At 33.4% G+C, this 115,343-nt stretch carries 118 protein-coding genes, 1 pseudogene and 1 riboswitch (1 of these 120 only partly in view); of the genes and pseudogenes, 32 read left to right on the plus strand and 87 right to left on the minus strand.

Annotated elements, in window-relative coordinates; all coding sequences use genetic code 11:
* Nucleotides 1–609 precede the first annotated feature (609 nt).
* The 8 genes from EPK97_RS10695 to lgt form a co-directional block, all read right to left on the minus strand.
* Complete coding sequence (locus tag EPK97_RS10695) at nucleotides 610–3,018, minus strand: ABC transporter permease (protein ID WP_162036607.1); 2,409 nt, start codon at nucleotides 3,016–3,018, stop codon at nucleotides 610–612.
* Between the two features lie 4 nt (nucleotides 3,019–3,022).
* Nucleotides 3,023–3,817 carry an ABC transporter ATP-binding protein gene (locus EPK97_RS10700; protein ID WP_162036608.1) on the minus strand — a complete coding sequence of 265 codons (795 nt, stop codon included), beginning with the start codon at nucleotides 3,815–3,817 and terminating at the stop codon, nucleotides 3,023–3,025.
* Between the two features lie 14 nt (nucleotides 3,818–3,831).
* On the minus strand, nucleotides 3,832–4,515 hold the full coding sequence (locus tag EPK97_RS10705; protein ID WP_162036609.1) for a hypothetical protein: 684 nt from the start codon (nucleotides 4,513–4,515) through the stop codon (nucleotides 3,832–3,834).
* Nucleotides 4,508–5,386 carry an ABC transporter ATP-binding protein gene (locus EPK97_RS10710; RefSeq protein WP_162036610.1) on the minus strand — a complete coding sequence of 293 codons (879 nt, stop codon included), beginning with the start codon at nucleotides 5,384–5,386 and terminating at the stop codon, nucleotides 4,508–4,510. Before EPK97_RS10710 ends, EPK97_RS10705 begins: the two co-directional genes overlap by 8 nt.
* Nucleotides 5,387–5,392: 6 nt before the next feature.
* Nucleotides 5,393–5,770: a GntR family transcriptional regulator gene (locus EPK97_RS10715; RefSeq protein ID WP_338075690.1), complete on the minus strand. Its 378-nt coding sequence runs from the start codon at nucleotides 5,768–5,770 to the stop codon at nucleotides 5,393–5,395.
* 194 nt (nucleotides 5,771–5,964) lie between these two features.
* Nucleotides 5,965–7,140 (minus strand): F510_1955 family glycosylhydrolase, encoded by a 1,176-nt coding sequence (locus EPK97_RS10720; RefSeq protein ID WP_162036611.1) that lies wholly within the window; start codon nucleotides 7,138–7,140, stop codon nucleotides 5,965–5,967.
* Complete coding sequence (locus EPK97_RS10725) at nucleotides 7,130–7,393, minus strand: DUF2933 domain-containing protein (protein WP_162036612.1); 264 nt, start codon at nucleotides 7,391–7,393, stop codon at nucleotides 7,130–7,132. Before EPK97_RS10725 ends, EPK97_RS10720 begins: the two co-directional genes overlap by 11 nt.
* Nucleotides 7,394–7,449: 56 nt before the next feature.
* Complete coding sequence (gene lgt / locus EPK97_RS10730; protein WP_162036613.1) at nucleotides 7,450–8,238, minus strand: prolipoprotein diacylglyceryl transferase; 789 nt, start codon at nucleotides 8,236–8,238, stop codon at nucleotides 7,450–7,452.
* Nucleotides 8,239–8,449: 211 nt separating this feature from the next.
* Here lgt and EPK97_RS10735 point away from each other — a divergent pair, with 211 nt between their 5' ends.
* Nucleotides 8,450–8,788, plus strand: a complete 339-nt coding sequence (locus tag EPK97_RS10735; RefSeq protein WP_476695766.1) for a four-helix bundle copper-binding protein — start codon at nucleotides 8,450–8,452, stop codon at nucleotides 8,786–8,788.
* Nucleotides 8,789–8,838: 50 nt separating this feature from the next.
* Here the strand turns inward: EPK97_RS10735 and EPK97_RS10740 are convergent, their stop codons facing one another.
* A complete protein-coding gene (locus EPK97_RS10740; RefSeq protein ID WP_420826787.1) occupies nucleotides 8,839–8,985 on the minus strand; it encodes a multicopper oxidase domain-containing protein in 147 nt (48 codons plus the stop codon).
* 219 nt (nucleotides 8,986–9,204) lie between these two features.
* On the opposite strand from EPK97_RS10740, the gene EPK97_RS22580 reads away from it, so the two are divergent.
* The gene (locus EPK97_RS22580) at nucleotides 9,205–9,384 is read left to right on the plus strand and encodes a rhodanese-like domain-containing protein (RefSeq protein WP_420826790.1); all 180 of its coding nucleotides are present in this window, start codon (nucleotides 9,205–9,207) and stop codon (nucleotides 9,382–9,384) included.
* A 73-nt stretch (nucleotides 9,385–9,457) separates the two neighbouring features.
* Here EPK97_RS22580 and EPK97_RS10750 read toward each other — a convergent pair whose 3' ends face one another.
* Entirely contained in the window at nucleotides 9,458–10,054 is a 597-nt protein-coding gene (locus EPK97_RS10750; protein WP_162036616.1) for a cupredoxin domain-containing protein, read from the minus strand.
* A 250-nt stretch (nucleotides 10,055–10,304) separates the two neighbouring features.
* On the opposite strand from EPK97_RS10750, the gene EPK97_RS10755 reads away from it, so the two are divergent.
* Nucleotides 10,305–10,814 carry a QcrA and Rieske domain-containing protein gene (locus EPK97_RS10755; RefSeq protein ID WP_240903776.1) on the plus strand — a complete coding sequence of 170 codons (510 nt, stop codon included), beginning with the start codon at nucleotides 10,305–10,307 and terminating at the stop codon, nucleotides 10,812–10,814.
* A 133-nt stretch (nucleotides 10,815–10,947) separates the two neighbouring features.
* Here EPK97_RS10755 and EPK97_RS10760 read toward each other — a convergent pair whose 3' ends face one another.
* Nucleotides 10,948–11,484: a hypothetical protein gene (locus tag EPK97_RS10760; protein ID WP_162036617.1), complete on the minus strand. Its 537-nt coding sequence runs from the start codon at nucleotides 11,482–11,484 to the stop codon at nucleotides 10,948–10,950.
* A 191-nt stretch (nucleotides 11,485–11,675) separates the two neighbouring features.
* Here EPK97_RS10760 and EPK97_RS10765 point away from each other — a divergent pair, with 191 nt between their 5' ends.
* Together EPK97_RS10765 and EPK97_RS10770 are read left to right on the plus strand one after the other, a co-directional pair.
* Complete coding sequence (locus tag EPK97_RS10765) at nucleotides 11,676–13,148, plus strand: multicopper oxidase family protein (protein ID WP_162036618.1); 1,473 nt, start codon at nucleotides 11,676–11,678, stop codon at nucleotides 13,146–13,148.
* Nucleotides 13,149–13,359: 211 nt separating this feature from the next.
* Entirely contained in the window at nucleotides 13,360–13,581 is a 222-nt protein-coding gene (locus EPK97_RS10770) for a DUF1450 domain-containing protein (RefSeq protein ID WP_162036619.1), read from the plus strand.
* Between the two features lie 95 nt (nucleotides 13,582–13,676).
* Here the strand turns inward: EPK97_RS10770 and EPK97_RS10775 are convergent, their stop codons facing one another.
* The 10 genes from EPK97_RS10775 to coxB form a co-directional block, all read right to left on the minus strand.
* The gene (locus tag EPK97_RS10775; RefSeq protein WP_162036620.1) at nucleotides 13,677–13,898 is read right to left on the minus strand and encodes an SHOCT domain-containing protein; all 222 of its coding nucleotides are present in this window, start codon (nucleotides 13,896–13,898) and stop codon (nucleotides 13,677–13,679) included.
* Between the two features lie 65 nt (nucleotides 13,899–13,963).
* Complete coding sequence (locus EPK97_RS10780) at nucleotides 13,964–14,629, minus strand: response regulator (RefSeq protein WP_162036742.1); 666 nt, start codon at nucleotides 14,627–14,629, stop codon at nucleotides 13,964–13,966.
* A gap of 2 nt (nucleotides 14,630–14,631) precedes the next feature.
* A complete protein-coding gene (locus tag EPK97_RS10785; RefSeq protein WP_240903777.1) occupies nucleotides 14,632–15,870 on the minus strand; it encodes a sensor histidine kinase in 1,239 nt (412 codons plus the stop codon).
* Nucleotides 15,871–16,202: 332 nt separating this feature from the next.
* Nucleotides 16,203–17,516 carry an ABC transporter permease gene (locus tag EPK97_RS10790; protein ID WP_162036621.1) on the minus strand — a complete coding sequence of 438 codons (1,314 nt, stop codon included), beginning with the start codon at nucleotides 17,514–17,516 and terminating at the stop codon, nucleotides 16,203–16,205.
* Nucleotides 17,509–18,414: an ABC transporter ATP-binding protein gene (locus tag EPK97_RS10795; RefSeq protein WP_162036622.1), complete on the minus strand. Its 906-nt coding sequence runs from the start codon at nucleotides 18,412–18,414 to the stop codon at nucleotides 17,509–17,511. The genes EPK97_RS10790 and EPK97_RS10795 overlap by 8 nt, the downstream gene beginning before the upstream one ends.
* 136 nt (nucleotides 18,415–18,550) lie before the next feature.
* On the minus strand, nucleotides 18,551–19,468 hold the full coding sequence (gene ctaG / locus EPK97_RS10800; RefSeq protein ID WP_162036623.1) for a cytochrome c oxidase assembly factor CtaG: 918 nt from the start codon (nucleotides 19,466–19,468) through the stop codon (nucleotides 18,551–18,553).
* 191 nt (nucleotides 19,469–19,659) lie between these two features.
* Complete coding sequence (locus EPK97_RS10805) at nucleotides 19,660–19,980, minus strand: cytochrome C oxidase subunit IV family protein (protein WP_162036624.1); 321 nt, start codon at nucleotides 19,978–19,980, stop codon at nucleotides 19,660–19,662.
* 4 nt (nucleotides 19,981–19,984) lie between these two features.
* Nucleotides 19,985–20,605 carry a cytochrome (ubi)quinol oxidase subunit III gene (locus EPK97_RS10810; protein ID WP_162036625.1) on the minus strand — a complete coding sequence of 207 codons (621 nt, stop codon included), beginning with the start codon at nucleotides 20,603–20,605 and terminating at the stop codon, nucleotides 19,985–19,987.
* A gap of 2 nt (nucleotides 20,606–20,607) precedes the next feature.
* Nucleotides 20,608–22,455, minus strand: coding sequence for a cytochrome c oxidase subunit I (gene ctaD, locus EPK97_RS10815; protein ID WP_162036744.1), 1,848 nt, complete (start codon nucleotides 22,453–22,455; stop codon nucleotides 20,608–20,610).
* A gap of 79 nt (nucleotides 22,456–22,534) precedes the next feature.
* Nucleotides 22,535–23,554 (minus strand): cytochrome c oxidase subunit II, encoded by a 1,020-nt coding sequence (gene coxB, locus EPK97_RS10820; RefSeq protein WP_162036626.1) that lies wholly within the window; start codon nucleotides 23,552–23,554, stop codon nucleotides 22,535–22,537.
* A gap of 335 nt (nucleotides 23,555–23,889) precedes the next feature.
* On the opposite strand from coxB, the gene EPK97_RS10825 reads away from it, so the two are divergent.
* From EPK97_RS10825 to EPK97_RS10835, 3 genes are all read left to right on the plus strand, one after another.
* Nucleotides 23,890–24,561 carry a hypothetical protein gene (locus EPK97_RS10825; RefSeq protein WP_162036627.1) on the plus strand — a complete coding sequence of 224 codons (672 nt, stop codon included), beginning with the start codon at nucleotides 23,890–23,892 and terminating at the stop codon, nucleotides 24,559–24,561.
* Nucleotides 24,562–24,740: 179 nt separating this feature from the next.
* Nucleotides 24,741–24,947: a PLDc N-terminal domain-containing protein gene (locus EPK97_RS10830; RefSeq protein ID WP_162036628.1), complete on the plus strand. Its 207-nt coding sequence runs from the start codon at nucleotides 24,741–24,743 to the stop codon at nucleotides 24,945–24,947.
* A gap of 40 nt (nucleotides 24,948–24,987) precedes the next feature.
* The gene (locus tag EPK97_RS10835; RefSeq protein ID WP_162036629.1) at nucleotides 24,988–25,791 is read left to right on the plus strand and encodes a Cof-type HAD-IIB family hydrolase; all 804 of its coding nucleotides are present in this window, start codon (nucleotides 24,988–24,990) and stop codon (nucleotides 25,789–25,791) included.
* Between the two features lie 51 nt (nucleotides 25,792–25,842).
* Here EPK97_RS10835 and yjcZ read toward each other — a convergent pair whose 3' ends face one another.
* From yjcZ to EPK97_RS10955, 24 genes are all read right to left on the minus strand, one after another.
* Nucleotides 25,843–25,953 carry a sporulation protein YjcZ gene (yjcZ, locus tag EPK97_RS10840; RefSeq protein WP_162036630.1) on the minus strand — a complete coding sequence of 37 codons (111 nt, stop codon included), beginning with the start codon at nucleotides 25,951–25,953 and terminating at the stop codon, nucleotides 25,843–25,845.
* Nucleotides 25,954–26,166: 213 nt separating this feature from the next.
* Complete coding sequence (glsA, locus tag EPK97_RS10845) at nucleotides 26,167–27,084, minus strand: glutaminase A (protein ID WP_338075692.1); 918 nt, start codon at nucleotides 27,082–27,084, stop codon at nucleotides 26,167–26,169.
* 14 nt (nucleotides 27,085–27,098) lie between these two features.
* A complete protein-coding gene (locus EPK97_RS10850) occupies nucleotides 27,099–27,329 on the minus strand; it encodes a hypothetical protein (protein WP_162036631.1) in 231 nt (76 codons plus the stop codon).
* A 127-nt stretch (nucleotides 27,330–27,456) separates the two neighbouring features.
* The gene (locus EPK97_RS10855; protein ID WP_162036632.1) at nucleotides 27,457–28,164 is read right to left on the minus strand and encodes a hypothetical protein; all 708 of its coding nucleotides are present in this window, start codon (nucleotides 28,162–28,164) and stop codon (nucleotides 27,457–27,459) included.
* A 15-nt stretch (nucleotides 28,165–28,179) separates the two neighbouring features.
* Nucleotides 28,180–29,253, minus strand: coding sequence for a hypothetical protein (locus EPK97_RS10860; RefSeq protein WP_162036633.1), 1,074 nt, complete (start codon nucleotides 29,251–29,253; stop codon nucleotides 28,180–28,182).
* Complete coding sequence (locus tag EPK97_RS10865) at nucleotides 29,246–29,689, minus strand: anti-sigma factor (RefSeq protein WP_162036634.1); 444 nt, start codon at nucleotides 29,687–29,689, stop codon at nucleotides 29,246–29,248. The genes EPK97_RS10860 and EPK97_RS10865 overlap by 8 nt, the downstream gene beginning before the upstream one ends.
* Nucleotides 29,686–30,201 (minus strand): sigma-70 family RNA polymerase sigma factor, encoded by a 516-nt coding sequence (locus EPK97_RS10870; RefSeq protein ID WP_338075693.1) that lies wholly within the window; start codon nucleotides 30,199–30,201, stop codon nucleotides 29,686–29,688. Before EPK97_RS10870 ends, EPK97_RS10865 begins: the two co-directional genes overlap by 4 nt.
* Before the next feature lie 233 nt (nucleotides 30,202–30,434).
* The gene (locus EPK97_RS10875; protein ID WP_162036635.1) at nucleotides 30,435–31,892 is read right to left on the minus strand and encodes an MFS transporter; all 1,458 of its coding nucleotides are present in this window, start codon (nucleotides 31,890–31,892) and stop codon (nucleotides 30,435–30,437) included.
* A gap of 13 nt (nucleotides 31,893–31,905) precedes the next feature.
* Nucleotides 31,906–32,856, minus strand: coding sequence for an FTR1 family iron permease (locus tag EPK97_RS10880; RefSeq protein WP_162036636.1), 951 nt, complete (start codon nucleotides 32,854–32,856; stop codon nucleotides 31,906–31,908).
* Between the two features lie 22 nt (nucleotides 32,857–32,878).
* Entirely contained in the window at nucleotides 32,879–33,634 is a 756-nt protein-coding gene (locus tag EPK97_RS10885; RefSeq protein ID WP_162036637.1) for a hypothetical protein, read from the minus strand.
* Between the two features lie 74 nt (nucleotides 33,635–33,708).
* Nucleotides 33,709–34,485: a glycosyltransferase family 2 protein gene (locus EPK97_RS10890; RefSeq protein ID WP_162036638.1), complete on the minus strand. Its 777-nt coding sequence runs from the start codon at nucleotides 34,483–34,485 to the stop codon at nucleotides 33,709–33,711.
* A complete protein-coding gene (locus EPK97_RS10895; RefSeq protein ID WP_162036639.1) occupies nucleotides 34,482–35,966 on the minus strand; it encodes an alkaline phosphatase family protein in 1,485 nt (494 codons plus the stop codon). The genes EPK97_RS10890 and EPK97_RS10895 overlap by 4 nt, the downstream gene beginning before the upstream one ends.
* Before the next feature lie 78 nt (nucleotides 35,967–36,044).
* Nucleotides 36,045–37,262 carry a hypothetical protein gene (locus tag EPK97_RS10900; RefSeq protein ID WP_162036640.1) on the minus strand — a complete coding sequence of 406 codons (1,218 nt, stop codon included), beginning with the start codon at nucleotides 37,260–37,262 and terminating at the stop codon, nucleotides 36,045–36,047.
* Between the two features lie 307 nt (nucleotides 37,263–37,569).
* Nucleotides 37,570–37,908, minus strand: coding sequence for a winged helix-turn-helix transcriptional regulator (locus EPK97_RS10905; protein WP_162036641.1), 339 nt, complete (start codon nucleotides 37,906–37,908; stop codon nucleotides 37,570–37,572).
* A gap of 140 nt (nucleotides 37,909–38,048) precedes the next feature.
* Complete coding sequence (locus tag EPK97_RS10910) at nucleotides 38,049–39,641, minus strand: glycoside hydrolase family 43 protein (protein ID WP_205690250.1); 1,593 nt, start codon at nucleotides 39,639–39,641, stop codon at nucleotides 38,049–38,051.
* A 163-nt stretch (nucleotides 39,642–39,804) separates the two neighbouring features.
* The gene (gene abc-f, locus EPK97_RS10915; RefSeq protein WP_162036642.1) at nucleotides 39,805–41,451 is read right to left on the minus strand and encodes a ribosomal protection-like ABC-F family protein; all 1,647 of its coding nucleotides are present in this window, start codon (nucleotides 41,449–41,451) and stop codon (nucleotides 39,805–39,807) included.
* A gap of 665 nt (nucleotides 41,452–42,116) precedes the next feature.
* A complete protein-coding gene (locus tag EPK97_RS10920) occupies nucleotides 42,117–44,177 on the minus strand; it encodes a right-handed parallel beta-helix repeat-containing protein (protein WP_162036643.1) in 2,061 nt (686 codons plus the stop codon).
* Between the two features lie 241 nt (nucleotides 44,178–44,418).
* Nucleotides 44,419–46,494 (minus strand): right-handed parallel beta-helix repeat-containing protein, encoded by a 2,076-nt coding sequence (locus EPK97_RS10925; RefSeq protein WP_162036644.1) that lies wholly within the window; start codon nucleotides 46,492–46,494, stop codon nucleotides 44,419–44,421.
* Between the two features lie 635 nt (nucleotides 46,495–47,129).
* Complete coding sequence (locus EPK97_RS10930) at nucleotides 47,130–47,498, minus strand: VOC family protein (protein WP_162036645.1); 369 nt, start codon at nucleotides 47,496–47,498, stop codon at nucleotides 47,130–47,132.
* A complete protein-coding gene (locus EPK97_RS10935) occupies nucleotides 47,495–48,535 on the minus strand; it encodes an S-adenosylmethionine:tRNA ribosyltransferase-isomerase (protein ID WP_162036646.1) in 1,041 nt (346 codons plus the stop codon). The genes EPK97_RS10930 and EPK97_RS10935 overlap by 4 nt, the downstream gene beginning before the upstream one ends.
* The gene (locus EPK97_RS10940) at nucleotides 48,532–49,260 is read right to left on the minus strand and encodes an SDR family NAD(P)-dependent oxidoreductase (RefSeq protein ID WP_162036647.1); all 729 of its coding nucleotides are present in this window, start codon (nucleotides 49,258–49,260) and stop codon (nucleotides 48,532–48,534) included. Before EPK97_RS10940 ends, EPK97_RS10935 begins: the two co-directional genes overlap by 4 nt.
* Before the next feature lie 223 nt (nucleotides 49,261–49,483).
* Nucleotides 49,484–49,846 carry a VOC family protein gene (locus EPK97_RS10945; protein WP_162036648.1) on the minus strand — a complete coding sequence of 121 codons (363 nt, stop codon included), beginning with the start codon at nucleotides 49,844–49,846 and terminating at the stop codon, nucleotides 49,484–49,486.
* 97 nt (nucleotides 49,847–49,943) lie between these two features.
* Complete coding sequence (locus EPK97_RS10950; protein ID WP_162036649.1) at nucleotides 49,944–51,077, minus strand: glycerate kinase; 1,134 nt, start codon at nucleotides 51,075–51,077, stop codon at nucleotides 49,944–49,946.
* 103 nt (nucleotides 51,078–51,180) lie between these two features.
* Nucleotides 51,181–52,416, minus strand: coding sequence for an aminopeptidase (locus EPK97_RS10955; RefSeq protein ID WP_162036650.1), 1,236 nt, complete (start codon nucleotides 52,414–52,416; stop codon nucleotides 51,181–51,183).
* A gap of 218 nt (nucleotides 52,417–52,634) precedes the next feature.
* Between EPK97_RS10955 and EPK97_RS10960 the strand changes: the two genes are divergently transcribed.
* The 8 genes from EPK97_RS10960 (at nucleotide 52,635) to EPK97_RS10995 (ending at nucleotide 58,155) form a co-directional block, all read left to right on the plus strand.
* The gene (locus tag EPK97_RS10960; RefSeq protein ID WP_162036651.1) at nucleotides 52,635–53,285 is read left to right on the plus strand and encodes an ABC transporter ATP-binding protein; all 651 of its coding nucleotides are present in this window, start codon (nucleotides 52,635–52,637) and stop codon (nucleotides 53,283–53,285) included.
* Nucleotides 53,278–54,063, plus strand: a complete 786-nt coding sequence (locus EPK97_RS10965; protein ID WP_162036652.1) for an ABC transporter permease — start codon at nucleotides 53,278–53,280, stop codon at nucleotides 54,061–54,063. The genes EPK97_RS10960 and EPK97_RS10965 overlap by 8 nt, the downstream gene beginning before the upstream one ends.
* 23 nt (nucleotides 54,064–54,086) lie before the next feature.
* Nucleotides 54,087–54,776: a M50 family metallopeptidase gene (locus EPK97_RS10970; RefSeq protein ID WP_162036653.1), complete on the plus strand. Its 690-nt coding sequence runs from the start codon at nucleotides 54,087–54,089 to the stop codon at nucleotides 54,774–54,776.
* A 91-nt stretch (nucleotides 54,777–54,867) separates the two neighbouring features.
* Nucleotides 54,868–55,200, plus strand: coding sequence for a L,D-transpeptidase (locus EPK97_RS10975; protein WP_420826788.1), 333 nt, complete (start codon nucleotides 54,868–54,870; stop codon nucleotides 55,198–55,200).
* Nucleotides 55,201–55,343: 143 nt separating this feature from the next.
* Nucleotides 55,344–55,724, plus strand: a complete 381-nt coding sequence (locus tag EPK97_RS10980; RefSeq protein WP_162036655.1) for a GntR family transcriptional regulator — start codon at nucleotides 55,344–55,346, stop codon at nucleotides 55,722–55,724.
* Nucleotides 55,724–56,590: an ABC transporter ATP-binding protein gene (locus tag EPK97_RS10985; RefSeq protein WP_162036656.1), complete on the plus strand. Its 867-nt coding sequence runs from the start codon at nucleotides 55,724–55,726 to the stop codon at nucleotides 56,588–56,590. The genes EPK97_RS10980 and EPK97_RS10985 overlap by 1 nt, the downstream gene beginning before the upstream one ends.
* Complete coding sequence (locus EPK97_RS10990; RefSeq protein WP_162036657.1) at nucleotides 56,583–57,221, plus strand: ABC-2 transporter permease; 639 nt, start codon at nucleotides 56,583–56,585, stop codon at nucleotides 57,219–57,221. The genes EPK97_RS10985 and EPK97_RS10990 overlap by 8 nt, the downstream gene beginning before the upstream one ends.
* Before the next feature lie 112 nt (nucleotides 57,222–57,333).
* The gene (locus EPK97_RS10995) at nucleotides 57,334–58,155 is read left to right on the plus strand and encodes a DUF368 domain-containing protein (RefSeq protein ID WP_162036658.1); all 822 of its coding nucleotides are present in this window, start codon (nucleotides 57,334–57,336) and stop codon (nucleotides 58,153–58,155) included.
* A 76-nt stretch (nucleotides 58,156–58,231) separates the two neighbouring features.
* Here the strand turns inward: EPK97_RS10995 and EPK97_RS11000 are convergent, their stop codons facing one another.
* From EPK97_RS11000 to cuyA, 5 genes are all read right to left on the minus strand, one after another.
* A complete protein-coding gene (locus EPK97_RS11000) occupies nucleotides 58,232–58,678 on the minus strand; it encodes a hypothetical protein (protein ID WP_162036659.1) in 447 nt (148 codons plus the stop codon).
* A 243-nt stretch (nucleotides 58,679–58,921) separates the two neighbouring features.
* Nucleotides 58,922–59,296 carry a RidA family protein gene (locus tag EPK97_RS11005; protein WP_162036660.1) on the minus strand — a complete coding sequence of 125 codons (375 nt, stop codon included), beginning with the start codon at nucleotides 59,294–59,296 and terminating at the stop codon, nucleotides 58,922–58,924.
* Between the two features lie 66 nt (nucleotides 59,297–59,362).
* Nucleotides 59,363–60,076 carry a sulfite exporter TauE/SafE family protein gene (locus EPK97_RS11010; RefSeq protein WP_162036661.1) on the minus strand — a complete coding sequence of 238 codons (714 nt, stop codon included), beginning with the start codon at nucleotides 60,074–60,076 and terminating at the stop codon, nucleotides 59,363–59,365.
* A gap of 23 nt (nucleotides 60,077–60,099) precedes the next feature.
* The gene (locus EPK97_RS11015) at nucleotides 60,100–61,530 is read right to left on the minus strand and encodes a Na+/H+ antiporter NhaC family protein (RefSeq protein ID WP_162036662.1); all 1,431 of its coding nucleotides are present in this window, start codon (nucleotides 61,528–61,530) and stop codon (nucleotides 60,100–60,102) included.
* 49 nt (nucleotides 61,531–61,579) lie between these two features.
* Nucleotides 61,580–62,605 carry a D-cysteate sulfo-lyase gene (gene cuyA, locus EPK97_RS11020; RefSeq protein ID WP_162036663.1) on the minus strand — a complete coding sequence of 342 codons (1,026 nt, stop codon included), beginning with the start codon at nucleotides 62,603–62,605 and terminating at the stop codon, nucleotides 61,580–61,582.
* A 197-nt stretch (nucleotides 62,606–62,802) separates the two neighbouring features.
* Between cuyA and EPK97_RS21395 the strand changes: the two genes are divergently transcribed.
* Nucleotides 62,803–62,970, plus strand: coding sequence for a hypothetical protein (locus EPK97_RS21395; RefSeq protein WP_170295512.1), 168 nt, complete (start codon nucleotides 62,803–62,805; stop codon nucleotides 62,968–62,970).
* 17 nt (nucleotides 62,971–62,987) lie between these two features.
* Here the strand turns inward: EPK97_RS21395 and EPK97_RS11025 are convergent, their stop codons facing one another.
* The 8 genes from EPK97_RS11025 to EPK97_RS11060 form a co-directional block, all read right to left on the minus strand.
* Nucleotides 62,988–63,917 (minus strand): DMT family transporter, encoded by a 930-nt coding sequence (locus EPK97_RS11025; protein WP_162036664.1) that lies wholly within the window; start codon nucleotides 63,915–63,917, stop codon nucleotides 62,988–62,990.
* A 210-nt stretch (nucleotides 63,918–64,127) separates the two neighbouring features.
* Nucleotides 64,128–64,967: a MetQ/NlpA family ABC transporter substrate-binding protein gene (locus tag EPK97_RS11030; protein WP_162036665.1), complete on the minus strand. Its 840-nt coding sequence runs from the start codon at nucleotides 64,965–64,967 to the stop codon at nucleotides 64,128–64,130.
* Between the two features lie 16 nt (nucleotides 64,968–64,983).
* A complete protein-coding gene (locus EPK97_RS11035) occupies nucleotides 64,984–65,649 on the minus strand; it encodes a methionine ABC transporter permease (RefSeq protein ID WP_162036666.1) in 666 nt (221 codons plus the stop codon).
* The gene (locus EPK97_RS11040; protein WP_162036667.1) at nucleotides 65,630–66,667 is read right to left on the minus strand and encodes a methionine ABC transporter ATP-binding protein; all 1,038 of its coding nucleotides are present in this window, start codon (nucleotides 66,665–66,667) and stop codon (nucleotides 65,630–65,632) included. Before EPK97_RS11040 ends, EPK97_RS11035 begins: the two co-directional genes overlap by 20 nt.
* A gap of 81 nt (nucleotides 66,668–66,748) precedes the next feature.
* Nucleotides 66,749–66,856: riboswitch (SAM riboswitch) on the minus strand.
* Between the two features lie 115 nt (nucleotides 66,857–66,971).
* Nucleotides 66,972–70,064, minus strand: coding sequence for an AAA family ATPase (locus EPK97_RS11045; protein WP_162036668.1), 3,093 nt, complete (start codon nucleotides 70,062–70,064; stop codon nucleotides 66,972–66,974).
* Entirely contained in the window at nucleotides 70,061–71,218 is a 1,158-nt protein-coding gene (locus EPK97_RS11050; RefSeq protein WP_162036669.1) for an exonuclease SbcCD subunit D C-terminal domain-containing protein, read from the minus strand. The genes EPK97_RS11045 and EPK97_RS11050 overlap by 4 nt, the downstream gene beginning before the upstream one ends.
* Nucleotides 71,219–71,440: 222 nt before the next feature.
* A complete protein-coding gene (locus EPK97_RS11055) occupies nucleotides 71,441–71,878 on the minus strand; it encodes a hypothetical protein (protein WP_162036670.1) in 438 nt (145 codons plus the stop codon).
* A gap of 578 nt (nucleotides 71,879–72,456) precedes the next feature.
* Nucleotides 72,457–72,759 carry a DUF5316 family protein gene (locus EPK97_RS11060; protein WP_162036671.1) on the minus strand — a complete coding sequence of 101 codons (303 nt, stop codon included), beginning with the start codon at nucleotides 72,757–72,759 and terminating at the stop codon, nucleotides 72,457–72,459.
* 298 nt (nucleotides 72,760–73,057) lie between these two features.
* Between EPK97_RS11060 and EPK97_RS11065 the strand changes: the two genes are divergently transcribed.
* Nucleotides 73,058–74,272, plus strand: a complete 1,215-nt coding sequence (locus EPK97_RS11065; RefSeq protein WP_162036672.1) for a threonine synthase — start codon at nucleotides 73,058–73,060, stop codon at nucleotides 74,270–74,272.
* A 43-nt stretch (nucleotides 74,273–74,315) separates the two neighbouring features.
* Here EPK97_RS11065 and EPK97_RS11070 read toward each other — a convergent pair whose 3' ends face one another.
* Nucleotides 74,316–74,798 (minus strand): nuclear transport factor 2 family protein, encoded by a 483-nt coding sequence (locus EPK97_RS11070; protein WP_162036673.1) that lies wholly within the window; start codon nucleotides 74,796–74,798, stop codon nucleotides 74,316–74,318.
* 319 nt (nucleotides 74,799–75,117) lie between these two features.
* Here EPK97_RS11070 and EPK97_RS11075 point away from each other — a divergent pair, with 319 nt between their 5' ends.
* Entirely contained in the window at nucleotides 75,118–76,131 is a 1,014-nt protein-coding gene (locus EPK97_RS11075) for a catalase family protein (RefSeq protein WP_162036674.1), read from the plus strand.
* Between the two features lie 159 nt (nucleotides 76,132–76,290).
* Here EPK97_RS11075 and EPK97_RS11080 read toward each other — a convergent pair whose 3' ends face one another.
* The 3 genes from EPK97_RS11080 to EPK97_RS11090 form a co-directional block, all read right to left on the minus strand.
* Nucleotides 76,291–76,767: a GNAT family N-acetyltransferase gene (locus EPK97_RS11080; RefSeq protein ID WP_162036748.1), complete on the minus strand. Its 477-nt coding sequence runs from the start codon at nucleotides 76,765–76,767 to the stop codon at nucleotides 76,291–76,293.
* Nucleotides 76,751–78,148 (minus strand): dipeptidase, encoded by a 1,398-nt coding sequence (locus tag EPK97_RS11085; protein ID WP_162036675.1) that lies wholly within the window; start codon nucleotides 78,146–78,148, stop codon nucleotides 76,751–76,753. The genes EPK97_RS11080 and EPK97_RS11085 overlap by 17 nt, the downstream gene beginning before the upstream one ends.
* 117 nt (nucleotides 78,149–78,265) lie before the next feature.
* Nucleotides 78,266–78,607 (minus strand): VOC family protein, encoded by a 342-nt coding sequence (locus EPK97_RS11090; protein ID WP_162036676.1) that lies wholly within the window; start codon nucleotides 78,605–78,607, stop codon nucleotides 78,266–78,268.
* A gap of 98 nt (nucleotides 78,608–78,705) precedes the next feature.
* On the opposite strand from EPK97_RS11090, the gene EPK97_RS11095 reads away from it, so the two are divergent.
* The 4 genes and pseudogenes from EPK97_RS11095 to EPK97_RS11110 all read left to right on the plus strand — a co-directional run bounded on the left by EPK97_RS11095 (nucleotide 78,706) and on the right by EPK97_RS11110 (nucleotide 80,808).
* A complete protein-coding gene (locus tag EPK97_RS11095; RefSeq protein WP_162036677.1) occupies nucleotides 78,706–79,215 on the plus strand; it encodes a TetR/AcrR family transcriptional regulator in 510 nt (169 codons plus the stop codon).
* A gap of 117 nt (nucleotides 79,216–79,332) precedes the next feature.
* Complete coding sequence (locus tag EPK97_RS11100; RefSeq protein WP_162036678.1) at nucleotides 79,333–79,899, plus strand: GNAT family N-acetyltransferase; 567 nt, start codon at nucleotides 79,333–79,335, stop codon at nucleotides 79,897–79,899.
* Between the two features lie 166 nt (nucleotides 79,900–80,065).
* A pseudogene (locus EPK97_RS11105) lies at nucleotides 80,066–80,241 on the plus strand (uridine kinase); the annotation flags it as partial.
* A gap of 351 nt (nucleotides 80,242–80,592) precedes the next feature.
* Nucleotides 80,593–80,808, plus strand: a complete 216-nt coding sequence (locus EPK97_RS11110; RefSeq protein WP_162036679.1) for a hypothetical protein — start codon at nucleotides 80,593–80,595, stop codon at nucleotides 80,806–80,808.
* 200 nt (nucleotides 80,809–81,008) lie between these two features.
* Here the strand turns inward: EPK97_RS11110 and EPK97_RS11115 are convergent, their stop codons facing one another.
* The 9 genes from EPK97_RS11115 to EPK97_RS11155 all read right to left on the minus strand — a co-directional run bounded on the left by EPK97_RS11115 (nucleotide 81,009) and on the right by EPK97_RS11155 (nucleotide 88,902).
* Nucleotides 81,009–82,046, minus strand: coding sequence for an SDR family oxidoreductase (locus EPK97_RS11115; protein ID WP_162036680.1), 1,038 nt, complete (start codon nucleotides 82,044–82,046; stop codon nucleotides 81,009–81,011).
* Between the two features lie 23 nt (nucleotides 82,047–82,069).
* Nucleotides 82,070–82,648 carry an ATP-dependent Clp protease proteolytic subunit gene (locus EPK97_RS11120; RefSeq protein ID WP_162036681.1) on the minus strand — a complete coding sequence of 193 codons (579 nt, stop codon included), beginning with the start codon at nucleotides 82,646–82,648 and terminating at the stop codon, nucleotides 82,070–82,072.
* Between the two features lie 11 nt (nucleotides 82,649–82,659).
* On the minus strand, nucleotides 82,660–82,851 hold the full coding sequence (locus EPK97_RS11125; RefSeq protein WP_162036682.1) for a hypothetical protein: 192 nt from the start codon (nucleotides 82,849–82,851) through the stop codon (nucleotides 82,660–82,662).
* Nucleotides 82,848–83,453, minus strand: a complete 606-nt coding sequence (locus tag EPK97_RS11130) for a winged helix-turn-helix domain-containing protein (RefSeq protein WP_162036683.1) — start codon at nucleotides 83,451–83,453, stop codon at nucleotides 82,848–82,850. Before EPK97_RS11130 ends, EPK97_RS11125 begins: the two co-directional genes overlap by 4 nt.
* Before the next feature lie 311 nt (nucleotides 83,454–83,764).
* On the minus strand, nucleotides 83,765–84,475 hold the full coding sequence (locus tag EPK97_RS11135; RefSeq protein WP_162036684.1) for an ABC transporter permease: 711 nt from the start codon (nucleotides 84,473–84,475) through the stop codon (nucleotides 83,765–83,767).
* Nucleotides 84,472–85,320: an ABC transporter ATP-binding protein gene (locus tag EPK97_RS11140; RefSeq protein ID WP_162036685.1), complete on the minus strand. Its 849-nt coding sequence runs from the start codon at nucleotides 85,318–85,320 to the stop codon at nucleotides 84,472–84,474. Before EPK97_RS11140 ends, EPK97_RS11135 begins: the two co-directional genes overlap by 4 nt.
* Before the next feature lie 232 nt (nucleotides 85,321–85,552).
* On the minus strand, nucleotides 85,553–86,764 hold the full coding sequence (locus tag EPK97_RS11145; RefSeq protein WP_162036686.1) for an ornithine--oxo-acid transaminase: 1,212 nt from the start codon (nucleotides 86,762–86,764) through the stop codon (nucleotides 85,553–85,555).
* 63 nt (nucleotides 86,765–86,827) lie between these two features.
* The gene (gene rocF, locus EPK97_RS11150; protein ID WP_162036687.1) at nucleotides 86,828–87,739 is read right to left on the minus strand and encodes an arginase; all 912 of its coding nucleotides are present in this window, start codon (nucleotides 87,737–87,739) and stop codon (nucleotides 86,828–86,830) included.
* 95 nt (nucleotides 87,740–87,834) lie between these two features.
* Nucleotides 87,835–88,902 (minus strand): LytTR family transcriptional regulator DNA-binding domain-containing protein, encoded by a 1,068-nt coding sequence (locus EPK97_RS11155; protein WP_162036688.1) that lies wholly within the window; start codon nucleotides 88,900–88,902, stop codon nucleotides 87,835–87,837.
* A 240-nt stretch (nucleotides 88,903–89,142) separates the two neighbouring features.
* On the opposite strand from EPK97_RS11155, the gene EPK97_RS11160 reads away from it, so the two are divergent.
* On the plus strand, nucleotides 89,143–89,910 hold the full coding sequence (locus EPK97_RS11160) for a sulfite exporter TauE/SafE family protein (RefSeq protein WP_162036689.1): 768 nt from the start codon (nucleotides 89,143–89,145) through the stop codon (nucleotides 89,908–89,910).
* Nucleotides 89,911–89,963: 53 nt separating this feature from the next.
* Here EPK97_RS11160 and EPK97_RS11165 read toward each other — a convergent pair whose 3' ends face one another.
* The 4 genes from EPK97_RS11165 to EPK97_RS11180 all read right to left on the minus strand — a co-directional run bounded on the left by EPK97_RS11165 (nucleotide 89,964) and on the right by EPK97_RS11180 (nucleotide 92,912).
* Nucleotides 89,964–90,959, minus strand: coding sequence for an aldo/keto reductase (locus tag EPK97_RS11165; RefSeq protein WP_162036690.1), 996 nt, complete (start codon nucleotides 90,957–90,959; stop codon nucleotides 89,964–89,966).
* Nucleotides 90,960–91,099: 140 nt separating this feature from the next.
* Nucleotides 91,100–91,582: a glutathione peroxidase gene (locus EPK97_RS11170; RefSeq protein WP_162036691.1), complete on the minus strand. Its 483-nt coding sequence runs from the start codon at nucleotides 91,580–91,582 to the stop codon at nucleotides 91,100–91,102.
* Between the two features lie 92 nt (nucleotides 91,583–91,674).
* Nucleotides 91,675–92,067, minus strand: a complete 393-nt coding sequence (locus tag EPK97_RS11175; protein WP_162036692.1) for a (2Fe-2S) ferredoxin domain-containing protein — start codon at nucleotides 92,065–92,067, stop codon at nucleotides 91,675–91,677.
* 29 nt (nucleotides 92,068–92,096) lie between these two features.
* A complete protein-coding gene (locus EPK97_RS11180) occupies nucleotides 92,097–92,912 on the minus strand; it encodes a lipid II flippase Amj family protein (RefSeq protein ID WP_162036693.1) in 816 nt (271 codons plus the stop codon).
* Nucleotides 92,913–93,136: 224 nt separating this feature from the next.
* Between EPK97_RS11180 and EPK97_RS11185 the strand changes: the two genes are divergently transcribed.
* Nucleotides 93,137–93,466, plus strand: a complete 330-nt coding sequence (locus EPK97_RS11185; protein WP_162036694.1) for an SCP2 sterol-binding domain-containing protein — start codon at nucleotides 93,137–93,139, stop codon at nucleotides 93,464–93,466.
* A gap of 165 nt (nucleotides 93,467–93,631) precedes the next feature.
* Here the strand turns inward: EPK97_RS11185 and EPK97_RS22410 are convergent, their stop codons facing one another.
* Nucleotides 93,632–94,660 (minus strand): CAP domain-containing protein, encoded by a 1,029-nt coding sequence (locus EPK97_RS22410; protein WP_162036695.1) that lies wholly within the window; start codon nucleotides 94,658–94,660, stop codon nucleotides 93,632–93,634.
* Between the two features lie 226 nt (nucleotides 94,661–94,886).
* Here EPK97_RS22410 and EPK97_RS11195 point away from each other — a divergent pair, with 226 nt between their 5' ends.
* Both EPK97_RS11195 and EPK97_RS11200 read left to right on the plus strand, forming a co-directional pair.
* A complete protein-coding gene (locus EPK97_RS11195) occupies nucleotides 94,887–95,450 on the plus strand; it encodes a GNAT family N-acetyltransferase (RefSeq protein ID WP_162036696.1) in 564 nt (187 codons plus the stop codon).
* An 86-nt stretch (nucleotides 95,451–95,536) separates the two neighbouring features.
* Complete coding sequence (locus EPK97_RS11200) at nucleotides 95,537–96,025, plus strand: hypothetical protein (RefSeq protein ID WP_162036697.1); 489 nt, start codon at nucleotides 95,537–95,539, stop codon at nucleotides 96,023–96,025.
* A gap of 58 nt (nucleotides 96,026–96,083) precedes the next feature.
* Here EPK97_RS11200 and EPK97_RS11205 read toward each other — a convergent pair whose 3' ends face one another.
* The 5 genes from EPK97_RS11205 to EPK97_RS11225 all read right to left on the minus strand — a co-directional run bounded on the left by EPK97_RS11205 (nucleotide 96,084) and on the right by EPK97_RS11225 (nucleotide 100,984).
* The gene (locus EPK97_RS11205) at nucleotides 96,084–97,016 is read right to left on the minus strand and encodes an MBL fold metallo-hydrolase (RefSeq protein WP_162036698.1); all 933 of its coding nucleotides are present in this window, start codon (nucleotides 97,014–97,016) and stop codon (nucleotides 96,084–96,086) included.
* A 163-nt stretch (nucleotides 97,017–97,179) separates the two neighbouring features.
* Nucleotides 97,180–98,064 (minus strand): class I SAM-dependent methyltransferase, encoded by an 885-nt coding sequence (locus EPK97_RS11210; RefSeq protein WP_162036699.1) that lies wholly within the window; start codon nucleotides 98,062–98,064, stop codon nucleotides 97,180–97,182.
* 156 nt (nucleotides 98,065–98,220) lie between these two features.
* Nucleotides 98,221–98,574, minus strand: a complete 354-nt coding sequence (locus tag EPK97_RS11215) for a YobA family protein (RefSeq protein ID WP_162036700.1) — start codon at nucleotides 98,572–98,574, stop codon at nucleotides 98,221–98,223.
* Nucleotides 98,575–98,839: 265 nt separating this feature from the next.
* Nucleotides 98,840–99,838, minus strand: coding sequence for an NADP-dependent oxidoreductase (locus EPK97_RS11220; RefSeq protein WP_162036701.1), 999 nt, complete (start codon nucleotides 99,836–99,838; stop codon nucleotides 98,840–98,842).
* Between the two features lie 291 nt (nucleotides 99,839–100,129).
* Complete coding sequence (locus EPK97_RS11225; RefSeq protein ID WP_162036702.1) at nucleotides 100,130–100,984, minus strand: DUF1259 domain-containing protein; 855 nt, start codon at nucleotides 100,982–100,984, stop codon at nucleotides 100,130–100,132.
* A gap of 415 nt (nucleotides 100,985–101,399) precedes the next feature.
* On the opposite strand from EPK97_RS11225, the gene EPK97_RS11230 reads away from it, so the two are divergent.
* The 3 genes from EPK97_RS11230 (at nucleotide 101,400) to EPK97_RS11240 (ending at nucleotide 103,262) form a co-directional block, all read left to right on the plus strand.
* On the plus strand, nucleotides 101,400–101,552 hold the full coding sequence (locus EPK97_RS11230) for a hypothetical protein (protein ID WP_162036703.1): 153 nt from the start codon (nucleotides 101,400–101,402) through the stop codon (nucleotides 101,550–101,552).
* Nucleotides 101,553–101,823: 271 nt separating this feature from the next.
* Nucleotides 101,824–102,336, plus strand: a complete 513-nt coding sequence (locus EPK97_RS11235; protein ID WP_162036704.1) for a sigma-70 family RNA polymerase sigma factor — start codon at nucleotides 101,824–101,826, stop codon at nucleotides 102,334–102,336.
* 5 nt (nucleotides 102,337–102,341) lie between these two features.
* Nucleotides 102,342–103,262: a hypothetical protein gene (locus tag EPK97_RS11240; protein ID WP_162036705.1), complete on the plus strand. Its 921-nt coding sequence runs from the start codon at nucleotides 102,342–102,344 to the stop codon at nucleotides 103,260–103,262.
* 383 nt (nucleotides 103,263–103,645) lie between these two features.
* Here the strand turns inward: EPK97_RS11240 and EPK97_RS11245 are convergent, their stop codons facing one another.
* Entirely contained in the window at nucleotides 103,646–104,545 is a 900-nt protein-coding gene (locus EPK97_RS11245) for a DUF2268 domain-containing putative Zn-dependent protease (protein ID WP_162036706.1), read from the minus strand.
* A gap of 39 nt (nucleotides 104,546–104,584) precedes the next feature.
* Nucleotides 104,585–105,343 carry a MerR family transcriptional regulator gene (locus tag EPK97_RS11250; RefSeq protein WP_170295513.1) on the minus strand — a complete coding sequence of 253 codons (759 nt, stop codon included), beginning with the start codon at nucleotides 105,341–105,343 and terminating at the stop codon, nucleotides 104,585–104,587.
* Nucleotides 105,344–106,149: 806 nt separating this feature from the next.
* Between EPK97_RS11250 and EPK97_RS11255 the strand changes: the two genes are divergently transcribed.
* The gene (locus EPK97_RS11255; RefSeq protein ID WP_162036707.1) at nucleotides 106,150–106,665 is read left to right on the plus strand and encodes a DUF5946 family protein; all 516 of its coding nucleotides are present in this window, start codon (nucleotides 106,150–106,152) and stop codon (nucleotides 106,663–106,665) included.
* Between the two features lie 17 nt (nucleotides 106,666–106,682).
* Entirely contained in the window at nucleotides 106,683–107,273 is a 591-nt protein-coding gene (locus EPK97_RS11260; protein WP_162036708.1) for an MBL fold metallo-hydrolase, read from the plus strand.
* A 791-nt stretch (nucleotides 107,274–108,064) separates the two neighbouring features.
* On the opposite strand, the gene EPK97_RS11265 is transcribed toward EPK97_RS11260, so the two are convergent.
* From EPK97_RS11265 to EPK97_RS11280, 4 genes are all read right to left on the minus strand, one after another.
* The gene (locus EPK97_RS11265; RefSeq protein ID WP_162036750.1) at nucleotides 108,065–108,985 is read right to left on the minus strand and encodes a phosphotransferase; all 921 of its coding nucleotides are present in this window, start codon (nucleotides 108,983–108,985) and stop codon (nucleotides 108,065–108,067) included.
* A gap of 1,389 nt (nucleotides 108,986–110,374) precedes the next feature.
* Nucleotides 110,375–112,204: a glutamine--fructose-6-phosphate transaminase (isomerizing) gene (gene glmS / locus EPK97_RS11270; RefSeq protein WP_162036709.1), complete on the minus strand. Its 1,830-nt coding sequence runs from the start codon at nucleotides 112,202–112,204 to the stop codon at nucleotides 110,375–110,377.
* 524 nt (nucleotides 112,205–112,728) lie between these two features.
* Nucleotides 112,729–114,066: a phosphoglucosamine mutase gene (gene glmM, locus EPK97_RS11275; RefSeq protein ID WP_162036710.1), complete on the minus strand. Its 1,338-nt coding sequence runs from the start codon at nucleotides 114,064–114,066 to the stop codon at nucleotides 112,729–112,731.
* Between the two features lie 32 nt (nucleotides 114,067–114,098).
* Nucleotides 114,099–115,343, minus strand: the 3' portion of a protein-coding gene (locus EPK97_RS11280) for a CdaR family protein (RefSeq protein ID WP_162036711.1). It continues 246 nt past the right edge of the window; the window shows 1,245 of its 1,491 coding nt (coding positions 247–1,491); its start codon lies off the right edge, out of view; its stop codon occupies nucleotides 114,099–114,101.

The following is a 115,343-nucleotide window of genomic DNA, read 5'->3' on the forward strand; positions in this document are numbered from 1 at the left end:
AAAAATCAACAATAATTTTATTATTTAACAATTATTTAACATTTTTTTTAATAAATAATATTTAATAAACTACCATATTTTGAAGTTCAAATCATGATATTCAGTTAATGATAGTTAATAATATCCTATATTGTAAAAATAATCAATTGTTATTTTTTGCTAACCACGTGAATTCATCTAAGCCAATAATGTAATTAATCATATCCTGATAGTTAATAATATCCCACATTATTAGAATAATCAATTATTTTTTCCATTTATTATGATAATAACTTACTCTTAAGAACATAACCAAAACATAAATATTACATTTTTCTTAAGATTAATCCGACTTTAATTGTATTTCTATACTTAATTGTATAAATTTGTACCCTCCATTTTGTAATGATACTAAATAATTTTTGATTAATAAAATGAACATCTTTTATATTAAGTATTGATTTTATTAATAGATTCCATCTTCCACCGCTAACAGTAATAATATAAATATCACTATCATTGGATCAATTACGTGTGAATCAAGTTAAAAATTCGCATAAAAAAAATCGTAAGTCTCCTCATTCATGTGAGGAAAACTTACGATAGTTTAATGTGTGATTGATATTTATACTATTCTACAATAAGAATTTTAGGTGACGTTTTTCTTATTAGCTTTGAAGCAAACCATGCTCCTAATCCAACTGAAATGACTGCAAAAGGAACAACAGTGACAATTCGATACCACTCAATAATTAAAGGCATTTCCACTATACCATAATCGGTTAAAATGATATTTAACAGAATGGGTAAAATGTAAAGGCCAATTGGAATACCAATGATTACACCTGTTCCTGCAAGAAACAATGAACCAGTTGTAATAGAGAATCTAATTTGCCTTGAAGTCATTCCAATAGATTTATATATTCCGTATACTTTACTTTCTTTTTTAATATTCATACTGCTAATATTATAGGTAATGATGAAAGCAACAATGAGGAATAACAAACCCATAATGGACATGGGCAAAATTAATATGGAAACAGCTTGGGAAAATGTTTCATTAATCAAGGTTTCCTGCGTTGCAATAAAAATATCATCTCCATACTTCTCAATCAGTTCATTAACCATTAGATCTGGCGAAACCCCTTGAAGTACGTTGAATAAAAACAATGGATTCTCTATTTCTCCTTTAAGGTTAAGCTTGTTCACTGCATCTGAAGTCATTCTTGCTGAGTTAGACATGTTTGCAATAGCTTGGTAAACCCCAGATATGGTATAAGTACCTTTGATATTTTGTATATAAACGTCAATTGTATCTCCCACACTTTTATTTAACTTTTTTGATACATTGACACCAATAGAAATTTCATGATTACCTTTCGGATTTTCACCAAGGATGTTCACAAATCCAATGTCATCAAATTTTCCATCAGTTGTCATAATATAGATTCCTGTATTCATTTCACTAGTATTATTTTTGTTTTCAGTTTCTGAAATAACTCCATACAGATTACCAATATTATTCACATCTTTAATTCTGTTATCATTTAAAAGATCCTGTTTTAAAGCACTTACTGATACAACTGATGTATCAAGGATTTCAACGTTTATATCGGAATTGTCATAACCCCAAAGTGGAATCGTTTTATGAATGGATGCAATGCTAAATATAAAAACACATCCGAAAACCAGGACAGATGTGGTAAGTGCAGTGATGATAATCATCAGTAATGATCCACGAATATTTTGTAATATCCTTCTTGTTCCAGTGACGAACGTAACTGGTAATATATCAAATCCAATCATTCGATTTCTTGAAGCATTTAGTCTTTTAGATCTTTTCATGTTTTCTTTTTCAGTCATTCCATATCTCATAGCCTGCGCAGGTTGAATCGATTTTGCTTTTAGAGCAAATAACAATGATACCAAAGTGACTATTGAAATGACCAAGATACCAATAAAAAAAGCATCTTTCGAAAAATTGATGTTTAATAACGAATCTCTTGTTTCTAAGTAGGAAAGAGACATCCTAATAATAATTTTTGAAAAATAAAAACTAAACAGGATACCAGGAATGACGGAAAGAACAGACAGAAGAGCATACTGAATGACATATACACGAACCAAGTGATCAGATGAAATACCAATAGATTTGATAATACCAATTGTTTTTACATTTGACAATATCGCATCAGATATCGTGTATCCTATCGTATATAGAGCTGCTAAAATCATAACAACTGCAAGAAAAATCATAATAAAACTAATTAATTGATTTATAATTAAGTAAAAAGAAGAAATACTCTCAAAATCCTGTGACGTTTCTAGAAAAGGACTACCTAGGGCATGTTCAAATTGATTCCAATACAAATTTTGATTATTTACGTTGTCGTACCGTAAACTCATCATAAATTTATCTGTACCTTGCATATTAGCAATATATTGATTATAATCCGTTGAATTCATCCATATTCTTGAAGTAATTGTGAAAGGCTGACTAAAAAAAATATCTACCACAATAGCTGATACCTTTAAATATAATATGCCTGTCTCTGTTTTAAATCCCATCGGGTCCCCTATCGATATATTCTTTGAATAAGCTAACGATGTTGGAATCCAAACTGTCCCTTCCCCAGGAGTGTTAGATTTCATACCATGTGCAAAATTAAGCTTGTCAACTGAAGATGGAACAAGAGGAGTATTCATCATGTACAAACCAATATTAGAAACTTCCTTGTCTTGATGTGTAAACCATGATAAACTACGGTATTCGATCAACTCAGATGAGTTCACTCCTTCTTGCTCTTGCCACCAACGATAGATAGGATACGGGTTGTATAAACCATCTTCAAAGTATAAAATTTGATGAGATCCGTTTACTTCGTTGTGCATGTTAGAAAAAACTTCGTCTGTATTATTCATAACCAAAACAGCTGTTGAAAGGAGTAATGTAGATAACATAATAATGATTGCAATCATTCCATTTTGAACTTTCTTTCTTCTCAAGCTGGATAAACACAACAACCATACAGGATACATTCTATTACTCCTTTCTTGAAACAAACGAATAAATTCTCATTTCTCTCTCTTTCAAATTTTCAGGTTTATATTTACTCAACTCTAAAATCCCTTCCACCATTCCATCTTTAATAAGAATAAGTCGGTCCGCCCTACAGGCTGCTTTTAAATCATGCGTCACCATAACTATCGATTGTCCTAATTTATTTACATTTGTTAAAATGTTCAGTATATTATTACCTTGTTCAAAATTTAGAGCACCCGTCGGTTCATCTGCAAAAATAACCTCCGGTGTGCTAATTAATGACCGAGCAATCGCTGCTCTTTGTTGTTGACCGCCAGAAACCTGAGATGGAAATCTTTTTTTTAACCTTTCGATATCCATTAATTTCATCAGTGATGATGCCTTTTTTCTTACCTCTGTTTTATTGTTGCCCGCAACATATCCTGGAAAAGTAATATTCTCATACAAAGTAAGGTCAGGGACTAAATTAATAGATTGATATACATATCCGATTTTATGCGCTCTGAAACTAGCCATATCAACCTCAGAGTATGAATCTATTCTCCTATCTTTAAAATAGATTTCACCATGAGTCAGATTATCCAATCCGCTTAACATATATAAAAGCGTTGATTTACCAGAGCCAGAGCTTCCCATAATGACTGTAAAATCACCTTTATATATTTCTAAATCTATATTTCTGACTGCATGGAATTTCTCACTTCCGCTTCCATAAACTTTTGAAATATGGACAGCTTTCAATAATACTTCTCTATTATCATTACATTTCTTTTCAATTACATTTGCAGTTAACATAAGTTTCACCATCTTTATAATTCTCTTCTTTTTATAAACCACCAGCTGCAATAAAATAAAATGATTGTAACAATGGAGGAAAGCACAATTTGCATTACAATAGAAGGATTAAATAGCAAATATGATAATCCTATTCCTACTCCTTCTCTTAATGTACCTATAGCCATACTTACTGGTATAATGATAGATAATGCTATATACAATCCGATCCCTAAAACATGTTTATAACAAGAAACCAATAAGTTGATGAAAGAAATCACAAGTAGATATGAAAAAAACTGATATAAAAACATGCCTACTACACCACTTCTATCCCAGTTAAAAAGAGCCATAATATTAAAGTATTCCCTTACACTAGGGTTTAAATAATTGTTTTCAAACAAAAACCAAAGAATATTAAACAAAGAAAAAATAATACTATAAAATACATATGTCCATATGATGCCCTTCATGTAATCTCTTCTTGATGCTCCAAGACTTAGTAAACGTCTAAAAAAATATAATGGAAGTATGAGGGGAACAACTAAAAGAAATATGGTTATTACGTTGGCAAAAGAGATTCCAATCGTATCATTGATCCCGCTCATATTAAAAACAGTATCTAAAACCCCCTGTAATGCTACTGCAAGAATAAACACAAAAAGTGAGAATTTTAATATATTTGAATTAGCTCTAACAATACTTAAAGATCTATTCATTAACTTCCCCTCCTACAGAATAATACGAGAAAAATTTTTGCAAGGGCATATGATCAACGGAAAGTTCCATTGTAGCTGCCTTTTCCTTTTCTTCATTGCTCAGAGTATCGTAGATAGCAGCGATTGTAATGCTACCATGAGTTTCTCTATGAATAATATTCTTGTCCTGTAAAAAAGATTCTACCTCGGTATTTTTTCCAGAAATAAAATATGATTTGTTCTTGATATTTTCCATGTCATCTGATAATTTAATTGAACCAGATTCCATAATAAATATTTTTTCTACAATCTTAGAAACTTCATCAATTAAATGTGTCGACATGAAAATTGTTCGAGGGTGTTCTGCATAATCTTCGACAAGAATATTATAGAACTTCTCTCTCATTAGAGGATCCAAGCCTAATACAGGTTCATCAAAAGCAGTAATTGGAGCTCTGCTCGCAAGTCCAATGGTTATCCCAACTAGTGATTCCATACCCCGCGAAAGTTTTTTAAACTTTTTATTGGGATCTAGCTCAAAAAGATTTAATAACTTCTTGGCAAAATCCCAGTCCCAATTATCATAATAAGGCGCAGCATATTCTAACAAATCAATGACCTTTGCCCCACCAAAGAACAAGTTTTTTTCTTTGACGTAACAAAGAGATTCAGGAGTTTCACCTTTTTTTAATTGATTTCCATAAACAAGAATATCCCCTTCATCTTGAAAAATGCTGCCACTAATTAAATTTAAAAAGGTTGTTTTTCCTGCTCCATTCCTTCCTAGGAGTCCGTATATTTTATTTTCCTCCAGTTTTATGTTAATGTTTCTTAATGCCTCTGTACTTCCGTAACTTTTGAGTAGGTTATTGGTTTCTAAAACGACCTGCATTCTCAATCAACTCCTATTTCCATTTTTAATCAATTTGATCACATCATCCGTTGTTAAATTAATTTTGTTAGCTTCATTTAACATCCTCTGTACATATTGACTATAAAAAGAATCTCTTCTTTTTTTCAAAATTTTCTCTACCGCACCCTCAGCAACAAACATACCCAATCCTCTCCTTTTGAACAAAATACCTTCTTCTACAAGCAGATTAATTCCTTTTACTGCTGTTGCAGGATTAATTTGAAAAGTTTTTGCAAAAGCTGTGGTTGACATGACTTGATCATCTATTTCATATGTTTGATTTAAAATATCATCTTCGATCATCTCAGCTATTTGTAAAAAAATCGGCTGCCCATCATCAAAGCTAGCCTTCAATATAATCACCTCGAATCTACTAGTACAAACTACACTCGATTGGTTAGTTACTTATGTAGTTAACCATATATGCTTTTGAAATATTTGTCAAGAATATTTTTCTTAAAAAGAAAAAAACTTCCAAATATTTAATGGAAGTTTTTTTAAATTTTCAAATATGTGGATGTTAATGATAATAGATTTATCTCCAAGTATGGGAATAGTTAATCAATATTTAACTCGGGTTTTCCCTTTTCAGCAATGATACTCCAGTTTTGACCACCATCTTCACTTTTATATACATCAACATTAAAAGTAGCTATCGTTATTTCTTGATTATTTTTTGGGTTTTGTGTCATGTACTGAATTGCGTCTTCTGGCATTTCAGGAATATCAACTTCAATGATCTCACCTGAATTTATATCCATCTGTTGAATTTTAGCTTGATCATCATACGTGCCAACCCATAACTTCCCATCAAAATCAAAGTATGCAGAAGTTGTTTGATCTCCGTCAAAAAGTTTTTCAAATGAATCACCATAGTTTTTAGATAAATACAATCCATCCCCACTAGTGACCACAACGATTGAATCATCATCAGGATGAACTGCCAGCCCGTTTGCTTCTAACTGTGCTGGGTAACCTTCTAAACGGCTTTTTTTCCATGTATTTGTTTCGTCTTGTGTAAAATACAACCCTGGATCTGCCATCATTTCATTTGGTTCCGGATTCATAACATAAAAAGTATTGGTATTATAAGATACTCCTGTTAGATGAAAATCCACTTTACCATATAAAGTTAGTTGATCTACACTTTCTCCTTCATCTCTACTTTTAACTATACCTAGAGGATTTTTTAATGCAGACCCCAAAGCAGGATGCCCGCTGGCATAAAATCCATCATTGGTCATAGCAAATCCCATATAATCATGATTTGCCCCATCACCCTCTCGCCAATTTCCCTCTTCATATACTTTCAATCCTGTATGTGATGCAAGGAGTAAGTGATTTCCTCCCGAGTTATATCCCATCCCATGAACGTGCCCGAATTCAACAATATCATCACTGCTGCCACTTGGGTTATAATATACGAACCCACTAATAACAACACCAACTAGGGATACAATCCATCCTATACGTATCCATTGAACTTTGTTTTTGTATGCTCTTCTATGTTTGCGTTCTTGCGAATTTTTTGAATTTTCCATCGTGTTTATTTTATATTTCAAAATATAAAATAAGATAAAGAATAGTAAAAATAGTATCCCGAATCCGAAGAATAAGTATAATGGAACCATCGAATTTGTCAAAGATTCATCCTCAGTACCATGTGCTGCTGCCAATGTTGGTAATATTGTCATTCCTAATAAAAATAAAGTGAAAATCTTGTTACGTTTCATTCATAATTCTCCCTTGCTTTTCATTCACTTCTTGCATCTTTTTTAAGTTGTCTATCTCTTGAGCAAGTTTCTTATTTTGTTCTTTTATTTCATCCAATTCTGAATTTCTTTCATTATTTTGGTGATGTTCATTTCCATGACAACAAGCTGCTTTGTTTTCATGTGTATGCCCTCGACTACCATGCATCCCCTTCATCATAAAAATCATCATGATAGGACAAATCAGTAAAATAAACAGTGATAACCAATCCATTCATTTCCCTCCTTTAGGATATAATTTTTCTTACGAGAACCAATAGAACTTAAGTGTTAAAAGTTATTTTCCATATTACTTTTCTTTTTCTCTAGTGAATACAAGAATCCCATAACTATGAAACTTAGTAATATAACACTTATACTTGTCCATTGACCTGCTGTCCAATCTAACGCATACCTTGGTGAGTCACCACGGAGGAATTCAAGTGAAAACCTACCAATGGAATATAAAATATTATAGTAAAGAAAGATAAAACCTGTTGGCCAGTTACGATTTTTAAGTATTAATAACATTGCAAAAACGATAAGGTTCCATTGACCTTCCCAGACCTCTGCTGGCCAAAGTGGTTGAGACCCATACCTATCATAAGCCATGGTCCCTTCTGGATAAACAATTCCAAATCCTGAATCGGTCGGAGCCCCATAAGCATCCCCATTCAAAAAACAAGCTATACGTCCAACTGCCTGACCGAGAATGATAGCAGGAGCTACAATATCTGCAAATTCCCAAAATGACAGTTTATGGAGACGTGAGTAAAGTGCAGCCGCTAGAAATCCGCCGATCAAAGCTCCTTGGATAGCTATTCCACCTCTCCAAATAGCAAAAATTAATTCCGGGTGTTCAGAATAATAGGGCCATTGAAATAAAAACACATGCCAAATTCTTGCACCGATCATTGCCCCAATAATTACGTAAATGAAAACACCTGATAGATGGTTACGATAAGCTGTATTTTTAGCAAAATAATAGGCTGCCCCCAATGCTAATAGAATGGCGAGTACAACGACAAGCCCATAAGATCTAACAGCAAATCCCCCTATTTCAAATAAAATGACTTTCAAGCTCTTCCCTCCTGATTGATGAAATTTCCTTTTACATTTTAATTTTAGTTTTTAATACCTTATTATCCTAACAATCAAATTTGCAGAAAGTTTGAAGAAACCCTCGCTTCTTAAAAAGGCAAATTATTTGGGATGAGCTAGCAATTTATATGTATAAAACGTAATTTATAACAAATAATCTAGTTAGAAAGGAGGAATTATCCTGGCTACAATAGTTAATACACCTACAGAAGTAAATCAAGCTTGTATTGACATCTGTAACAGATGTATGCAGGTGTGTGAAGAATGTTTGACTTCATGTTTAAATGAACCAGATGTACAGGCTCGGATTCATTGTATTCAAATGCTTCGAGATTGTGCTGACATTTGCGCTACAGCCTCACAATATATGTCTCGTAACAGCAGTTATGCTAAACAAATGTGCAGTCTTTGTTCAGAAATCTGTACTGCTTGTGCAGAACATTGTGCTAAATTTCAAGATGAACATTGTCAAAAATGTGCAAAAATATGTCAACAATGTGCTGATGAGTGCAGAAAAATGGCAGGTTAATCATTAAATTAAAATAAAGTCGGGTTTCCCCCGACTTCAACTTTGCCCCTTTATTCAGGATCATTATGAAATTCTCCGTTTAGTTCAAATGGAGAGTAGTATCCATTATATTTTACTGCTGTTACCATCCCGTTAGTCGCATGAAGAAGATCATGACAATGAAATAACCAATCTCCAGGGTTATCAGCATTGAACACTCCCACCACTTAACGCTTTGCGTTTGAAGTGAGGGATTCCTAAGTACAGAAACCTAATGGTCTCTAATGGATTAGGCTGATGCGAAATTTATAGGCTTTATTGACTAACATTTCCTCACCTCGCTTAGTTTCATTTTACAACAAAGAGGAAGTGATTAAAAACATTTGTTCGAGTGTGCAGGTGCATTCATCCCCCACTTCACTTTCACTCGTTTCACATTGTTTCAGTTTGAAGTTGGGGGTCTTCTGCTGGGAATAGATAAATATAAAAAAATTGTTTTTGTCTTTCACACTGGATCTATGGGGGAAAATAGTAGTCAATTTTTAATCAACAACGGATATATGAATGTTTCTAACTTAACTGGCGGAATGGCAAAATGGCCAGGTCCTATTTCTTAAGATGTGAAAAAGTGCCTCCGAAAAATGTTCTCGGTTAGGCACTTTTATATCATTTTATCCTTACTATTTAGGCTTATTCTTTTACAATAAATTTTCCAACCATACCTGCTTCTTTATGCCCAGGTACTGTGCAATAAAATTCAAATTCACCTGCTTCTTTAGGAATAAACTTAATACTTACTGTTTGCCCTGCATTTGCGTTCATATGAATACTTTTCATTCCATCATCTTTCTTGTCACCATGACCTTCATCAGCATATACTTTTTGAAAACTGAAAAATGTATCTAAAAATGACTGTTCATCTGAGTGTTCAGCCATTTCACTCATATAAGTAATCTCAACATCCAATTCACTCTCAGTTAAGTCATGGAAAATCTGACCTTCATTCGTTAAAACTAATTCATATTCTTTCCCTACTTCTAAGGTTATCTTATCAGGATCATATCCCATCTCAAATGCAGACACATCAATTGTTAGATCTTCGGATTTTTCCTTTTCAACTTGATTTTGTTCTTCTGATTTATCATCGCCATTAGTTTCATTACTATTCGATTCCTCTTGCTTTTCTTGTTGAGTACCAGAATCGTTCTCTAAAGCTTGTTCATCATTCGAAGAACATCCAGTCAGTATAATAATAAAAAGGCCAAATACTACTAAATATTTTTTCATAAAAGAATCCTCCTCATAGTTACATACATATAATCCTAGTTATATTATAGGTATACCCCGTAATGGTATCTTCTTAAACTATATTGTATTTTCTTTAATAAATCCAGTTAAAAATGATTAACAAATTTTTCTATTTCACCTAACATGAATTTAAATCTTCAGTAAAATAATTTGAGTAATTGCATAGTTTCTTCATATTTTATTGCTAACATGTACTGTAATTATGATCTTAATGAGAGGAGAATGTGAATTGACCCCAAAACATAGCCGACGTCAATTTCTTAAAAACACAGCCAAGGGAACCTTTAGTTTGATGGCAATGTCTGCTGTTCCACTCAGTTTAACTGCCTGTAATGATTTAGAAAATATAAATACGAGTGCAATGGCTAACTTAGGACCTTTGGAAGAGTTGAAAACGGGACCTTTCCCTAAAAAAGTAGATTATGTAGTAACGATTGAAGATGGATGGATTACCCAAGAAAGAAGTGGATTCGTTTTTATTCAATTGGAAGAAAAAAATAATGAAATGATGATTATGTCTCCAATCTGTACACATCTCGGATGTACAGCCTCATTTGCAAAAGAAGAACAAATAAAAAATGGAGTTACTTTCTTTTGCCCATGTCACGGTGGGCAGTATGATGAATTTGGCAACAATATTGGAGGTCCTCCACCTAGACCACTAGATCTCTTCCAACCATTTATAAAAGACGGGAATGTTTATATTCCTGTATTAAGTCCAACTGAACGAAATGTTTGATAGAAAAAAAGGTTGATTTATTTCTTACATGATAGAATGATTATCTAACGAAACAAGGAGCTTTATCATAATCAGTTCCTTGTTTAAAACGAATGAAAGCAAAACTTAATATATAATTTTTGTTACGTTCTTCCTATCCTAGAAAAAAAGGACCTATTTGATTCAATATATAAAAAAATGTAAAAAACATAGCTGCTATCCATAAAGGGTGATGGAAAGCCCTTTTAATAAATCCTTCAATTGAAGCCTTTGTCTCTTGTTGAACCATATAAATTAATATTAGAAATATACCTACAAAAATGATGAAAAATACACTTACAATAGAATTATAATAGTTAGGTGAAATCATTCCCCCTAACATTGCACCCATCATACCTCCCATTAAACCTGATAAAATCCCATCTAACACTGCCATAATGCTAATAGGAGATCCTAATAAATATCCTGCTATCATTCCTACTATCATTCCCAATAATGTTGCAATAAACAGTTCTGAAAACATAATTCCAAGTATAACACCACTTAATAAACCAACCATCATTCCAACGGTCATTGCAATCATCATCCCTGTCATACATGAAATGTGTTTTCGTTTAGTAAAAATATAATAAAATAAAAATAAGGTGAAAAGCACAATAGAAGATATGACAAATAATAAAGATAGAGTCAATGGATTCCCCTCCAATAAAAATTAGGTTTGTACACATATATGCATAAACACGAAAGATAAACCATATTTTTTCATTTCCAACCGACGAGAAATAAGAAGATATTTTTATAAGATTTCTGCACAATTTCTCCACATTTTTCTGATATGTTTTTCTTTATAAAATCTTCAGAGTAGTTCAAGGGAGTTACAATATGATAACACTATTAACCATCATACTATTATTCATTTCTACACCCTCAGACCTCCAATTGCTTGAATCTGAAATGACATCACAAATCAAAGAATTTAACATTACAACACAAGCATTAGAATGGAATTTTGGTAGAAATGTAATTGACCAAGTTTGGACTTATAACGGAACTGTTCCAGGTGAAGAAATTCGTGTAACTGAAGGGGACACAGTCAGAGTGAATTTACAAAATACATTAACTGAACCCGTAACAATCCATTGGCATGGCATGGTATTACCTAACACCATGGATGGAGTTGCAGGAGTCACTCAAAACCCCGTACAACCTGACGAAAGTTTCACTTATGAATTCATAGCAAACAAAGCTGGTACCTATTGGTACCATTCACATCAAAACAGCGCAAACCAAGTAGATAAAGGTCTATATGGAGCATTTATTATTGAACCTAATGAAAAATCGTATAATCAAGATTTTGTCTTGATCTTAGATGAATGGTCGTTACCTATAAGCGACATCAATGCTATTAATACGAATGATATGCTAGGATTAAATACTAATAGTTTAGAAGAAAGTAGTAAGGATGATAATACAGGAGAAATTTACAATGCAAGTCCTTATTTTGGAGACTCAGATACAGAAATGCTTTATAACGCATTTACTATAAATGGGAAAAGGTATCCTGATACTCAGCCTTTATTGGTTAATCAGGGTGAAATCATTCGCCTGCGTTTCATTAATTCTGGTTACATGAAACATTGGTTAGATTTTAACGAACAGCCTTATACAATTGTTGCATCTGATGCAAGTGACGTTCCTAATCCATCCTTAACTACGGATATTTTGGAAATTGCACCGAGTGAAAGAATTGATATTGAATTTAAAGTTGAAAATAAAGATTCTTGGTACATACAAAGTGCTGATATAGATTTTGCATCTGCTGATATGAAAATGCCTGTAATCATAGATGACTCTATTAATGAATCACCACAAAAACTAGACTTTACAAAAGAAATAAAGAAACCTACAGAATATGATGCGATGGAACCAATATTTGCAAAAGATGACAAGCCAACATTAGAATATGAAATGATTTTAAACGCAGATGTAAAATGGGGTGAGGGTTTACAATTTACAATCAACGAAAAAGCTTATCCCGAAACCATCCCTTTAGTAGTAAATGAAGGGGATCTTGTTAAAGTGAAAATAATAAATGCTAGTATGTTTGACCATCCTATGCACTTACATGGACACCCATTTCAGATCATTTCAAAAAATGGAGAACTACTTCCAAAAACACTTGTAAAAGATGTGATTAACATACTACCAGGAGATGAATACGAAATCATGTTTAAAGCAGAATACCCTGGACATTGGGCATTTCATTGCCATGATTTATTACATGCTGATGGCGGGATGAAAACAATAATCCAATATGACGGTTATACTCCACCTTTTAAAGTTCACAAAAATTAACGATTTATAACATGTTAATACTTACACTTCTCATTGTTCATGAAACATAGTTACATGTTAATTATGTATAATTTGGATATTCCCACTTGACATATACTATGCAGGGGTATAGTATAATAAATATCAAAACTTTTTGATTTTGAGTTTAAAACAAGGCCTCAGAAGTCACATATTATAACTTTTTACAAATCAGTGAGAGGTGGTGAAATCTTTGAAGCCGGTTATTGAGTTTTGTAAAACGAATTTAGAGAATGGTACTCAAAAAGCTTTCGAAAACCTAAATAAAGATCCTAATTTAGATATTGAAACGTATGACTGCTTAGAAAATTGTCCTACATGTGCTCAATCATTGTACGCATTAGTAAACAAAGAAATAATCAAAGGGAATGATCCCGATGATCTAGTTGAAAATATATATAAACATTTAAACTAATAATCAACCTTATTCCTCCAATTTAAAGGAGTAAGGTTGTTTTTCAAGATTCTCATAAAATCAACCTTAATGGAATAGTTTAATTTATATTCATGTCATAATTTTTCTTTCAATCGATCATACTCTTCTACTGTTATCTCACCTCTAGCTAGTCGTTCTTTTAAAATATCAATATGGTGTGTCGATCCTCGATTTCCATTGATATACTTTTTCAATAAATAGAAACCTAAAAAGACTAATGCACCCCAAAAAAGAAACATACCTAACATCATTATTCCTCCTCCTTGAAAACCTGCACATTCATCAAACCAATGCATTTAAAGTCATCTCCTTTCCATATTCTTATTTTAGCAGTCAATTGTGCAGAATCTTTGAAGAGAGTTCATTCCCATTTATAACCTATCCCCCATACTGTTTTTAAATGATCATCAATTGGAAAACTAACATTTCTACACTTTTCCCTAATATTTCTTAAGTGCGAATCTACTGTACGCCCTTCTATATCTGAATCGAATCCCCATATTGTTTCGATTAACTTTTCGCGGCTGAATACTGATTGCTGATGTTTTAAAAACAAACCTATCATTTCAAACTCTTTTGGCGTTAAAGTAATCACTTTATCTTTATAATCTAATTCATGTTTTTCTTCATCCCATTTTAAACCTTTAAATTCAATCTGTTGTATGTGATGTGTTCTTCTTAGAACTGCCTCAATACGTGCCAACAAAACAGCTTCGTCAAAAGGTTTTGTTATGTAATCATCCGCTCCAATCTTTAATCCCTTCACCATATCGCTACTTTGATCACGTGCAGTCAGCATAATAATGGGTACATCAGAGAACTCACGTATGGTTTCAGCTGTTTCCCAACCATCTAGCTCAGGCATCATAATATCAAGAAGTACCAAATCAAAAGATTCTCCTTCGAGTAAATGAATCGCATCTTTCCCATTACTTACTGCTAAACATTGAAAGCCATTTGGCACTAAATATAACTTTAGCAACTGCTGCATTCTAATTTCATCATCAACAATTAATACTTTCACTATTTTCACTCCTCTTCTATTTCCAAGTAGATGGTAAAGATTGTTCCCTTCCTTATTTCACTTTCAACCCCTACCTCTCCATCATGTCTTTCAATAATTTCTTTTGCAATTGTTAAACCTAATCCACTGCCTCCTGTAACACGTGAACGAGATTTATCTACTCTATATAAACGATCCCATATTCTTGATAAATCCTTTTTTGGAATACCCTCTCCTTCATCAGAGATTTGTATCTTGATTCGCTGGTTCTCTTTTAGTACGCTAATTTGTACACGAGTATTAGAAGAAGAGTATTTTAAAGCATTGTCTAGAAAGTTATGGATTACTTGTCCAAATCGTATCCGATCAATATTTACATAAATAGACTCATCACAAAAAAGTTCCAGTGAAACATCATTTTCCTCATAAGCTGGTTTAAATCGAGCAACAATTTCCTGAAGATAGTTACAACAATTAACTCGTTCTTTGCGAATTAAGAATTCATTTTGATCCATTTTTGCGAGGTCAAACAAATCTTCCACTAAACTTGTTACATTTTCAGCTTCTTCTTGAATAATAGTAATAAATTCTTCTCTTTCTTTCAGGGTAAGGTTTGGTCTTTTTAATACATCAGCATATCCTTTTAAGTAAGTTAGTGGTGTCCGAAGTTCATGTGAAATATTTGATAAAAATTCTGACCTTTCTTTTTTTAATCTCTTCAAATCATTGGATAGTTTCTGTATCGATCGAGAGAGATCACCCAACTCATCTTCACGATAAGTATCTAACATTACATCACTTTTTCCATGGCTAAGTTTTTCAGTAGCTTTTTTCATTTGAATTAAAGGAACTGTTATAAACCTAGACAAAAACAAGGTTATGATTATAGAAATAACAATTGCAAGAATCCCCACTATGAGAAACTGTATCGTCAGACTTTGAATCATATCCCTTATAGGTTGTGTTTCCAAAAACATATACACATATCCTTTTTTACTCTCACCAATAAGTATGGGATTTATCGTTGCTAAAAAGGGTTCACTCCTCCAACGAGATTCAACCATTACACCATGTTGTGAAAAATCAATTGTTTTACTTTTTTGTATGAAATGTTTCATTTCATCATTGACCTCATTTGAGGCTTCTACTATTTCAAATTTATCGTCTGTAATGACAACCATTGTTTCAGCTTCAGATTCCATAAGTGCTACATGTTTAATCGTGATTAAATCAAATTTTTTTTCTAATACATTACGATGACTCATTCCACGAGCTAATAAGTTATCTGTTTCACTTTCAACCCTCTCACTGACGATAGAAAAATAAAGAAAAAAGAAAAGCATAGATTCAATGAGGAATATAAAAATAAAAAACAACATTCCTAACTTAAAAGATAGTTTTTTAATTCAGATCAGCCCCCATATTCTCTACATTTTAATTACTAATCATATTATAATATTTTGAATTGGATAAATAAAATTGGCCCTCATTCAGATTAATATTTCCACAAAAACTGCTATATAATATACTTTTCAATATTCAATAAATAAAAAAACCTAATAGATCAAGGATTCCTGACCTATATAGGTTTTTTCATCTACACCTTAAAAGCCTTCATAGCTTTACGAAGTTCTTTAATTGAAGGTCGTTTTCCATACATCAAGACTCCTGTACGATATATTTTTGCAGATAACCAGCCACCACCTAATATCGTTGCAAGTAAAATGCCCAAGGATAACCAAATTTCCCATAATGCAGGTTCGCCAATACCAATGCGGAGTGTCATCACAAACGGGGTGAAAAAGGGAATAAAAGAAGACCAAACAACAAGTGCTGAATCTGGCATACTGATGCTAAATATAGCAATATAAAAACCAGCTAATGAAATAAATGTCATCGGCATGATTGCTTGACCTAAATCCTCCGTTCGGCTTACGATAGAGCCTATAGCTGCAAATAATGTAGAATATAAAAAGAAACCCATGAAGTATAACAATATCGAATAAACGAAAATCGGTAAGATCAAAGTCAAATCTACACTGCTCATATCTAAATTAATCTGTTCAAACACTTCTGCATTATGAGGTAACAGTATATTTACTACTAACACGGTAACGAATATTAGAATTTGACTCATACTTACAATAAACATCCCAATAATTTTGCCAAACATTTGTGTTAAGGAAGGAACGGAGGTCACTAAAATTTCCATCACTCGAGAACTCTTTTCTGTCGTAATCTCAGTCGCTATTAATTGACCTGAAATCATAATCCCCATAAAAAGAAGGATGATTACAGCATACGATATAAATAGAGATATTTTCTCTTCAGATTCATTCTTCCCCTCTGCTTGTGTTCCTCCTTGGGTAGTATCCGTTGTATCTGTTAATTCCACACTTTCAAAGGAAACAGGAGCAAGTAGTATAGTTTGCTCATCACTAGACAAACCCATTTCTTTTGCTACGATATCTGTCTTTAATAATTTAAAAACGTTCTGAAATTCAGCTTGAAGATTATATCCTAAAGATGTTTCTGAAGTATATACTACGATTGGAAAACCATCCACTTCCTCGTTTTTTAGTTGAATATATCCCTCTATTTCACCTTCATTTAACTTATCCATTGCCATTTGTTCGTTTTCTTCTATCGTATTTTTTTCTCCAAAAAGTACAATTTCAACATCTGCATCCTCTTGTTTTTGGAAATATTGCTGAACACTTGTAGCAATCTCAGAATTATCTTCTAAAAAACCAATTTTGACTGGTTCATCAGAAGAAAACACGGTGATTATGTAAGGAACATTCAGTCCTATACACATGATTAGAGCTATAATAAGTGTTGTTATGATAAATGCTTTGGTTTTGAGCTTATTTCGAATTGTGAACGCAGCTACTGTAAACAATTTATTCATTTCCCTCACCTCCAACAACTTTAATGAAAATTTCATTTAATGTCGGCTCTAGAACTTCAAAACGGGAAACCGTGCTTTGATCCATAGCTATTTTTAAAATATTCTGTGCAGCTTCTACTTCTGAAATTTTTATTTCGTAACCATAGGACTGTTTCTGAACAGAATTTACACCCGTTATAGACTCAAGCCCTGATATCTCATTTTCAACACTTAAAATTACTCTTTCCCTTGGAAATGTAGATTTAATATCTTTTATGTTTCCTTTTAAAACCGTTTTAGAGCGATCTAATATTGAAATATTGCTGCATAACTCCTCTACATGTTCCATACGATGTGTAGAAAAAAGGATACTGGTACCTGTATCTCTTAAGTCCTTCACTGCTTTTTTAAGTAGTTCAACATTCACTGGATCCAATCCGCTAAAAGCCTCATCTAATATTAAAATTTCTGGGTCATGAATGACTGAAGCAATGAATTGAATTTTTTGCTGATTCCCTTTTGAAAGCTCCTCCACTTTTTTATTATAATACTCAGTTACTTCAAAACGTTCAAGCCAATCCTTTAAGTTTTTATCTGCTTGTTTTTTGGAATAACCTCTTAACTGAGCTAAATACAACAGTTGATCGCTGACTTTCACTTTAGGGTATAGTCCTCTTTCTTCAGGTAAATAACCTAGTTTACTAGTTAACTCTTCTGTGAAAGTTTTTCCATTATATAATATCTGACCTTCATCTGGATAAATCAATCCAAGCACCATGCGCATCGATGTCGTCTTACCAGCGCCATTCGCACCTAATAAACCATATATTTCTCCTTTTGATACTGATAAATCTAAATGATCTACTGCAGTTTTATCCACAAATTGTTTCGTTACCTGATCCAACTTTAAGGTTGTCATAACACCACCCCTTTCTCTAATATGTAGCAACTAATTCAATATTATGTTTAAAAGTATAAAAAACGACCAAGAGATATTCTCCTAATCGTTTTTACGTGAAATCATAAATATAGTTTCAAAACATTGTTATTTTTAATTAAACTCGTTGACCATGTTTATTTAACAAACGATCCATTTTTTCTTTTTCAGGATCATTCCTTTTCTCTTTATCATACCATTGACGGAATGTATATAGTAAAAATCCACCATACATAAACTCCTGAATCAACTTCATGATGACACCACCAAGTTGTTGATCCTCAGCAGGTTTCGTAAAAGCAAAAGCTTGTGGTCCTGTGAATAAATTCAAGATCTCTGATGAACTTGCTGGGAAACAATATCCTAATGCTTGAGCCCATATTAATGGATCATTAAACGAACCGTATAACGGAGTACGTGAAAAAATAATGAGTGCACATGCTGGCGTAAGTAAAGCTCCGTTTAGGAAAATGTAACCCATCTTTTTAACGCCCCATATTTTATCCATTTCAGGAACTGGACAAACAATCGGCCACCACATCATCATGGCAGCAACAAACAGAAGAATGTAATAAGCTGTATGCACATTATAATGGATCATCACAAAATCATGAACCATCGGTATATGATAAATTGAAAAAGCCGCATTGAAAAACAGTACAGTAAAAATCGGATGAAGTATAAAAGTACCTTTTTTAATCCACTTCAAATTGAAAAAAGCTCTTAAAAACCATACTGGTAATCCTAAAATAAGAAATGGTGGTGCAACCATGTATACAACGGACATCCCAATCATATGTCCAGTAAATGTTAAATGCGCTAATAAGTCTAACGGTCCTCCATGTGAAAGATACACAAGAAATAAGCCAAATAAAAATGAAACTTTTTGGATTAACTTTACTGGTTCCGAATCTTTAAAACGATCTCTACCAGGACCCACTAACCATAAATACAAAGTTGCAATAAACAAGCTGAACATAAGAAACAGTGGACTCCAAACCGCACTAAAACCAAATTGCTCGACTAAACCAAACATAAAGCATCCCTTCCAAGATACCCACAAAAGTAGCTCTTTAAATGATACCCAGTTCATGGATGAACTGTTGTCGGAGTTGCCACATCGACGTGGCAGCTTACGATCGACAGATTACTTTTGCGGGGCATTTTTATTAATATTAATTTAACAAAAGGAGCAAATCTTAAAATTTGCTCCTAATTGTCTTACTCTTATAACCAAACCCAATAAATGGCCGTAATAAACGCGGTTATTGCTACAAATGCCCCTGTAGCTAGGAACATAATTTGAAAGAAATGACCTCGATCTTTCATATGCATCCAAAATGCTAATTGAATTACAGCTTGAAAGATGGCTAGTAATACGATAAATATTTTGATGAACGTTGGGTCTAATGCAGAATTAGCTACTGCCATAAAGGCAAGTAATGTTAAAAAGATCGATATTCCAAATGCGATAATATGATTTTTAGGTCCCTCATGAATAGTACCACGTTTAACTCGATCCTGTACTTGTTCTTGATTTGCTTCCATATGATTAACCTACCTTTCCCATAAGATATACAATGGTAAAGATAAATACCCAAACCACATCAATAAAATGCCAGTACAATGATGCTACATAAATTTTAGGTGCTGTCACGGTGGTCAGACCCTTTTTCTTTATTTGAATCATGAGTAATGAAATCCAAAGAACTCCAAGTGCTACGTGAGCTCCATGAAAACCAACTAGTGCATAAAACGATGAACTAAATGCACTCGTTGTAAAGCCAAAGGACTCATGATTCACATACTCCCAAAACTCAAATATTTCTAACCCTAAAAATCCAAGACCTAAAACAACCGTTACTCCCAGCCAAATCAACATATTTTTAATGTTCTTGTGGTGCATCGCTTGAATTGCAAATACACTCGTTAGACTACTTGTTAATAAGATAAATGTAGCTATAGCTGTGATGCTTAATGAAAATAATTCTACTCCAGATGGCCCGTCTAAAGTGCTATTTCTTAATGCTATGAATGTAGCAAACAAAGTTCCAAAAAGAACCGTTTCTCCACCTAAAAACAACCAAAAACCTAAAACCTTATTTCTGCCCTCTAATGTCGCTTTTTCTGGTTCAGGAGGCAGTTTATCTAAATGAGCTTCCGCATGACTCATGATTACCCCTCCTTCTGTAATTCTTCTACTTCAATATGATAACCGTGATCATCGTAAACAGATCTTAAGAACATACAAACAAGTGTGATTGCTAATCCACAAATGGCAATAATATTATTCCCAAACAAGTTGTTTATAAACGCACTATCAAATTCATAACCGCGATACATAAAACCAAAACCTGCAATAAACAACCCTAATGACATGAAAAACGGTAAGATGGATGCTGATGGCATATGAATGGGACCTAATGGTTCAGCAGGCGTCATTTCTTTTTTACCATCCATTTTTTCCAACCAGAATGCATCTAATCCTCTTACTAAAGGTAATTGTTTAAAATTGTATTCTGGTGAAGGTGAGGCAATTGACCATTCCAATGTACGTCCATCCCATGGATCCGCTGGAGCTTTTGGTCCTTTAATTGAAATAATAACATTTAATAATATCACGATGACACCCGCAGCCATGAAAAATGCACCAATCGTACTTACAAAGTTGGCCGTATCCCAGCCTTGATTAGGCAAGTAAGTAAATACACGTCTAGGCATGCCCCATAATCCTAAGAAATGTTGAATAAAGAATGTTAAATGGAATCCTGAGAAGAATAACCAGAAGCTCCATTTACCTAATGTTTCATTTAACATACGACCGAACATTTTTGGCCACCAATAATATACAGCAGCTAATAAACTTAATACGATTCCACCAACGATAACATAATGGAAATGCGCGACTACAAAATAACTATCATGGAACTGGAAATCCGCTGGAGGTATAGCTAACATTACCCCCGTAACTCCACCCATAACAAAGGTTGGAATAAATGATGTAGCGTATAACATTGCTGTAGTAAACTGAATTTTCCCGCCCCAAATCGTAAATAACCAGTTAAATACTTTTATTCCTGTTGGAATGGCTATCAACATCGTGGCAACACCAAATAGTGCATTTGCTATGTCTCCCATACCTACTGTAAACATATGGTGAGCCCATACCATAAAGCTTAAAAATCCGATAAGTGCTGTTGCAAATACCATAGAGCTATACCCAAATAAACGTTTCCTTGCAAAAGTTGGTAAAATTTCTGAAATTGCTCCGAATGCAGGAAGAATTAAAATATATACTTCAGGATGTCCGAAAATCCAGAAGATATGCTCCCATAATACTGCATTACCACCTGTTGCGGTGACAAAGAAGTTCGCATCAAAAAGTCTGTCAAAAGTAATATAAATTAACCCTACAGCTAATGCTGGAAAAGCAAAAAGGATAATTCCTGATGTAATAAAAACTGTCCAAGTAAATAATGGCATTCTCATAAATGTCATACCTGGTGCTCTCATATTTATAATTGTTACAAGGAAGTTAATCCCACCGACTAACGTCCCTATACCTGCGATCTGTAGCCCGATTGCATAATAATCCGAACCCGTTCCACTAAATTCCGATCCAGATAGTGGTGCATAAGCAGTCCAGCCTATGTCTGGGACTGTACCTGTAAACCAACTAATATTTAATAATACTCCTCCGAAGAAAAAGGTCCAAAAACCTAATGAGTTTAAAAAGGGAAAAGCAACGTCCCTTGCTCCTATCTGCAATGGAACTACTGCATTCATTAAACCAAAAATCAATGGCATTGCTGCTAAGAAAATCATGGTTGTTCCATGCATGGTCATGATTTCATTGTAGGTTTGCCCAGTTAGAAACCATGATTCTCCATTAGCCCCCATAGGGAACATTAATTGGAGTCTTATCAAAAGGGCTTCTATTCCACCAACAATAAAGAAAAAGCCACCCGCAGCAAAATAAAGTATGCCTATTTTTTTATGATCAACGGTTGTAAGCCAATCCATCAACCCTCTATACTTTTTAACCGAGTGCGCCACTATGTATATCCTCCTCGTTTCTTATGTGTTCTTTAAATCATGTATATTACTCTAGTTTAAGCGTTTTTAAATATTGAACAATATCATTAAATTGATTATCATCTAAAGGTATAGCTGGCATTTCTACTGTTTTACCTTTAAATTCCTCTGGTTTTTTGATCCATTCAAAAATGTTACCATCCGTCATTTCAAGATATCCAGCAACGACTTCACGATCAGCAAAACCTTTAAGATTTGGTCCTAATCCAGGTGTACCTGCATCGATCGCATGACAAGACATACAATTTTGCTTAAATAATTCTTCACCAGATTTTACATCTGCTTCTACAACTGCAGCCGGTGCTTGCATATTAGCTACCCATGTATCATATTCTTCCTGACTTACAACTTTCACTTTAAAGTCCATCAAAGCATGAGATTCTCCACAAAACTCCGCACATTTTCCTAATAATACTTCCGGTTCAGCAGGAGTGTCTAAGTATAAAAGATTGGTCATTCCTGGGTTTGTATCCATTTTTCCACCCATTGCTGGAATCCAGAACGAATGAATAACATCAGAGGAAGTTAATTCAAACTGAACTCTCTGATTAACTGGAAGTACTAAATCCTGTGCTGTATAAATCCCTAAATCCGAATATTCAAATTCCCACCAAAATTGGTGCCCTGTCGCTTTAACTTGAATCACTTCTGGATCATCACTATAATCCTCATCTTGGGAAAAAGTAAGTGCTACCGAAGGAACCGCTAAAATAAGCAACAATATCATAGGAATCACTGTCCAAATGATTTCTAACTTGTGGCTTCCTTCCACCTGCTTAGGAATTGAATCATCACCTGGTTTACGGCGATAACGTACAATTGCATAAAAATATAAAGCAAAAACTACAATAACCACCAAAATCATAATCCCTATAGACAATAAAATAAGTCCGTATTGCTCTTCGGCAACGGATGCTTTTGGATCGATTGGATTCGAACCTTGTCCCACTAAACTACAACCTGTTAACAATAAAGAAAATACCATTAACAAGGGGATTATACGTTTCCATAAATGCCACCGATTCACTGAATATCTACCCCGCTTCTAAGTTTTAAATTGCTCACATCTCTTTTAAAGAAATTTAAAGAAAAGATTGTTTTACCATGGATGGCTTTCCTTGTCAATAAACTTAATCACTTTATTAAATATAAATTCACTATACTTATTTGTCAATCATCCTAAGCAAGTTCACAAATTGTTCTTAAAAATGATTGATTATATTCAAATGTCTCATATAGACTTTATTTCCAATTCTTATTTTTATTATGCGTAGATGTATAATTCTTAGTCAGAAGTACAACCCTAAATTTAATTAGTTATTTCAAAATTGAAACATTAACATTATGTTTGGGGGGGTTGTATTGAAAACATTAACTCACTTCTTTTATGCCTTAATCATCATCGCTATTCTTACATCATGTAATTATAAACAGGAATACCAACAAAGCGAACAAAATTTAAATGAACGAACACTGAATGAAATGTCTGATGTTAAGATGAGTAAAATGAATGCAAAACAAATCGAGAACATAAATACACACGAAAATACAAGCATCCGTTTTAGTCCGTTTACAGCAAAAGAAATTATGGATATTCCTGGTGTTAGTCATTCCTATGTTATACTAACCAATCGAAATGCATATGTTTCTCTTGTTTTAGATCACACTGCTACTGGCGGATTTGGAAAAGGGAATATTCACGAACAAAACAATTCAGGAAAATCTGATGATGGATACAATGAGAATGGCGGGATTGTCTATACAAATCCAAAAAATTTAGTTACAGATAAGAATTCAAAATTCACACTAGAGAACGAAAACAATATTTCAAGCAGATTAAAAGAAAAAGTAATTATGGAAGTCAAAAAGTTAAATCCAAAAGTTGAAGAAATTTATGTGTCAGCAAATCGTGCATTTGTAAACCAATTAAATGTATACGCTCAGAAAACTTGGAGAGGGAAGTCATTAAAACCATATGTAGAGGAATTTAACGAATCAGTTAAGGTTTATTTTAGCAATCAACTAAAAAAGTGACGCAAGATTGTCGTGACAAAGCTATTTTTATGGTAGCTTTGTCTTTTTTTATAAAAATGCCTTTCAGTGGTTATCGTTAGAAACAGCATTTTCACTTTTATGGGTAAAATAGTGTTATAATTATTCATAAACTAATAGGAAAAGCCTATTTGTTTATTTGTTTTGAGGAGGTCAATAATATGGAAACTTTTGCAGCAGGTATAATGGGATTATTTTTCCTTTTCGGACTTTTTTTATTATTTTTAAATATCATTACAAGTGTTTGGGCATATAGAGATGCCAGAAGAAAAGGAAATTCTAAAGAATATGCGATCGTTGTATTAATTGGAACGATCTTATTTCCTATTTTAGGTTTAATTGTTTATTTAATTATTAGAAATGACTAGTAAAACTAGAGAGATGCGTGAAGGGAGACCCTAACTTACTATGAAATACAAAATGGTAGCCATCGATGTGGATGATACGTTAATAAATGATGATAGAATTGTGACAGAAGCTACAAAAGAAGCTCTTATTAAAGCCATTAAGCAAGATGTGGTCATCACTTTAGCCACTGGAAGAATGTTTGCATCAGCAAAACAAATCGCTAAACAAATTAATTTAAATGTCCCTTTGATTACTTATCAAGGCTCACTCGTTAAAAATTTATTGGATGAAGAAATCATCTATGAGCGTTCAGTACCTGAAGCAATTAGTGACTATGTATTCAAATATGCGGTTGAAAACAAACATCACCTTCAGGTATATCATGGAGATGAGCTTTATGTAAAAGAAGAAAATGATATCGTAAAAGAATATTCAGAGGTTTCAAAGGTTCCTTTTAAAGTTGAAGCCGAATTTCATACTCTTGTGTCAAAACCTTTAACAAAACTCCTAATCATCAATCAGCCAGAGGTTATAGATCTAATTGCAATCGACTTACAGCAAAAAATTGGCGACCAGGTTCATATCACAAAATCAAAACCATACTTCTTAGAAATTGTTCATAAGGAAGCTACAAAAGGACATGCATTACAGTTTTTAGCCCAGCATTATGGTTGTGATATATCTGAAGTTATTGCCATCGGAGACAGCTGGAACGATCACGAAATGTTAGAAGTAGCTGGATTAGGTGTAGCTATGAATAACGCGGTTCCTACGTTGAAGGAAATTGCTAATTATATCACACATAGTAATAATGAAGATGGCGTGAAACACGTCATTGATAAATTTATTTTAAACGCTGATTAAAAAAATCTCACTCTAAATAGCGAGATTTTTTAATACTATATTTCATGACTATTATCCAGCCTCTGCAATTTCAAGTGCAGAATATATAATGATAATTAATAGAATAAAAAGAACTAATACGAAAGCTAAGCCATTTCCACTATAACTAGTATATGCACTCATACTAATCCCTCCTTTTCATAGAAATAGTATATTCTATGAATTTGAAGTTTGTTTTGTATGGACGAATATTACAGGCTACAATAAAATGTGCGTGAGTTTATACCTTTTTAAAAATAAAACCGTCAGAAGAAGGTAGAGTTAATTTTGTACCTATTAGGGCGGCTTTTTATTTTAACTTGTTAAGGATGAATTATACAAAATCTTTTAGAAAAGCTAAAAAATACTTAAGTTCCATTCTTGTGATAACCGAGTTAACAATCTTATCCCAGCAATACTATTCCCCTTATAATCTAACGCTGGTCCAATCACTCCAATTCCCATATTAGGAGCAACAGCCAGAATGCCTCCTGAAACACCACTTTTAGCAGGAATGCCAGCTTCTATGGCAAATTCCCCTGATGCGTTATACATTCCGCAAGTAATCATAAATGTTTTAGCTATTTGAACATACCTTTTAGGAATTAGTTGCTCAGATGTTGCAGGGTCTTTCCCATTGTTGGCTAATATCATACCCATTCGAGCTAAATTGGTACAACTAATTTCAATCGAACATTGCTTAAAATATACCTCTAAATGTTCTTCCACATTTCCTTCTAAGATTTGATTATCTTTTAACAAATAAGCCAATGCACGATTCCGGTGTGCGGTTTCATCCTCTGAACGGTATACTTTTTCATTATATGAGATAGAATCATCTCCACTTAGTATTTGAATAAAAGATAAAATACGTTCAAAGCGATGATTTACATTATCACCATCGATGAATGAAGTGACCGTAACCGCCCCCGCGTTAATCATTGGATTAAAGGGTTTACCAGGTGTTACAATTTCTAGTTTCATTAAAGAGTTATACATATCACCTGTCGGTTCCATCCCTACCTTGTCAAAAACCTGCTTTTCTCCTCTATCCATTAATGCTAGTAATAATGTAAAAACTTTCGATATACTCTGGAGTGTAAATTTAGGCATACATTCTCCTGCAGATACAGGATCTTTGCCAACTTCATGTACTGTAATGCCTAATAAGTCACCAGATACTTTTGATAATTCTGGGATGTAACTTGCCACTTTTCCTTCATTACAATGGTTTTTACTTTCTTTGATTAGTGGTTCTAAGATCGAATAATCCACAATTCATCATCACCCTATTTATTTTCTTTTATACTAGACATGTATTCATTGTAAAGTTGATCATCACTTTTCACAACTTTTCTGATTTTCTTTGTTTCTTCAACGATCGGATCCAATTCTGTTTGCTTTCGAATTTCATACTTAGCGTTAATGAGATCTACAGCTGCATCCTCAACATTTTCGCTTTGATATTTACCTTCTGTTAATACCTCAGTCACTTTTTCTTCTATCTTTTTTTTATCCATGTATATCCTCCCTGAATCTAATCAGCTTATCCCTTCATTTTTTCCCGAAAGAAAGTTTTTTACTCTTCAAAAAAAGGATGGCGTGTTCGAAACCAAGAACACTACATCCTCTCTATCAATTAACGATTTAATTTGTAACGAGGTTCCAATTCTCATTATCACTCTCTGTAAGCATAACAAAATCAGTATATCTGTCATCCATTTCAACCTTTAACTGCTCTGGCAAAACAAGTGTCACATTCATATATTTATAATCACTAGCTAAACCACTTTTTCTAGGTAGATTTTTCAATGTTACATACATCGTATCTCCAACTATATTTTGACTAAAATAATCCTCTAATTTCAATTCCGAACCTTCATAAGAAGAACGAATAAATGCATTTCCAAATAAGTGAAGTTCCCTTTCCTTTGTTGAGTCAACTTGAATCGAATGATAAAATTGATTATTTGTCTGCACGATGATTCGCTTTATTTCCTCAGGTATAGTTTGATTTACTGTTGGGAGCTCCTGATTACTTTCAACTTCATTCAAAGCGTACCGAACCTCTTCAATTAACCCTGTAGAAGTAAACATGAAAAGCAGTATACACAATACACCTATAAAACCAACAAATAATATGCTGAATATATCATATTTAATCACTGGATTTTCCTTTTTAGAAATAAATAAATAAACTAAAATCTCTAAACCAATGAGTACAATAATAAGTGGCCACCATGTAATCAAAATATCTAAAATTTCATAACCCCATATTTGCGATAAGAATAAAACGATCCCCAATAATATTAACGAACATGCCATTGATAACGTACCTACACGCCATTGTTTCATCTTGTTTCTCCCCCCTTACTTCTTACTTTTACTTCCCTTTAGTAATCTGAATCCTCCAAATATAAATAGGAATGAGATTAGAGTAGTCTGAAAATATTGATCAAATGTCCATCGAATGCTATAGTCTGGAAAAAGTGAATCAACGTACACCAAAATGACTTGATCAAACAAATAATAACTTCCAAGCGCTACTAATCCAAAACCCAACCACTTCTGATGATGTATAAACCATTCGATAATAGGAGTATCCTCTAATTTTTTATCTTCGTTATATCTAGAAACATTTTGCAACGCATCAAAGAAACTGAAAAACCAAATGAGCGGAATAATAAATAAAAACAGAGATAATCTTAAAACATCCAATATATAAAGCGAAAATAAAAATCCCGCCATCAATTGAAGTCCTCGTTTTTGAAGACCTAAATATAAATGACCTGCACCAGGGAATATGGATAATAAAGTAGCCAATACTTTGCTCTTTTTACCTACTTCCCTATGCCTTTCTAAATCCTCAAATACCGAAGTGTCCACTAATTCTTCTCCTTTTTGTTTGCGATTAAGTAGTTGAATGCAATCAAATAAACTATATAACCAAATGATAGGTAAGGCTGCTAAAAAAACGAGAAAAGCATCATCTACTATAACACTCACAAATCCAATCATCGTAAATAGACCAAAGAATCCAACTAACAAAGTTAAACCTCTATTCGTTAATCCTAATTGGAAATGACCCAAACCAGGGATAAATGAAAGCAAAATAGTAAAAAATCTTTCATTCTGCTGGTTAGCACTCGTTTTAACATAACCATATTCTCTATCTGTTGCTACGGTCTGTTGTTCATATTTTGGCATCGAAATTAAGGTAAAAATCATGTCCAGCATATTAATAATCCCTACTAATAAAGCAAGTAGTACGCCAAATATCATAAATTCTTCAGCTCCACTAATAAAACCTAAAACAATTCCTAGAAATAACGGACCAAAAAATCCAGCACTGTATAAAAAGGCACGTGCCTTACGATCTAAGTAAAGATGCCCTACTCCAGGAATGAATCCGAGAAAAAAGGCTAAAGCTTTATTTTTATTCATCTTTCTGACCTCCTCTTAAATTTGTTGGTAAATCGTTTAGAAAATCTGAAATCTTATTCGTTAATTCCTCTGAAACTGGGGGTTTATCTTGTGTTTCCTGCTCAAATTGATCCTGCTGTAAAGCCACTTGCTGGAATACCCCTGATGACATGAGCACCATGGTAATGCTAGCTGCCACCACATATTGAAAGAGAGGTTTATGAATTAATTTTTGCTTTGTTTTCTTTGGTTGAATTGAATCCATCACCTGTTCTTTTAAATCATCCTCATTTTCTATCACAGGTAATGCAGAAGTGTTTTCCTCTATACACTGCGTATAGGTCGATAAACACTGTTCACAAGTATATAAATGCTCTTCATACTCCAATCGATCTGTATCAGAGACTTGATCGTTTACATAATTCAGCCATTGTTGTTTATTAAAATGATCATTCACTTAAATTCCTCCTCCTTCCAATTTTTTCGGATCCATTTTTTTGCGCGATATAACTTAGACTCTACACTTTTAATTTCAATCCCCTGTTCATTTGCAATTTCACGATATGATTTTTCTTGAATGTAATAAGCAAACACTACATTTCTATAGTTTTCAGGCATTTCATTTAGTCTTGTTTTAACTAAAAGCACCCTTTCTCTTTGAATCGATTCCATTTCAGTCACGTTTCCATGTGTTAGATGTTCAACCTTTTCTATCTCCATTAAATCTTCTTTATTTCTCTGTGTTTTACGTTTCATATCAATCGCTTTATTCACAGCAATACGGGACATCCAAGTTTTAAACCCTTGATTTTTATACTGAGGGAGAGCATGATAAATACGGATAAATACCTCTTGTGTTACATCTTCCGCATCCTTTTGGTGACGAAGAACGGAATATACGATTTGAAATATATAGGTTTGGTATTTTTCCATTAATTTTCGAAAAACTTCTTGATCGCCGGCTACCACTTGTTCAATTAAAACTTCATCTGTAATGTCTGCTCCCCCCTCTCTGTTGTAATAGACGTCTTAATTACAAACATACCCTGCACTATTTTTAATTTTTTAAGTTCAAAAAAGCAAAAAACACCATACCATTTATTTAGTATGATGCGATACATTAAAAGAAAATATAAATTTCATGTTTAAACAATCCATTAAATTGATAACTTCACAATGTAAATTTGCATTTGATAGGTAGTTTATTCCCATTTATATAAAGTAATCTGATGATACACAGGGTCAAATAATGGATCTGAGTAAAATGTTTTAATGGGAGTAACATGTTTACTTAAATCTCCTACCTGCTGTTCAAACCCAAGTAATACCTGTTCGGTAATCCATATTTGCTTATACGGCGTTCTATTGATTTCTTGTAAGAAATAATCATAAGTAAATACACGCTGATGAGCATAATCCACTTTTAAATATTGAAACACTCTAGTTTCTTCCCAAGTGTATACGATAAAATCGTCATCTTGCTGAGATAAATAATTACTGAGCTGATAAACAGCAGGTTCTTCTTTGGCATAGTTTTTGATTATAAATGCTCCATGGATGAATTGAGATGCCATGAAAATAAAAATAAATATAAGAACCATTTTAGATTTTAGATTTTTCAGTAGGAACTGAATCATCAATAAAACCATCGGACCCACTAAAGGAGAGATATGCCTTGGCTTGTCTAGATTTTGAGCGAATAATGCCCAAAACAAATAACTTATCAACATCACGATTAAAATCATAGAATAGTGACTGAGTTTTTTCTGTTTGTTTTGAATGATTACAACTAAAAATACTATCAACAAAACAAACATGATTACCGATAAAATGATGGATTGACCACTAAACCCTGTCCAATACAAATTGTAAAATAATAATTGAAAAACTCGAGTGGCTAATGAATCGTTTGAAACATCATAAGTGCCACCCCAATCCGAAAAATGACCTGTTGTAAAGGATAAGGCTAATTTAATAAACCCACTTAAACTTCCCTCAGAAACAACCAGACCGAGCACCCAAATACTCTGAAAAAATACGAAAAAGCAAACCTGAAGACCAAACCATTTCATCGTGTAATCTTGCCTTTTTAATTTCATCCACCAAAACAACAAAATACCTATACCAAACACTAAATAAGATAAACGAATCCCCATTAATATACTAAAGAGGAGCAAAGGCATTAAAGAAATCAAAAAACTTTTATTAGATAAAGAAAAATTTATACTCCATAAATACCACCACAACACTGCAATTGCAGCTCCTTCGGACATGGGTTCTACGCTAATTAATGTGATATAACTAAATGAAAGCACAAACAGAACTGCAACAAGACTTTTTTGTCTAGTTAAAGTTCTTCTAGCTAATAAATAAATGGGGATCGCTGAAAGCAAAGTCATCAATACATTTAAAATAACTAAGGATTGAACGGGATCACTTATCCACTGATGTACAACCGTTCCTGCAAAAATAAAATATGGATACCCTGGGAAATGGGGCTGCATCGCTAATAAGTCGAAACGGTTTAATGCTAGTGCAAAATCAACGATATCCCATGAACGAGCAAAGGACGAGATATGCATGAATCTCCATGTGAACATTCCAATGAAGATTAAAAAAAGTAACATGCTGCTCGCCCATTTATATTTATTTTGATCCATCATGTATCCATTCCTATACGTTTACAACTTTTTTGCTATGAACTACTTTTGCATCCTCAACCACTTGTGTTGTTTTCTTGTCTACTTGCTTCTTTTGTGAAGATTCACTTTTTCTAGTCCACAACAATAAAAAGATGACAGCAAAATAACCAAAATAAACTAATATTTCTTCAATAGAAGGTGTAGCTGCATATCCTAATAATGCTGTAAAGAAAATACCCACATCGCCAGAGATAAGAGGAGCTGTACCTGTATCTCTTAAATATTGAGTGTAATCTGTAGGGTGTTCAGGTAATAACCAAGTTACATCATACACTTGCGGCATTACACTCCCGATTATACCAACATCCTGCATCATTCCAACACCTTGAACTAATAAACCTGCAGCAATCACAATAATCATTGCACCTGTAACTCTAAAGAAGGTTTTTAAAGAAATACGCATCGTGCCTTTAAAGAAGAAATAACTTACTACTGCTGCGATTACAATCCCTGCTAGTGCCCCCCAGCTTTGTAATGCCAATTGAATGTTTCCTCCTGTAATAGCTACAAAGAAAAATACGGTTTCTACACCTTCTCTTAAAATAACTAGGAATGAATGAATGACCATTCCAATAACACTTCCTGCTGTGACATAAGTTTTTAACTTTCCTTCAAGTTTCCCTTTCATATCCCGACTGTTTTTCGCCATCCAGAATACCATATGTGTTAATAACATGGACGAAATGAGCATAATTGAGATTTTAAGATAAATTTGACTAGCCATCATGGAAAAGCTTGTTAACACTACTTGAAAAACAAAGGCTACACCTAAACTAGCCACCAAGGCCAAACCTGCACCCAACCACACATACTTCGTGTATTCAGGATGGTTCATTCTTTTAAGAAAAGTAATAATGATGCCTAAGATCAATAAAGCCTCTAAAGTTTCTCGAAATGTAATCAGTAGTGCTTGCAGCTCCATGATGATTCCTCCCAATTATCTTTTAACTTGATGTTCCTTTTTTCCGTTTTAGCGAGTACACAATGATAACAATGATAAAGATAAGAATTAAACCAATCGGTATCCAATTTTTAATATCATTTAAATTTACAAATTTAGGATCTTGACTCGTTTGCCCTTCTTCAGGAACAAAATGGCCAACTTCAACATTTTCAATATTAAATTGTTCAGATAATGATCCAATAATTTTTTCTTTACTGTTTATAAATGCATCAATATCAGATTCCTTTTCACCTACTCCAAACAATCCTGGATTTCCTAAAGAATCTAATGCTAGATTAAATTCTTCTCTTATATCCTCATCTAGTTGTTTATCTTTTTCAACGATGAGAGGTGATAAAGCATCGTATGTTGCAAGTCCTTTTGCTAACAATAACTTTGTTGTCGTATAATCTGTAAAATCCTGTTCAATATATTCTAAACGTCTTGCAATATTTAGTACGAGTATATTCCTCATAGCAGTCATCACTGTTTCGTGATTCTCAGCCTCAAATGCATCTATCACAGCCATCGATGGTTCAATGCCCATATGTAATTCAATATCCTCTTTCACTGTTAAGTATATGGTTTCTGCTTCAACATAGTTCGGAGGATTTGCATTTAACCCGGCTTCCATTGCTTTATAAACCTCAGCTATGAGTTCTTCATTAGGATCTCCATAAGTATAAGCAAATGTAACTTGTTGAAAAGAGCCCAAAAGCACGAAGAATGATGCAATAATCAAGATGATCTGTTTCATGTATTGTCTCCCTTAATCATTTATTACACTCTAAATGATAACGATTATCATTGTTAATGTCAATAAAATCTTCACTATAATTGTGAAGATGATTTGAATTTTGTTTCTTTACGTAAATTTTCACTATGAATTTGATTGGATTTTGTACGTACTTTGCTTACTGGACGTAACATTTCCTTAATAATAGCCATAATCACATTGGGTAGATATTCTTTAAATTTAATAAAAGATTGACCTTGTGTTCTTACTTGATAATGAATAGGGATCTCCCTCATTCGAAAACCTTTGCGAACAATATTTAACGTTAAAACTTGCGCATAATTATAATCATGAATAATTTCAGCTTGTTCCATCACTTCTTTTGAGAATGCTCTCATTCCAGATTGCCCATCATAAATCCATCTTCTCAATAAAACAGATTGAATAAATGTGAAAACATAATTACCCAAACGGCGGTGAAGTTTCATACCTTTCATTTTCCCTAGAAATCGTGAGCCCATTACGTAATCTGCTTTATTTTGTAAAATCGGTAAAATAAGTTCTGGTATCTGTTCTGGTGGATATTCACAGTCCGCATCAATCATGACCGCAATATCTGCACCAAGTTTATAACTCTCCGTGAGTCCTTGACGGACAGCAGCACCTAAACCTTTGTTTTCTTTGAAAGAATAAATAAAATCTGCCCCAGCTTGTTTTGATTCTTTGACAGTGTCGTCTCTAGACCCATCATTAATGACAAGCACTTGTATAAACAATTGAGAATCAACATCACGAGGGATTCTAGAAATCACTTCAGCAATTGATTTTTCTTCGTTATATGCTGGAATAAATACAACAACATGTTTTTTCAATTTTTGTTTTCCTCTCCATCTATATTTAACGCCTCTTTCAAAACCCGACCTCTGCTATGACTAGGATAAGGAGAACCCAATAAAGTAGCTACCGTTGGAGCTATTGAAATTAAACTATGTTTTTCCTCCACTCTTTTCCCTTGATGGACAAGTGAACCTTGAATGAAAAATGGAACATAACGCTCTCCTTCGTCTAAATGACCGTGTCCTCCAATACCATCAGCTTGTCCATGATCTGCACAAACGATAAATGTTGTATCTTCTTTTTTCCCCTGCTCCTCTAACCATGTTACAAATTGTTCAATCAATGAATCTACTTCTTCAATTTTTTGGATATAATCAGGATAATGAACACCTCTGCTATGCCCTGTTTGATCTGTTCCAATGAACTGTACAACGAGAAAATCTGGGTCTTGCTCGCTCATGATATGTTTTGCCCTTTGCATAATATTTAAATCTGCTACATCATTGTTCATCACAGCCGTAACGGATTCAACATCATTACCAAAACTATCAATTAAATGTGCAATACCTAACAGGCGCCCTTTTTTGCCAACCTTTCTTAAACTGTCGAAGATGCTTTCTACCTTTAGACCAAGTTTCCATACCATATTAGAGGTAATTCCGTGTTCCCCAGGATAGGTACCTGTGAACATGGAAGAAAAACATACTACAGTTCGAGCTGGATACACGGTTTCCATTTGTGTATATTCTGTTCCTTTTAAACGCATGTCATCCAAAAATGGGGTGTTTGCTTCTTTAAATTTATCTTTTCGCATTCCGTCAATAACAATAACAATGACTTTATCTGTGATTGACTTGCCTGTAGGGTTAGACGATTTTTCATTCGTTAAATCTTCATCTTCTTTTGGTTTCCAATCAAAAATATACCGGTGCAATACCCAACTAAAAATAAGAATAGCCACTGCAAAAGAGAATAATGTAACCCAAGGCAGCTCATTCAACCCTGCTCCTTGCTCATGTATAAACTGAAAAACATATTGCCAAATCCACAATAGCAATATAAACTTCGGAAGCTGCTCTTGTGCATTCCCACTTGTCGAATCACTATTTTTTAATACTAATTTCCAAAACCTAGTAAAATTCAACCAGGAAGTTCCTATTCTCAAATGATAATAAAACGTTCCCCAAAAAAATACGGTAAAGAAAAAATACAAACCAATCGCCAAGAGCGCTAAAGAAATTTGCGCGTCATTAAAAAGGATCAAATAAGCAATAAGTGGCATCCATAAATAATTTCTTAAATACAAAGGGAAATCGTAGTGATAGTAAATGATGAATAAAGGCACTACGATAATCAAACTCAATGCGGTATTCAACCAAAAAGAAGGCTCTGTCCAAAATCCAATGTGATATAAATAAAATACACCTACTACAAAAATAGGCGTAAATGGCTTTCCTTCATTTAATAAATTCCAGCACCTCGCAGCAATAATTTCAAACCAAGACGCTTTTTTCATACAACACCTCACAAATGAAGATGTTGCCCAAAAGGCACTCTACCCTTTTGAACAACATCTATGTTAGTCTTCTATATTTTAAAATAATTGATTCAATGCTTCAACTATTTCTACACTTATAGAGTTAGCTTCTTCTGCATTTTCATTAGTCACAGCTTCGTACCAAGCTGTGCCTTTCGCCATAAGATCAGAACCTTGCTCTTCTCCAAGGCGTTCAATAACTTCTAACTCGATAGCCTTCATAAAGATATTTGCCTCCATTGCTTCAACACGAGCATCTGTGATGTTTCCTTCCTCTAAAGCAACTGGAACCTTCTCATGATAACCTGTTATTTTCCCAACAAATGCTTTCACAAATAAATCTGCTACTTCCTCCGCATTAATGGATTCAGGGTCTGTTTCACCTAGATTAAAAATGGTATCAAGAGCAGCAGCGGCTTGTTCATCGCCTCCAGAAAGCGAACCTTTAATCGCTTGATAGAAACCCCAAGCTTCTGCTTGTTTAATTTGTAAATCTACTTTCTCAGCTCCGCCTTCTTGTACTGCAGCAGCTATTTTTTCAGCATAAGAATTTGCTGCAAGATAATAACTACGGTATACAGATTTATCTGTCATTTGCTTATACACTTTTAATTCATCTACATTTCCTTCTGCTAACGCAGCTTCTTGAAGACTTAGTCCATTTTCAATTTGAGTTTGCATATCTGCACTGTAGTATGAATCTCGTTTAGCAGCTGTTGGAACTAACACCTGTTCTGCTAGATACTTAAGCTCTGAAAAAGCTACATCAGCTTCTTGCTGATTACCCTCTTCTAGTGCTGCCACAACATCAGATTGAAGATTTTTTTGTTTCTTATAGAAGTATGATTGAGTTGTTTTATCAATTACTTGAAGAGCAACAACTGTATCTAACTGCTCATTTGCCCCAGCTTCAATTGCCGCTAAAATCGCAACATCTAAACTATCATCCGCTTCTACTACTGTATCTTTTAAACCATCAGTATAAAGAGTGCTTACTAGATTCCAATCTGCAGCTTCTCCTTCTTTCTCTTTTTTAAGCTCATCCATCATTTGTTTATAAGTATCAACTTCTGTATAAGTAATTGTATCTTCAATGGAAACTTCCTGACCTTCAACTTCTTCACTCTCTTCTGTATTACTATTTTGAGAGCCTTCCGTTTGATCGACCTGTTCTTTTGTATCCTCTACAGCTTCTGGTTTTTCTGTACCACAAGCTGATAAAATCACACTAGCGATTAACATTGTGGATAAAGCAGTTGTCAGTTTCTTATTCATGTTTTTTTATTCTCTCCCCTAATTGATAATGATTTTCATTTACAGTGAGATTATACCGATAATGATTCTCAATGTCAATGGGAAAAGTGCAAATAATTTTAAACAATATGTGAATGTTTCTTGACAAGTAAAGAATTAATTTTGGAGATAAAAACAAGAATTTAAAGAACTTTTGAAGGAAAAAAATGTTAATACTGAGAGGATATTTTTTGTATAAATGCTAACAGTGAATCTAATGAGGATAGAAATTGAAGGGAGTAATTTCAAACAAACCCCTATCGTCAAGATTAAGGGATCTAATAAAACCTTAATCTTGACATATATCTTCTAGAGGTAACGATTCAGCCCACTCTTGTATAGCATCAATGATAGGCTGCATTGATTTTCCATTTTCTGTTAACTCATACTCTATTCTTACAGGAACTTCTGGATATACATGACGAATTACCAATTTATATTTTTCTAACTCTCTTAGTCTTTCAGCTAACAACTTCCCACTAATTGGAAGTGATTTTTCGATATCTCTAAAACGTTTGGGTCCAGTTAACAAAGTATAAATAATCAAACCTACCCAGCGTTTACCAAATAACTGCATTGCTGATGTTAATTTAGGACATAAATCTTCTTGATGTGATTGTTTACTCATCCTATTCACCTCCACGTTAATATCAGTATACCACGTTACTTACTTTTTATCATCTAGTGAATGTATCCAACTAAATGATGTGAATAGACACCAATTAGTGATTTTCTAAGACTCATCGAGTATATGGTTATTTAATTATGTCACTCATCCAATTCGAAATAAGTAAAGTAGTCAAAATCTGCATATTTTTTCATACCACTTAAGTCCTGTACACATATACCTATAAAAGAACCTGTAAATCCCAATTTATTATGTTCATCAGAGAGTTGTCCTGCTTCAAATACCTTATCAATTTTATACCAATTTTCCCCGTCTTCAGAATAAGAAAACTCTATAGATTGGTTGAATATATTTACTCTTAAATAAACCTTTGTCCATCCCTCAACTTTTATTTCTTCATCTAATGGCTCATCCACCTCTCCACTTTCCATATGATGAATCGTTAGCGTTTTTCCTAATTCTTCTTCATGGCTGATGCGAAGATAAATATAATCATTTGTATCATAATAACAAACCAATCCCGCCATCTGTTGAAATGTATCAGGTTCAAATTCTATACAAGTCTCAGCTTCACAACGAAATGCTTGTTGTCTTCTTGCCACTATACTTTGTCTATGAAGTGAGCTTAACGATTCTTGACCTCTTAATCTCATATAACCTGGTCTTTCCTTAAGTGATAACCATCTTTCATCAGGAGGTATCCGTAACGTGTTTAAATGGATATTCAATTCTGTATCATCAAAATCATTTCTACAACGTAGTCTTTCAAATTTAAACTCAGGCAAATTCGGCGCGGGCACTTCTAATTTAGGCTCATTGCCTCCACCTTCAAGACGAAGCCAACCATCCTCGCTCCAATACACCTTTTGAATACTTGTCTCTCTTCCTAAATTACATTTCATTTCCGGTCTTAACGGACGACCACATAAATGTGTAATGTAATACTCACCATTTTGTGTTTCAACTAATGAGGCGTGTCCTGCTTTTTGCAACTGTAGTTCTGGGTTTTTGGCTGATGTTAACATCGGGTTTTGTGGGTCCACTTCGTAAGGTCCCCAGATTTCCTTTGATCTAGCCATGGATACCGCATGATCCCAAGAGGTTCCCCCCTCTGCTGTCATTAAATAATAATAACCATTTCTTTTGTATAAATGAGGAGCTTCAGTTACTCCTAATTCTGTACCTTTAAATATATTTTTCACAGGTCCTACTAATTTTCTTTCTTCAAGTGAAAACTCCTGAACTAATATCCCTGCAAATGGATTTTTCCCTTTACGGAAGTCATTTTGCATATTAACAAACCACTTTTTACCGTCGTCATCGTGGAATAATGAAGGGTCGAATCCACTGCTATTTAAATAAATCGGTTCTGACCATGGACCCATGATGTCCTTCGCTGTAATCACATAATTATGCGTATCTTTTGTTACATTAGAAGTGATATGCCAGCTTTTCACATCCGTATATACTAAATAAAATAAATCCCCATCATAACTTAAACAAGGAGCCCATACACCACCTGAATTTGGATTTCCTGCCATATCTAATAAAGAAAGTCTGTCTAAGGGGCGTGTTAACAATCTCCAATTGACTAAATCCTTTGAGTAATGGATTTGCACTCCAGGAAACCATTCAAAGGTGGATGTCGCTACATAGTAATCATCTCTGACCCTGACAACCGATGGATCTGGATTAAAACCTTTTAAAATTGGATTTTTAATCATTTTTTCCATATTTCTCCTCCTTTGCTGGGAACATATTTCTTAAAATAAGCTAACGCATTACTAACTAAATACCTTATGTACCTTATATAAAATTCATAAAAAACAATACAATTATATCATAAACAATCAGGTATAATCATTATAACTAGATGCGTTTTCTTGCTATTTTAAGTTACTTTATTTTTCTTCGTTGATTCAACAAGTTTTCATATCTATTCTCTAATGCAAACTTTTTAGATTGATCGGTAACATAGCTAAGTTTACCGATTATTTCCGTTAACTCATGTTCAATTTTCAACAGTTCCGCTTCATTTGAATGGATAGAAGAATCTTTAGTTTTTTTGGTCTGCCTCCTCTTTAATAAGGCATCATAATTACCTTCATTTAATAACCCTTTTTCATTCTCAATCATTAAAACATGAGTTGCAAGTTGATTTATTAATCTTCGATCATGTGTAGCAAACACAACCGTTCCTGGATACTCTTTTAACACCTTTTCTAAACTTTCTTGTGTTTGAATATCTAAATAATTCGTAGGTTCATCTAATAATAATAAGTTTGTATCACTTACAAAACATTTGACTAGGGCTACCTTAACTTTCTCTCCCCCACTCAACACACTTATTTTTTTACGAACTTCATCTCTTTTAAAAAGCATTCTTGCCAAGATTGTTCTTACTTTTTCATCTGAATATATACTTGTATCCATCACATTCTCTAAAATGGACTGATCCTTTTTCAGATCATTAAGCGTTTGATGTAGAAAACCTAATCTACAGCCTGCAGATACGAAGATACCTTGTTCTTGTTCTGCTATCATTTTTAATAAAGTAGACTTACCTATTCCATTGTTTCCGATCAATGCAACCTTCATGCCAGGTTTTATCATCACATTCATATTTGAAAATAAAGTACGATCCGCTATTTTTTTAGTTACTTGTTCCATTTTTATCACAAATTTATTATGGACTTTTTTATGTTGGGTTAGATCAAAAATAGCTTGATCCTTTTGAATTGGTTTTTCTTTTTTGTCCAATTGTTCAATCCGCTTCTCAATTACTTTTGCAGAACGGTTCACTTTCGCTTGTTTGCTTCTTGCTTTTTCCGCTCCTAGATTCGCTTCCTTATAACTCATTCGTTTCGGTTTCTTTTTCATTGTTTTAGCTTTACTTTGTTTTTCTTTAAAAGCTTGCTGCAAACGTGATTTCTCCCGAGTATATTCATCATATTCAAATTGAGCACGATTTAATTTCATCTCTTTTTGTTCTAAATACGCACTATAGTTGCCCTGATATTGGGTAATTCTTTCATTATCTATTTCAATAATTTTCGTACAAACCGCATCTAAAAAAGCTCGATCATGTGAAACGATAATTACTGCTCCCTGTACGTTTTTTATTTCTTGTTCCAATTTCGTTATGCCGGATAAGTCTAAGTGGCTAGTGGGTTCATCAGCAAGTAGAAGATCAAATGGACGATCAAGTGCTTCTGCAATCTTTATTCGCATTTTTTCACCACCACTCATGCCATCATGTATTTCTTTACCTATCCCCCATTTGGACAAGTTTCCACTGAATTCAACACTATCATTTGCTTCTTCATTCTGTGAAATCTCTATCATATTTATTTTGTGACTGATAGTGCCAGCATCCAGCTCTGTTTTACCAGCTAAAACGGATAAAAATGTGGATTTTCCCGCTCCGTTTAAACCCACAATGCCAATTCGGTCATTTTTTGAAATTGTTATTCGTCCATCTAACTTAAACAATAATCGATCTTTCATATATTTTTGAATGTTATTCATCTCTAAAATTGTCATAAAAAAACCTCCCTAGTATGTACTAGAGAGGATTAGTTCGTTTGTTGTTCCATTCATTTCATGTTCACACTTTAAAAATTGCAGTACTGCTTAAACAAACACAAAGACCTGAATCGACTAAAATTGATCACACCTTTATGATAAGGAGAATCTTGCTGTCTTCCCCTTGAAGAAGAGAGTCTTACAGCAAACAAAATGTGATAAACATCGATCATACGTGTTAATATGGCAATAAAAAAAGGTACTATGAACAAAAAGGTTGTGTATTAACACATCCCGAAAATGGACAGACTAATCCTACCTCTAGTTTCAAATCAATATTTACATTGAAAATGCTAGAATACGTAAGATTACTTCTCCATTGTTCACATTACCTCCGAAATTTAGTTTGTTTTAATTACGTTGTTATTATAGGTTGGTTCCATATTTTTGTCAATAAACTAAACCATTGCCTCAATTAAAAATTATCGATTTCTTTCATTTATGTCTCTTATTAAAAAGAATTTGAAGATCTTGATTTCATCGCATTCTGCTTTAGAATCAAAAAATTTAAAATCAATTGCTGAACATAGGATGCTCGTTTTTTAGTTAATACCTATGGATGCGACCTTTTTGCTTTTTTACAAGTTGCATACATAAATATGTTACTTTAAAGTTCACTATTATCAGCTATCTTCACATACCCCAGGTCGATTACTCGTTTGACAAATATTTTCGTCAATGACATTATTCATACCGTTATCCTCAATATCCGGATTATTTCCTTTTAAACAGTTAGAACGAACAGCATTACCTTGGCTATTCATAAATAACAAAATCCCTGCTTCTGTTTGATTTATTATGGTATTGTTGTCAATGATGTTGAGCACATCACCCCCACTAGTAAGTACACCAACCCCAGCATTCTTCTTTAAGGTATTGTTTATGATTCTATTAGAAAACACAGCAAATATACCCCTAGTCTCATTATTATTTATCATATTTCCCCAAATTAAATTATTATCTTCTGTTCTTATTCCTTCCTCTAGATTACCAAATGCTTTATTCCAAAGAATTAAATTACTATCAACTGTAAAAAAACCATCAGCAAATCGACTATTCAATGCACAATTACCAATAATAAATCCATTATTATCGAAATCCATTCCATCATTATTATTTTCTTCACAGAAATTATTTAGTGCTAGATTAAAATCACCTCTAAAACGCATGCCATTACCACCATTTTTATTAGATTTACTACTAATGACATAATTGTTATTCCCGTTAGTAACAGTTCCATCGCCTGTATTCCCACAAGAATTGCAATTTATAACCAAATTCCTTTCGGAACCAAAGTCGATTTCAATCCCAGCACCTTGATTTTCAAGTACATTAACACATGAAAGTATATTATCATCTGCATCAATCAGAATTCCACGATTCTCGAAGTTTTGGACAGTAAGATTTTCGATTGTGATAAATGATGCCTCTATGTCAATTCCAGTTTCACCAGGTAAATCCATCCCATCAATAATTGTTTTACCTATACCCGCACCAATGATTCGAATTTTATCTCGATTTCCACCTAAGTTATTAATTGTCAGTGCCTCATTAAAGGTTCCTTTTCCTACTCTAATTGTAAAACCTTCACTAGGAACATTGTCAATCGCAGTTTGAATACTCTGACCCTCTTTTACGAAGATCTCGTTATCCTCATTACATAAACCAGGAGGATCACTTGTTGTACAGCGGTTAGCATCAAATAAAGTTCCCATCCCTTCATTAGCTATATCTGGTGTATTACCAGCTAGTTTGTTGGATCGGATGACGTTATTGTTAGAATTAGGGTTAATTTGTATGCCTTGATTCACATTATTTTTGATACAGTTATTATCGATCAAGTTGTCATTGATACACTCTACAATTTCAATCCCTATATTTCCACTGTTAATGATCGTATTATTTATGACTCTATGTTGTGCTCCACCTCTAAGTCCTATCCCCATGTCACCATTACATCTTATATCATTTGCCCAATATAAATTCATAACACTGCGGTTTTCTATCCCATCGTTTTTATTCTTAAATATTTTATTTGCAAAAACAAAATCATTCTCATTGTTCTGTATTCCAGAAAGATTATTTAAAATCAAATTATTAATAATTAAATTATTTGCTGCTCGTGTTGTTATACCCTCCTCTAAGTTTCCTTTAATGGTGTTTTTTAAAACCAAGTTATTATCCCCAAATATACGTATCCCTTCAATTAGATTACTTGAAACACAGTTAGACACTACATAATTACTAATCGATCCATCAATGATCAAGATACCATTACATGTGTTTCCATTTATTACTGATGACATGATCATATTTCTAGATCCATTTGAATCAATGGAAACACCTTCCTCCCCATTTTTTGCTACCTCAACTTTATGAATGATGTTTTCATTTGATTCAATCTGAATACCAGTTCCGCTGAAGCATTTAACAGATAGATTTTCAATCGTGACTAAACTAGAGTCCAAAATATTTATACCGATAGAACCATCTGGAAGACCTGTTCCATCAATGATCGTTTTCCCAATCCCTGCCCCTACAATTCGTATTTGGTTTAAATTTGCTCCACTTATGACTATTGATTCATTACAAGTGATGGCAGCAACTCTAATAGTGTCACCTTGAGAAGCCATTACTAAAGCAGCATTAATGGTAGGTTCATCTTCAGGTACGTTGATTACCATAAGTAATACACTCCTTTCCCATTTTCTTGATACTCCATTGTATTCAGGGAGTACTCAAATGGATTGGACGGGAGTGTAGTTTTTTAATATCCATTCCAAAAAGATTCCACAAAAATATATGATTAAAATCTATTCTCAAATCCTTTATTATGTAATCATTTTTTCCATAAAAAAGAGAAGTTCCCTAATCAAAATTGACTTGAGTCTTTCACTTCAGCAAACTTACTTACTTATTTTATAATCAGTTATCTTCACATACGCCAGCTCGATTACTCGTTTGACAAACATTTTCGTCAATGACGTTGTCAATTCCGTTATCTTGAATGTCGGGATTATTTCCTGTTAGACAGTTTGAGCGGACTGCATTATCATTAGAATCTAATAAAATACCTGCTAAGTTATTTTTAATGACTTTGTTATTGTCCACAATATTTGGACTTATATTTGGAAACACGTTAATCCCTTGTTGTTGATTATTTCTCACTATATTATGGACGATTCTATTTTCATTATCATCAACGTCAATTCCATTGTCTACATTATTAACACACACATTGCCCCAAACTAAGCAGTTATTATTCACTTCAATTCCATCATCCATATTTCCACAAGATTTATTCCAAAGAACTAAACAAGCATTACTTTCAATATCAATGCCGTCTAAAGTAGTTTGATTCATGGCACTATTGCAAATGATAAAATTCTGATTTCCTATAGTAGTTGTTTCTATACCAGCTCCAATATTTCCATCACAGGAATTTTGAAATACTAAATTAAACTCTCCTGCTAAACATATACCTTGACCACCATTCCCTTTAAATTGATTGCAAACGATATAATTGTTGTTTCCATTGACATCAATTCCATCAGATTCATCTCCAATATTTCTGCTCGATTCACAATGAATGATTAAATTTCGTTCTCCACCCCCTTCAATTAAAATGCCATCTTCCTCATTATCAACTGTATTAACACAATGAATTATATTGTCACATGTACTCATTCGAATTCCTTGGTTATCAAACTTTTGAACTGTAAGATTTTCAATTGTGACAAAAGAAGATTCAATATCAATTCCGATTGAACCCACCGTCTCACTTCCATCTATAATCGTTTTACCTCTACCTGCACCGATGATTCGAATTCGGTCTCTCACTTGCCCAATGTTATTAATTGTGAGTGCTTCTTTGAAGGTTCCCTTCCCCACTCGAATAGTAAATCCAGCAACTGGGATATTATCGATGGCATCTTGAATTTTTTCAAAATCACCAGGAACATTAAACACGTTGTTAATCTGGCATAAATCAGGTGGAATACTTGACGTACAATTGTTGTTATCGAACAAAGTGTTCATCCCTTCATTATCTAAGTCAGGAGTATTTCCAGCTAATGTATTAGATCGAATTACATTATCATTAGAATTTGGATTAATCAGTATTCCTTGATTTGTATTATCTTTAATACAATTATTATCAATTAAGTTATCATTGGTATTGGTATTAATTTCAATCCCCAAATTTCCATTGTTAATGATCGTATTTTTTACAACTCTATGTTGATTCCCACTTCTAAGGAATATCCCCATATCACCATTACATCTCACATCATTTGCCCAATATAAATTTATAAAACCACGAACTAATATTCCATCTCTTTTATTTTTAAATATCTTGTTGGAAAAAACAAAATCATTGTCAGTATTTGATACTCCATCATCGTTTTTCATAACTGTATTATTAATTATAAAATTATTTGAGGATCGCAATGATATTCCATCCCCAAAATTATCTTTTATGAAATTTTTAAAAACTAAGGTATTACTCCCTGATGAACGTACCCCGTCTCTTTGATTGTTCAAGAAACAATTAGACACTACATAATTGTTTATCGAGCCTTCTATACTAACACCGTCTAATGTATTACCAATTATTTCTGATGACATGATCATATTTCGAGATCCATTTGAATTAATGAAAACACCCTGCTCCCCATTCTTAGATACCTCAACTTTATGAATAATGTTATCTCCCGTTACAATTTGAATACCAACACTGCTAAAATGTCTAACAGATAGATTTTCAATCGTTACTAAACTAGAGTCCAAAATATGAATTCCAATAGAGCCACCTGGAAGACCTGTTCCATCAATGATCGTTTTCTCCATTCCTGCCCCTACAATTCGTATTCGATTTAAATTAGCACCTATCACTATAGATTCATTACATGTGATAGCAGATACTCTAATAGTATCACCTTCAGCGGCTGCTCCTAAGGCAGCGTTAATGGTAGGTTCATCTTCAGGTACGTTGATTACCATAAGCAATACACACTCCTTTTTAATGTTCTAATGATTTATTGTATTCAAAAAACAATCAAAAGGTATGGACGGGAGTGTAGTTTTATAATTAAAAAGTTTTACAGATCATTTACCATATAAAAAGAGAAGCTCCCGAATCAAAATTGATTAGAGTCTTCCCTCGTGTTTACACTTATTGTCTCACGTTTAAAGTTTATATGTTCTTCTTATAACGTTCGTTTTTTTATAAATACTTTCTGAAGTCATTTTATCCCCAGTTCTCTAACTTTGTAGTTAATCTTCATTAAAATCCATTTGCTTAGCCAACAATACCGCTCGACTATCAAATAAAAAGATAACAAAGTTCACTCCTGTAATATATAAAATGAGAATAATCAGGGTTCGATTTGAATGTATATACTGAATGCCCTCTTTGAAATCTCGTGAAAAATCTTTCATCTTTGCTGAAAGTTTCTTTTGATCAGTCTTTTTAAAACTATTAGAAAGATATTTTTCGTATTTATTTAGAGGGATGGTAAAAAGAATGAGTGCTGAAATGAAAAAAGGAATTCCGTCTTTTTGGAAAATCCCAAACAAATAGAATCAAACTGAAGTTTTACAACTAACCCTCAGTTTGATTCTAACGAATCTTTTTTCTAACATTGAATAAATTCAATTATTTCACCATCATACCCTTTCACAAATATTGTCCTCCACCCATTTTCTAATTTGAAGGGACCTTCTGTAATTTTTAACTTTTTCTCTGTAATCCAATCCAAAACCTCGTTCCAATTTTCCACCTCAAATGCTATATGCATCTGCTTATCATCATTTGATTTACTACATATATCTTCAACTTCATAAAGCTCTAAACGAAAATGCCCACTTACTAAAAACATCATTTCCTCGCCTTGAAAATCTAGTGACTGCTCTATTATAAAACCTAGAGATTCGTAAAATTCAATGGAACGACTTAAGTCACTCACTTCGATCGCAACATGATGAATGCTTTTAATATTGTTCATAGAATTAAATTCATATCACCAAATTCATGCCACAAGTAGGACTCGTTAATGGCTTGATGATATGCCTCCATTAGATCTTTCTCATCGATAAATGCAGACAATAGCTGTAAATGACTCGCTTCTGGTTCATGTAATCCTGTAATTAATCCATCAACGACTTTGAGTGGGTAGTTCTTCGTAATGTATAAATTCGTCCAGCCTGCTTTCCCAATTAATTTACCCTTTTCATTCACGGCTGTTTCAAGTGCTCTAACTACAGTAGTGCCAACAGCGATGATTCTTCCACCGTTATCTTTTGCCTTTTGGATTAATTCAACTGTTTCTTCTGGGATTTGATAACTTTCCGTATTTTCAGATGGTTCTTGATGATATTTATCATCCAACAAATAACTTAACCCTGTATGAAGCTGTAAAAAGGTTACTTTAACTCCTTTACGCTGTAATTTCAACAAGAGCTCCCAGCTAAAAGCACGGCCAGCAGAAGGCATTTCAACAGAACCTGGCACTGAAGCATACACCGTTTGGTAATAATCCAAACCCCACTCCCCTTGAATGTATTCATAACGAACAGGATCTCCTAAGCTATAGATTTCGTTATATAGCTGTGCATTTGACAATGAAAACTTTAATATATAAAAAGGTTCTCTCATAGCATTAATGATAATTGTTGCAGATAACTTTGAAGAAAAAATCAATTGATCCCCTTCTTTTACATTTTCAGAAACAACTAATGCTTCCCAACGATCTTCCGATTTTCTATGTGCTAATCGAATTTCTACTTTAGGATCGATCAGTTTGTTCCCTCTCAGCTGTTTTGCAGTTAGTATAGCGGGAACAGTTCTACTATTGTTTAAAACTAGTACATCTCCCTTTTTCAAATATTGATCTAGATGATAAAACGTGGAATGCTCTACTTCTCCATTTTTCTTATTTAATACCATCATGCGTACAAAATCTCTACGAATCCCTCTCCGTTCAGGAGGTTTAGCTGCATTCAACTGTTCAGGAATTTCAAATTTCATCGCTACTGCATTCATAATGGTTCACCTTCTCTCACAAATTCTTGTGCACTGAACCTTTTCCCATTGATTTGATTGGATTCATCTGAAGCTAGATAAATAAATACATCCGTAAGATCATTTGGATCTGCTAATTCATAATCCGTATCTGGTACTGCTAAAGCGTGCATCTCTGTATCCATCTCTCCAGGATCAACCATATTCACTCGAACCCCAGTACCGTCGACCTCATCAGCCCAAGTTTCTGTTAATCCTTCAATCGCAAACTTGGAAATTCCATAAGCTCCCCATCCAGCATAACCTACATTACCCGCTTCAGAAGTAACATTAATGATGGACCCTTGCTTTCTTTGCAGCATATCAGCGATGACTCTTCGTGTAACTAAAAACGGACCCACTGTATTTACTTTTAATACCTCTTCAAAATCTTCTTCAGGATAATCTAACAAATATGGCATTGGACTCGGACCAAGAATGGAAGCATTATTAATGAGTACATCAATATGTCCAAACACATCCTCTGTTAATGCTACAAAACGTTCAACATCTCTGGAATTAGAAGCATCTGCCTTAACCGCTAACACTTGGATATTAAACTGCTTTAGTTCATTGTGGATCACATCCAATGCTTCCTGCCCTCTAGCGCAAATCGCTAAATCAGCACCTTGTTTGGCAAATGCCAGGGCTAAAGCTTTACCTAGACCTTTTGATGCTCCTGTTATCATAACTACTTTATTTTTCATTTCAAACACTCTCCTTTGTTTTTCTATACTTTAAGTTTACTTTCATTTATAAAAATAAACGTCGGGAAGAGGTTTGAGCTAGCTCTACTCATTTGGACTAAATAGGTTCTACAACTAAAGTCGGAGAAATGTGTTCTGCTTTGCATTTCATACAAAAAACCAAGGAACTTCACTAGTTCCTTGGTCAAAGGTCATATTATACCCTTTATTAAATTCTAATAATTTAACCCTTCAATACAAATTCATTTCCATCTTCATCCTTAAACTGTGCGAACGTACCCCATTCCATCTTCTTAGGCTCACCCACAAATGAGACACCATTCGCTTTTAACGTTTCATAAGTTTCATCAATATTCTCACATTCAAATACGATCGAAGGTTTCTTATCATTCCAATCCTGCATCATGGTTTTAGGATAAATAACTAGGTGAGACTCGGCTCCTTTAGGTCTTACTTCTAACCAGAATGCATTTGGTCCCATTGGAAATTCAGCAGCAACTTCAAATCCTACCTTTTCAGTCCAAAATTGTTTTGCTTTTTGTTGATCATCTACGTAAACAGCTACGGTTGCAATACGATTAATCATTTTCTTCATTTCCTCCACTTCAAACTTTTACAAATATATTATCATATTTATATAAAACCAGCTTGTAAAAAATCGACATCTTTATTATCTTCTATTTTTATTTAATAAAACCTAAATTCAGTAACTTTCCAATATTACGAGCTTTTTCAAATAAATGCGGTTTAGTGTGCTTCATGGCTAGTTCTAATGTTATAGGTCCAGGTGCAATGGAAAAACAACTATTAAAAAATTCATATAACTTCTCATAATCTTCACCTAGTGCGCCTGAAATGAGTATAATATCAACCTGATATTCTTTTGCTAATTTTGCAATTTGTATCGGAACTTTTCCGTAAAGTGTCTGATAATCACTTTGTCCTTCTCCTGTTATGACCAGATCTGCATCCTTTATTTTCTCCCTTAACCCAGTAGCGTCAATACAAGTTTTTGCACCTGAGAACATTTGACCTTCTAATGCGAGAAAAGCAAAACCTAAACCACCAGCTGCGCCTGCTCCAGGTTTATTTTGAAATGAATCATGTAAATGTAGTTCAATTAATGATGCATATTTACTTAAAGCTGTATCTAACACCTTTACTTGTTGCTTTGTTGCACCTTTTTGTGCCCCATATACAACCGTTGCACCGTGTTCACCGCATAGCGGGTTTTCTACATCGCTAGCAATTTTAATCTCACATTCTTTTAATCGTGGATCAAGTGTAGAAAAATCTACTTCATAAATCTCTTTTAATGAAGATGCTTTAGACTCTACTCTTTCTCCTCTGTGATCCAAAAATGTAACCCCTAAAGCAGATAGCAAACCTAATCCACCGTCGTTAGTAGCGCTGCCGCCAAGTCCAATGATAAAGTGACGAAAACCTTGAGCCATAACATGAAGCATGACCTCTCCGATCCCAACTGTTGTAGTCAACATTGGATTTCTTTGTGTTTTTGAAAGCATAGGGATTCCAACGATTTTAGCGATTTCTATCACAACTGTTTTATTATCTCCTAGTATTCCATAACAAGTAGTAATAGCTTCTCCCATTACTCCCGTTACTTCAACAAACTTCAGCTGACCGTTCGTAGTAGAAATCAATGTATCTAGTGTTCCTTCACCTCCATCAGCCATTGGAATAATTTCAAATTCTACACCTTTCATGGATGAGGCAAGACCTTCTTTTATTGTTGTCCCTACATCAAATGCTGATAAACTTCCTTTATACGAATCCGGAACGATAACAATTTTCATTATGCCCCCCCTTTTTAAACAATTTTATAATTTAGAGTATTAAAAAAGAAGGGGAAATTAAATTTAATCTCCACCTTCTCATTCATTTTAAATGATAATTCTCTTAAATGACCCAGTTTCCTGCGCGAAAGATCGGTTCTTTTGTCCCATCTTCTGTTTCACCGTCAATGTTTAATTCCCCAGAGCCAATCATAAAATCAACATGTGTCAAACTTTCATTAAAGCCCATTGCTTCAAGATCTTCCTTGCTCTTTTCTTTCACATTTTCCACACAAGTCTGAAGAGCATTTCCTAAAGCAATATGACATGAAGCATTCTCATCATATAAAGTATCATAAAACACTAAATCCGAATTAGAAATTGGAGAATCGTGGGGCACTAAAGCCACTTCTCCTAAATACTTAGCCCCTTCATCTATGGATAATAGGTTTTTCAATATATCATAGCCTTCTTCTGCCTTGAAATCTACAACCTTACCTTCTTTAAAAGTCAAACTGAAATTATTGATCAATCTTCCATTGTAATTCAAAGGTTTCGTACTGGCTACTATACCGTTTACTCCATTTTTAAAAGGAATGGTAAATACTTCTTCCGTAGGCATATTGGGCACAAATTTCACCCCTTTTGCATTTGTGAAATTCGCACTCATCCACTTATGATCCTTATGTAACTCAATCGTTAGATCGGTACCGGATGCTTTATAATGAAGTTTTTTATATTTTTTCTTATTCAAGATTTCAGCTCTTGTTTCTAAACCGTGCATGTGCTCTTTCCATCCCTCTACAGGATTTTCTTTGTTAATTCGTGTAACTTCAAACATAGCATCCCATAGCTTTTCTATAGCTTCTTCCTCATTTAATTTTGGGAAAACAAGTGTTGCCCATTCTGGTGAAGGATAACTGACTAACGTCCAACTAATTCTACCCGTTGATATATAATTTTGGGAATATTCTCTATTCTCTGTACGACTCACCTTGTCAACTGTTGCAAGACGTTCAGGATCAACATCCTTTAGCAATTCTGGATTTTTAGATCGGATACCTAAAAAGGCTGTATTATTATCGGCCATCTCAATCATCCCTTTGGTTCTCCATGTAGGGAATGCCTTTAAACCTTCTTCAGATGCTAGTTGATATTTTAATAAGTCCACTTCATCATCATGATAATTCACTAAGACTTGTTTAGCTCCTGCCATATAAGCATGTTTCACTACTTTACGTGTAAAATTTGTCGCAAAGACCGGGGCATTAATATAAACGTCTTGACCTTTTTGTATATTTAACCCAACTTTTACTACTGCTTCAGCATATTTATCTAGTTTACTTTCAAATTCGCTCAATGAAATATCCTCCTTAAAATCAATTATTTTATTTGATGTAAAAAACTGACCTCTTTTATGTAAAAATACATGTATAATTTCCTTATCATTACATTATCATAATCGTATACTTCTAGCACTTCATTGAACTAAACCCCTTTCATTTAGAATATTATTTTTCAAAAAGTAAAAGTGATATAATTTAATATATACTTTATGATTCGGAAAGGAATGGCGATATGTTTCATCTTAAAAATGTTGAGGTAAACCCCATCTTACATATTGAGGATTTAACCTTTGAAAAGCAAAAAATCACCAGTATAATCGGAAAAAGTGGGAGTGGTAAATCCACTCTATTAAAATTGTTAAATCAATTGAATAGTTACGATAGTGGGATCATTGAATATGAAGGACAAGACATAAGCTATGTAGACCCTATTGAATTGCGTCGTGAAGTTGTCATGCTTTCGCAAACACCATCCATATATGATGGATCTGTAAAGGGAAACTTACTTATCGGCTTAAAGTTTAGTGAAAAAAATGCGGACTCTATAGATGATCAAAAGTTGCTGGATCTCTTGGAATTGTTTGATCTACATAAAAAACTAGATGAAAATGCAGAAGAACTATCTGGTGGAGAGAAACAGCGTCTAGCATTTGCAAGAATTATATTGATGGACCCTCCTGTTTATTTATTAGATGAACCCACCTCCGCTCTTGATGATGAAACAGCAGATGAAGTAATGGGGCAATTTTTCCAATTTGTTAAAAGAAATCAAAAAACCGTGATTATGGTCACCCACTCCATAAAAGTAGCAGAAAAATATTCAGATCAAATCATTGACATCACAAAATTAAATGAAAAAGAAATGAGTGTGACACATGGGTAGTATTCAAGATATTTCTTTATTACAGCTTCTCATTTCGTACGTTTTTATTTTATTGTTACTAGCCATTGTAAAATGGTTAGGTATTCGAAGGGAAAAAGAAATTCTGATCGCCTCCATTCGTATGAGTGTACAACTAACATTCGTAGGTTTTCTGCTGACATATGTATTTGAGAATCCGAATCCTTTTATTACGTTACTCATCATACTCATCATGCAGTCCTTTGCTATATATAATGTATTCAAGAGAACAAAAACAGTCATTCATGTCGAATTGAAAAAAATCATTGCAATTTCCTTATTTTTAGGGACTACATTAAGTATGATTTATTTTGATTTTATTGTTATTCAATTTACACCTTGGTATGATCCACGTTATTTCATTCCAATTGCTGGAATGATTATTGGTAACTCTATGACTGGAATTACGTTAGGGATTTCTACATTAATGGACGGTATGCACAGCAAGAGACAATTTATTGAATCATCTCTCATGCTTGGAGCCACACCTAAAGAGGCTTCACGATTTATCGTAAGACAATCGTTTGATGCAGCTATCTTGCCTACAGTAAATAGTATGGTGGGTACAGGAATTGTTTTTCTACCAGGTATGATGACAGGGGTTATTTTATCTGGCGCAGATCCGATGATTGCAATCAAATATCAAATTGTCATTTTGCTTGGAATAACGGCAAGTGTTTCCTTATCTATTTTATTATTATTGCAATTAGGTTATAAAACGTTCTTTAACAAAAAAGCTCAACTAAAAAGAACCTCATAATATCCCAAAAAGGAGTAAAAAATATGCGGTTAAAATTATTTTTTATGTCTATCATCACTGTTATGTTAATGTATGTCCCATTTATAGGAACTTTTCTACGGATTATTAATACGATGATCCATGAAACAGGGCATGCACTAATCACTTTATTTACAAATGGTGATGTAACAAGAATTGAATTGTTTTCGAATTTAGAAGGGGTAACATTCACTAAATATTCTCTTTGGATCAGCGGTTTTTTATCAGGAATAAGTGGATATGTGTTTGCTTCAATGATGGCTTTTCTATGTATCTTGTTATGGAAAAAAGGGAAATACAAATGGATGATACATCTTTTACTTTATATTTCTGTGATCAACCTCATCTTTTGGGTTAGAAACGTATACGGAATTCTTTGGCTAGTCTGTTTTATTCCTTTTCTGATTTATTTATTAGTACAAAAAAGTCAGAGGTTTTTAGAAAACATAACCTTAATCCTATCGATTTTGCTAATCACAACCTCATTTATGTCTACCATTGATATTTTAGTTTTAAGTTTAATTTCTTCAGGTAGAGCTGGAGATGCTACTTTTCTAAATTCTATCACGTATGTTCCAACTTTAATCTGGAGTATATTATTTTTTTTACAAGCACTTTTTTTCGCTTATATATCCATCAAAACTGTGCTGCCTAGGAAAAATAAAATAGTAGAGAAAAATATAGTCCATTATTAAAGAGTACAGTTAAAAGAAAGATCAGCCCTTTTTATCATATTATGAGCTCTTTTCTCATCAATTGAATATCGTGTATGAGGAGGAGTTGAATATGTATAAAATTAAGATTGATTTATCTGACTTTAAGCTTTATTTATACAAAAACGGAAACCTGATTAAAACCTATCCTGTAGCCATAGGTGCAATTGCATCTGCTACACCTACTGGCAAGTTCACGATTAAAAATAAAGCACCAAACCCTGGAGGTCCATACGGATCTTATTGGTTAGGACTGAGTAAACCCCATTATGGTATTCACGGAACAAACGACCCCTCTTCCATTGGAAAAAGAGTGTCTAAAGGTTGTGTTCGTATGTACAACAAAGATGTAACCGAGTTAGCAAATACCGTATCAATAGGTACCCCAGTCACAATTCAAAAATGAATTTTAAAAGGAACTAAGGATATCCTATAGTTCTTTTTTTTCTGTCTTTTATTTGTATTGGTATATTTTTAATGGAGAATCTTGCCAAAATTATATATATTGTATATAATCATTATATACAATATATATAAAGGAGTTATTACATGGACATTGTTCTTTCACATTCATCAGAAGAGCCTATTTACAATCAAATCAAAAATCAAATCAAAGAACAAATACTTAAAAGTATCATGAATGAAGGTGACGCCCTACCTTCAATGAGAAAGTTAGCAAAAGATTTACATGTTAGCACTATTACAACGAAAAGAGCTTATGAGGAATTAGAAAAAGAAGGATTAATTACTTCAACAGTGGGTAAAGGTTCTTTTGTTGCAGGGCAAAATCTTGAGTTTTTAAGAGAGCAAAGACTCAAGATCATTGAGGAAAAAATGGAGCAAATTGTAACAGAAAGCAAAATGGTTGGCATTGAATTAAACGTATTGCAAGTCTTGTTAACTATGTTATACGAGGAGGAATCATCTTAATGGAAAATGTCATAACGATTAGTAATGTAAATAAACAGTTCAAAGGGTTTCATTTAAAGGACCTTTCATTTTCAGTTAAAAAAGGATTCATCACAGGATTTATTGGTCCAAATGGTTCAGGTAAAACAACAACAATCAAATTAATCATGAACTTGTTAAAAGAAGATTCTGGGAACATCCAGCTTTTTGGATTAAATCATGAAAACCATACAAAAGAAATTAAAGAACGAATCGGATTTGTTTACGCAGATCACCATTTTTATGAAATTTTAACAACAAATCAAATGAAAGAGATCATCGCACCTTTTTATAAAAATTGGAGTGAAAAAGATTTCAAACGTTATATGAATGATTTTAATTTACCTTTAAATAAAAAAATCAAAAAATTATCCAGCGGAATGAAGATGAAGTTTGCCATTGCAATTGCACTGTCTCACCAAGCAGATTTAATTATTATGGATGAACCCACTTCTGGTTTAGACCCCATCGCTCGTCGTGAAATATTGGATCTGTTTAAGGATATTATACAAGACGAGGAAAAGACCATTTTTTTCTCTACACATATCACGAGTGATTTGGAACATATAGCCGATTATATTACTTTTATCCATGATGGTGAAATACTGCTTAACAATGAAAAAGATATGCTTCTAGAGAAATATAAAATAATTAGAGGAGCAAAAAAATACTTGGATGAGCACACTCGACAACTATTTTTAGGAATTCGTGAAACGGATGCTGGATTTGAAGGGTTAGTGAATGATGAGAAAACAATACGTGAACTACTTGGACCGCAAGTGATCTATGACCGAGTTTCTTTAGAGGATATTATGTATTACACCACAAGGAGGGGACAATATGTATAACCTACTTCGTAAAGAGTTATTAATTCAAAGGTTCGATATTATCATTAGCTTTGTTTTAATTACTTTTCTTTTATTCATTCAAATCGGAATCGGTAGTCCTGGCTCTCCCATATATATTACATTTTTTGTTGCACCACATATAATGAGTAGTTTTCAACGAGCAGATAAAAATAACAGTGATATATTATTAAATAGTTTACCAGTTACCAGAAAACAAATTGTCACATCACAGTATCTCGGATCCTTTCTAAATATAATTATAAATATGATCATCATTTTAGTATTAGTAAATATATTAAAATTTGGTTTTTCTTTTGGAAGTACGAGTTTTATAGATGTGGCAGCAGTTGTCACATTAATCATGTTATTTATTTCAGTTAGTATCCCTCTTTTTTATTTTCTTGGTCCTCTATATATTAGATACGGTTTAGCTGGATTCATTATACTTATCGCACTGACTTTTGCTATTATAAAAAACTTTGCAGAGGAAAATAATTACTGGGGACTTCAATCTACATTCGATAAATTATCGGTTAATCAATTAACCATCTTTGGATTTATAACTGTATCTATCCTTTTAGTTATATCATGGATGATTTCGTATCGATCATATCAAAAGAAAGACCTTTAACTTAACATGCTTAAAATGTTACAATAATACGGACATACAGATGATAACTATAAAACAAATTTGTAGTTATCATCTTTTTTAAGAAATTTACATAAGGTCAGGTGTTTTGAAAATGCAATGGCGAAATATATACAGAGGTTTTTTAATGGGAATGAGTGATTTAATCCCTGGTGTAAGTGCTGGAACAATAGCGGTCATCTTAGGTATATACAACCGCGTGTTATACTCCATTAACAATTTATTCAGTAAGGAATGGAAACGACATTTTATGTTTTTATTCCCAATTGGCATCGGGATGGTATCCGCAATATTGCTTTTAAGTAACATCATGGAAACATTATTAGAACAATTTCCTCAGCCTACTTATTTTTTCTTCTTAGGTTTGATTATAGGCATTCTGCCCTTTTTATTTATTCAAGCTAATGCAAGATCAACTTTTACAAGCAAACACTATTTCATCTTGATTATTGCTGGTTTAGCTATTGCATCTATGACGTTTTTTAAGGAAGATTCAACCACAAAAGTGTGGGATGTAATCGGACCTACTGAGCTATTGTTATTATTTCTATCTGGCTGGTTGGCTAGTACTGCAATGATCTTACCTGGTGTGAGTGGTTCGTTTGTATTATTACTTATCGGAGTCTATCCAACAGTTATACATGCTGTTTCTGATCTAAACCTTATTGTAATTGGTGTTGTAGGACTCGGGATTTTATTTGGGATCATTATAATGAGCAAACTGTTAAGTTATCTACTCCATACTTTTCCTACAATCATGTACGCTATTATTATTGGAATGGTATCTGGATCGGTTATTGTTATTTTTCCAGGAATAAATGATCAAATATGGATTAGTTTAATAACACTTTGTTTAGGGCTTGGTGCAGCCGTTGCATTAGGAAAAATGGAATATAAAATCAATCCACAAAAGTAATAAAAAAACATCTCAAACCACTAATCTTGCAGTGGAATAAGATGTTTTTTATTTTTCATCATATCTATTTTAATTCTCAAATATTCTCATCAATACTTTGATCATATTTTACAAGATGGTCAATAACGGAGTTAAGCAATTCATTTGAATGCACTTCATCAAAATTATAAAGAAGTTTTGTGAATTTATTTCCAAAATCAAATATCATTTTTCTTTTCCATTCCATCGTACTTTCAGGAAAATAGGTTGTAACTAAATTTACAAAATCATTCATGATCTCTGAAGGGTTTACTTTTTGTTTGACATACACACAACCCTGATCTAATTGTTCATTCAGTATACCATACATGATGACAGGCTCATGCGTAAAGTAACATCCAAAAATTAATTGAAAGGGAGCATTTTCCTCACTTTCCCCTGTGGCTACAGTTCTATGAAACTTAGGAATTGTTGCTGCGGGTTTTGAATTCATAATCTCATGTAACTCCGTTAAAATGGTCTCAAACGATCCTATTACTTCCATTCCTTCATCCTCTCCTCTCTAATAGATTAAATAAATCTTGGGATTTGAAAGAAGCTTACTTGAAGATCGTTAAAACATGGATCATACAGTCATAAGAATCAAAACTTTCAAGGAACAAAACCTTTCCTTAATTTATTATATCATAATATTCAGAAAATTCATTAAACTAACTATAGTAATGACCAAAAATTAGTAATATGACTAGATGTTGAATTAAAAGGGGTGTACCTTCAGTAGAAAAATCTAATTGACAAGTGCGATAACCTCTATTTCAATTTTAACATCCTTCGGTAACCTTGCAACTTCAACACATGATCTAGCAGGCTTATGATCTGCAAAATACTCAGCATAAATTTCATTTATAACAGGGAAATCCCCCATGTCTTTAATGAAAACCGTTGCTTTAACTACTGTGTCTAATGAAGCATTTGCTTCTTCTAAAACAGCTTTTAAGTTTTTAAAAACTTGATGGGTTTGTTCTACAACTCCACCTTCAACCAAATCTCCTCCAGCTGTTAATGGAATTTGTCCTGAGCTGTAAAATAAATTGTTAACTACCATTCCTTGTGAGTATGGACCTATTGCTTGAGGTGCATTTTTTGTATTAATAATGTTCATATGATGAACTACTCCTCTCTATCTTCTAATATTTTATAATTTTATATTTAAAACTTGATAAATATCCTACGATGCGACTAACATATACAAGCCTGTAAAAAGAAGTATCACATAAGTGATCATTCTGAAAACTCTTTGGTTAATCCTTTTAAATAAAAGTTGTCCCAGTATGATACCAGCTAACAAAGGAATAAGAGCAATGAGGGACGAAGTCCAAACTTCTAAATAACTCCCACCAAAAGAAACTTGCATGATCAAACTTACCAAATAGATAAATAAATAATAAGCTAATGTAGTACTTCGCAGTGTCATTTTATCCATGCTTGTACTTGAAAAATAAAGCAGAAGCGGTGGACCTGGCACCCCGATACTTGTTGTTAGTAATCCGGACATAGTACCTGCAGCAAAGTCCCTTTTGTCTGTTTGTCTGATTGTTACTTTTGCAAAAAGGAGTATGGTCAATATAATAATCAGCACTCCAACTATTACTTTAAAGATGTCCATATTTAAAAACAGATACATTAGCAAACCAGGAACAATTCCAATGAGGCTTCCTAATACTAGTTTCTTTAGTAAAGGATAATTCACTTCATTTTTTATCTTATAGATCATTATGATGGAGAGACAAAGTGAAAGTATAATGTTAATTTGAATTGCGCTTTGTGGGGGATAAATCAATAATAGAAACGGTGTACCTACAATTGAAAAACCAAACCCCGTACTAGATTGTAAAAGTGAAGCAAAAAAAACGATAAAAATCAAAATCATCCAGTTGTCCATTATCTCTCTCGCTTTCGAGCTAATTATGCATTTTCTACAGGGTTTACTTTAATTGAAATATCAGTTGAAACATCTTCTTCAGTTAATTTACGTCTCCAACCTGTGATTACAGAGAACAACAGTACAGCTAACATAGCCCATGAATATGGATTTAAGAAGGCCGATATAATACTTGGAAAGGCAATGTTCCATTCTTGAGCTGATGAAACCAACGTATTATACCATAAAATTACTGACAGATTCCAAGGAATCATGAAGAATACAACAACCATCATACATTCCATCACATTTGCTCTTCGCTCTGGAGATAAGTTAAAACGCTTTCCAAATGGATTAACGAATGTAGACCCTACGATTAACAAAACAGGGGCACTTGCAGAAATGATGACAGATGCTAGTCCTGTAACTGACATAATGGAGAACTCTGCTTGACGAGGTGATTTAATGTTTCTTTTTTGGACCCATTTCAGAAATGAACTCATCACTCCACTTTCTATCATCACCTGAGTAATTGCCAGAACAAATAAAGCAAATACGATCGTCCCAGTCACACTAGTAATACCAACTTGAATCAAACCTGTACTTTCTCCTGGGTTTATGGGTATTGAAAATACATCCCCTAAATTTATCTTTCCAATGAGTATACCGAGAACTATAGCAGAGATATTTCCATAAATCAGTGATTCAACGACATGTCTCTTCGATAATGCAGATATAATGACTACCGCCAAACTAATTAACATCACAAGACCTTTTGGGTCCAAATTAGCTTCTATCTCTGGCACATCAACTACTGTCCCTCCTCCGCCAACAAAGAACAGGACGATAATAGCTAAAATACTGGCTGACATAGCAAGCGGGAAGCGACTGCGTACAACTGTATTTAATGTTGCCTCCTGTGTGTATGCAGATGCAATGGTCGTATCGGAGACAGGAGCAAGATTATCACCAAAAACCCCACCACCTAAGATAGCAACTGCGAGCATGGTTGGATCGGCACCTAACAAAACACCAGCGGGGTAAAGAACTGGGAGTAAAGCTAAGTATGTCCCATTAGAAGTACCAGTACCAACGGAAAATAGCATAGCTAAAATAAAAGCCAGCACTGTGAAAACAGCACCTTGAGCACCTGTTTTTAATCCAAACCATAAAATACCGTCAACCAAACCACTCGCTTGTACAATTTTTCCGAAAATGGCTGCAAATATCCATGCAACGACGATAACAATTCCATTTTTTTGAGACATACCTTTCATGAAGGCATTAATATAATGATTCTTATTTTTGGCAAACAATAGTCCAGCAGATAAAGCAACCCAACCACCAGCCCAAAACGCTTGTGTGCCTCCTCTTTGAGCAATGGATAATGTTACTAAGAACGCAATTAAAATAATTAAAGGAATTAAACCACCGAATACCCCTCCATGCATTTCAAGCCTTTTTTCATTTTTCATGACGCTATCCCCCCTTATTTAATTTTTGAATTCGCTTTCAAAGAAATTTTTATACTAATGCCACTGTATAAAGATGATTATGCTCTAAAATATTAGATGCATTTGCGTAAATTGATGGTGTTCCTCCTGTATGAAGAAATAAAATATTTTTCTGTCCTTTAAAATATCCTTTTTGCACTAAATCTATTAACCCTGCCATTGTTTTACCAGTATAAACAGGATCAAGCAAAATACCTTCTGTTTGTGCCAGCAGTTGAATGGCTTCAAAGGTTTTATCAGTTGGAATTGCATATCCAGGTCCTAAGTAGTCATCAAAATTTCTAACTGTTTCTCTAGGAATTTCTTCATTAAAACCTATACGCTGCCTAGCTAGTTTCACAATGTTATAAACCTTTTCTTCTTGAGCAGCTTTATCTCTTCGAACGTTAATACCTGTGACAGGAATTCCGCTTCCACTTGCATAAAATCCAGTCACTAAACCAGCATGAGTCCCCCCACTACCACTTGGTGAAATGATATGATCTAGCAAAATTCCCATCTCAGAAGTTTGTTTTAAAATTTCTTGAGAACCACTAACATAACCAAGAGCTCCTAGATCATTACCACCGCCTTCAGCAACGATATAACCTTTTCTTCCTTCTTTTTTTAACTCTTCATTAACTGTTTCCATCTCTTTCACAACATCTGTACCGTCTGGAACAACCTTTATTTGTTCTGCACCCAGCAAATTGTATAAAAAGACATTTCCATTTTCCTTTGGGTTGTATATGTGATTTCTTTCTTCAATGATCAGACGACATTTTAACCCTTCCTTAACCGCGGCTGCCAAAGTCATTCGACAGTGGTTAGATTGAACTCCACCAGTAGTTATTAATGTATCGACACCTTGTTTTAAAGCATCTGCTACTAAAAATTCAAGTTTCCTTGTTTTATTTCCACCACCTGTTAAACCAAGTAAATCATCTCTTTTTACATAAATATTAGGTCCACCTAATATACTAGATAGTTTTTTAAGGTGTTGGAGAGGGGTTACGAATTCTGTATAAATACGACGAGGGTAAGATGTTAAATCCATGAATGTACCTCCAATGCAAATATTATGAGTAAATATTTATTATCATATGCTGATCGTATAAATATGTAAAATTAATTATAAAAATGATGATCATTAAAAAAATCAATGATAAATCGCAAGTAATATAATGGGAAAAGGAATTTAAGCTAAAGTATAGAACTGTATATATTAAAATTAATTAGATTAGGAGGATCAAGATGAGGGTTGTGAAGGAGAAAAAATATAATTATGTATCCAATGGTATTACGTTTGGTTCAGCTCTAGCTATTGCAATATCTTGGAGTTTACATAAATCTATCATATGGGCTTGTATACATGGTTTATTTAGTTGGTTATATGTTCTTTATTATGCAATAACTCGATAATATTCTAGATAATTGATTCATTCTTTATTTCGACCCAGCAAAGAAATGTCCGCTCTGGGTCTTTTCCGTATGGATATGACTGAGGTTGATATCATCACCAAAAACATGCCAATCACATGACCTAAAGTGAATTGTTCATCTAATAATAAATAAGAACAAAACATCGTTGATACAGGTATAACCGCTGTAAATACGCCGGATATATTACCTGAAACTTTTGAAACCCCACTATACCAAAGAAAAAATGCAATGACAGTCACAAATATCGTGAAATATAAAACATACAACCAATCTATCAAAGTAGTCTGACTAAAATCAAACTGAGTTGCCTCATATAAAGAAGAAGGTACAAACAAGATAAAGCCAAAAAAAGCTACAAATGTAGAAATGGCAAGTGGACTCAGTTTATTTGATAAATATTTACCTAGCACCGTAAATAAAGATTCTCCTATCACGGCAACAAATATCAAAAAATTACCCCAAAGAGGTAATAAACCTTTTGTAGTCCCTTCCTCACTAGTTATATTAATAACCAAAATACCAAGAACTGCAAATAAGATTGCTATTATAACACTCTTATTCATCTTTTCTTTTAATAAAATATATGATAATAAACCAATAACCATTGGAGTAATACTTGTGATAACTCCACTATCCAATGCACTTGTATACTGTACTCCGTATAATAAACAAATGCTGAACAAAAAAACGCCAGTGAAAGATTGAAGAAACAATATTAAAAACTGCTTCTTAGTTAACTTCGGAATACCCCCTTCAAATAAGTATAGAATTACAAATAGTAACAAAGAAGCGATCCCAAAACGAATCCCTGAAGCTAAGAAAACAGGTATACTTTGAACCATTAATTTGCCAACCACGATAGAGCTACCTACAATAAACATTGCAGAAGATAAATATATATATGATTTTAAATTTACATTTGACATGTGATGAACACCAACTTTATTTTTAACAAATATATCAATTTTAGTTGGTTTGATTAAGAACCAGATTGTAAAACTTTTTATAGTACCAATCCAAAATACTCCTTGATTAGAGCAATCATGTTAATTACTTTATATAAGGTTATATACACAGCAAAAATCCTCATTGAATAAATCCAATGGGGATTTTGCAATAATATTGTGTTTATTATCTTATTCTGATACAGGAACAACTGAATTGTTATACTCTTCAAGGATAAAGTTTTGAATATCCTCTGAACGTAAAACCTCTACTAATGTTTGGATCTCTGCACGAGTTTCATCACCACTTCTTACAGTGATAATGTTCACATATGGAGATTCAGAGCCTTCAAGAGCAATCGCATCTTCAACTGGGTTTAAACCAGCATCAATCGCATAGTTTGTATTAATTAAAACGGCATCTCCTTCACCGATGTTGTAAACTTGCGGCAAAAGTCCTGCTTCGATATCTGCAATAAATTCAATATTTCTAGGATTTTCAGCAATATCTTCTATAGTAGCCTTAGTAGTATCAATCTCTTCTTTTAAAGTGATTAACCCTTCAGTTTGTAATAAAGATAAAAATCGTCCATGATCTGCCACAGAGTTACTCATAATTAATTGAGCTCCTTCTGGTAAATCAGCTAAACTTTCATAGTTTTGTGAATATACTCCGATTGGTTCAATATGAATCCCACCAGCATTTACAAAATCATAACCATGGTCAGCAATTTGGCTTTCTAAGTATGGGATATGTTGAAAATAATTAGCATCTAATTCTTTTTCAGCTAACGCTGTATTTGGTAAAACGTAATCTTGGAATGTAATAATTTCTAATTGAATTCCTTTTTCTGCTAATATTGGTTCAGCTTGCTCTAAAATTTCAGCATGTGGTACATTAGAGGCTCCAACAACTAATGTAACTGCTTCTTGATTTTCTTCCCCCTTCGTTCCTTCTACACTATCACTACCACAAGCAGCTAAAGCTAGTACAAAAACAAATAATACAACTGATAATAAAATTTTTTTCATGTTTCTCTCCCCTTTTTTATCTTTTATCTATTTTTGAAGTGACATAGTCACCTACAAACTGAATTGAAAATACAATGATCAATATAATGATGGTACAAATTCTTGTAACATCATTATGGCTACGTTGAAACCCGTCTAAAAAGGCTAAATTTCCTAATCCACCTGCACCTACTACTCCTGCCATTGCTGTGTAACCTACTATAGCAATCGCAGTTACCGTAATTCCAGATACTAATGCTGGCATAGATTCGGGCAGCAGAACCTTCCAGATAATTGTAGATATTTTTGCTCCCATTGCCCTTGCCGCTTCAATGACCCCTTTATCAATTTCTTTTAATGCAATTTCTACCATCCGTGCATAAAATGGGGCTGCACCTACGATTAGAGCAGGTAATGCCGCAGTTTCTCCTATGATAGTACCCACGATAGCTTTTGTGAAAGGAATCAATAAAATGATTAATATAATAAACGGAATAGATCTAAAGATATTAACAATAGCAGCCACAAAAGCATGAATGATTTTATTTTCATAAATATTCCCTTTCGAGGTTAAGAACAATAGTATACCTAAAATGATCCCAAGAACAAATGTAGCCACTACTGAGATAGCTGTCATATAAATGGTTTCCACTGTAGCTTCCCACATTTTATCCCACTCTACATTAGGCAGTAATTCCTTCATGAATCAACACCTCCGCCTTTACCTTTTGCTGACGAATGTATCCTATCGCCTGTTCTACTTCTTGGGTTTTCCCATCCACATGTACAAACATAGTTCCTACTGCTCCTCCATGTGTTTGAGAAACTTTTCCTTGTAATATATTAAAACTTACATCAAATTTTCTGATCACATTCGTAATCAGAGGCATTTCAGCTGTATCCCCTACGAAGGTCAATTGAACGACTTTTCCTTTTGGATGTAGAGCTAGTAAGTTTTCTATCATTTCGTTAGAAGATTCGGGTTCAATGACTTGATTCACAAATCTCTTTGTCATGGATTGCTGAGGATTTTGAAATACTTCAAACACATTTCCTTCCTCTACAACCTGTCCATCTTCCATCACTGCAACTCGGTGACATATTTTACGTATGACGTGCATTTCATGCGTAATTAACACGATGGTTAATCCTAACTTTTGATTGATATCTACTAAAAGATCCAAAATAGAATCTGTCGTTTGTGGGTCTAATGCAGACGTAGCCTCATCACATAACAGTACTTTTGGCTTGTTCGCCAATGCTCTAGCTATACCAACCCGCTGCTTTTGACCACCGCTTAGTTGTGAAGGATAAGCTTTCTCCCTTCCTTCTAATCCAACAATTTTGATCAGTTCGTTTACTATTTTCAAACGCTCTTTTTTAGGAAAACCGGCAATTTCAAGCGGAAATGAAATGTTCTCCTGAACCGTTCGTGACCACAATATATTAAAATGTTGAAAAATCATGCCGATCTCTTGACGTGCTTTTCTTAATTCTCGCCCACTAATTTGTGTCATATTTCTTTCAGCAACAGTAATGGTTCCGTGGGTTGGAGTTTCCAATCCATTCAGCAAACGGATCAATGTGCTTTTACCGGCTCCACTATAGCCAATAATTCCGAATATTTCTCCAGCAGCAATATTCAAATCTACTTTTTGAACAGCTGTGACAGTACTGTCTCCAGTCTCATATGTTTTTGTTACTTTCGATAATTTAATCATGATGTTTCACCAGCCTAAATTTTGATAGCAAAAAACCTTTCTACATGAGCAGAAAGGTTCACTAATCTATGATTTACCTTTCTCTCATCTTCCAAAGTTTACACTTTGTGCGAATTGGCACCATTTCAATTCATCATTGACGGTTGCCGGGTTTCATAGGGCACATCCCTCCACCTCTCTTGATAAGAGCAGTTGTATTATGAAGTTTTAAGTTACTTAATTAAAGTATGAAAATGATTTTAACATGTCTATCATATGGTGTCAAATCTTACATTTCATAATTTAGATCTCATTTATAAGAAATTCATCTCACTTCAAAAGTTGTACTGCTGATTCCTTCTTTTGTTTTTTTGACGTCTAAAACAGCTGGGATCGACTGTTTTAATTCTTGCACATGTGAAATCACGCCGATCATCCGTCCTGATTTTTGTAAATCTATCAATGTATCTATCGCTTTTGTTAATGATTCCTCATCTAATGAACCGAACCCTTCATCAATAAACATCGTTTCAATCGAGATGCCACCTTCATATGACTGAATCACATCTGCCATGCCTAGTGCTAAACAAAGAGAAGCATTAAACTTTTCCCCACCAGACATCGTTTTTACATCACGTAACTGTCCTGTGTAGTGATCATATACATCTAATCCAAGACCACTTTGTCTTCCTCTCTTTTCCAATCGATCACTACGCAACAATTGAAATTGACCGTTAGATAACTTTTGCAGCCTTTGATTTGCCATCTGAATGATTTGTTCTAAAAACTCGATCTGTAAATAACGCTCAAAAGAAATTCGCTTTGCATTATCCCCTCGTATTACGTCATATAAATCTTTAATTAACTGATATCGCTCCTCAGCTTCCTGCACTTTCTCACTCACTGACAAAATGTTCTGTTTTCCTTCTTCCGCTCGTTCAGCGTAGTTATGTACTTCATAAAATTGTTCTCTAATGTGTTCAACCTGTTTTTTTAATTGGTCTAATTCGTTCTGTATCTCATTTAAATCAAACTGTTTTTTATCTTTTAATTCTTTCTTTAATTCTTCTATCTGCTTGGTTACTAATGACAGGTTAGATTTCCACTCTTCTATTTGTTGTGTAAGTTGTTGACGGTTCTCCTTTGTCATTTTTGCACTCTGATAATCTAATTCTTGAGAAAAGCCCGCTTCTTCTAAGCTTTGGGAAAACTGCATATTTGCTTTATCTAGTTTATCTTTCGTTTCTAGCACCTGTTTTTCTGTAGTTATGAAAAGCACTCTCACTTCTGATTGTTGTATTTTCGTTTGTTCAAGCTGTTCTTGTACGGCTTTCCATCGATGTTCTAAATTCGCTTTGTGCTTTTGTGTTTGTCCAATTCTTTCTTCCAATTTCACAAGAGATCGAACTTCCTCTGGTATATTCACAACGCTTTGCTCCAACAATGCTTTTTCAGTAGAATATTTCGTATTAAGTTCGTTTAGCTCTGCTATGTTTTTATCTTTATCCAGAGTTTTTTGATCTAGTACTAAATTCAACTGTTCCAACATTGGTTTCAGCTGATCCAACCTGTTTTGTTTATCTTTTAACAAATCTACTTCTTTTTTTAGTTTTTTCCCGACCTGAACAAATTGATTATACTCTTCGTTTATATGTTCTAAGAGAAAACCATACTGAATGACTGCTTTTTCCTTTTCTTCGATTTGTAAAAGGGAGTTCTCTAATTTTGCTTCAACTTTACGGAATTCATCTTGAGTTTGTTCCTTCACTTTTCTAGACATGTCTAAATCTTGTTTTGATGGAATCTCTTTAGAGCTATTGGTTTTCAAAGGATGTTCCTTACTACCACAAACAGGACATATCTCCCCATCATGTAATTGAGAAGCCAGGATACTAGCCTGTCCTTCAATCCAACGTTTTTCTAATTGCGTGTAATCGTTTTGTTTTTGTTCAAAGTTCAATTTATTAGATGCGGCTTCTTTTTTCATTTCAACTACGGCTAGCTTCAATTTCATATATTCGGTAAATACGATCGATTGTTCTCGTTTTTCTGCTAATTTCTCCTGTTTTTCTGGTAATGAACGCAGCTGTTCCTCAAAAACTTTAACTTCATTCTGGGTTTTGTTTTTCTCTGTTTGTTTGGTTTGTATTTGCTGTTCAATAGTTTTGAAAGTTTGTTGTAATCGTTCTCTTTTCTGTTCAAGTTCCTTGATTTGAGTTTGCTTCTGATTTAAATCTTTTACCACTGGCAGCCATTGCCCAAGATGTTCCAACTGCTTTGTGATATGATCTAGTTCAGGTTGTTTTTGCTCCTCAATTTGATAGGCTGTCATCGCATTTTTCATCTTTTCATCTGATTGAATCTTTCTGTTTTTGACTTTTTCCATTGCATCATTTTTAGAGAGAAAATCTTTTTTAGCTTCCATTCGATTTTGTTCAATGAGTTCGATTCGATCCGTTTTTTCTGCTTGCTCTAGCTTCTTTTTCATTGAAGCCATTTGAGGTAACTGACTTTCTAAAGTTTCTTTATGTATTCTTTTTTGTTCGAGTGTATCAAATCGTTGATTAATCGCTTCTGCATGATGATATTGAGCCGTCAGATCTTGCAGTTTTTTTGTTTGTTGTTGAAGTTTGAATTCATTTTTGCTCGATTGTTCTTTATAAAAAGAAATCTCTTGCTCAAGTGCATCTAAAATTTGAAATGTATTATATAACTCTTGCCCAAAAACTTCAGTCAGTTGTGTGTTGTCCCTCATAGGTAATGCTGTTTTTAAGCTATTAATGTAGATGCCTCTCTCTTTAATTTGCTGTTCAAAAAGAGATTGAGATTGTTTTCGCTTCTCATTGAGTATATTTTCTACATTTTTATATAATCCTGTTTTGAAAATTCGACGTAAAATCTCTTCTTTATTTTCCGTATCTGAAGTTAACAACTTGCGGAATTCTCCCTGCGGGAGCATCACAATCTGATTAAACTGTTCTTTGTTTATACCTAATAATTGAAGTGCTTTTTCATTGACTTGAGATACAATAAAACGTTCACACATCGGTTTTTCCATTCCACCTGTGGTTTCAAAAAACTCATACCGCTCTCCTGTTGCACTTTTATTACCTGATTTCACGTGAGGAAGCTGACGGAATATACGATAGGTATGCTTTTTTAGCTCAAATACCAACTCAACGGATGTAAACAACTCATCATCTGCAAATTGACTTCGCAGCATTTTTGAATCGTTACGATCCTGACCACTCGCTTCACCAAATAAAGCAAAACAAATCGCATCAAAAATAGAAGTTTTTCCCGCACCTGTTTTCCCTGAAATCACAAATAAGCGATGTTCCTGCAACTGTGTGAAATCAATGGTTTCCGTTTGTTTATACGGACCAAATGCAGTCATTTTAATTTTTATCGGTCTCATCTTCGCTCACCTTCTACTTGCAACATTTCCTGCAAAACGTTGGTAAATTGTTTCTCTGTCTCTCCAGTGACTTCCATTCCTCTTACCTCTTTGTAAAAAGCTTTAAAAAGAGAGATTTCATCCATTTTGGATCTTTCAACGACCTGTTCTTCATTGTCAGTTATTTGAGTTACCGTTAATTTACGCTCTACATGCATTGCATTTGGAAAAACGCTGCGAACACGTTCCATAGGAGATAATACTGGGGTTTCATCTAACAGACGAACAAAAACATAGTCCTCATTTTTCTCCATTTGTTCAATTTCTTCTAAATTCCCTTCGATCGTATACATATCTCTCTTAGGCGTTAATTTCCTTTTTTCGATATTTGTTTGCCCATCTCCATCCAATTCAACAACGTAGAAAATCTTATTATGGTTTTCTTCTGATATAGAATATTTTAATGGAGATCCTGCATATCTAACGGTTTCATTTTTCACATAATGGGCTTGATGCAAATGACCTAAAGCAGTGTAATGGAACGGTGAAAAATATTCTGCACTAACATATTCCGTCCCTCCCATGGAGAGAGGACGTTCTGAATCACTTGTATTTGCGGTTTTTTCACCATATGGTGTGACAAACGCATGACCTACAAAGATATGACGTGCATTTGGATCTATGTTCTCTTGAATTCGTTCTACTGTTTCTCTCATCGCTTCATCATATGTACGAATTTCATCGTTTTGTAAAACATGTCTAACTTTCCCTGGTTCTGCATAAGGAACGAGATGGAAGTGAACTTCTCCAAATCCATCGTTCAGTATGACAGGTTCAAAATCATCTGTGAACTCTCCGACTATGTAATAACCTGAGGCTTTCATGATTCGACTTCCAAACTGCAGCCTTCCTGGACTATCATGGTTTCCAGCTACTGCAATGACTGGAGTATTGCATTCGATCACAATCGTTTGGAGCACTTCATCTAATAAATCTATCGCTTCCGTTGGAGGTACCGCTCGATCATACAAATCTCCCGCAATAATGACTGCGTCTGGTTGTTCTTGTTTGATCGCCTCTATAAACTGATCTAATACATAGCGTTGATCCTCGGTCATATACACACCTTGCACCAGCTTACCTAAATGCCAATCCGCTGTATGAAATATTTTCACTTTCACACCTACCTTTATCTTAATTCAAAAGCTACAAAACTTTTTTAATTATATCTCCCTTAGAGGTTCATCTTTATGTTCCTCTCATTATACTATTCATCATCACATGTTTGAAAGATTATATATGTTGTTAATTCATCCATTTCATGGATTTAGCTGTTTATTTATCTATGTTGTTGGTTTTGTTCAAAATAAAAAGCACTACAATAAGTGCTTAAAAATCTAAACTTCTTCTTGTTCAATTTCAAATTTCATCGGAGTATATTTTTCAATTGGAATATAAAATTCCTTCATATTTTCAACTAAACTAAAGAACTCTTTTTTAGAATTACAATCATATGTCCACAGATCTCTTTCAAATTGTTCTAACTCTTTATTGGGTTTAAAGTAAATTGTTATTTCTAATTGCTCCATATAATCATACTCACCATCTACTTCAAATATGAATTGTCTTACATATCCTAAACTAAATAGTTCTTCTCTTGTAAAATCATAAACCCCACATTGAAATAACATAGCATCGTCAGAACAATTTACTTTGATTTTTGAAAATTTTTTAAAAACTTCCCATATTTGAATGCAATCAGGTTCATTAAATTTCACATTTGCTTCTTTTAACATTTCTTCTAATGTTTGCTTTGCTTTGTTAGCTTCTATCATTGTATTCCTCTTCTCATTTACAGACTTTTTAATTTGTAAAATTTCAAAACCATCATCATCGCATAAATGCCTTCTGGATGCAACAAATTCCAGCACTTGGGTTATTATCTAAAACGGGAAAGTTTGTATGTCTTCCTTCATTTATTTTTTAAACCCATAGGGTCCCTCTTCTTCATTTATATCTTTCATTCTATCTTATGAACCATCTAATCCATTTTCTTGAACTGCTATCCCTAGACATTCGTACAAAAAACCATTATTAGAGGTTGCCCCTATGGGTTTGATATTATATTATGTTATTTAATATCTTTTTGATTGTACGAATGCGGATATGTGAAATAAATAGGTGTTATTACCCTCTCACTATACAGTTGCAAACGTGTGACACAAAAAGAGCCACATAACTGAGACTCTTTATTGTTGCTGGAACTTCTATATAAATATTTATTTATTGATAATCATTTCCTTCACAATAAGTAGCTAATGTGCGCCCTTACTGCTCCTTTATTTACTTCATGAAATATATGGTGACTTTGAAGCATTACTTCCGCAAGAGGTAATATATCAGAATGGGTTAATTAAGTAATGATCCATACGACAAAACTAGGAATTGACATCAACAATAAGTTTTTTGACCATCTCATTCTCGATTTCTTTTCTTCCCTGCTTTCATAGGCAAAATTGGCCCTCATACGATCTCCACTTACAGCTGTCCCAGATGTAAGAATAGCCAGTATTATAAGTATAATAGCAACTTTAAAAGTAATATTTCCTATTGAATGGATTTCACCAACAGATAATACGATAATAAACGTAATAAATAATATGATTCCACCATGAACTAGTGGTTTTACAATCCCATCAATCATGACCTTTCGCATGAATCTCACTCCTTAAAAATAATCTTTTTCTAATCTAAGCAAGGTCTTTTCATTCACTACCTAAAAATAAGTATTTATAATCAATACGCATCTCGATCTATAAGGTTACAAAATTTCACCCAATATAGAATGAAATTCAATTCGTATAACTGTATTGATCTTCACCCATAAACAATACTTATTTTAAGTATAATAATAAACTATTTTTGTAATCATCAAATATCATTTATGATGAATAAAGAATATTCTGGATATTCATTTTTAATATATACTTTCATATCGTTAGGGGGAGAAAATAATGTCTAAACGTAAACCATCTAGTTTTGTCTCTCATTTGGAATGTCCCAAATGTAATAAAACATATAGTGTTGATGAAGTCAATCAATTATGTGAATGTGGAACTCCTTTGCTTGTAAAGTATGATCTACAAAAGCTGAAAACACAGTGGCGTAAGGCAGATTTACTTACAAGAGAGCCAAGCCTATGGCGTTATCGTGAGCTTCTTCCAGTGAAGTCAGATGAAAATATAGTCTCACTTGGTGAGGGAATGACCCCTTTGATTCCTCTTAAAAATTTAGGAGAAAAGGTAGGTATACCGAACCTGTTATTAAAAGATGAAGGAACGATTCCTTCAGGCTGTTTCAAAGCTCGTGGAGCTGCAGTAGGAATATCCAAAGCAAAGGAACTAGGTGTGAAATCACTAGCTATGCCTACAAATGGAAATGCAGGCGGAGCCTGGTCTTTATATGCAGCTAGAGCTGGTATTGAAGCTAACATTGTTATGCCTATTAAAGCACCAAAAATCACAAGAAGTGAAACTTCCATTGCAGGTGCAAAGCTATATTTAGTTGATGGACTAATCAGTGATGCAGGTAAAATTGTAGGGAGAGCAGTTCAAAAAAATAGTTTCTACGATGCTTCCACTTTAAAGGAGCCATATCGTATTGAAGGTAAAAAAACAATGGGATTAGAAATCGCAGAACAACTCGGTTGGGAAGTACCTGATGTAATTCTTTATCCAACTGGTGGTGGCGTAGGAATTATCGGTATTTACAAAGGATTGAAAGAACTTAAAGAAATCGGTTGGATCGGTGAAAAAATGCCTCGACTTGTTGCAGTTCAAGCTACAGGATGTGCACCTATCGTAAAGGCTTGGGAAGAAAATAAAAAAGAATCCGTCATGTGGGAAGATGCAGATACGTTAGCATTCGGTATTAACGTTCCGAAGGCAATTGGTGACTTCTTAGTTTTAGAGTCTATTTATGAAACAGATGGATGTGCTATAGCCATTGATGATGAGACGATTGTAAAATGTCAGGAAGAAATCGCTTCGATAGAAGGATTATTCGTATGTCCGGAAGGAGCTGCTAATCTCGCTGCAGCTAAAAAATTAAAAGAACAAAACTGGATTAAGGAAGATGAGAAGGTCGTGTTGCTTAACACAGGGGCTGGAATTAAATATCCATATCACCCTGGAGAACCAGCTATTCTTCAACCTAGTGAAGATATCTAATATAAAATTCATCCGCTACTGAATAAAGTAGCGGATTTTTAATCTAGTTTTGATACTCAGAGTGTTTTTCTATGTATTTAACTAGTCTCTCACCCGCTGTTTTCTGTATTTTCTTTTTAAAAAATGGAGTCCATCCTATTAAAAACCCTATCGGGCCAAAAGCCATACGTGACCATTTATTAAAATCAAAATCATCCACATGTTGAATGATTTTCCCATCTTTAAACTCAAAGGAAGCTTTAATAACGTTTATTACGTTTCTACCTGTTTGTGAAAAGGGATATTTGGCAATCCATCTAGCTTGCCCTTTTGAGTCATCTGCTTGCACGCTGTCAAAGGTGATTTTGACTTGATCATTATTCCCAAACAACATTTGCCACATTGCACTGGGCTCTTTTCCCTTTAAATTAGGAAATGCATGATCTGCAAATATTGCTTCATCGTGGTAACATGATCGAATCGCTTTAAAATCTTTATTTTGAAAACTTGTGTAAAGCTTATGGATCAATTCTTCATTTTTGTTCATATCTTTCACCTCCACTAAGCTACTAATCTTGATAAATTAAACTAAAGGTATATTCTTCCTGCTTTAATTTTATTATAACATTATCAAAAAAGGACGTGAGTATATAAGAGGTAAATCTTTTTAGCATATTATTTTTATAACATACAAATAATATGTGGAATAAAATACAATTATTATGCATGACTATACTCTGCTCCCAAAAAAAGATTGAAAATAAAACAAATGTCATATAAAATAAAATCTATATAATAGTTATTAATAACTAACAAAAAAATAATTCAGTCATAATAAACTTATTTCAAATATAAGGAGTCAAGTTATGAAAAATACATATTCACCAACAAAGTTTGAATCTATTCCTGCTGATGAAGCATCAGTAATACAATCAATGCAAGCTTTATTACAAGGAAAAATGGAAAAAAGTTATGAAAAAGGAAATACAAAAAGAGATGCTCATCCTAAACATCTCGCCTTATTAAAAGCTGAATTTGAAATTTCATCAAATCTTCCTGAAGAACTTAAAGTTGGCCTTTTTCAAAAAGAAAAAACTTATTCCGCATGGGTCAGAATCTCCAATGCTAGTGGAACACCACAACCAGATAAAAAGAAAGATTTTCGTGGTTTTGCCATTAAATTAGTGGATGTGGATGGAGAAAAGTATCTTAAAGAGGAAAAACAAACGCAAGATTTTGTTTTAATGAGTCATCCAACCATGCCACTTGGGACAGCAAAGTTATTTCATGATGCGGTTTACTATGCGATTAAATGGAACCCTCTCGTATTGTTACTAAATTTCATGTTAACTGGCAAAGGGCATATTATCAAAGAACTTAACAAAGGAAAGAAAAATCATACTTCCCCTTTAGATATTCGTTATTGGAGCACAACCCCCTATTTGTTTGGTGAAAATAATGTTGTTAAATACTCTATTATCCCAACATCAACATATAAAAGTTCTTTACCAAATGAGTTGACGAATACATATTTAACAGATAATATTGAAAACCATCTCAGAGAACACGAGGCCAGCTTTGATTTTATGATTCAACTTCAAAAAGATCCTCTTCAAATGCCAGTTGAAGATGCAGGTGTCGAGTGGAAGGAAACAGATTCTCCTTTTATAAAAGTAGCAACTATAAAAATACCCCAGCAAACCTTCCGAACGAAAGAAAGAGATGAGTTAGCTGAGGATATGTCCTTTTCACCAGGTCATGTATTATTGGAACATCAACCTATTGGCGGGATTAATCGCGCACGCGTAGAAATTTACAAAAACTTGTCCAAATTCAGACATGTAAGAGATAATCGTAAGATGCTTGAACCTACGGAATGAATTGGTTCACCACATATGTTTAGGAGGACATTAAAACTCCTCCTGAACATCCAATCACATTAAATTAATTAAAATTTTAAACTTCCTATTTTATAGATATCCACTTTCATTTAAAAATTTAGATAATTGATCAAATATGGTTAGGATGGACAGACCTAACTATACAGAATAACTTAAAATCAACTGCTCTCCAATTGGCCCCATCTTTCTTCGACCAGTATCAATATACCCCGCTTTTTCATACAATTTTTGAGCAGCAATATTCTTTTTATTCACTGCCAAAACAATCTCGTTACAATCAGGAAATTCTTGATTTGCAAAAACTTTCAACTGCTTCATAGCTATCGATGCATATCCTCTACCTTGTTGAAAGTAATTAATAGAAAATGCTGCTAGTAACATAGCATTCGTATTATCCGTATACTCTTTTACTCTGTCACTTGAATGTAATACAAAGAAACCAACTGGCTTTTTATTATTTACGATAACAATAGGATGTCGCTCATGTGTCGCTTCTAACCTATCCATTGGCAATGAGGTAAACTGTTCTTGTTCTTTAGTCAACTCAAACTCAGATAGTGATTGCAGGTATTCAGGTTTATATCGCTTTAAATCTATTTCATTTAATATAATCATTGGTCTCAATAATATCCTTTCCTAAAGATAAGTAATAGTTGCTCAGTGCTGCTATTGCTTTTTCAAATTTTTCAACAGACATATTCTCATTAATAGAATGTACATTTGATGTGGAGTGACCAAAGCCAATTAATATTGCAGGTATTTCAAGTGTTTGATTCATCATTTCAACAGCAGCGATAGTCCCCCCGCCCCGAATCAGCTGAACCGGTTTGTCAAATACACTTTGTAATGAACTTAGTGCTTTTAAAATATAAGGGTGGTCTGGTTGAATAAAAAATGGATCTGAACATTTATTCCACTCTATATCTACTTTTACTCCTACAGGTGTATTTTCTCTGATATGTTTATCAATGATAGATTTTAATTCTTCTGCCTTTTGATTTGGAACTAAACGACAAGTTACTTTGGCTTTTGCCTTTGCTGGAATAATACTTTTCATTCCTTCACCTTGGTAACCTCCTTCAATTCCATTGATTTCTAATGTTGGTCTGGTCCAAACTCTTTCCAAAAAAGAATACCCATCTTCTCCAAAGAGTTGTGTCACATCAATATCCTCTTTAAGCTTTTCTTCAGAAAAAGAAATGGAGTCAAGTGTATCCTTTTCTAATTCTGTAAGGAGTTTTACATCTTCATAAAATTCAGGAATTGTAATATACCCTTGGTCATTTTTCATCGAGTTTAATAAATGAACTAATGCATAAATCGGGTTCTGAACCACTCCTCCATAGATACTCCCAGAATGCAAATCTCGATTAGGACCTTGAACCGTTAATTCAAACCCGATCATGCCTCTTAACCCATGGCAAATAGCTGGGGCATCCTTCTGTAATGAACCTGTATCAGAAACAACTAATAAATCTGCTGATAAATGCGCTTTATATTTATCTATAATCTCAGGCATTGTTTTACTTCCAATCTCCTCTTCACCCTCTATCACTAGCTTAATATTCACAGGTAAAAGTTGATTTTGCTGAAAAAGGGTTTCAAGCGCCTTAAGCTGCATGAATAATTGTCCTTTGTTATCCGTTGCCCCCCTACCATAAAGATGCCCGTCCCGAATTTCTGGATGAAAAGGATCAGATAACCAACCTTCTAAAGATTCTGCAGGCTGGACATCATAATGCCCATAAATAAGCACCGTCGGTTTTCCTGTTGCATGCATCCAATCTGCATAAATAGCTGGATATCCTCCTCCATCTAAATTTTGAACATGTTCAAATCCGATTCTAGATAAATATGCTTTTATGTAATCACAGCAATGATACATATCATTTTTATATTTACTATCCGTACTGACACTTGGAATTTCAATGCATTTGATTAGGTCATCTAACAATGCACGTTTCTCTTTCGACATCGATGATTTGTTTTGTCCCATTCCCTAAAACCTCCAATTTTTCTGTACATTTATTATAATTAGTATGCTAAGGTATTTGAAAATCAAAAAAACGCTTACAATCCATATGGAAAGCAAGCGTTCCTCTTATGTATATCATTATTTATCATTCGTGAAATCAAGAATTCTAATCACATTGTTTGAAACATCATTAAATATTGCGTATCTACCCGGAGGAATATCCATTGGCTCTTTAACAAAGGTTAAGACATCTTTATTTTCCTCAAAAAACTGATCCACACTATCCACTAAAAATAACCCGCCAGGAGGCAAACCCAATTCATCATCTTCAATCATTAACTGTACATCTGTATCAGGCATTTTAAGTGCCATCGTGTGATCTCCTTCACGCCATGCTTCTTCGAATCCTAATTGATCTCGATAAAACTTCAGTGATTCCTTCATATTTTCCACGGGTTGCACTAAAAAAGCTAATTTCATACCAACCTCTCCTTTAACATTATTTCCTAAAAACATAACTTAATTATGTTATATCATAATCTATTTATTCTATCAAGTATTTATGTTATGATTTGTTTATGAAAGAATGGATTCCGATACCAGGTTCGATTAAAGAACAATTGATCACGATTGCAATAGAAGAATTTAAAAGAAAAGAATATAAGGAGGTCAATATTTCACAATTAGCTAAAGAGGCTAATGTCACAACTGGAGCGATTTATCATCATTTTGGATCAAAAATAAAATTGTACTTATTGATTCGCAATGAGATGGAACAACGAATCATTGATAGAATGGAGGGTGCAGCCACTTTATTTGAAGACAATCCTAACCAAGCCCTAGTAGCAGCGGTTAAGGTTGGAATTGATGCTTGTGTGAAATTGGATTGCTGCAAGCTATTGAGTGAATTGCCTTCAGATAAAGTAATCGATCGTATTGGAGAATTTTTGATTGAACTAAACAAAAAGACAATACCAGGGCTTGAGTATATTTTACTTCCATCCTGGCGTTCCTTGTTAAATGCCATTCATGAAAGAAATATCGATCAAGAGAATGCAAAACAATTAATTACAAGAATTTTAAAATGAAATATTTTTATTAAAGCTGGCTTTTTAGCTGGCTTTCTGCTTTTATAAAAGAGGTAATATCATATTGTTGAATACAAATTACTGAAAACATATTATCTCTAATAGGAGGAAGATACAATGGAAACACAAAAAAAGAAAGCAATACGTTTTTTAGAAGGTAATAAAGTCTATCTTAGACCATTGGATATAGAAGATGCAGAAATCTACTTTCAAATGTTATACAATTCAGAAACAAGGAGACTTACAGGAACTCAAAAAAGTTATACTAGAGAACAAATTTCTAGTTATATAGAAGGAAAAGCTGAAGATTCTTCCTCAGTGCTTCTACTCATTGTTTTAAAAGAAACGGATGAAGTTATTGGAGATATTGCTTTACAGGATATTGACACGATAAACCGCAGCTCAAATATACGAATCGCCATAGATGTTGAACAAAATCAAGGTAAAGGTTATGGAAGTGAAGCTATTTCTTTGATGTTAGAATATGGTTTTGGTATTTTAAATTTACATCGAATTGAACTAGAGGTCTTTTCTTTTAACAAACGTGCAGCTCATGTGTATGAAAAGTTAGGCTTTAAAAGAGAAGGTATTCAGCGAGATCGATTATATTATAATCATCTGTATCATGATGCAATATTAATGAGCATTTTAGAAGAAGAATATCGATCAATGAATAATTCATAGGCATAGAAGGAGAATCATATGAATTTTACCACATTGAAAGGTCAATATACCCCTATTAAACAACTAGTAGAAGGACTTAAATTCCTAGACATTTGCTAACAAATTAAAAAGACAGTGCTCTAATGTAACCACAGTGCAAATGGACGATTTTTATTTCCAAGAAAAATATGATTTTAAAATATGGGTAGATTGTTCGAGAGAAACACGCCTCGATAGAGGTCTTGATAGAGATGGGCAGGATGTGATATGTGGGAAAGCAATTGGATGATAGCAGAAGATATTTATGTTGAGAAACATATACCCCAAAATAGAGCAGACCTTGTTATTGATGGAACAAAATGAATGATAAAAGAGGGAAGTCCAATGTCCAATATAGATCTATAAAGTACTCAGCATATGAATCCAGTACATTCAACTTCCCAGTTAAGTCTATCAAGTACTGTTACCAGTGGTCATTCTATCCAGTAGACGGAAGAAACTAGAACCTCTATCTAATACAATAACTAAATGGATAAAATGTACTAATACCGTTACTTCAAATCTACTCATTCATATCACCTCCTAATCTATTTGCTAATATATTATATGTTAGTAATTAGTAATGGTATAGACGAGTTGATTAGTACATGTACACATTTTGAAACCCTAAATCGTAAAAAAGCCATTATAAAGAAAGGGTGATGCACATTAGACTTGACTAACATGTATCACCCTTTTACTTCACTTACAAATAGAGGTTGTATTATTACTGGAGACAAAGATCCTTACTATGACCAAGCATTGGAAATAGTAGATGTTCTTAAAGATCAAAATATCCCTTGTAAGTTAATTATACAAGAAGGTATGGGGCACTCCTTACCTGAAAATTTTCCTAAACTATTTCAAGATGCCCTTGATTATATAATGTAAAATCTTAGAAAAGTTAAACAACTTAGCGTAAATATTTACATACTGTTGTAGACTGCAGAGTATAAAGATCTAATTAAAAGAAGCCAATCTCAAAGAGATGGCTTCTTTCTTACTATTTTGTATTTAAACCTAATCTACTTAATCTTTATAAGGGACAAATTCATATCCTGTCAATATCATTTTGATAATTGTTAAAGAGTTCATGCACTGTATTTAGCTAATTCCTTCAATAATTGTTGTTCCCTTTCCAAGGTTATACCAGCCTTGCTAATTTCAACCTCTCTTAATTGATTCCACGTATGAATGTCTCCGATTGTTTCTTTCAATGAGCGGAAAGTAAGCCCTTTGCTTAGTGCTTTATCGATATTAAAAGAATTTGCACCTTTCCAAGGTTTTTCTTCGCCCTGTAAAGGGTGATTACTTGGAATCCATAACGGCATATCTGACCAAGGTTTAACATCGTTTTCTAATAAAAACTGCTCACTTCCCCAATAAAATTCTGCATTACTTTTGGTTATTTCTTTACACGTTTCAAGCAACTCTAACATGGTTAAGTTTCTATTTATACCTGTTGCATTAAATGTACCTGTCTCTTTATGTTCTATCATGTCTAAATTCCAAGATGCTAAGTCTTTTGCATCGATGAATTGAATTCTTTGATGAGGATCTCCTGGAGCTAGTACTTTTCCACCGTTATCTACTCTATTTACCCAGTAAGGTAGTCGCTCCGAATAATCATATTTACCAACAATTAGACCGGGTCTTATCGTTAGCAACTTATTTCCTAATGTATTTTCTGCTTCCTTCTCACACATATATTTTAATGCTCCATAATACTCAGGAATGAAACCTGAAGTACCTCGAGTAATTTCTTCTACTTTTTCCTTAGATAAAATTTGAACTGCATACTTTTCATCTATTCCTTCTGGCATCCAATCTTTATATACTGAAATACTAGAGATAAAAGTATAATGATCTGTCTGATCTGCTAAAGTTTGGGTGGAATGATAAACATCTCTTGGAACATATCCACATGTGTCAATCACAGCATCCCACTTTCGATTTTTTAAAACATCTAACTGATGTTCCCGATCACCTATCAGATGCTCAACATCGTCAGCAAATTCATGATGATGATTTCCTCGATTGAATAACGTAATCTCATGTCCTCTAGTTAAAGCTTCAGATACTAGATATCTCCCTATAAATCGTGTACCTCCAATAATCAATATTTTCAAACGAGCACCTCCTGCTTTCGATCTTATTTCACAAGAATATGGTCAATCAATCCCAGTTCCTTTGCTTCCTCTGGAAAAAAGAAACGGTCACGATCCGTAATGTTATACATTTCCTCCACTGAAACCTTTGAGCGGTCCGACATAATTTGATTCATTCTTTTCCTAGTTTCGATAATGTGTTTGGCATGTATATCAATGTCCGAAGCCTGACCACGAGCACCACCTAACGGTTGATGAAGCATAATTTCACTATTTGGAAGTGCATAACGTTTCCCCTCTGCTCCTCCAATTAGTAAAAATGCACCCATAGACGCCGCTAACCCCATACACATTGTACTAACATCAGATTTTACATGCTGCATAGCATCAAATATAGCCATACCAGCTGTAACAGAGCCACCAGGTGAGTTAATGTACATTTGAATATCTTTTTCTGAATTGTCTGCTGACAAAAATAATAATTGAGCTACAACAGAGTTCGCAAGCTGATCGTTAATCTCACTACCAATCATTACGATACGATCCTTCAAAAGTCTTGAATAAATATCATAAGAACGTTCTCCATTTTTGCTTTGCTCAACAACATATGGAATTGTACTCATACTTTTCCCTCCTACGCTATCATCTTCATATTCAGATTCTGACTTTCACCAAAACCAGAAGATACTTGTTTAATAATCACTTCATTATCCTCATTTCCAACTTGCCAACGTTTTGTTTGATTCGTGTGATTTTTCTCTGTTGGAAAAGGGATTACATTATCTTTAGGTTTTTCACTTATCTTTTCAGCAAAAATCTTACTCATTTTTGTTCATCTCCTTCTTTAATGTGAGGGTATAAAGCAATCATCGCTTGAAATACTTCATTAGACTCATCTCCATTTGCATTGTATTTTGAAACTAACTTTTTAATCATCTGCACATAGTCATCGATAAACTGTTTTCTCTGTTCTTCATTTGAAAGCTTTATTGTAAAATCAAGTGTAGCACTTGGTACATGGTTTGATTCATCTACAACATTCATTAATTTCATTGTGTCTTGTTTCATTTGTTCTGACATTTCAAACAAATACTTTAACGAACCTTGATCCTTCATTTGCTGAATTAACTTATTATTTATTTTTGAATCATCTGATAACACAAATTGCTCAGCAACTGTTTCATACAACACTTCCACCAAATTACGTACATTACGGTGTCCTACCCTTTGAATGAGACCTACCCCTTCTAACTTTTTAATGTGATAGTTAATTTTTTGAGGAGGTTCTCCTATAAGTTTGGCAACTTCACTTGATGAGCGACTTTCAGTTAATTGCTGTAAGATTTCCATTTTAAGTGGATGATTTAACATCAGAATTTGATCTACATCTGTAATTAGCTTCTTTTTAGGTTTATGTTCTAAATTCATATTCATTTCCTTTCGTAAAAATTTTATTTTTACGTTAAATTCATTTTATTACGTTGGTGGATAAATGTCAAATTTTTAAAATTTTTCACAAAAAAATGTCTGTTAAAGTTAACAGACACCTTTAGATTCCTTTTTTTTATGTTCTCCTCAAGTCTCCACTAATAAATATCCCAAAATATCCAACTATTAAAGAAGGTATTAATCCGATATTTGCCATCCATAGATTTTTCAATCCTATAATCTCTCCCCTTAAAATAGCTATTCTCAACTCATTATCATTAGTTATTTCAATAATATGTGTGATTTTATTTCTATTTATCAAAACGACGTTTTCCATAAGTAATAAATGTGACTACAACTGCAACAATTGCCCATAGCGTTAGTACAACCAGCTCCCCTGTTATATCTCCAAACTGACCACCTTCACTTATTGTCATCCATGCAGCAGCAAACTGCTCTCCTGGTAAATACTCAATCGCATTTAAAAGCATTTCATTTTTAAACAACGGTTTAAACATAGAGATCATTCCGAAAACCAACATGAAAGGCATTCCAATAATTGAAGTTTCCATCACTGTTCTTGAAAGCAACCCTAACATTGTTCCTACAGCAAGGTAAATGATTAAGTTTAAAAAGATCATTAGTGCAAATAGAGAAAGTGATACAATGACAAAACCACCTAATTTAACACAGATTAGAATGACCAATACCGTCACAACTGCTGATAAAACACTTTTTCCAATTAATATTTCCAATGTACTTGCGGGAGATAATAACAAACCACGTAATGTATTTTTCTCTTTTTCTTCAGCGACGATGGCAGCTTGTATGAAAGCACCTGTAATAACCAATGCAAGATTAATCGGCAGTAAATTGAAGGTAGCATTCTCGTCACCTATACGGTTTAACAACAAAGCATAAAATATAGGAAGAGCAATAGTAAATAATACATAAGAATTTTTTAATAAATCTTTATAATCCTTCGTAAAAATGGCGTATACTCTCTTCAATGAAAATGTCATGCTAATTCCCTCCCCGTAATTTGTACAAAAATTTCTCCAAGCGTTGGTTCGTTTGAATGAATCGAAACCACTTCTCCAGATTTCATATGTTGATATATAGCCTTTGCTCCTTTTTCATCTTTGTTCACAACAATACGTTGATTATCTTTAAGTAGCAAGGTAACAGAAGAGTCCATATATTGTATTCGTAAATTTTGAGGTGTATCGAGCTGTTTTATTTCTCCTTGATGTAAAAATGCCACTCGATCACAAAGCTGTTCCGCTTCCATCATATCATGTGTTGTCAAAAAGATTGTTGTCCCTTGTTCATTAAGCTGTTTTAACCCATCATGTATGTGTTTTGTATTTACAGGGTCTAATGCTGAAGTCGGTTCATCTAAAAATAAAAGCTCAGGTTTATGCAGCATTGCTCGTGCTAATGTAACTCTTTGTTTCATACCTTTTGAAAGCTTTTTTACTTGTGTTTTGTTATCATTTTGTAAGTTTACTACTTCTAAAATTTCATTAATTTGCTTTTGATTTACATCATAAAGCTGAGAGAAAAGTGTTAGGTTATCATAAACTGTAAGACGATCATACAACCCACTATTATCTGTTAAAATACCAATCCGTTTCATAAAGGATGGATCTTTTTGTTTTTTTAATGGTTGATTAAAAACTTTTATTTCACCAGTTGTTTGTAGTAGCTGTGAAGTTAACATTTTAATCGTAGTTGTTTTCCCCGATCCACTCGGACCTAAAAAACCAAATGTTTCTCCTTTTTTTACTTTAAATGATACATTTTTTAAAGCTATTTTATTACCAAATGATTTACTTAAATTTTTGACTTCTATAATGTTATTCATTGTTCTGAACTCCTCTTCTATTGTTTATGATTTAAGCGGGTACTTGAATCGCTTTGTTGAGTTCAGTTTAGCTAAATATAAGGACACTCGCATTAAAATCAAGGTAAAAGGAGTATATTTGGGGCTGAAGGGAGCACTATTTTAGATGAATAGAACATAAAAAACTGCGAACAAAAGGTTAAACCTTGTGCCCGCAGCTTGTTTTTTTGTTTATTATACATTGATTTGAAAGTTAGTTCGTTTTCACTTCACTTTTACTTAAAACAGCAATGATTTTTTCTATCGCCCAATCTAGATCTTCTTTTGAAATCATTAATGGAGGTGCAAATCGAATTACATTTTCATGTGTTTCTTTACAAAGAAGCCCCTTCTCTTTGAGTTCCTCACAATAAGATCTTGCTGGTTCATTAAGTTCAACCCCGATAAATAATCCTTTACCGCGAACTTCTTTTATCATTGGGTTCTTAATTTCTTTTAGCTTTTGTTGAAAATACGTTCCAAGCTCTAAAGAACGTTCCGCTAGTTTTTCTTCCTCAAGTACTTCAAGTGCTGCTACGGATACCGCACAAGCGAGTGGGTTTCCACCAAAAGTAGATCCATGAGATCCAGGATTGAATACACCTAGAACATCTTTATTAGCAGCTACACATGAGATTGGGAATACTCCTCCACCAAGTGCCTTTCCTAAAATATACATGTCTGGTACAACGTTATCCCAATCACAAGCAAACATCTTTCCAGATCTTCCTAAACCAGCTTGAATTTCATCTGCAATAAAGAGAACATTACTTTCTTTACACACATTGGCTGCTTCCTTTAAAAAACCATCAGGAGGAATCACAATCCCTGCCTCTCCTTGAATAGGTTCCAATAAAAATGCAGCTGTATTAGGAGTAATCGCTTGTTTTAATGCTTCAATATCACCATATGGAATTAGTTTAATACCTGGCAACATCGGACCAAAACCACGTTGGTATTCAGGCTCTGATGATAATGAAACTGCCGTCATCGTACGACCATGAAAATTCCCAACGCAAGCAATAATTTCTGCTTGGTTATCTGCCACTTTTTTCACTTCATAAGCCCAACGTCGTGCTGTTTTAACAGCAGTTTCAACCGCTTCTGCTCCTGTATTCATAGGAAGCACCATGTCTTTATTCGTTAGTTTTACAACCTTCTCATAAAAAGCTCCTAATTGATCATTATGGAAAGCTCTTGAAGTTAATGTAACCTTATTGGCTTGGTCTGTTAATGCTTGAATAATCTTTGGATGGCGGTGTCCTTGGTTTACTGCAGAATAAGCACTTAACATATCCATGTATTTGTTTCCTTCAGGATCTTCTACCCATACTCCCTCTGCTTTTGAAATGACAATCGGAAGTGGATGATAATTATGTGCTCCTAATTGATCTGTTTTTTCAATAATATTTTTTGATGTTGTCATTTATATCATCAGTCCTCTCTTCATACTTAACGCAATATTTTGATATCCAATGTAAATACGCAATTATGTTAGTTTTTCACCAAATAATGAACCCATTAATGCTACAGCAACCGTCGCTGTTTTATTTCTCTCATCCAATATTGGATTCACTTCAACAAATTCAGCAGATGTAACAATATCTGATTCTGCCAACATTTCCATTGCTAAGTGACTTTCTCTATAAGACACTCCTCCAAGAACTGGTGTTCCAACGCCTGGTGCATCATGAGGATTTAATGCGTCTAAATCTAAGCTTAAATGAACACCATCTGTATTTTTCGAAATGTAGGCAATTGCTTGTTCCATGACTTTACTCATTCCGAGGCGGTCAATTTCATGCATTGAATACACTTTAATTCCTTTTTCGCGAATTAAATCTTTCTCTCCCTCGTCTAGAGAACGCGCACCGATAATGACTATGTTTTCAGGTTTGATCTTTGGTGTGAATTCTCCAATACTTGTAAGCTTTTCATGACCTAAGCCAAGACCTACAGCCAATGACATTCCATGAATGTTCCCTGTTGGTGAAGTTTCCGCAGTGTTTAAATCTCCATGTGCATCAAACCAAATAACACCAAGATTGTTATAATGTTTTGCAACTCCTGCAATGGTTCCAATTCCAATACTATGATCGCCCCCTAGTATTAGTGGAAACCGACTTTCTGAAATTACATTTGAAATAGAAGAAGCTAGTTTTTCATTTACCTCTTTCACTTCCTGTAAATTTCTTAAATTATGATCTTTATCGTTAACATCATCCTGGTCATCTGTTAAATGGCTTATTTCAATATTCCCTAAATCCTTAATATCATATTCTAAATTTTGCAAACGCTCTACAATTCCAGCATACCGAATTGCGCTAGGGCCCATATCAACTCCACGGCGTGTTTGTCCTAGATCCATAGGTACACCAATAATTGAGATTTGTTGATTCATTAGTCCGCCTCCCAGTTTAATTCTTTTATCAAGGGTATTATATCCTTTTTTAGCACGATGACTCAACTCGACAAAATTTTGTATATTTATACTGATTAAAACCCTATAATGCCTTTCAAATCAGTCAATTTGCCCTTTGACAATGGAATTGAACTTTTTTTAGAATCATCTAAAACTAAACTATAACTATTCCGTGTCCAGGTGATCACTTCCCGTACTTTTTGTAAATTCACAATATATGAACGATGACAACGGAAAAAGCCAAACGGTTGAAGTCGACTGAGCAAATCGTTTAAAGTGTATGTACAGGGAAACACCTCACCCTTAACATGTAAATGGGATATTCCCTCACTACTTTCAACAAAATCAATTTCCATAGGGTCAAACAGTATGATTTTCTCGTCTACTTTGGCTGGAATTTTTTCAAAACGAACCTGCATATTAGAAGGGGTTGTTGAATCTTCTTTAGAAATATTGGGTTCTGTTGAGTTCTCTTCCTTTTCATCTTTCACATTATCTTCCTCATCCATAACTTCCAATTTTTTCAAACCTTGATCATTTAGATGGTATATATGATTTGTCATCATAATCGCACTCTCAAGATAACTAGTCGTAATCAAAACAGCTCCTTCTTGAGAAACAAATTCATTGATCACTTTCTGAATGATAATTCTACTTTCAATGTCTACATTCTGATCAGGCTCTTCCAAAATAATCAAGTCAGGTTGATGGACCAATACACGAGCAAAGTGTAAACGTTTCTTTTCTGAAAAAGTCAATCTACTAATTTTCACTTTCGACTTATTTAATAAACCAACTTGTTCTAGGATTGGATTGATGTCTATTTTTACTTCATAGAGTTGTTTGTAAAAATGTAAATACTGCTTTGCTGTCAGTCTTTCATACAAATTTTCATTTACAAATACGATGCCAATCCTTTTGCTTAAGCTCTTAAAATTTTTATTTAATGGGTTACTAAAAAATAATATCTCACCACTAGACACAGGCAACTCACCGATCATCAATTGTATTAACTTTGAACCTACTTCTCTATTACATTGGATAGCGACTACTTCTCCACGATGAATCTCTAAATCTATTGCAGGAAATAATACCGAATTTCCCATGTTTTTTTCTAATTGTTTAATGTTTAATATACTCATTTCATACAAACCTCCTGTCTTCACCTAAGTAAATCGTTCTCACATTATCCCATTTTTTATCCTTCATAACAAAAAATACATATGTAAAGATCCATTTTTTGATATTTGTGTTATAGTAACTTTTAAAGAAAACTCGTCTTTTGACGAGCCTTAGTCAAAGACAGAAGGGTAGTTGCCAGTTCAAGAATGAACTGGAGCCGAAGTTTGTCACAACAAAATAACAGAATTGAGGAATTCACTATGTCTGATTTAACTATTTTTCAATTATGTTTAACTATCCTAGCTGCTTTATTAATTGGATTTTCAAAAACGGGGATACCCAGTGCTGGAATCTTTTTTGTTGTCATACTAGCATCCATCTTTCCAGCCAAGGAATCTGTCGGTATTTTACTACCTATGTTAATTGCAGCTGATATCGTAGCCGTTATTTACTATAGACGAACGGTAGTTTGGAAGTATCTTATCAAATTAATTCCATGGGTGATTAGTGGAATCATTATTGGTTTTTTTGTTTTAAAATCTATTACAGATGATGAACTATCTCTTTTACTAGGGATTATTATATTAACTCTTATCTTTTTACACATTTCTAAAAACAAACTTGAAAGCTGGCTTCAATCCAATTTTACTGAGTCTTCTCTTTTTCTAAACTTTCTCGGCATATTAGCGGGTTTCACAACAATGGTTGGAAATGCAGCAGGTGCCATCATGGCGATTTACTTGTTAACTAAAGGATTAAAGAAAAATGAATTTATTGGGACTGGCGCATGGTTTTTCCTTTCAGTAAATGTAATTAAAATCCCGTTTTTCGTCTATCTTGGACTTATCACTCCAACAACACTAATATTTAATGCTTGGATGATCCCAGCGATCTTAATTGGAACTTGGTTAGGCATCAAATTTCTACCTCGTATACCACAAAATCATTTTCAAACGACGATTCTAGCTCTATCAGCAATTGGAGGAATTAAGTTGATTTATGATGGTGTTGTATATCTGATGAAGTGACTTATAAAAAAATCCCGACTCATCGCCGGGATTCAATCTCTAAGAACAGATTCTTATTTAACAGAAACTTCTTTTGAAACCTTATCAATTTCAGCAAGATGTTTTTCTGATAATTTAAAAGATAACGTACCCACATTTTCTTCAGCATGGTGCTTTTTGGTTGCTCCCGGAATGGCAACAATCGTTTCTCCGTGGAAATTGATCGTCCAATTTAGAACAATCTGACTTGTTGTAACGTTATATTCCTGTGCTAACTGATCAAGTAAATCAATCAACGGCTGCGTTCTTTTCATTGCCGATGGTTTAAATCCTGAGCGATACTTACGAGGACCAGTTATATTTTTTGTGAGCTCAGGTTTTTTATGGAATTTTCCTGTTAATATCCCTTGTTCGAGTGGGGAATATGCAATAATGGTAATTCCAAGCTCTTTCGCCGCATCCAACACCCCATTGTTTTCAATACGTCGATCTAATAAACTGTATTTCATTTGATTGGATACTAGAGGGAATCCGTGCTTTTTTAATGCACGATGTGCTTCTCTCAATTTCTTCTCATTAAAATTACTAACACCAACATGATTTATTTTTCCTTCTTTTAATAAAATAGCCATCTCATTCATCTCAGCGGTAGCACTAGAAAAGGAAAAAGGTTGATGAACCATATACAAATCAATTTCTCTACCTTTAAGCGATTGAAGTCTTTGATTTATAGTCTGCTTAATAGATTTTGCTGTTCTAAGAGCAGGCCACCACTTCGTTGCAATCAATGCATCCTTTGCTTCGTCTCCTAAACCATTCAAAACATCAGCCAGTGCTTCTTCTGATTTCCCTCTTCCATAAGCCTCAGCGGTATCAAACCAATTGATACCACCTCTTAGGCTAATTTGAATAATTTCTTCAATCTCTTGTTTTTCCAATACTGGCCAAAAACCACCTACGAATCCATTCCCTTTACTAAATTGCCATGTACCCAAACCTAATGCTGAAATCTTTAAGTCAGATGCACCTAAGTTTCGAAGAGCCGTTTCTGTACTTACTGTCAATCTCATCACCTCATTAGAATAATTATTTTAAGTATACATCATTTTAGACTAAGATTGTACACTTTGACCAAAATAATCATTTAGTATAATACCAGTTAATTAAACAAAAAAAAGACCGATATATCATCGGCCTCTGCTTAAAATATCTATTCACTTAATAATTTCTCAATTTCATTTTTCATTTCTAGTGGATCTGTTTTCGGTGCATAACGAGCTACTGGTTTACCAGATTTATCGATTAAAAACTTAGTGAAATTCCATTTAATCCCTTTAGATCCTAGAATTCCAGGGGCTTCTTTTTTTAAATAAGTAAATAACGGGTGAGCATCATCTCCATTTACATCAACCTTTGCAAACATCGGGAAAGTAACACCGTAATTCAGTTCACAAAAGCTCTCAATATCAGATTCTTCACCAGGCTCCTGGTCACCAAATTGATTACATGGGAAACCTAATACAACTAATCCTTTCTCACTATAACTTTCATGAAGCTCTTGAAGTTGTTTATATTGTGGTGTAAAACCGCATTTACTTGCAGTATTCACTATCAATATTACTTTCCCCTCAAAATCTTTCAAAGATTTTTCTTCACCTTTAATTGTTTGTACTGAATATTCATAAACTGACATCTCAACACACCTCTTTCATAATAAATGTAACATAAAAACATAAAAAACGTATTGAAAAAAACCTCTTGTTATGTATTCTTTGTTAACTCTCACTAAAATATTTTAGAAACCTTTTTCACAGTCTCCTCATCTTTCACTTTTCCTACTTTAGTGCCTTTTATAGGTATAAAAGATTCACCATTATAAGTATGGCTGATTTTTCCCTCTAGCAGTTGCCCTGTTACAAGACATTCAATGAAAATCGAAGCATCGCCACTAGTCATACCTTTATACCAAATACCATCTGGATAACTAATCACGACACATTTGTCCTCACATCGTCCATTACAAAGTGTTCTAGTTGTATGTATATATGGATCTAATCCTCTATTTGTTATTTCATTTCTAATCGCTTGCGTTAATTCTTCTGCGCCTTCATTTTTACAACTGCCCCCATTGCATATTAACACATGTTGGTTTGTAGTCGTTAAATTCCATGTCGCCATAGTTTATCTCCTTTATTTTGAATGAGAAATCAAGCAATAATTTTAGTAAACCAAGCTACATATTTTGCACCTGGCAAAAATATCACTTGAGCAAGCAATGTACCTAATAACCTTGATATTACCATCATGATTGATACATTTTTTAATTTTGTATAGCTACCTCTTTTATTTATAACATCATCAGCCAGTACTGATATTTTAGGATCTACAAAAACCACAAGCAGAATTGTTGCTATACCATTAATTAATCCTGAAGCCATAATGGCAGTTGATGCTCTTTCTGGAACTAATAGAGCTGCGTATAAAGCAGATAGAACACCGATTGTATATATTGCAGTGACTACCATATTAATCATGAATAATCTTTTGGGAATATTTTTTAATGTGACTCCTTTTAGATAGGACCTCCCAGGAAAGTGTGTATGATTTATACCTCTTTTTATATGGTCAATTGTTGAAACATTTTTAAAAAAAGCTGGAATCGAACCTCGTTGAACAGATAAGTGTATAATTGCTCTCGAAAATAAAGCAATAAAAGTTGGAAGTAAAAAAATGCCTATAACCGTGCCAACAGTTGAAGCACCTATGATTACTCTAAATTGGCTTTCAACAAATGTTAGCGTATTCGTTGATGGAGCTGTATCGATTAAACTGCCTGTGAAAGGCTGTTGCATCATGTTTGCCATTCTTGAAATGATAACCATCAGATTAAAAAGAGATAGAGCGGATGCTATTAAACCGACTCTTGCTCCTGATAGACGAACAGCATAGGCTAGTGTTTCAATGGTATGTATGATTAAAATAAATAGAGAAATATAAATGACTTTATCATTTAAAATTTCCAATGTTTCACCCCTTGTTATTAATGTAGTTATGAATATTATACCATGGGAAAAACAATACAAATCACTCAACCTAGAGTTTATGTTGGTAATTTTCGTAGTCTAATGATAAAGAATAACTTATACTAAATAATAGGGATTTACATATAAAAGAATGATATCCAAATTCAATGTTGCATATTATATGTTATAAGAACCCAAACCACAGAAAAAGGGGATAGGTACAGATGTCTGTTAAAGAAGAATTTCAAAATTTATGTGAAAAAGTGAAAGCTAATCCAGAACATATTGAAGGAATGGAGTGTGTCTATCAGTTCGATGTGAGCGGAGAAGATGAAGGCACTTATGTAATTGAACTGTCAAACGGGGACATTACTTATAAAGAAGGTGAAGTTGAAGACCCTTCGTGTACCATTCAACTATCTTCAAAAAACTTAATTAAATTGATGCATGGAAAATTAAACGCTACTACTGCTTTTATGATGGGAAAATTAAAAGTAAAAGGAAATATATCTTTAGCGATGAAATTAGAAGCAACACTAAAAAAATATCAATAAGAAAAAAATCCACCCTACTTCATACAACCTTTCATAGGGTGGATTTTAATATTCCACATTTTATCCAGCGCATTTTTGATAAATTGAATAGCTTCTGCTCATGTCAGCGTATCTTTACCTACTTATCCTTCGAAAAATCAGGACCATGCCATGATTCATTACTTCTTATTTGCCAATGAACATTTGAGTCCAATAATTTCCTTGTTCTATATAACCAACACCAATATGAGTAGAACTAGAACTTAAAATATTTTTACGATGACCACTACTATTCATCCAAGCATTCACTACTTCCTGTGGTGTTCTTTGACCATAAGCAATGTTTTCTGCAGCAGATCTGTAAGATACTCCAAAGCTTCTCATCATATCAAATGGTGAACCATAAGTTGGGCTTGTATGATCAAAGTATTCCTTAGATTGCATGTCGGCAGACTTGATACGTGCAACTTCACTTAACTTCTTATCTACTTTCAATGGAGGTAAGTCGTACTGTGCTCGTTCTACATTTACTAAATCTACTACTTCTTGTTCATACGCACTTATCTTAAAAGATCCTTTTTGGGTAGTTTCTTGTTCAGTAGTACCTTCATTATTACTAGGTGGCTGAGATGGAGTATGTACTACTTTTTTTTCATCAGTTTTAATTCCTTCATCCAGCGCATTTTTGATAAATTGAATAGCTTCAGCTCTTGTTAGGGTATCTTTACCTGCATATCCTTTTACTGTGGCAGAGGTTTTGCCTTCGCTGAATTTTTGATCTAGAATATATTGGATAGCATCAGCACCACTTTTTTCTTGTCCATCTGCACGAGCTAATATTTCCGCAACCTTTGTGCGATCGATGATTTCATCTCTCACTTGTCTGTTATATATTCCCTCTATTGGGTAGTCATTAGACCAAGCATATATGTAATATTTTTCTGCCCAATTTTGTCCACTACAAGTTCTAGGTACATCAGCCTCCAAAGTTCTAAACAATAGAGCTAAAAATTCTGCTTCAGTAATTTGTGAATTTGGATGGAATTTTCCATCTTGATAACCACTAATGATTTCTTTTTGTTTAGCCCAAGTAATCGTTTTATCGGCCCAATGACCTTTTGTATCAGGATAAGCAGATGAGTTAGCAAAAACTGGAACTGTTAATTGACTCATTAATAAAAATATTATGCAAATTCTAGTAAGATATTTTTTCAATAGTTTCACTTCCATTTCATAAAGTTTATTTTCTAGTTTATATATTAGAAGATAAGCAAAACACTTAATATATTCTATTCATACTAATATTAGGAAACTATTTACCTATTTTATCTATTCTCTTTTACAACTAGTCCTTTCAAACTATATCTTTGAGGTGTAAAATATAATAATCACTGATTACAAAATACATTTGAATTTATCAAATTAAAGAATGGGGATCTTAATGAACTTTCCACAACTTGAAACAGAACGATTGGGTCTAGTAAAAATAGAAGAGAAACACATACAAAGTTACTATGAAATTATGTCCAAAGATGAGGTTACTAAATTTTATGGAATGAACAGTTTGAAAAACATTGAAGAAGCCACAAAAATAGTAGATTTATTTGAGAATACATTCAATAAAAGTCGTGGAATACGATGGGGAATTCTTATGAAAGATCTCAATAGATTAATAGGGACACTTGGACTAAATAACCTAAACACTGGGAGTAAAAAAGCTGAGATTGGGTACGAGTTGCATCCTTCATTTTGGGGCAAAGGGATTGCTGCTGAAGCCATTACAGAAGTTTTGGAGTACTCATTTCAAGAGTTGGATCTTTTTAGAATAGGTGCAATAACCTTTCCTGATAATGTAGCATCAAATAAATTATTGGAAAAGTTAGGGTTTACTAATGAAGGTCTATTAAGAGGATACCTCTACCACAATAAACCACACGATGCATTTATTTATTCACTTTTGAAATCAGAATGGGGAAAAAACAATAAATCGTGGAGAACATCATGAAATTAAGTTATACAGGCAAAAGTCCAATCAAACCTTCAATTAAACTCATATAATATTTTAACTTAACATGAAAGAAGGTAAAGTATATGGGTGTTTTCGATGAAAACCTCTGTGATTGTTGTGTGTGCCCAATGGAGTGTGTTTTAAAGGAGTTGGTTGGGGTTAGTGCTCAGCAAATACTAATTATTCCTAATACTGTCGATGAATTTGTATTTCAAGAAATTAGTGACGTAAAAGACTTTTTATTATTTTCTACAGATCAAGTTCTTCCGATAAGCAATATTTTAAGTATTCGATTTTTAGATAATGATATTAGCGTAATAGATAATATTGAGAACAGAATAAAACTAAAGCCAATCAAAAAAAGTAATGGTGAATGCAGTTGCATTGAAAATAAAACTACTAACTTTTTAAAAACAATGATAGGAAAAGATATACAAAGAATTACGCCTGGATTTAATTTACCAGGTACTATTATCGATGTAGGTAAGGGAATTGTTGTTGCTAGAGGAAATCCTGATAATAGAGTTTTATCAATCATATCTACATGTAGAATAAGTAGAATTTTACTTTAATGTGTTTCATCATCCCCTTATCATTTAAAGAAGGAATAAAATATTTTTAAAATATTTTCTATTTCACATAGAAGTTATAAATAGTTGAAAGATTTCCATTTAGCCAATTAGTACCGCTCCAGTTTTTATATTCATCAGGTATGATGAATCCTGATATAAATTTATTTAAGGACACTTTGTTTCTGTGTGCTTCCTTTGTCGTTCCTATCATATATGATAAATAATTAATTATTGTATCACATAACTTTAGTGTTCCTATTCCTCCATGGCCTGGTATAACAGTTTTAACCTCCATTTGTTTTATATTGTTTAAAATACTTATAAATTCTTCTGGATTATAAATAGGTAGATGTAGTTCTTCAGTAACAAGATCCCCCATGAAAGCTATCTCTTCCGCAGGTAAGTACATAAATGTATCACTAGGTGAGTGTCCTCCCCCCAAACAATGTAACTCCACTTTCCGATTTGAACCGTATATAACCAAATTTTTTTCAAAGGTAAGTGAAGGTAATACAATTTCCATATAAGGTAAATCTTCTAAGACTTTAGACATTTCCTTATATTGATTTGATAAACTATTCTTCAAAGGAAGATGAGTTGTTGTATCAATCTGGTTTTTAAGGTTTTGAAGGTATTCCTCCATATCTTTTTGTTCTTTCGAGACATCGTGAATTACATTTTGATCTTTGCACCATTTACGTGTTAAAGAAGTAGAAATAATTGTTGCATCCATATATACTTGGTTTCCAAACACATGGTCTATGTGGTAATGACTATTTATCAGATACTTTGCTTTTTTACCAGTCATCTTTTCAGCCTGTATTCTTAGCTCCTGGGCAGCCGAAGGAGTAGCAAATGAGTCAAAAATAAGTAACCCATCCCCTAAATCCACAACCCCTGCATTACTCCATGCTCCTTTACCAGGTTTAGCGATTGCTGCATACACGCCATCAGAGAGGTTATGTAAAGTGAAATATTCTGTTTCCATCATATTTAATTTCTCCTCAAGTATCTATAATTATCTAAAATGAAAATTATCATCTACCCTTTTAACATTGATAATACCAAAACAACTCTGACACAAACCTGTCAGAGTTGTTCATTTTTTACCGCTACTTAATTCTGTATCAATAACAAATGTCGATGGAAATTGTTTACTCCCTATTTTTTACTACTCCAAAAGTAATTTTCATATTTGGAGCATAAGTTAAAGATGAGTCAATGTTGAATACTTTAGAAAATCGTAGTTCTGCTTCATACTGTTCCTGTGCTTCATCAAATGAAGTTCCGCGCTCTATTAAAGCTTCTATAAATTCTTCTTTTTCAGCAGGAGATGAACCTAAACCCTCTTCCTTGAGTGAATCATATAAACTCTGCTTATCTGTTTGAATAGTGTTATAATCAAGAAAATTCACTTTGTCACTAATTCGGCAATCGATGTTTTTTACACCTAATTCACTTAGGTATGTCGGTAGTTTAATCCCGATGTTTCCATCTTTGCCATTTCGTTTTGTATCTTTTTCAAACAGTTTTTGAAGAAACCCAAGCTGAATTATTTCTGATTGATCATAATTATTAAGATGATATGAAGACATATTGGAAATCCAGTGTGGTTCAAAACATATAATATTGCCCTTATCAATAACTGAATTGATCATTTTTTGCAACATTTTTTTGGGGTCAGCCATATGTAATAGAAAAGCATGGCAAACTGCTATATCATACTTACTTTCTAATTCAATCTCAGTCACATCAGCTACAATAAATTCAACATCATATGGAAGGTTTTGAAACAGACTCTTAGCTTTATTAATCAATTGTTGCCCTTTATCGATGCCTTTATATGTTGAACCTTTTGGTAATAGAGGTAATAGTTTAATTCCCAAATAGCCGTATCCACAACCATAATCAATAATACGTACGGGTTTAGAAATCTTCCAAACTGAATTCACTAGAAACTCTAAATAGTCATCGTTATAATATAAATCTCTAGTGTTTCTTAAATATTCCAGTTTGTTATCCCAATAATAATCTTCCAATACAACAAACTCCTTTCACCATGTTTAGTTAGTATCTTTTCTTTCAATACACCCAGAAAGGAAATTGCTAATTATATGGTAGAAATCAGTTTTTTCCATTCTGGGATGTAGCTATATCTTTGCTTGATGGAGATGGAAGTAGTTTTTAAATTTTACTCATTCATTTATCACTGTTACTTTTTGTGCTGTAGCTTGCCCTGGATATGACTCTGCCATTACACTAAACCATACTTTTACTTTTTGACCTACTTGTAAATCGCCTACTTGCAAATCATCAGGTATATAAAACCAAACAGCACTACTACCCTTTCCATTTAAAATATCTTCAACGGAATATGATTGTACATCTTCTTGAGAAATACCTCCAACAACAAGAATTCTATCCTTGTCTTTGCTAATAATATAACCTTCTTCACTCATAGTACCCTCTTCACTGTTGTTAACATCATTAGAACAAGCAACAGATACACTAGTAATAATTAACAATAAAAGAAGAACCCAGTGCTTCATTTGTGTTACCTCCTAAATATAACAGTATTTTTTAGACTGTGTAATCATTTTTTAGACTGTGTAATCATTTTTTAGACGAACTAAAAGTATAAAAAGTTGCAAAGATTATATTTATGTTCACTATTATTAAAGGTCATTTTTGAAAAACTCGATCTGAATCTACACATATTAAAAAGCAGTAATTCCATTATTTTTTGAAGGATTTACTGCTTCTTTTAGAAATAACTATAAATTTGTAATTTGTATGTATTGAGGGGAATATCCACTATTTTTTAATTTCAATAACTAACTTTCCTTTAACACGACCCGACTCCTGTTTTTGTAAAGCAGTAATGCATTCTTCAAAGCTATACACAGTATCAATGATTGGTTTAATCTTCTCTTCTTCAATTAACATTGTAATTTCTCTAAGATCTTTTCCATTTGTTTCTAACCTTACAAAGCGATAAAAAGCATCTTTAGATCGAATTAATTTCATCAGTTTCTTTTCTTTTAAACCAAGGATAATTCGTAATATTTTATTTATCCCCATTTCTTTTGCAGAAATAGGATCTATATGCTCCGCAATGCTAACGATTCTTCCTTTATCTTTAATTACTTTAAATGCATCTAGTGTATACTGACCACCTAATGTCTCAAATACAATGTCCACATTTGAAACGATTTCCAAATAATTTTGTTTTTTATAATCAATAACTTCATCCGCACCTAATGCTTTTACCCAACTCACATTGCTTGTACTTGTTGTAGTAATCACATAAGCTCCCTTTGACTTGGCATATTGAATTGCAAATGATCCCACTCCCCCAGAACCTGCATGAATTAGTACTCTATCTCCTTTTTTCATCTGTGCCAAAGTTAATGCTTGTAAAGATGTTATCCCTGCAAGTGGAATACATGCTGCTTCTTTAAAGCTTAAGTTTTTCGGTTTTGGAGCTACATAGGAACTCCCTGTCATAATGAATTCAGCAAAAGTTCCAGGGTTCGGTGTTCTCGAATATACCTCGTCTCCAATTTCAAATTCTTTTACATTTTTACCTTTTGCTACTACTAGTCCACTAACATCAAATCCGATTCGAGCAGGGAATGTTAACTTACTTATCGCTTTAAGTTCCCCGTGTATAATTTTATAATCAATAGGATTAATACTAGCCGCGTGGCACTCTATGAGTACCTCATTTTCTTTTGGAGTTGGTTTATCTACTTCCTGAAACTTTAAATTGCTTTTTGTATCACCATACCCCAATATTGTCAATGCTTTCATTTAATGCACTTCCTTTAAATTGATGTAAAGCGAGTAACTAATATGTATTTACATTATTATTGTTGATTTCTGAAATACCTATTCTAAAGGATACATCTTACATTGAGTTAATTCAACCTGTTCAAAGAGTACCAGTTATTTCGACATACTTTACTGTTCATTCTTTTTAAACAAAATAATCACCTCCTAAGATACTTGTATCTCAAGAGGTGACCTCATAGAATCACTTTGAAGAAAAGATTGATTATTTTTCTGTATGCACTGTTCAATAATTATTCTTTGAATGGGGGATCATCTAAGTACATTCTTCATTGCTCGATTAATTTTCTTTGCAAAAATAATAGGATTTTCAATTTGTTGAACATAAACATATGGAAGCTGGGGTTCGCTATGTGGAAAACCTTCAACGAGAGTACTTAAGATGCCCTCTTTTGACAACATAGTCATGAATTCATAGACTTCATGTTCTTGTACAGGTATACGTCCAATATTGAGGGCTCGCCCTTGTGAATCCAAACTTACAAAACTAAAGATTGCATCGGTAAGTGTAGGTGAATGTGTACCAAACCTACCTAATATTTTTATCGAATGATATTGAGATAATCCAATGCTACAGAAATTTTGCTGTAGTGGAACAGGTATTAAAAAGCCTCCTACAATTTCACTGAATTGATTACATAAGTATTTTATTTTTGAGTTATTTTTTGTTTTTTGATAATAAGGAGGAATTATAGGTAAAGTTTTAAGTGCCGGAATTAATTTCATTGCAAATGTAATAGGATTTTCAATTTTCTCAACATAGATGATTGGAAGAGTAGGTTCACTAAATGGATAGCCTCTAACAATTTTATACACAATCCCTTCTCTAGATAAAGCGTTAATAACAGCAGGGATATTTTGTTCTAACACCGGTATGCGCCCAATAATAAGAGCTCTTCCTTGTGAATCAAAATTTTCAAAATCAAAATAAGCATCAGTTACCATAGTCGAGTTAATAGCAGGCCGACCTAGCATTTTTATAGGTATGAACTGAGATAATCCAATGGTGCAAAAAGGTGATTGTTGTGTCACAGGTAGTATGGTAAATCCACCAATAATTGAAGCAAAATAATTGCAAAGTGATTGTTGTGTAGAAATATAATTCATTTTTTTACTCCTCTCAATTTTTCCATATATCTAATCATTATTTTATGTAAACTCAAATTGTAGGGTTCAGCTGAATATGAAACTTATTTAATGTTGGTTTTGAATAAAGTTTGATCATTCACTAATTTGAACAATATCATCATATGTACGATTACCTACTAGCAATATTGATATGAATTCATGTTACACTTCATGGACTTCACATCTTCTTATACGAAAGTATTTTACTGACTATCCGATCTTTTTTGGATAGTTTTTTTCAATAAGTATGGATAAATTGATTGAAATTAGAACATTATATCTAACAAAGTTGAATAAATACGAAAGGCTTAAATAGATGCTATTATGTTACTGCTCAAGTAATATTTTTTCTCCTTGGGGTTCGTGTTGATAAAAATCCATATGTTTCAAAAAAATGTACAGTGCGGGACATTGGATACAAAATTTATCAGGAACTGTAAATGCAGTGAATCGATTGATTCCAATATTTAAAAAAGAAGGATATGAATTTGTAATTATTCCAGCGATGTGGGATCAAATGACTGAAAATTTATTAATTACTTCATAGTTTCATATTTTAATTGTTGCCTGAAGTCTCCTTCCTTTACTAGATGCTACCTAACCTATAAACACGCCTCTACTTTCAAATAGCATCTTTCTTACTTCTCCTGAATGAACTTTTTTTAGATAGCAGATTTATTTTATCTAATATGAAATGGCAAAATAAGTGTGGAAATAATTACAAACCCTATTTAAATAAAAATTTGAGACTATATGAATTAAATATCAGTCTAATTAGTAATATTGAAATTTCAATAACAAAATAAAGGAGTGTAAAAATGGCTATTGGTTTCAGCAAAAATAAATTACTCAGAGAGAGGGAAGATAGTTTTCTGTCCTTGATAAATGAAAACCAAGAAAAGCTATATAGAATTGCATATAGCTATGTAAAAAATAAGGATGATGCTTTAGATATAGTTCAAGAAACAGTATATAAAGCTTATATTTCATATCATAAAGTTAAAAATATTCAATATGAAAACACTTGGTTAACTAGAATTTTGATTAATACATGTATTGATTTTATAAAGAAGAATCAAAAGGTAGTAGCAATAGACATGAAGTTCATTGAAAATACAAGTCATTTTAACAATGACAATTTTCAGCAAAAGGTAGAAGTAAAAGAAGCGATTGACAAACTAAATGAAAAGCAGAAGACAGTCATTATTTTAAGGTTTTTTGAGGATATGAAGCTAGAGGAAATTGCGAAAATATTAGAATCACCAGTCAGTACTATAAAGTCTATACTTTATAGAGCATTAAACGAAATGAATATTACATTAAAGGAGTAAATGATATGGATAAAAACAATTTGTATGAATTAAAAGAAGAATACAAAGAGATCCAAATTCCTTCAGAACTTAATCAAGTCGTACAAACAGGTATCGAAAGGGGAAGAACTAAAATGTATAAAAGAAGTAGAAATAAGTTTCTAAATATATGTGCTAGCTTTATTCTAGGTTTAACATTATTAACGGCGAGTGTGAACATATCACCTACTTTTGGCCAATCACTAGAAAAAATACCTTATATGGGGAAATTAGTAAAGGTCCTTCAATTTAATAATGGTACATCTGAAGGTGGAACAATAACAGACGGGACAGATATAAGTGAAATAGATTCTTTTGAAAAAGACGGATACGAAAATATTGTTATAAATTTCTCACAAGATGATATGTTGCAGAATGATGTACCAGCTTATGAAGTAAGATATGATGAGAATCCATATGCCATGACCTTTGAGATTTGTGGAGCTAGAAATTTTTCAGCTGAAGAGGACTTCAAAAAGATACTAGAAAGTGAGTATGTGAAGGATATTTATCAACTTATCACTTTTGATGATTCTTGTATGAGATTTGTAATTGAGTTTGACCGACCTGTGGAATATAAGATAGAAGAAAGAAAGGACCCTGCAAGTTTAGTAATATCATTAAAAGAAGATGAAAAGTATGAGGAAAAGAAAACATATTCATTAAGAACTGTGTCTTTTGTTGAAGGACATTTAGCAGCCAGGTCAGAAGAAACGCTGCATACGATTGGTTATGAATCAAGAGTACTAAAGGATGAAGATGGTCTGTTTTTTATGGAAATTCAACCTTTTGAAACTAAAAAAGAAGCAGAAAAGAAATTAGAAGAGTTAGGCAAATTAACAGATATAGAAATGTTAATTGAAGAAAGAATGGGAATACAAGATCCACAGAGTTATCCATCAGAATAAATTAATACTCACATTTCGCACTTTATTATACTTTGAAATAAACTCGAATATAATTTAAAATTTGCTTGGAATATGCAAGCGGTGACTCTAATAATTAGTTACCGCTTTATTTTTATTTGTATGTTACCACCAAATCATTTAAAGATTCTCATTTTCAATTTTTTCCATCAGATTTAATTGCATCATTTATATTACTGTTTCCTATAAAGGTTGTGAATGAAGTACTTGATCTTTCTTTGATTCTGCTACTACTGGACTAGCCCCAGTGCCTCTATTATTAGAATTGTGGATACTATCAGATAACCAATAGATAGGTGAACTGGGAAAGCATCCAATTTTCAAGGTTCCAAATTTCAAACCTTTTATAGTTGCTACCTTTTATTTTATTTTTTCCAAATGCCACAATTTTCTAGTATTTCTTCACTTTTCAATAAAGTAGCTTCTAAAATAGATACATTATTGTTTTTCATAAATGACTGTACAGCCTGATATCCTACAGCATAACCGGCAAAGGGAGGTAAACCCATAGGTTGAAATCCTTGCTTTTCTGCTATTTCATCTCCAAATATATAACTACCTACTTTTTCAAAACCTTTGACTTCAAGAGCATCGTTAATGATATTTATGGATGAATTTAACTCATCCTGTGTAATTGAAGTAACCCATGGTCCTAGTAATTTTTCTCCATACAACTCTTTTGCAAAAGCTTCTGCCAACCCTTCAATCACTAAATAATCACCCACAGATACATTCATATGATCCCAATTAAAATAAGAAAAGCGAATATTATGATGAAACTCATGTGCAATAACGGCAGGTATTCTTTCTAGGTTATATTTATTAGGATAAATACAAATTTGTATATATCCAGGAATGCCACCAAATCCAGTGTACCCTTTTTGCAATTTCAACTTTTCTGGATCTGCCAAAAAGAACCCTAGTTTTATATCCTCACTATTTACTTTTAGATTGAATTGGTGGCTGAAATTTATACATTCAGTTAAAACTTTTTTTGTTTTTTTTATCACATCTTCTTTTTTTAGGATGCTTATGGCAGTCTCAGCTAACGTATCTTGATTTAAATCAAGGAATCCATTCATTTTAGAAAAGGTGACCACATCATACCCGCCAGCCATGTCTGCTTTCAAAGGCACATGAATAGCTTGCCATAATTTTTCGAAAGGTTTCATTATTTCATATCTGTAATAATCATCTCTATTTCCCATTGGAAGCTCAAATAACTTTTCATACTGCTTCAACGTATCATACACGATAGTATTCATTCAAAATTACTCCTAACTTAAGATTTATATATCCTTAGATTACTCTGAATGCTCATCACAATAAATGTGCATAACTTGATTCATAAATTTAGCTAAACCCTCTTTGTGTTTATTAATGTGTTTAGTAAATCGTTTATCTGCAACATACATATCAGCAAGCCCTCTAAAAATTTCAATAGTACATTCGTAATAATATTTTGTAATCTGTTGTCTCCATTCGCTTATAGCTTCCTGTGCTTTCGCATCATTAGGACCAAATTCCATTCTAGATGCTAACTTCTTATAAATAATGTCTGATTCTTGAGTTATGATTTTCCAATCATCATTCGTATAATGTTTAGTTTTTTGTACTGATTTTTCATAAGTTTCTCCATACATTTTTTTAGCTTCTTCCACATACTTTTCTTGATTTTTTCTAATTTCTTCCTTGTCAAAGCCATGAAATAACTCTTTGGTTTCGATTTTTATTCCTACTTCAATTGAATTTATCGTTTTGTTAATTGTTTTAATCATTTCCTCAATGCGTTTTTTCTTTTTAATTAACACTTCTTTGTGATTTTTTAGCTCTTTTATTCTATCAAAGTTAGGTCTATCTAAAATTTTTTTTATTTCCTGCAAGCTAAAGTCCATTTCTTTATAAAATAAAATTTGTTGCAGCCTTTCAAGGTTTTGATCAGTATAAATTCTATACCCAGCCGACGTCGTTGTTTCTGGTTCAAGAAGTTGAATGTCGTCATAATAGTGAAGTGTGCGCACACTAACACCAACGATTTTTGAAACTTCCTTTACTTTAAACATGATGTTTTATCACCTCCAAGATCATAGTAAGCTATGACGTTAGGCTAGAGTCAACAAAAAATAATAAAATATTATTTAAAATAAATAGACCGCCCTTAACAAAGAAAATGACCAACGAATGAAATACTTACCTCGTCACACAGACTAACTCTGAATCGAATCAACTCTTAGGGTTACATAGAGATTTTAAAAGCAACAACCAAAAAAATTTCAAAAGGAAAAGATTTCTGTCATTTTGAATGCTTATAACAATATACGAGATTAATTCCTTACTTAATAACTATAAGAGAGGTATGAGGAAGGTGAAGCTTCATCCTTATGATTACAAGATTTTGAGATTTGATATAAGAAAAATACTTATTAAAGATATAATGATTTCCTAATTTTAACAGGTGTTAATATGATTTGTAGTCCACGACGTAAAGACGTATCTCAAAATTTGATTAAAAAAAGTTTTTATATTTTTTATTGACTCTAACCAGACGTCATAGATTACGATAATTTTGGAGATAAATCACATCATGTTTATTATCATGTCTAAAAGGAGATGTATAAATCGCATATGGAAACACGCTATTTTTTAATTATTTGTAGGTGATATGTCGGATGGTATAGATTCATTTTTTACTTATAATTTTAACTGGTTTTTTAACATTTACAGCTATACCACTTTTCATCAGTTTAAAAAAACTACCAGAAATTAAATATTTTTTTATTTACTAAATCAATATTAATTTACAAAAATATGATGATAAGCATTAGGATGAAACTTTCTACGATAATCATAATTTATGAGAGGTGATTCTATGCAAGATATAGAGCGACAAGCACAAAAAAAGGGTGTGAAGTTGGAGCGTTTCGGGCGGTGTCAATTTTGTGGATCTAATACCAAAGGTGGAGTATTTGAATGTTTCGATGTTTTTAATTCTATTGCAAATGATGTAACAGGTCTATCTCAATTTATTTATACTGATGCACATTGTTTGCAACATTCAGAAGTTCATGGGACTTGGAACAACAATTTTCATCTCACAAGACTGTATTTAATTCTTGAAAAAAATGTGAATTGGGATTTTTCGAAAACACCTAAATTAAGTAATACTTTGGACAAATACAAAATGTCTCATTTGGAAGAATTAATCCCTGCACTACCCGAGTTAGAAAGAGGACGTTCAACCGTTACAGATTTAAGAGGACTTAAACAAAATGAATTTGACATGGTGCTGATACAATGGGCAAATGATGTATATCAATCATTTGCACAATTTCATCTTATTGCAAAAGTTGTAGGTGATCTTTATGTTCACAATTATAAAAAATAAAAAGGGAGGAGCAAAAAATGAATGTTGTAAATATTGGATATGGTTCAACGAATTATTATGCGATATATTGCCAAAATAAGTATCTGTTAATAGATGTGGGCTTGCCTGGTACATTTGGAATGATGAAGAACCAATTGAAAAAATGTGGAATTAATTTAAAGGATATTCATCATTTAATCATTACTCATTTTCATCCTGATCACTGTGGAATTGCTCAAGAGATACAATCCTCAGGTGTACAAATCGTCATTAGTAAAACTCAATTAGATTTTCTTGAAAGCGCAAATAAATCCATGAAAAAGTACCCAGAATACAAAGAAATTATAGTCAATCCTAAAAATATACTGAACGAAAACAATAAAAACACATTCTTTGAAAAATTAGGTATACCAGGTTATATTCTTCACACACCAGGTCACTCAGATGATTCGATAAGCATAGTTATTGAAGGATTAGGTATTTTTACGGGGGATTTACCGTTATTATACCATGTGTTTAGTGAATCGGACGAGAAGATTGAACTAAGTTGGAGTAAAATAAGAAGTACCAATGAAAAAAAAGTATTCCCAGGTCACGGTAATAGCATTGAATTAAATTCGTTAAGCTAACGGATTATGATGTTCAAATTTATTCCTTTATTAAGAAAGGGTAATGATTATGATTTAAGAAAAAGTATTTTAACAATTAATAAAAATACCTATCCGGAACGAATGTGAATATATGAAGTTTCTCCCCATGCTCCAAGAGGAATAAAAAAAATTTATTTATTAATTATTTTCTTGGCTGAACTACGCAAAATTCAATTTTTGTAATCCGTAATTGGAAAACCATCTATTCTTGCACCTTTTATAAATTCCCTTTTTTCAACGGAATCAAATTCCCTATTTTAACTCTTTAACATTGGCTGGCTGAACACCAGCTTTTTGTTTTTTCATTTAAGTTGAATTCTTCCCAATCTAATTTCTTAGAGGGGTCTTTTAATTGATTTCCGATCATTGAATATCCCTTCATAATATTGTGAAGCTCTACCAAAAATGCTTTTTAAAAATCTATTCCTTTGAAACCTCCTTCCTAAAATAATTATTAAAGCTTACTATTTTTAATAAATTAAGATATTTGTAGACTCTGTTTTTTCAATTAACTCTTTTAGATCTTTTTCGTACATACTGATCACCTCTAAGTAAGTAGACACAAGCTTATATTACCATACCAGTTTTAAATTCTTATCAGTTGGAATATCTTCTTATTTCTCAAAATGCTTAATGAAAAGAGTTGACTCTTTTTATAGAATCACAAATTAGTAGAACTTAATTTGATCTTCAACAATCTGGCCCGAATCATAAATAAAGGCGCTTCTCTATTAGAGAAAAGCACCCTATTCTTGAATAAAGAATTCATCTTAGAATAATTTATCGTGATTTAACCATACATTAATATCTACGCTGCCCTGAACAGATAATAAACGGTATAAATAACGATATGGTAATCTACAACTTTTCAAATCAGGAATTTCCATAATTCTTTCATAGCCAGTAATAAAATCTTTCACAGATTTTTTGTCTAAAACATACTCAAGTCCAATAAATTCTAGCTCTCTTGGAGCCATAACATAAGCCTCGGTATCAACAAGACCGGTTAATTCTTTATTATTTGATAAAAATTGTGTCGGGTCCATATCAGCTAAAACAAAAGTAGCGAATTGTGGGTTAGGGATTTTCTCGGCCCACTCAGTTATTTCAGGGAGTTTCTCTCTTATTGCAGTATGATCTTTGTAAAATTTATAAACTAAATCCCTCATTGTTTCTTTTAAATGCTGTTTAAATCTCTCAAGTGGAACTTTAAAATGTCCAGACGGACTACCCACGTAGTTTACTTGGTATTGGTGAATTTTAGCCAATCCTTCTCCAAGATCCTGTAATACTGATGGGGGTTGATTTTTAAATGATTGAACCACTGCTCCACTTAGTTTTTCTACCACTACAAATTCCCTTGCAGAAATAGTTCCCATTTTTAACACCTTTGGAATTGGAATGGAAGAAACATCATAAAGCTTATTATTTACTTGTTCTAAGTCAAACACATTTCTCGGATCAATACCAAATAAACTCTTGCAACCCCACCAAAAATCATTGCTTGGTTCTTCACTCATTCGAGAAGAACGTACCACTACCTCTTGCTTGTCTGTTTTCACTAACCACACATCACTTGCGTGATCATCATATCCAGGATGTAACTCCTGAACCTCTTTAATAGATTCTTCAAATAATAATTGTAGCTCCACTAAATCATCTTTCTTGGCAGTGTTTATAATTAAGTCCATCATTTCTTTTTCATTTCTCATTAAATATCCCTCCGCATTTCATAATGAATATAATATAAAGTTGATTCATAATGGAGGGGCTCGTGAATGATGTATGTTTAATTTGTTATATGAAGGTTATAATTTATTCAATCTTTTTTTCATCACAAACTTCCTTTCTTAGTAAAGAAATCAATTTACCAATAATAAATATATTTTAACATATACTCGTGTCTTCCTCTTAAAGATTGTTTCTTTATAGGTGATGTTCCACAATGCTGGCCCCATTCATAAATAAAGACGCTTCTCTTAGTGAAAAGCGCCAGTTTGTTGAAGATAAGATTAGTGACTCCCAATTTCATTGTTCTTATTTATTAAAATATCCCAAACATTATAGGAATTAAAATTAAAGCGAACAACCCGATCAATATCCATACACTAAGCTGAGGATCAACTTTTTTAGATAAAAATTTGATATGTGATTCGTCGATTTTTTTTGAGGAGTAACTAAGTAAAATCCCTATTATAAAGACTATCAACAATGATAATAACTTTTCATCTTTAACAATTGATTCAATATAATAATAGTAAATTCCGAATATTATCAAAACGAATATAAGATACAATATAGTTGAGACTTTCATTTTTTCCCCCTTTTTTAACCTTCACAATTAAAATTAAACTATAGCGCTAATCGTTTAAAAAATTCAAATTCCTCAAAGTTTTCATTCAATAATGCACCATATTGCTGAAGAGATGTAATTGACTGTTTTGAGGCTATAATATAACCCTATCTGTAAGACAATGACTACTTATTTGAGCCGTTCAGAAAAAGTCAGATTGCCTCTAATCTTAATTTCATTTTTGATTTAGAATTAGACATCATTAATAGTACCACTTGAATTATAATGGCTAGTTATGTTAATTTATCAATCATATTGGATATTCCCATAATATCACATTCTTTTCATATAAATAAAAGAAATATAACATCTTACAAATACCATCTTATGATTTTCAAAGTATGATGGTTTTTCTTTCCATTCGCATACATGTGGAGTATTTTAAACCCGTTTGTCTAATTGATCTATACCATTCTCAACTATGTATTCTTGAAGTTCTTTTATGTATTCATCATTTTTTATGAAAAACACCCCACATGCCGAAATCTTATTCAACTATCCTACCCTTTAAATTAATAATTATTTCAAATTTTCTTAACTTCCACAAGGAACTATTTCACAATATGGCCCAATTGTAGAATATAAGAATTAAAAAACTCATGAATCACTTTCTAATTCATGAGTTTTGATCAATCTTTTTTACATATGGTCAAACTTTATTCAATATGATCAGACTTTTTTACATGTGATTTCAAACCTACACTTAAAAAAATATGATCTGACTGACTTACTCCACCGTAACACTCTTAGCTAAGTTACGAGGTTTATCCACATCATTGCCTCTAGCAAGAGAAGCATAATAAGATAACAACTGTAAAGGAACAACGGATAAAGCAGGTGATAAAACATCTAATGTTTTAGGAATTGTGAAAGATTCGTTTACGGACTTCCCTAGCTCTTCATTTCCTTCTTGGTTAACACCTAATACATAAGCACCACGTGCTGCTACTTCTTCGATGTTGCTAACTGTTTTTTCAAATACATCTTCTTGTGTTGCCAATGCTATAACTGGAATACCTTCCTCAATTAAAGCTAACGTTCCGTGTTTTAATTCTCCAGCTGCATAAGCTTCAGAATGAATATATGAAATTTCTTTCAGCTTTAATGATCCTTCTAATACAACAGCAAAATCTAATCCGCGCCCGATGAAAAATAAGTTATTGTGAAGTGCGATTTTTTCAGCAACGGTTTTAATTTGTTCGGATTGCTCTAAAATGCTCTCTACTTGTTGTGGAAGCTCTTGTAAAGCTGCAATTACTTTTTTCACTTCATCCACTTCTACTCTATTTAACTTTTGTGCTAAGTATAAACCGAATAAATAAAATGCGATTAATTGCGATGTATAAGCTTTAGTAGAAGCAACAGCTATCTCAGGTCCTGCCCAAGTTGTAATCACATCATCCGCTTCACGAGATACAGAACTGCCCACTACGTTTGTTATCGCTATTACACGAGCACCTTGACGTTTAGCTTCTCTAAGGGCTGCTAGAGTATCCGCAGTTTCCCCTGATTGACTCACAACGATAACTAACGTATTTTTCGTAATGATTGGTGAACGATATCGATATTCAGAAGCAACGTCTGTTTCCACTGGAATACGTGCTAACTTTTCAATAATATTTTTTCCTACTAATCCAGCATGATATGCTGTACCGCAAGCAACAATATGAACGCGATCTATGGATTTAATTTCTTCGTCAGTCATTTTAATTTCATCTAAAATCACTTGATCTTGATCCGTTGATATGCGACTACCCATTGTATCACGGTATGCAGTAGGCTGATCATAAATTTCTTTTAACATAAAATGATCAAAACCTGCTTTTTCAGCCGTTACGATGTCCCAATCTACGTGGAAAACATCTTTTTGAATTTCATTTCCGTTCACATCTTGTAAAGTTACTTCATCTTTTGTTAAGATGGCCATTTCCCCATCATTTAAAATATACACATCTCTTGTATGTTCTAAAATGGCTGGTATATCTGAACCGATATAACTTTCTCCCTCACCGATTCCGATAATTAATGGACTTGCTAATCGAACAGCAATTAATTTATCTGGTTCATCTTCACAAAGAACAGCTAATGCATATGCCCCACGCATACGATCTACTGCTTTTTGAATCGCCTTAACGATATCACCCTCATATAAATCAGAAATAAGATGAGCAATAACCTCTGTATCCGTTTCTGAGGTAAATTTATGCCCTTTTGCAATTAACTCTTCTTTAAGATTTACATAGTTTTCAATGATTCCATTATGAACGACTGAAAATTTTTGTGACGGATCACAATGAGGGTGTGAGTTTTCGTCAGAAGGTTTTCCGTGCGTTGCCCAACGAGTATGCCCAATACCAATCGATCCTTCTATTGGGTTTGTATTTAACTCTTCCTCTAGTACTGCTAACCGACCTTTAACTTTCTTCACTTCTAATCCACGATTGGTATATACTGCTATTCCTGCAGAATCATACCCTCTATATTCTAATTTTTTCAATCCATCTATTAATATACTTTTAGAATCTCTATTTCCAATATATCCGACTATACCACACATAATTTTTCTCCTCCCATGAGACAGGGAGCTTTAAAAAGCGTAATAAACATCACTTCTTAAACACTCCCTTCATACGTTATATAAAATTCTCTGCTGATTACACTAGGTTGTGTAAAAAGTGATTAATATTTAATTTAAAATCCGTGTTCAAAAAGTTCGGTTTTCAGTCAAAATTGGACTTTTTGAACATCCTCTTTAAGTCATCCTAATTGGATTCTTGTCAAATCGGTCACCCAATTTATTTACTTTCCAATTTTACGGTATGGATGAACAATACCGGGAGGTCCCCGCCGAATGCTTCGAACACCTACCACCTCGTCAACTTATAACCTTATTTAAGTTATGATCATAGAGCAACACTTTATAAAGTTATCAAGTTCTGGCGCTTTTAAAACAAATAACCTCGTTCCACCTTTCTTTTTAGAGTATAGAACTATATTATTGCATTTCACATTAAATGTGAACCTTTTTTTGAAAATAAGGAATGTGTAGTATTTATTTTAAGTGTTATGAGTTTAAGATAATTACAGTGCTTCTTGAATTTTAATTGCTATCTTTTCAGCATAATTTCGAACTTGGTCTTCATCAGGTCCTTCAACCATAACACGTATTAAAGCTTCTGTTCCAGATGGACGCACTAAAACTCTACCATTATCACCTAGCTCTACTTCTACTCCATGAATGGCTTCTTCTATTGCTGCATTACCTTGTAATCCTTCTTTGTTTTGAACCTTCACATTGATCAATACTTGTGGATATTTACTCATCAGTTGCTTCAACTCACTTAATTGCTTTCCAGACTGTTGGATAGTACTTAAGAGTTGAAGTCCAGACAAAATACCGTCGCCTGTTGTACTGTGATCTAAGAAAATGACATGCCCTGACTGTTCTCCACCTAAGTTATATCCATGTTTCCTCATCTCTTCCATCACATAACGGTCTCCAACAGCTGTTTTGGAAGATTGCATACCTAAAGATTCAATCGCTTTATAAAACCCAATATTACTCATGACTGTGGATACAATTTTGCTTTGATTTAACTTTCCAGCTTGATTCATTGCATCTCCACAAATACATAATATGTAATCTCCATCAATTAGTGATCCAGTATTATCAACTGCCATTAATCGATCTGCATCACCATCAAAGGATAATCCCAAATCCGCACCTAAACGAACAACTTCAGATTGCAATTTTTCTGGATGGGTTGAACCACAATTTTCATTAATGTTTAAACCCGTTGGTTCAATCCCCATTGAGATCACTTCAGCTCCTAAATCTTCAAAAACTTTTGGTGCGATTTCAAAAGCTGATCCATTGGCACAATCTAATACAACTCTCAAACCCTTAAAATCGGTCTCCACTGTAGTTTTTAAATATTCTATATATAAATCCTTTGCTTGAGGTTGATCTGTTACAGTACCTAAATGATCTCCTACTGGTCTTGGTAAATCATCCACCTCTGCATCCATAAGACGCTCTATTTCTAATTCTGTTTCGTCAGACAACTTAAATCCATCCTGTCCAAAAAACTTAATCCCATTATCAGGTACTGGATTATGTGAAGCTGAGATCATTACACCTGCATCTGCACCTAATTCACGAGTTAAATAAGCTACACATGGTGTTGAAACAACGCCCAATCTAATAACATTTGCTCCAATGGATAATAAACCTGCGACTAGAGCCGCTTCTAACATTGGACCTGAAATTCTTGTATCTAAACCAATGGTTACAGTTGGTTTTTCAACTTTACCAGCTAATACATAACCTCCACAACGACCAATTTTATATGCTAATTCAGGGGTAAGCTCTTTATTAGCAATACCACGTACACCGTCAGTTCCAAAATATTTCCCCATGTCATCTTGCTCCTATTCGTATATGTTAATTATTATTGATTTATTTTCTCATCTAATGGCTCTTCTTCATTTAAAACCGATTCTAAGTCTGTTTGAAGGTTGTCAGTAGGTGAACTTTCTTCAGAAATAGGAAAAGTATTCAACTCTTCATTAATTTCTGATTGTATCCCACCTTCTGTGTTTTCGCTTTGATTTTCTGTTTCATCTGTTATACCCGTTTCTCCTTCTTCATTTGTTGCTTCATCTGATGGTTCTTCAGCTTCTGAATCTGTTACCTCTTCTGTAATTGGTTGTATTTCCAAAGAGACTTTCAAAGGAGAATCTCCACCATATTTAACAAAATTAGGAAGAGTTAGTTGAATGCTACGTTCATAACTCCCTGGTGGAAGTCCACTGATATCTACAGTGGCATCTATGTTATTTTCAGTAATATTTTCTAAATTAGATGGAGCACCTTCAACTACCAAATCTAATAAGCCATCCGTTGATCCACTAAAAACGACCTCATATTCTTTGGTGTCTAATCCAATAAATGTAATAGGAAAAGCAGCAAATGTTTTAGTTTCAGAAGGTACAATAATAATCTCCACCTCGACTTTTTGAGGTTCAATCTTTTTAATACCATCAGGCACGGTTAAAATATGGGAAGATACTCTATCGCTTGTCAAATTACGCAGATCAATTTCTATATCATCATATACATTGTAATCTTTTAATACATCTTCTGATCCGTAAAGTGTAACTTCATCTACACTCTGCTTAACGGATACAACACTATACCCTTTTGGAGTTTCACCTCTCAAATCCACTCTTAAATCTAATGTTTTAGAAGGGCTTATAATTGGAATTTCCACTTGCACCGTTGCCGGATTTATCTCTACGTCTACTTGCTTACTATTCTTATCATATGCTACCAATGGCAGTTCAGTCACTATATCCTCGTGTACATTTGTTACATCAATGGAAGATTGAACAGTGGAAATTTGTTCTATTACACTGCTTGGAGCTGTAATGGAAACTTCTTCTGTAGATAAAATTGTTGTTCTTACTTCGTATCCTTCTCCTGGATCTCCTTTTACATTAATTTCGATTGGTAATGAAGTTGTGATGATCTCTTCAATGACAACTGTGACTGTTGGTGGATATAGTTCAACATCTATATCATCTGGGAATCCAATCGTTTCTAACTTGATTTGATGAGTTCCCGCTCCTTTATTAGATAAATCTAACTCAATCTGATACTTCTCATTTTCTTTACTTACAGCTTTAATATCTGT

The sequence above is a fragment of the Chengkuizengella sediminis genome (genome assembly GCF_010078385.1).
GTDB classification, from domain to species: domain Bacteria; phylum Bacillota; class Bacilli; order Paenibacillales; family KCTC-33759; genus Chengkuizengella; species Chengkuizengella sediminis.

Coding starts and splice junctions, on each gene's coding strand:
- EPK97_RS10695 (WP_162036607.1), bottom strand. CDS start 3,018: ATGTATCCTGTATGGTTGTTGTGTTTATCCAGCTTGAGAAGAAAGAAA.
- EPK97_RS10700 (WP_162036608.1), bottom strand. CDS start 3,817: ATGTTAACTGCAAATGTAATTGAAAAGAAATGTAATGATAATAGAGAA.
- EPK97_RS10705 (WP_162036609.1), bottom strand. CDS start 4,515: ATGAATAGATCTTTAAGTATTGTTAGAGCTAATTCAAATATATTAAAA.
- EPK97_RS10710 (WP_162036610.1), bottom strand. CDS start 5,386: ATGCAGGTCGTTTTAGAAACCAATAACCTACTCAAAAGTTACGGAAGT.
- EPK97_RS10720 (WP_162036611.1), bottom strand. CDS start 7,140: ATGAAACGTAACAAGATTTTCACTTTATTTTTATTAGGAATGACAATA.
- EPK97_RS10725 (WP_162036612.1), bottom strand. CDS start 7,393: ATGGATTGGTTATCACTGTTTATTTTACTGATTTGTCCTATCATGATG.
- EPK97_RS10750 (WP_162036616.1), bottom strand. CDS start 10,054: ATGAAAAAATATTTAGTAGTATTTGGCCTTTTTATTATTATACTGACT.
- EPK97_RS10765 (WP_162036618.1), top strand. CDS start 11,676: ATGATAACACTATTAACCATCATACTATTATTCATTTCTACACCCTCA.
- EPK97_RS10775 (WP_162036620.1), bottom strand. CDS start 13,898: ATGCATTGGTTTGATGAATGTGCAGGTTTTCAAGGAGGAGGAATAATG.
- EPK97_RS10785 (WP_240903777.1), bottom strand. CDS start 15,870: ATGAGTCATCGTAATGTATTAGAAAAAAAATTTGATTTAATCACGATT.
- EPK97_RS10790 (WP_162036621.1), bottom strand. CDS start 17,516: ATGAATAAATTGTTTACAGTAGCTGCGTTCACAATTCGAAATAAGCTC.
- EPK97_RS10795 (WP_162036622.1), bottom strand. CDS start 18,414: ATGACAACCTTAAAGTTGGATCAGGTAACGAAACAATTTGTGGATAAA.
- ctaG (WP_162036623.1), bottom strand. CDS start 19,468: ATGTTTGGTTTAGTCGAGCAATTTGGTTTTAGTGCGGTTTGGAGTCCA.
- EPK97_RS10805 (WP_162036624.1), bottom strand. CDS start 19,980: ATGGAAGCAAATCAAGAACAAGTACAGGATCGAGTTAAACGTGGTACT.
- EPK97_RS10810 (WP_162036625.1), bottom strand. CDS start 20,605: ATGAGTCATGCGGAAGCTCATTTAGATAAACTGCCTCCTGAACCAGAA.
- ctaD (WP_162036744.1), bottom strand. CDS start 22,455: ATGGATTGGCTTACAACCGTTGATCATAAAAAAATAGGCATACTTTAT.
- EPK97_RS10830 (WP_162036628.1), top strand. CDS start 24,741: ATGGAAACTTTTGCAGCAGGTATAATGGGATTATTTTTCCTTTTCGGA.
- EPK97_RS10835 (WP_162036629.1), top strand. CDS start 24,988: ATGAAATACAAAATGGTAGCCATCGATGTGGATGATACGTTAATAAAT.
- yjcZ (WP_162036630.1), bottom strand. CDS start 25,953: ATGAGTGCATATACTAGTTATAGTGGAAATGGCTTAGCTTTCGTATTA.
- EPK97_RS10850 (WP_162036631.1), bottom strand. CDS start 27,329: ATGGATAAAAAAAAGATAGAAGAAAAAGTGACTGAGGTATTAACAGAA.
- EPK97_RS10855 (WP_162036632.1), bottom strand. CDS start 28,164: ATGAAACAATGGCGTGTAGGTACGTTATCAATGGCATGTTCGTTAATA.
- EPK97_RS10860 (WP_162036633.1), bottom strand. CDS start 29,253: ATGAATAAAAATAAAGCTTTAGCCTTTTTTCTCGGATTCATTCCTGGA.
- EPK97_RS10875 (WP_162036635.1), bottom strand. CDS start 31,892: ATGGATCAAAATAAATATAAATGGGCGAGCAGCATGTTACTTTTTTTA.
- EPK97_RS10880 (WP_162036636.1), bottom strand. CDS start 32,856: ATGGAGCTGCAAGCACTACTGATTACATTTCGAGAAACTTTAGAGGCT.
- EPK97_RS10885 (WP_162036637.1), bottom strand. CDS start 33,634: ATGAAACAGATCATCTTGATTATTGCATCATTCTTCGTGCTTTTGGGC.
- EPK97_RS10895 (WP_162036639.1), bottom strand. CDS start 35,966: ATGAAAAAAGCGTCTTGGTTTGAAATTATTGCTGCGAGGTGCTGGAAT.
- EPK97_RS10900 (WP_162036640.1), bottom strand. CDS start 37,262: ATGAATAAGAAACTGACAACTGCTTTATCCACAATGTTAATCGCTAGT.
- EPK97_RS10905 (WP_162036641.1), bottom strand. CDS start 37,908: ATGAGTAAACAATCACATCAAGAAGATTTATGTCCTAAATTAACATCA.
- EPK97_RS10910 (WP_205690250.1), bottom strand. CDS start 39,641: ATGGAAAAAATGATTAAAAATCCAATTTTAAAAGGTTTTAATCCAGAT.
- abc-f (WP_162036642.1), bottom strand. CDS start 41,451: ATGACAATTTTAGAGATGAATAACATTCAAAAATATATGAAAGATCGA.
- EPK97_RS10920 (WP_162036643.1), bottom strand. CDS start 44,177: ATGGTAATCAACGTACCTGAAGATGAACCTACCATTAATGCTGCTTTA.
- EPK97_RS10925 (WP_162036644.1), bottom strand. CDS start 46,494: ATGGTAATCAACGTACCTGAAGATGAACCTACCATTAACGCTGCCTTA.
- EPK97_RS10930 (WP_162036645.1), bottom strand. CDS start 47,498: ATGAACAATATTAAAAGCATTCATCATGTTGCGATCGAAGTGAGTGAC.
- EPK97_RS10935 (WP_162036646.1), bottom strand. CDS start 48,535: ATGAATGCAGTAGCGATGAAATTTGAAATTCCTGAACAGTTGAATGCA.
- EPK97_RS10940 (WP_162036647.1), bottom strand. CDS start 49,260: ATGAAAAATAAAGTAGTTATGATAACAGGAGCATCAAAAGGTCTAGGT.
- EPK97_RS10945 (WP_162036648.1), bottom strand. CDS start 49,846: ATGATTAATCGTATTGCAACCGTAGCTGTTTACGTAGATGATCAACAA.
- EPK97_RS10950 (WP_162036649.1), bottom strand. CDS start 51,077: ATGAAAATTGTTATCGTTCCGGATTCGTATAAAGGAAGTTTATCAGCA.
- EPK97_RS10960 (WP_162036651.1), top strand. CDS start 52,635: ATGTTTCATCTTAAAAATGTTGAGGTAAACCCCATCTTACATATTGAG.
- EPK97_RS10965 (WP_162036652.1), top strand. CDS start 53,278: ATGGGTAGTATTCAAGATATTTCTTTATTACAGCTTCTCATTTCGTAC.
- EPK97_RS10970 (WP_162036653.1), top strand. CDS start 54,087: ATGCGGTTAAAATTATTTTTTATGTCTATCATCACTGTTATGTTAATG.
- EPK97_RS10975 (WP_420826788.1), top strand. CDS start 54,868: ATGTATAAAATTAAGATTGATTTATCTGACTTTAAGCTTTATTTATAC.
- EPK97_RS10980 (WP_162036655.1), top strand. CDS start 55,344: ATGGACATTGTTCTTTCACATTCATCAGAAGAGCCTATTTACAATCAA.
- EPK97_RS10985 (WP_162036656.1), top strand. CDS start 55,724: ATGGAAAATGTCATAACGATTAGTAATGTAAATAAACAGTTCAAAGGG.
- EPK97_RS10990 (WP_162036657.1), top strand. CDS start 56,583: ATGTATAACCTACTTCGTAAAGAGTTATTAATTCAAAGGTTCGATATT.
- EPK97_RS10995 (WP_162036658.1), top strand. CDS start 57,334: ATGCAATGGCGAAATATATACAGAGGTTTTTTAATGGGAATGAGTGAT.
- EPK97_RS11000 (WP_162036659.1), bottom strand. CDS start 58,678: ATGGAAGTAATAGGATCGTTTGAGACCATTTTAACGGAGTTACATGAG.
- EPK97_RS11005 (WP_162036660.1), bottom strand. CDS start 59,296: ATGAACATTATTAATACAAAAAATGCACCTCAAGCAATAGGTCCATAC.
- EPK97_RS11010 (WP_162036661.1), bottom strand. CDS start 60,076: ATGGACAACTGGATGATTTTGATTTTTATCGTTTTTTTTGCTTCACTT.
- EPK97_RS11015 (WP_162036662.1), bottom strand. CDS start 61,530: ATGAAAAATGAAAAAAGGCTTGAAATGCATGGAGGGGTATTCGGTGGT.
- cuyA (WP_162036663.1), bottom strand. CDS start 62,605: ATGGATTTAACATCTTACCCTCGTCGTATTTATACAGAATTCGTAACC.
- EPK97_RS21395 (WP_170295512.1), top strand. CDS start 62,803: ATGAGGGTTGTGAAGGAGAAAAAATATAATTATGTATCCAATGGTATT.
- EPK97_RS11025 (WP_162036664.1), bottom strand. CDS start 63,917: ATGTCAAATGTAAATTTAAAATCATATATATATTTATCTTCTGCAATG.
- EPK97_RS11030 (WP_162036665.1), bottom strand. CDS start 64,967: ATGAAAAAAATTTTATTATCAGTTGTATTATTTGTTTTTGTACTAGCT.
- EPK97_RS11035 (WP_162036666.1), bottom strand. CDS start 65,649: ATGAAGGAATTACTGCCTAATGTAGAGTGGGATAAAATGTGGGAAGCT.
- EPK97_RS11040 (WP_162036667.1), bottom strand. CDS start 66,667: ATGATTAAATTATCGAAAGTAACAAAAACATATGAGACTGGAGACAGT.
- EPK97_RS11045 (WP_162036668.1), bottom strand. CDS start 70,064: ATGAGACCGATAAAAATTAAAATGACTGCATTTGGTCCGTATAAACAA.
- EPK97_RS11055 (WP_162036670.1), bottom strand. CDS start 71,878: ATGATAGAAGCTAACAAAGCAAAGCAAACATTAGAAGAAATGTTAAAA.
- EPK97_RS11060 (WP_162036671.1), bottom strand. CDS start 72,759: ATGCGAAAGGTCATGATTGATGGGATTGTAAAACCACTAGTTCATGGT.
- EPK97_RS11065 (WP_162036672.1), top strand. CDS start 73,058: ATGTCTAAACGTAAACCATCTAGTTTTGTCTCTCATTTGGAATGTCCC.
- EPK97_RS11070 (WP_162036673.1), bottom strand. CDS start 74,798: ATGAACAAAAATGAAGAATTGATCCATAAGCTTTACACAAGTTTTCAA.
- EPK97_RS11075 (WP_162036674.1), top strand. CDS start 75,118: ATGAAAAATACATATTCACCAACAAAGTTTGAATCTATTCCTGCTGAT.
- EPK97_RS11080 (WP_162036748.1), bottom strand. CDS start 76,767: ATGATTATATTAAATGAAATAGATTTAAAGCGATATAAACCTGAATAC.
- EPK97_RS11085 (WP_162036675.1), bottom strand. CDS start 78,148: ATGGGACAAAACAAATCATCGATGTCGAAAGAGAAACGTGCATTGTTA.
- EPK97_RS11090 (WP_162036676.1), bottom strand. CDS start 78,607: ATGAAATTAGCTTTTTTAGTGCAACCCGTGGAAAATATGAAGGAATCA.
- EPK97_RS11095 (WP_162036677.1), top strand. CDS start 78,706: ATGAAAGAATGGATTCCGATACCAGGTTCGATTAAAGAACAATTGATC.
- EPK97_RS11100 (WP_162036678.1), top strand. CDS start 79,333: ATGGAAACACAAAAAAAGAAAGCAATACGTTTTTTAGAAGGTAATAAA.
- EPK97_RS11120 (WP_162036681.1), bottom strand. CDS start 82,648: ATGAGTACAATTCCATATGTTGTTGAGCAAAGCAAAAATGGAGAACGT.
- EPK97_RS11125 (WP_162036682.1), bottom strand. CDS start 82,851: ATGAGTAAGATTTTTGCTGAAAAGATAAGTGAAAAACCTAAAGATAAT.
- EPK97_RS11130 (WP_162036683.1), bottom strand. CDS start 83,453: ATGAATTTAGAACATAAACCTAAAAAGAAGCTAATTACAGATGTAGAT.
- EPK97_RS11135 (WP_162036684.1), bottom strand. CDS start 84,475: ATGACATTTTCATTGAAGAGAGTATACGCCATTTTTACGAAGGATTAT.
- EPK97_RS11140 (WP_162036685.1), bottom strand. CDS start 85,320: ATGAATAACATTATAGAAGTCAAAAATTTAAGTAAATCATTTGGTAAT.
- EPK97_RS11145 (WP_162036686.1), bottom strand. CDS start 86,764: ATGACAACATCAAAAAATATTATTGAAAAAACAGATCAATTAGGAGCA.
- rocF (WP_162036687.1), bottom strand. CDS start 87,739: ATGAATCAACAAATCTCAATTATTGGTGTACCTATGGATCTAGGACAA.
- EPK97_RS11155 (WP_162036688.1), bottom strand. CDS start 88,902: ATGAGTATATTAAACATTAAACAATTAGAAAAAAACATGGGAAATTCG.
- EPK97_RS11160 (WP_162036689.1), top strand. CDS start 89,143: ATGTCTGATTTAACTATTTTTCAATTATGTTTAACTATCCTAGCTGCT.
- EPK97_RS11165 (WP_162036690.1), bottom strand. CDS start 90,959: ATGAGATTGACAGTAAGTACAGAAACGGCTCTTCGAAACTTAGGTGCA.
- EPK97_RS11170 (WP_162036691.1), bottom strand. CDS start 91,582: ATGTCAGTTTATGAATATTCAGTACAAACAATTAAAGGTGAAGAAAAA.
- EPK97_RS11175 (WP_162036692.1), bottom strand. CDS start 92,067: ATGGCGACATGGAATTTAACGACTACAAACCAACATGTGTTAATATGC.
- EPK97_RS11185 (WP_162036694.1), top strand. CDS start 93,137: ATGTCTGTTAAAGAAGAATTTCAAAATTTATGTGAAAAAGTGAAAGCT.
- EPK97_RS11195 (WP_162036696.1), top strand. CDS start 94,887: ATGAACTTTCCACAACTTGAAACAGAACGATTGGGTCTAGTAAAAATA.
- EPK97_RS11200 (WP_162036697.1), top strand. CDS start 95,537: ATGGGTGTTTTCGATGAAAACCTCTGTGATTGTTGTGTGTGCCCAATG.
- EPK97_RS11205 (WP_162036698.1), bottom strand. CDS start 97,016: ATGATGGAAACAGAATATTTCACTTTACATAACCTCTCTGATGGCGTG.
- EPK97_RS11215 (WP_162036700.1), bottom strand. CDS start 98,574: ATGAAGCACTGGGTTCTTCTTTTATTGTTAATTATTACTAGTGTATCT.
- EPK97_RS11220 (WP_162036701.1), bottom strand. CDS start 99,838: ATGAAAGCATTGACAATATTGGGGTATGGTGATACAAAAAGCAATTTA.
- EPK97_RS11225 (WP_162036702.1), bottom strand. CDS start 100,984: ATGAATTATATTTCTACACAACAATCACTTTGCAATTATTTTGCTTCA.
- EPK97_RS11230 (WP_162036703.1), top strand. CDS start 101,400: ATGTACAGTGCGGGACATTGGATACAAAATTTATCAGGAACTGTAAAT.
- EPK97_RS11235 (WP_162036704.1), top strand. CDS start 101,824: ATGGCTATTGGTTTCAGCAAAAATAAATTACTCAGAGAGAGGGAAGAT.
- EPK97_RS11240 (WP_162036705.1), top strand. CDS start 102,342: ATGGATAAAAACAATTTGTATGAATTAAAAGAAGAATACAAAGAGATC.
- EPK97_RS11245 (WP_162036706.1), bottom strand. CDS start 104,545: ATGAATACTATCGTGTATGATACGTTGAAGCAGTATGAAAAGTTATTT.
- EPK97_RS11250 (WP_170295513.1), bottom strand. CDS start 105,343: ATGTTTAAAGTAAAGGAAGTTTCAAAAATCGTTGGTGTTAGTGTGCGC.
- EPK97_RS11255 (WP_162036707.1), top strand. CDS start 106,150: ATGCAAGATATAGAGCGACAAGCACAAAAAAAGGGTGTGAAGTTGGAG.
- EPK97_RS11260 (WP_162036708.1), top strand. CDS start 106,683: ATGAATGTTGTAAATATTGGATATGGTTCAACGAATTATTATGCGATA.
- EPK97_RS11265 (WP_162036750.1), bottom strand. CDS start 108,985: ATGGACTTAATTATAAACACTGCCAAGAAAGATGATTTAGTGGAGCTA.
- glmS (WP_162036709.1), bottom strand. CDS start 112,204: ATGTGTGGTATAGTCGGATATATTGGAAATAGAGATTCTAAAAGTATA.
- glmM (WP_162036710.1), bottom strand. CDS start 114,066: ATGGGGAAATATTTTGGAACTGACGGTGTACGTGGTATTGCTAATAAA.